The organism is Skermania sp. ID1734 (assembly GCF_007489285.1).
Lineage (GTDB): Bacteria > Actinomycetota > Actinomycetes > Mycobacteriales > Mycobacteriaceae > ID1734.
Genome location: NZ_VLIY01000013.1, coordinates 1 through 114,730, shown reverse-complemented (window position 1 = coordinate 114,730; position 114,730 = coordinate 1). Strand labels below are relative to the sequence as shown.

Genomic DNA, 114,730 nt, shown 5'->3' with positions numbered 1-114,730 from the left:
AATCGCGCAGTGCGACAGGGTTGTGCAGAATTGGTCCGGCCGCTCAGTGCCGCCGCGGTTCGGAGTGCGGTGGAGCGCGTCCTGTCGGATGACTCGTTTCGCCGTGCCGCGGAGGCCGCGCGCGAGGGGGCCGATCAGGTCGCGGACCCGGTGCTGCTGTGCCGCGAGGTTGCGTGAGCCCGTCAGCTTAGGGTGGGGCTGTGCGATTGACAGATTTCACGGTGCGCCTGCATGAGGAGTTCGGAACTGCGCGTGGCGATTCGATCCTTGCCGATCATGTCTTGAGTCAGTTGGGCCGGACGGGTGCGGACGCCATCGAGGCTGGTATCGACCCGCAGGAGGTCTGGCGGGCGATCTGCGCCGACTACGACGTGCCGCGCGCCCGGTGGTGAGCCCGCTGGTTGGCTGAGGGGCGAGCGTGAGCGCAAATTTGCGCGCGGCGTGAAGGTTCACGGCGTGTCGAATCGCCGACAGGGTTGTATCGAACAGATGTTCCCCTATGCTGAAAATTACTGATCGATGGATCACGGATCGGGCCTTTGCACCGGCTCCGGGGCGGTGCACCGAATTTGTCGGTGCCTACCTCTAACGTGACTCTCGATCGCCGGATGAAATCGAGAAGGGGACGGACCAGATGGCACCACAGGCATACGATCGCGACAAGGCGTTGGAGTTGGCCTTGGCGCAGATCGACAAAAGCTTCGGCAAAGGGTCGGTGATGCGCCTGGGGGAGGAGGCTCGCCAGCCCATCTCTGTCATCCCCACCGGCTCCATCGCATTGGATGTCGCACTCGGTATCGGCGGGTTGCCGCGCGGCCGAATCGTGGAGATCTATGGCCCGGAGTCCTCGGGTAAGACCACGGTGGCGTTGCATGCCGTCGCCAATGCTCAGGCCAACGGGGGTATTGCGGCTTTCATCGACGCCGAGCACGCACTCGACCCCGAATACGCCCGCAAGCTCGGTGTGGACACCGACGCACTGCTGGTGTCGCAGCCGGACACCGGTGAGCAGGCGCTCGAGATCGCGGACATGCTGATCCGCTCGGGCGCGTTGGACATCGTCGTGATCGACTCGGTGGCCGCACTGGTACCGCGCGCCGAGATCGAGGGCGAAATGGGCGACAGTCACGTGGGTCTGCAGGCCCGGCTGATGAGCCAGGCGCTGCGGAAAATGACTGGCGCACTGAATAATTCGGGAACCACCGCGATCTTCATCAACCAGTTGCGGGAGAAAATCGGGGTCATGTTCGGGTGCTTCAACTACAGCACCCGCGTCCAGTTGGCGGACGGGACCACGGAGAAAATCGGCAAGATCGTCAACAACAAGATGGACGTCGAGGTCTTGTCTTACGATCCAGAAACCAATCAGATTGTGCCGCGCCGAATCGTCAACTGGTTCGACAACGGCCCGGCCGATCACTTCCTGCAGTTCACGGTCGAAAAGTCGGGCGGCAACGGTCGCTCTCAGTTCGCCGCAACACCGAACCACCTCATCCGCACACCAGGCGGCTGGGCAGAAGCCGGCGACATCCTTGCCGGCGATCGGGTATTGGCGGCCGAGATGCATCGGCTGAGCGACCAACAACTACAGGTAGTGCTCGGCTCATTGATGGGCGACGGCAACCTCTCGCCGAATCTCCGTGGCCGCAATGGTGTTCGATTCCGGATGGGCCATGGCGCGGCGCAGCATGAGTACCTCGACTGGAAGACGGAGTTACTCGGCAACATCGAGCATTCCGTTCGAGTCAATGACAAGGGCGCAAAGTTCGTCGACTTCACTCCGCTCCCGGAGTTGGGTGAATTGCAGGAGGCGGTCTACCTCGGTGATGGCAAGAAGTTCCTGTCTGAGGAGTACATCAAGGCGCTGACACCGCTGGCGTTGGCTATTTGGTACATGGACGACGGTTCTTTCACGGTTCGCTCGAAGGGATTGCAAGAGAGAACTCGTGGCGGAAGCGGTCGGATCGAGATCTGCGTCGAAGCAATGAGTGAAGGCTCGCGGGTGCGGTTGCGGGACTATCTTCGCGATACTCATGGACTCGATGTGCGGTTGCGCCTCTCAGGCGCTCGGAAGAAGGCGGTTCTCGTGTTCTCGACCGAGTCGAGCACACAGTTCCAGGAGATGGTGGCTCCGTACATGGCGCCTTCGATGGAATACAAACTATTGCCGCGATTCCGGGGTCAAGGCACTGTCATCCCGGCGTTCACGGAGCCGATGCAGAAGCTGGTGCCGGCGCGAGTTTTGGACGTTCACGTCAAGCCTCAGACACGATCCATGCATCGCTTCGATATCGAGGTCGAAGGTAACCACAACTACTTCGTTGACGGTGTGATGGTCCACAATTCGCCCGAAACGACCACTGGCGGTAAGGCATTGAAGTTCTATGCCTCGGTCCGCTTGGACGTCCGGCGCATCGAGACGCTCAAGGACGGCACGGATGCGGTCGGCAACCGGACCCGGGTGAAGGTGGTGAAGAACAAGGTTTCCCCGCCGTTCAAGCAGGCAGAGTTCGACATTCTCTACGGCGTCGGTATCAGCAAGGAAGGTTCGCTGATCGACATGGGCGTCGAGCACGGCTTCATCCGTAAGTCGGGCTCGTGGTTCACCTATGAGGGTGACCAGCTTGGCCAAGGCAAGGAGAACGCGCGGCGATTCCTTCGGGAGAACCCGGACATCCGCGACGAGATCGAGAAGAAGATCAAGGAGAAGCTCGGTATCGGTGCGGATGTGACAGCGGAGTCGGCGCCGGAACCGGTGGACTTCTAGGCGCCGGTCGGTGCGGGAACCCGCAATGGATGCCCGCGCGAAGGCTTCGGCGGGCGAGGGGGCGCAGGCGGAAGACCAGTCGAAGACTGTGTCGCACGCGAAGGACGCATGCCTGCGCCTCCTCGCCCGACGGCCGCGCAGCCGTGCGGAATTGGAACAACGGCTCGCGCGCCGTGGCTTCGACGCCGACGTGGTCAACGCTGCGCTTGATCGACTCGCCGAGTGCGGCCTGATCGACGACGCCGAGTTCGCCGAAATGTTGACCCGGTCCCGGCACACTTTTTCGGGCCGGGGACGGCGTGCCATCGCAGTCGAGCTGCGTCAAAAGGGCATCAGCGATCACGATGCGGCCCGGGCCCTCGCGCAAATATCCACCGACGATGAACGGGCCCGGGCTACCGAGCTGGTGCGACGAAAGCTGCGCAGCAACTTCGACCGGCGCACGGATACGGACCGACTGGCGCAACGACTTGTTGGGATGTTGGCTCGGCGTGGCTTCGGGCAAGGACTTGCAGTGGGGATCGTCAAGGCCGAGCTCGCCGCCGCGGGCGCCGAGCTCGAGGAAATGCCGACGGAAATCTCGGACGAGTAATTGGGCGCCTGTCCGGTTCGGTTCGTAGCGGCGGGTAGCATCCTCGCAATTGATGCGGTGATCCAAGCGATGGGACATGGTGCCCATCGTCAGTGTTGCCCCTTCGACAAGGAGCCTCGATGACAGAGTCCGCGATCGATCGGCTGTGCAGTGAAACCGGGATTTCCCGGGACGTGGTCGAGGGGCTCGGCGAGCTCGATGACACCCAGCTCGAAGTGCTGCGCAAGATTTATGCGAACGCCAGGGACAAGCGCGAGAAAGACCTCCTCGCGGCAACCGACGCCGGGCTCGAGGTTGTGCCCCGCTTACTCCGCCCCGCCGTGAAGAAGGTTCTCTTCTCCTAGTCCGAAAGGTCCGCTATGACGAGCCTCGCTGCGCGTGCGGAGGTTATCAAACTTGCCCGTGAACTCATTGCCGAACCGAGTGACGTCGAATTCCTGCGCGAGGCACCGCCAGAAGCGGTGCGCGAGTTCCGACGTGCTGCGGCGAAGCAACTGAACGCGCCGCACCGGCAGATGTTCCGAAAGCTTGCCCTGGCGAGCAACCTGGTGCCGAATCCGATCGCGGTCAAAATCGCCACGCGCTACTTCGGTCCGATGCTGTGCGGCATGGTCGCAGCGGAGCTCAGCGCCGATCGGGCCGCAAAACTCATCGGCCACGTGCCCGTCGACTTTCTCGCCGACACTACTCGCTACATCGACCCCGACGCCGCCACGCCGCTGATCCGTGCGCTCAACACCGACATCATGACGCCGACCATGATGGAACTGCTGCGCCGCAAGGACTATGTGACGCTGGCACGCTTCATCGGCGCAGTCACCGACGAGCAACTCCTCGCCGTCATTCCCCTCGTCGAATCCGGTGAAGACCTGTTGATGACGGCTTTCAACGCCGAGGTCATGGACCGTTTCGAGGTCGCGATGGCGGACCTGCCTGAAGACCGTATCCAATCGATCATTCAGGCCGCGGTCGACAACGACCAATTCGCCGAGGCCCTGACCTTCTTGCAATATCTGAGCGAGCGCACCTTGAACCGGGTTGCCGACGCCACGGCGGCCATGGGCCCCGACGTGCTTGCCACGATGCTCGAATCGGCGCATCGCGAAAACGCTTGGGCTGAACTCGTTCCGGTCGCTGCAGCAATGTCAGACGAGAACCTGCGCATTCAGGCAAACCTCGATGCCTGGGACGACGAGAAACTAACAGCGGTCCTGCAAGCTGCCCGGGACAACGAACTGTGGCAGCCGGTGCGACGGATCATCGAGGCGATGGACGATCAGCACCGCCAACAACTCAGGCAGTTACCGATCACGTCGGAAACCGATGTCCGCGCTGCGATCGGCGATCTGCTCTGAGGCGCTTCAACGCAGGACCGGTGCCTCGATGGTTACCCGGTCCGTTGCTGGGCTCACAACCGGCGCTTGTCCCTTGCGTCGGCGCCCGGAACGCAGCCGTCGTTCCAGGGTGGTCGCCAGCCAGGACAGTGTGCTGTTCAAAACAATCATGATCAGCGCAACGACTACCAGCGCCGGCAGATAGTTGCCGTAGAACGCGCCCAGCTGCTGGCCGGACCGCACCACCTCGACATAGCCGATCAAATATCCCAATGCCGAATCCTTCAGCACGACAACCATTTGCGATACCACTGCCGGCAACATCGCGGTGATCGCCTGCGGCAACAGGATGCTTCGCATGATCATGGCCTTCCGCATGCCCAAGGCTCTGGCCGCCTCGGACTGGCCGCTCGGCAGCGAACGGATCCCCGCGCGCAGAATTACCGCGATAACCGATCCGTTGTAGAGGGTGAGACCCGTGATGACCGCGGCGAGTGCCAGATCCCGCGATCGGAAGACGTTGTATTCGGCAAAAACCTGGTAGGCGAAGATCATCAAGATAAGCACCGGAATTGCCCGGAACAATTCGACCACACAACCACACGACCAGCGGAGCACGCGATGCTCGGAAAGTCGGCCGATGCCCAACGTCGCGCCGAGAATGACGGCAAGCACCACAGAAATCGCCGCGGCCAGCACCGTTCCCTCGATGCCCGGCAACAGAAACGTCGTCCACGACGTCGCTTCGCCGAACGGATCCCACTTCGCTGCGGTCAACTGCCCCTTCTCGTCGAGCGCGATGAACGTCTGCCACGCGGCAAGCCCGAGCAATGCGGCAACGACTACGGAGATCACCTGGTTACGCATCCGGCCCCGCGGGCCGGGAACGTCATAGAGAACTGTCGCCCGGCTCACTGCAATACCTCAAAGCGGCGGCCCAGATACCCGAAAACCAGGCCGGTCGGCAGCGTCAGGAGTATGAAGCCGAGCGCGAAAATCCCACCCACCACAAAAATCGCGGCTTCGTTCTCGATCATTGTTTTCATCAGCAACGACGCCTCGGCCACCCCGATCACCGACGCGATCGTCGTGTTCTTCGTCAAAGCGATGAGCACACTGCCTAATGGGGCGACGACCGCGCGAAAAGCCTGCGGTAGCACAATCGTCCGCAGATTTTGGATGAAGGTCAGGCCCAGCGAGCGTCCCGCTTCGGCCTGGCCGATGGGCACCGTGTTGATCCCGGCCCGCAGCGACTCGCACACGAAGGCGGCCGTGTAGCTGCTCAATCCGAGAACTGCCAACCGGAAGTTGTTGTCCACAATGAACGTTGGTGACCCGCCAGCGGCCAGGCGCACGCCCATCGTCTGGTACAGTCCGAACGAACAAAAGATGATGATCAACGTCAGCGGCGTGTTACGGAAGACCATTACATACGCGGCGCCGATCCATCGCGCCACCGGAACGGGGGAGACCCGCATGGCGGACAGCACAGTGCCAAGCGCCAGTGCGCCCACCGCGGACATCACGGTCAAGGTCACGGTCGTCGAAAACGCCGCGAGCAGTTGCTGGTGGTACTTGGCTAGCAGGTCCACCGGCTACTTTTCGACCTGCGGTGGCGCCGGCATCGGATAGCCCGACGCTCCCACCGTCGACTGAAAAGCCTTCTGCCACGACCCGTCCTGAATCATCGATTCAAGCGCCGCATTGATTCGCTCACGAGATGCCTTGTCGCCCTTGGCCAAGCCGATGCCGTAGCGCTCGGTCGTGAACGGCGCGCCCACCACCTTGAGTTGGCCGGGGAATTGAGCTGCATAGCCAGCCAGAATTATGTCGTCGGTGGTGACGGCGTCGATCGCACCGTTCCGCAGGGCCTCGACACAGGCGGAGTAGGTGTCGAATTCCTGAAGCTGGACGTCGGCGGCGAACTTTTCCTTCACGCGCTGGGCTGGAGTCGAACCCGTGACCGAGCACAGCTTTTTCCCGCCGTGTAGTGAATCGGGCCCGGTGATGTCGGTGTTGTCCGACCGCACGAGCAGCGACTGCCCGGCGACGAAATACGGACCGGCAAAGTCGACCTTCGCCTCGCGGGCATCGGTGATCGAGTATGTCGCGACGATGTAGTCGACCTCGCCGTTTTCGATGAGTGTTTCGCGCTGCGGCGAAGGCGCTTCTCGGAAGGTAATGCCCTGCGGCGCAACGCCGAGCTTGTTCGCGACGTACCGAGCGACTTCCACATCGAAGCCGCTGTAAGTGCCATCCGGATTGCGCAACCCCAGCCCCGGTTGGTCAAATTTGATGCCGATGGTGAGCTTTCCCGACTTGGCGCTGTCCACCGCCCTCTTTTCCTCGTTACCGCCGCATGCGGCGACCACCGCAAGCACGGCGAGTCCAGCGCAGATTTGAGTGAGCTTCATGTCCGTTCCTTCCGTGAACGCGTCAGTGAGTGAGGATCTTGGCCAGAAAGTCTCTGGCCCGATCGGTGCGCGGATGGTCGAAGAACGTCTGCGGGTCGGCGTCCTCGACGATGGCGCCGTCGGCCATGAAGATCACCCGATCCGCGGCCTTGCGCGCGAATCCCATTTCATGGGTGACCACCAGCATGGTCATCCCGTCGCGGGCGAGAGAGATCATGACGTCGAGCACCTCTTGCACCATTTCCGGGTCGAGCGCTGAAGTGGGCTCGTCGAACAGCATCACTTTCGGGCTCATCGCGAGCGCCCTCGCGATAGCGACGCGTTGCTGCTGACCACCGGAGAGTTGGGCGGGATATTTGTCGGACTGATCGGCGATGCCAACGCGGTCGAGCAGCGCCATCGCCTGAACGCGAGCTTGGTCTTTGGGCAGTCGCCGCACCTTGACCGGCGCGAGCATGACGTTGGCCAGCGCGGTTTTGTGCGCAAAGAGGTTGAACGACTGAAAGACCATGCCCACATCGGCGCGCAGCCGGGCAAGCGCCCGGCCTTCCGTGGGCAGTTCTCGCCCGGCCACCGCGATGCTTCCGGACCCGATAGGTTCGAGCCGATTGATGGTGCGGCACAGCGTCGATTTACCCGAGCCGGAGGGCCCGAGAACGATCACGACCTGGCCGGCGGGCACCTCGAGATTGATGTCGCGAAGCACATGCTGCGCGCCGAAGTGCTTGTTTACCGACCGCATAGAAATCATCGGGGTGTGCAGGTCTGCGGTCACACCTGAAGACTCTAGGGCGAATTCGGTGAATTGCCCGGTTTTATCGCTGGTTCACTCGGTTGATGCGGTCGCGGCCAGGGGTTGTGCTGGAGCCGCTCGATCGACTCATTGAACCGCTGCACGAGGTGGCTCAGCTCTTCGACGTCTGCACCCGCCCACTCCTCGACCACCTTCGCCAGGCCGGAGGTGCTCTGGCTGCGATCGGCGGCGAGCATGTCGAGGCCGCGGCGGGTCGCGCGAATCTTGCGTGCCAGGGCTCCGTCGGGATCGGGGACCCGCTCGACGAGCCCATGGCGACGCATGGCGGCCACCTGCCTGTTGATGGTCGACAGGTCGAGGCGAAACGCGTCGGAAAGCTCTTTGAGGCTCAACGGTTCGCCCGCTTCGAGCCGGGTGAGGATCAGATAGGCCGAGCGGTCGAGCTGCTGGTCGGCGCGGTGTTGGACGGCCGCCAGGTAGTGCCTGGAAAAGAGTGTCAGTTCGTATTCGAGCCGGGCGAGCGCCGTGCGGTGACCGTCGGGTGCCATGACCTCCACTATCGCCTCCTCGGACGCTCACACCGGCATTGTGCATCATGCATATCATATGTATCATGCACATCGCTACTCCAGCGGATCGGAAAGCGAGCAGCACGTGAGCACACTTACCCAGAAACAGCGCGCGGGCCTGCGTAGGCCGGAACACGGACAACGCGTCGCGCCCACGGTCATCATCGCGGTCTTGGCGATGTGCGGCGTCGTGGTGTCGCTGATGCAGACCCTGGTCATTCCGATCATTCCGCAGCTACCGGAATTGCTGGGAACGTCGGCAGCGAACGCGTCGTGGGTTGTCACGGCCACTCTGCTCGCCGGTGCAATCGCCACGCCGATCAGCGGCCGCCTCGGTGACATGTTCGGCAAGCGTCGAATGCTCATCATCAGCCTGGCCGCTGTGGTGGCCGGATCCGTGATCTGCGCGGTGTTCGCGTCGTTGGTGCCAGTCATCGTCGGCCGTGTACTGCAAGGCCTGGCCGTGGGCGCAATCCCGTTGGGTATCAGCATCATGCGCGACGAACTGCCGCCGGAGCGGCTGGGATCGGCAATGGCGATCATGAGCGCGACGCTCGGTGTCGGCGGCGCCCTCGGCATGCCGATAGCCGCCGCGATCGCTGAAGCCGCGAACTGGCACGTGTTGTTCTGGGTCTCGGCAGCACTGGGCGCCGTTTGCGGCGCTGCCGTGTTGACGCTGGTCCCGGAGTCGCCGGTGCGCACCCCCGCACGATTCGACTACGCGGGCGCGGTCGGGCTCTCGATTGGCCTGACGGCGCTGCTGCTCGGCATTACGAAAGGCGGTGATTGGGGCTGGGCGAGCGCGGCAACGCTCGGCTCGTTCGCCGTCGGTGTCGTCGTGCTGGTCATATGGGGCGTACTCGAACTGCGCACTGCCGCGCCGCTCGTCGATCTGCGCGTCTCCGCCCGGGGAACTGTCTTGTTTACGAACCTCGCCTCCATCGCGGTCGGCTTCGCGATGTACGGCATGTCGCTGACCTTGCCCCAGGTGTTGATGGCACCCGAACAGACCGGTTACGGCCTCGGGTTGTCCATGGTGGTAGCCGGTCTCGCGCTCGCTCCCGGCGGGTTGGTGATGATGGCGCTGTCGCCGGTGTCGGCCCGGATCAGTGCCGCACGCGGCCCGAAGATCACGCTGATGCTCGGCGCGGCCGTCGTCGGGGTGGGTTACCTCGGCGCGTTGTGCCTCATGGACAACGTCGTCGAGATCATCGTGGCTTCCATGGTGATCGCGGGTGGCATCGGTCTCGCCTACGCTGCGATGCCGGCGCTGATCATGAGCTCGGTTCCCGTCAGCGAAACTGCCGCCGCCAACGGTCTCAACTCGCTGATGCGCTCGGTCGGAACCTCCACCTCGGCGGCCGTGACCAGCGTGGTTTTGGCGCAGAACGCCATGACGCTCGGTGGCCACACGCTGCCGTCACTCGGCGGCTTCCACCTCGCATTCCTCATCGCCGTTGCGGCCGCCGCCGTGGCCGTGGGGCTTACCGCGTGCATTCCGAGTCGCCGGGCGGGCCGTACTCTGGACGGGTGACAGTGCAAGACCCCGCCCGCAGCTACGAGGTGCGAACATACGGCTGCCAGATGAACGTGCACGATTCCGAACGCCTCGCCGGCCTGCTCGAAGACGCCGGCTATGTGCGCGCCGAGCCCGGAACCGGTGCCGATCTGGTGGTGTTCAACACCTGCGCAGTGCGTGAAAACGCCGACAACAAGCTCTATGGCAACCTCAGCCACCTCGTTCCGGTGAAGCAGCAACGGCCGGGGATGCAGATCGCGGTCGGCGGCTGTCTGGCACAGAAGGATCGCGACGTCGTCCTGCGCAAGGCGCCGTGGGTCGACGTGGTGTTCGGCACGCACAACATCGGTTCGCTGCCGGCACTGCTGGACCGCGCCCGGCACAACAACGAGGCCCAGATAGAGATCCGTGAAGCCCTGGAGGAGTTTCCCTCGGCGCTGCCAGCCAAGCGGGAATCTGCCTATGCCGGTTGGGTTTCCATCTCGGTTGGCTGCAACAACACCTGCACGTTCTGCATCGTGCCGTCGCTGCGCGGCAAAGAGATCGATCGGCGACCGGGCGACATCCTGGCCGAAGTCCAGGCGCTCGTCGATGCCGGCGTGGTCGAGGTGACGCTGCTGGGTCAGAACGTCAACGCCTACGGGGTTTCCTTCGGCGACCGCGGCGCATTCGCCAAGCTGCTCACCGCCTGCGGTGACATCCCGGGGCTAGAGCGGGTGCGCTTCACCTCGCCGCATCCCGCCGAGTTCACCGACGACGTCATCGAGGCGATGGCGACCACCCCGAACGTGTGCCCGCAGCTGCACATGCCGCTGCAGTCCGGCTCCGATCGGGTGCTGCGCGCGATGCGCCGGTCGTATCGCAAGGCGCGCTTCCTCGGGATCATCGACAAGGTGCGCGCTGCCATGCCGCACGCCGCTATCACCACCGACATCATCGTCGGGTTTCCGGGGGAGACGGAGGAGGATTTCGCCGAGACGCTCGACGTCGTCCGCCAGGCGCGGTTCAGCAGCGCGTTCACCTTCCAGTACTCGCGCAGGCCGGGTACCCCTGCCGCCGACATGGACGGCCAGTTGCCCAAGGCCGTCGTCACCGAGCGTTATCAGCGCCTGATCGAACTGCAGGAGCGCGTCTCGCTGGAAGAAAACCACGCTCAGCTCGGCCGCGAGGTCGAGGTGCTCGTCGCCGAGGGGGAGGGCAAGAAGGACGCCGCCACCGCCCGGATGTCTGGACGAGCGCGCGACGGCAGGCTCGTGCACTTCCGGCCCGTGGGCGCGATCGACCGCGAGATACGCGCGGGCGACCTGATCACCGTGGCCGTGACGGACGCGGCGCCGCACTACTTGATCGCCGACGACGCGGTGCTCGGGCATCGGCGCACCCGCGCCGGCGACCTGCACGCCCAGGGTATTCGCCCGCAAACCCCGCCCATCGGCGAACGGGGAAGTATCGGGCTGGGACTTCCGAGGATCGGCGCGCCAGCGCCGGTCGCTGCGACGACGGGATGTGGCGCATGAGCGACCCCAGCGGCAACGCCGAACACGACGGCGATCATGCCGCCGATGCCGCCGAAGAGTTCCGCGCCGATCTCGACGCGGTCGAGAAAAAGGTTGCCGGTGAAATAGATCCGGGCTTCCGCGCGGTCGTCGTGGCGATCCTCGTCTTTGTCATCCTGGTGTCATTCACGTTGCCGCACACCGGATCCGCACGCGGCTTCGACGTCCTCGCCGGCGACAAGACTGCACTCGGGGAGTCCATTGCGCTGCCGTCGAGGCTGTTCGTGTGGTTCTCCGCGATCTTCGGAGTCGGCTTCTCGGTGTTGGCGCTGCTCACCAAGCGGTGGGTGCTGGCCTGGACCGCGGTCGCCGGCTGTGCCATCACGTGCGTGTTCGGCATGTTCGCAATCTGGAGCCGGCAGACCCTGGCGGCCAATCTGCCCGGCGGCGGCGTCGGAATCGGGTTGATCATCGGCTGGATCGGCGTGCTGTTGCTGACCTTCCACTGGCTACGGGTGGTGTGGAGTCGCACCGCGCTGCAGCTCGCTGCGGAGCAGGAGCGACGGGTAGAGACGGCCAAGCGAGAACAGCGCGACAGCGACTGGCGCAAGCCGCTGGACTAGCGGCAGTAACCGCTGCCGGAACCCACCGTCAGCGGTTACTGACGGCACCCTCCGCGGCGTCGGCCCATTCCCGCCACTGCTTCGCCTGTGCCAGTGCCTGCTCGGCGTCGGCGAGCTTGCCGGCGGCCTGAGCCTTCGCGGCCTGCTCCTCGAATTGCGCGACCCGCTCTCGGAACTGCGCCGCGCGCGCCACCGCCTCCGGATCGGTGCGTCGCCACTGCGAGTCCGCGGCTTCGCGCACCTTCTTCTCGATCGCGCGCAGCCGGCCTTCGAGGTCCTGCATGCGCTCGCGCGGCACCTTGCCGATCGTGTCCCACTTCTCCTGCAGGTCACGCAGCGCGGCCCGAGCCGCGTCGATATCGGTCGACGGGTCGATGGTGGCGGCCTTGCGCAGCAACGCCTCCTTGGCGGCGGCGTTCTCCTCGTATTCGACGTTGCGCTCGGTGTGAGCCGCGTTGCGGGCACCGAAAAAGACGTCTTGGGCCGCCTTGAATTTCTTCCACAGCACGTCATCGGCGTCGCGTGGCGCGCGGCCGGCGGCCTTCCACTCGGCCAGCAGGTCGCGGAACGCGGCCGCCGTCGGACCCCAGTCGGTGGAACTCGACAACTCCTCGGCCCGGGCGACGAGTTGTTCCTTTCGTGCCTTCGCCGCCGCGCGTTCGCGGTCGAGTTCCGCGAAGTGCGCACCGCGACGGCGATTGAACGCCTCGCGGGCCTTCGAATACCGCTTCCACAAGGCGTCATCCACCTTGCGGTCGACCCCGCGGATGGTCTTCCATTCATCGAGGATTTCGCGCAGCCGATCACCGGCCGCTTTCCATTGCGTGGACTCGGCGCTGATGCGTTCCGCCTCCGCCGCGAGTTCCTCCTTACGGTGGGTCTGCTCGATCCGGAACCGCTCGCGTTCCTCTCGCGCATGTGCCGCTGCCTCGTCGGAGTGCTCGATGATGGCCTGCAAGCGCTGGGCCAGTCCGTCCACGTCGCCGACGACAGCGGCGGTGGGGAGCGACTCGGCGAGCGCCGCTGCCACAGCCTTTGTCTTGCGCGCATCGCCCGATCCGGAACTCAGCCGCGCCTCGAGCAGCGCAACCTCGGTGGCCAGGTCATCGAAACGTCGGCCGAAGTGCGCAAGCCCTTCGGCTGCGTCACCGGCCTGCCACGACCCGACCTGGCGTTCGCCGCCTCCGGTGCGAACCCAGACGATCCCGTTTTCGTCGACGCGGCCAAACCGGCGCGGATCATTGGTTGTCGGCATCGGGACCGGATGATTGGGCACATGCGCGGGGGCGTCGGCGGGATTCGGGGCGTGCGGTTTAGGAGGCGAGGGGCGCAGCCCGGCGGGTGTCGGCCGAGGACCAACGGCGTTGGCCGGTCCAGGTGCTGGCGTGGGGTTGGGGTCGGTCATTGCTCCTCGTCTCTGCCGCGCGTCACGGCTGCCGGTATACGTCCGTTTGCATTCCACGGCGTCGGTAAAGACCCCGTTTGACCCATTGAACCCCGGAACGGGGGTTGCCGACCATCGAATCCGCCGATAAGTGCCGATCAGAGCAGTTCCCGGGCAGCGCTGACGCCGCCCTCGACCGGGATTCGACCCGGCCGATCACCCCTATTAACGTTGCCAGTCGTGTTCATTGCCGCCGCGCTGGTGCCTTCGACGCCGCTGCTGGTTCCGGAGCTCAACGGCGCCGACGCCACCGACACCGAGCCACTGCGCGCGGCGGCATCTGCGGCCGCTGCCCAACTCGGCCCTCGCTGGACGGCGATCGGCGTCGGCGCGGTGAACGAAGAGATCAGGCCGGACGCGGCGGGCACTTTCGCTGGGTTCGGGGTCGACGTGCGGGTGCGGCTGTCGGCTGAAGCGGACAAGCCCGTCGATGCGACGCTGCCGCTGCCGGCGTTGATCGCCGCCTGGCTGCGCGAGACCTCAGCACCGACAGCCAGCGTGTCGGTCCAGGTCCTGGCACCGGACTTACCGCCGCAGCGCTGCGCGGACCTCGGTGCTGCGCTGCGGCGCCGACTCGACGCGGATCCGCGTCCGCATGGGTTGCTGGTCGTGGCCGACGGAGCTGCGACTCTCACCGACAAGGCGCCGCGGGCCTTTCATCCGGGCGCTCCGGCGTACCAACAGCGCATCAATCAGGCGCTGGCGCAAGGAGATTGCGCCGCAGTAGCCGATCTGGATCCGGCCGAATGCACGAAGTACGGCGTGTCCGGGCGGGCAGCGTGGCAGTTCCTCGCAGGCGTTTTCGGCGGGTCGAAGCCGCAGACCGAGGTGCTGTATTCGGCGGCGCCGTTTGGCGTGGGTTACCACGTGGGCGTGTGGCGGCCGTGAACGGCGTCCGTCCGATCGCCGTCATCGGCCCCACGGCGACCGGAAAATCTGATCTCGCCCTCGAACTGGCGGTTCGTCTCGGCGGCGAAATCGTCAATATCGATGCGATGCAGCAGTACCGCGGCATGGACATCGGCACCGCGAAGCTTCCGGTCAGCGCCCGACGAGGCATCGCGCATCACCAACTCGACGTGCTCGACGTGACCGAGACGGCGACGGTCGCGCGCTATCAACGGGAGGCATCCGCCGAGATCGACAGCATGCTCGAACGCGGGTCCATGCCGGTCATCGTCGGCGGATCGATGCTGTATGTGCAGTCGCTGCTCGATGAATGGTCCTTCCCGGCAACCGATCCCGACGTCCGGGCCAAATGGGAGCAGCTGCTGGGCGAGGGCGGCGTGGCCGCCGTGCATGAGGCGCTGCGTCGGGTCGACCCGCAAGCCGCAGCCACGATCCTGCCGACCGACGGCCGCCGCATGGTTCGCGCGCTCGAAGTAGTGGAGCTCACCGGACAACCCTTCGCCGCGAGTCAACCACAGATCGGTGAACCACGCTGGGGCACAAGAATTATCGGTGTGGACCGCGACACCGCCGAGCTGGACGAGCGGATTGCGCGGCGAACGGCGCAGATGTTCGACATTGGGCTCGCCGAAGAGGTGAGGGGTCTCCTCGATCGGGGGCTGCGCCACGGCCTGACAGCACGCCGGGCCATCGGATACGCGCAGGTGCTGGCCGCGTTCGACGGCGAGTACGACATGGCCGAGGCGCAGCACCGCACGTTCGTCGGCACCCGTCGTTACGTCCGCCGGCAGCGATCATGGTTTCGGCGTGATGATCGCGTGCACTGGGTCGACGGTGCGGACCCGGCGCTGGTCGACACCGTGCTGGCAGCGCTCGAGAAGATCTCCGGCCCACAGCTACAGTGACGACCATGGACTTCACCAAGGGCCACGGTACGGAGAACGATTTCGTGCTGCTACCGGACCTCGAGGTCTGGATCGACTTGCAACCGCAACGGGTGGCCGCACTCTGTGACCGGCAGCGCGGCCTCGGCGCCGACGGAGTCCTGCGAATCACCCGGGCGGGTGCGCTCGCCGAGCGCGGCGTCTTGAGCGCTCTGCCGGACGGCGTGGACCCGCAGGACTGGTTCATGGATTATCGCAACGCAGATGGTTCGATCGCGGAAATGTGCGGCAACGGCGTGCGCGTTTTTGCGCACTATCTGGTGGCGAGCGGGCTGGAAACGCGGCGCAGCTTCGTCGTCGGGAGCAGGGCGGGTGCCCGGCCGGTCGAGGTGCACAGCGCCGATTCGACCTTCGGTGAGGTGACGGTTCAGATGGGCGCCGTGCGGGAATTGGGCACCTCGACCGCGACGGTCGACGGAAGAGTGTTGGCGGGCCTCGGTATCGACGTCGGAAATCCTCATCTGGCCTGCGTCGATGCCACGCTGACGGCCGACGCGCTGGCCGCGCTCGATCTGCATGCCGCGCCCGGGTACGACCCCGCGTTCTTTCCGCATGGCGTGAACGTGGAAATCCTGACGCCGCTTGTCGACGACGGCATCGACATGCGGGTGCATGAGCGGGGCGTCGGCGAGACGCGGTCCTGTGGCACGGGCACCGTTGCCGCGGCTGCCGCCGCCTTGCGGCACGCCGGTTCGAACACTGGGGAAGTGGAGGTTCGCATCCCCGGCGGCCGCGTGCTGGTGACGATCGGCGAAACCGACTCGACGCTGCGAGGGCCGTCCGTACTGGTGGCGAGCGGTCAACTCGGCGACGGCTGGTGGCAGCGGGCGGGCGAGGGCTCCCGATAATCGAATGCACCGGCGTCCTCGGCCGTGGGACGATGGAGGTGTATGACGAACTCACCTGAATCAAACGGTCATGGTCCCGACGCCGATCGGCACCACTGGACCCGCGCTGAATACCCAGCCGCCGAAGATCCCGCCGAACCGACAGTCGGCGATCTGCAACTCGAAGACCGCAGCGCGCTACGCCGGGTCGTCGGACTTTCCACCGAACTCACCGACATCACCGAGGTCGAGTACCGTCAGCTGCGCCTCGAGCGGGTGGTACTCGTTGGCGTGTGGACGGCGGGAACTTCCGAGCAGGCGGAAGCCAGTCTCGCCGAATTGGCCGCACTGGCCGAGACAGCCGGTTCCGAAGTTCTCGAGGGCTTGATACAGCGTCGAGACCGACCCGATGCCGCTACCTACATCGGCTCGGGCAAGGCGGCGGAGCTTCGCGACGTCGTGCTCGCGAGCGGCGCGGACACCGTCATCTGCGACGGCGAGTTGACCCCCGCGCAGCTGACAGCGCTGGAGAAGGTCGTCAAAGTCAAGGTGGTCGACCGCACCGCACTGATCCTCGACATCTTCGCCCAGCACGCGACCTCCCGCGAGGGCAAGGCGCAGGTGGCGTTGGCGCAAATGGAGTACATGCTCCCGCGGCTGCGCGGCTGGGGCGAATCGATGTCGCGGCAGGCCGGTGGCCGTGCAGGCAGCAACGGAGGCGTCGGACTGCGTGGTCCCGGCGAGACGAAGATCGAGACCGATCGACGCCGGATCCGGGAGCGGATGGCCAGGTTGCGCCGCGAAATCAAGGACATGAAAAAGGCACGCGACACCAAACGCACCCGTCGCTTGCGCAACGCGGTGCCCTCGGTCGCGATCGTCGGTTACACCAATGCCGGCAAGTCGAGTCTGCTCAATGCGCTGACCGGGTCGGGGGTGCTGGTCCAAGACGCATTGTTCGCGACGCTCGATCCGACCACCCGTCGCGCCGAGCTGGCCGACGGCCGCGAGTTCGTGCTGACCGACACCGTCGGGTTCGTCCGACACCTGCCGACCCAGCTCGTCGAAGCGTTTCGGTCAACTCTCGAGGAGGTGGCCGACGCGGACCTGCTACTGCACGTCGTGGACGGTTCGGACGCCATGCCGACCGAACAGATAAAGGCCGTACGGGAAGTGATCACCGATGTCCTGCGCGAAAGCGATGCCCCCGCGCCGCCGGAGCTGATCGTGGTGAACAAGCTCGATGCGGCAGATCCGCTGGTGCTGGCCCAGCTGCGCCACGCGATTCCCGCGGCGGTGTTTGTGTCGGCGCGCACCTGCGCAGGCATTGCCGACCTGCGCGACCGTCTCGCCGACGAACTCGGCAAACTCGACGTCGAGGTCAACGTTCTACTCCCGTATACGCGCGGAGATCTTGTCGCTCGCATCCACGCCGACGGCCGCATTCTCGGGTCCACCCATGAGGTCAACGGCACCAAGATGCGCGCCCGGGTGCCGCAATCGTTGGCTTCGGCGCTCGGCGAGTTCGCCCACGTCGGCTAAAGCGCCACGTGAGATAGGCCTCACATCGCCGCGCGGAACGTGACCCACGCGACCAGGTGCTCTTACCATCGATATGGGCGGTGTCGCCCGGAAATCCCGCACATCTTCCGGGCTGATCGCTGCGAGAAGTTACCGATGACGAGGCTTGAGCGTGAACAACGAGAGCACAACGGCGACCTTGACGGACGGCGCACCACTGCACATCGAACTCGGCGCGGCCGATCGCCGCGTCATGCATGCGCTCGTGGCGCCGATGCGCGCGTGGACGAGCCCGCGGTTCTACGGCCTGGACAACATTCCGGAAACCGGACCGGTGCTGTTGGTCTCCAACCACACGCTGTTCGGCGCGCTCGACGTTCCGATGCTGGTCGACGAGGTGTTGCACAAACGGGGCCGTTTGCTGCGCGGGCTTGCCGAGGACATTCTCGTCGGCACTCCGGGAGTGCGTGAGCTGCTGCACCGCTGGGGATCGGTGCGCGCTTCGCGCGACAACTGCCGGGCGTTGTTCGCCAATGGCGAAGCGGTACTGGTGTTTCCCGGCGGCGGACGGGAGGCGGTCCGCCGCAGGAACGAGAAGTACGCGCTGTTGTGGGATGAGCGCACCGGTTTTGCTCGCATGGCCATCGAGGCAGGCGTTCCGATCCTGCCTGTCGCGATGATCGGGGCCGACGACGCGTTCGACATCGTGATCGACGCCGAACATGCGGTCTACCGGCCGCTGCGTGCGCTGGCCGAGCGCGTGGGTTTCCGGTGGGAACTGGCGCCGCCGGTGGTGCGCGGAATCGGACCGACCCCGATCATGCGTCCGGAGCGCTTCTACTTCTCGGTCGGCACGCCCATCGATACGACGGCGTGGACAGATGCCTCGGATGTCGACGCCGCGGCGGCCGAACTGCGCGATGTGGTCCGCAAGTCGGTCCACGAAGAGATCCAGTACCTGATCCGGCGACGTGAGCGCGACGGATCCCGTTCGTTCGGCACTCGTCTGGTGCGCACGCTACTGGTCTAGGGCCCTCGACTGGGTCCAGGATTCGCATATTTACTCTGCCGCTGTGCCTGGTAGAGGTCGCAGAGGCCGGGTATAAGTAAACGACGATTCGTCGAGTACCGTGGCTTTTTAGACGATTGAATCCCACTGTGTGACGAATCCGAGGAGCGGCAATGGAGCGCACCATATTCGAGCCCGAGCACGACCTTTTCCGTGACTCGTACCGCAAGTTTCTGGACCAGCATGTAGCGCCGTTCCATGATCAGTGGGAGGCCGACAACATCGTCGACCGCGATGTCTGGCTCGAGGCCGGTAAGCAGGGGTTCCTGGGTATGGCCGTGCCCGAGCAGTACGGCGGCGGTGGTGTCAAGGACTTCCGCTACAACGCCGTCATCACCGAAGAAACCACGAAGGGCCGGTACTCCGGCATCGGCTTTCCGCTGCACAACGATGTGGTGGCGCCATACCTGATCGAACTCAGCAACGATGAGCAAAAGCAGCGCTGGTTGCCCGGATTTGCTTCCGGCGAGCTGATCTCGGCGATCGCGATGACCGAACCGGGGACCGGCAGCGACCTGCAAGGAATCAAGACACGCGCGGTGCGCGACGGTGACGACTGGGTGCTCAACGGCTCGAAAACCTTCATCACCAACGGAATCAACTCCGACATCGTCATTGTGGTGGCGCAGACCGATCCGGATAAGGGTGCCCAGGGCTTCAGCCTGCTCGTTGTCGAACGCGGCATGAAGGGATTCGAGCGTGGTCGCAACCTCGACAAGGTCGGCCTCAAGGCCCAGGACACGGCGGAATTGAGCTTCACTGATGTGCGCGTGCCCGCCGCGAACATGCTCGGCCAGGAGGGCATGGGCTTCATCTACCTCATGCAGAACCTGCCTCAGGAGCGCATGTCGATTGCGGTGATGGCCGCCGCGGCGATGGAGAGCTGCCTCGACATGACGATTCAGTACTGCCGCGACCGCAAGGCTTTCGGCAAGCCGATCGGTTCATTCCAGAACACGCGCTTTGTGCTCGCCGAACTCGCCACCGAGACGACCGCTGTGCGGGTGCTCGTCGACAAGTTCATCGAACTCCTCAACGACGGCAAATTGACCGTTCAGGAGGCAGCCATGGCGAAGTGGTGGACCACCGAAGCGCAGGTCCGCCTTATCGACCGGTGCTTGCAGCTGCACGGCGGCTACGGGTACATGAAGGAGTACCCGATTGCCAAGGCATACCTCGATTCTCGCGTCCAAACGATCTACGGCGGCACCACCGAGATCATGAAGGAGATCATCGGCCGCGGGCTGAATCTGTCCTGACACTCGACCAGCGAGGGGCCCTAGCGACTAGGGCCCCTCGCTGCGTCAGACCTTGCGAATCACGGTGACAACCTTGCCGAGCACGGCTGCGTTGTTGCCGTTGATCGGTTCGAACAGCGGGTTCTGCGGGAGCAGCCAAATCTGTTTGCCGGAGCGCTTGAACGTCTTCACGGTTGCCTCGCCGTCGATCATCGCCGCCACGATATCGCCGTTGTCCGCGACGTTCTGCTGGCGCACGACCACCCAGTCGCCGTCGCAGATCGCGGCGTCGACCATCGATTCGCCGACGACCTTGAGCAGGAAAAGCGAACCCTCGCCGACGAGTTCCCGCGGCAGCGGGAAAACGTCCTCGACGGCTTGCTCGGCCAGGATCGGTCCACCAGCGGCGATCCGACCCAGGACCGGAACGAACGCCGGCGTCGGCAGCGCGTCGGTGGTTTCCGCATCCGACTGAGCGGTCGGTGGCTCGGCCGTGGGGCCGGTGAGTTCATCGAGCCCGCGAACATCGACCGCGCGAGGCCGGTTGGGATCCCGTCGCAGAAAGCCCTTCTTCTCGAGCGTCCGCAGTTGATGCGCGACCGACGACGTCGACGTCAAGCCGACGGCGTCGCCGATCTCCCGGATGCTCGGCGGATAACCACGCTCGGTTACCGAGGCGCGGATGACCTCGAGCACCTTGCGCTGTCTCGCTGTCAGCCCCGCTATCGAAATATCCTGCGGCTCCGAATCTTTCATGCCCGAACCTCCTGAGTAGCGGTGCCGTCATTGATGATCATGTCCGCCGAACCCCTCCCTGAATCTGTCGCGGTCACCGGCGCCGCTCCCCGGGCGGCATGGCTTGCGGGCATCATCGCCGACCCGCAAGACCGGCTGGTCTGTCAATGTCTCGGTTCTCAATGTAGCCGTCCGAACGTCAAGTTTCAAACACGTGTTCGACTCGTGTCGCGACTTCCGATGACTTTGTCGGTGGGCCGTGATAGAACATCGAACAAGCGTTCATCGAACGAGTGATCGAACAGAAGTCGGAAGACTCGAGCAGAAACGAGACAGAACATGAAGCAGACGGTAAGCGCCCGGCAAACTGCAGCTCACACCTCGCAGCTCGGCTACACGCCGGTCGGACAACGGACGTACCGGGGCATCGACCGTAGCCGGCCCGCTACCCGGCGACCGGTCTCGCCGTTCGAGCCGCGACGCGGCGCGACGGACAGACGTTCGGCGATAACCGTGTCGCGGGCGGCGCATCCCTTGGACCGGGCAGCGAGCGCCCGGCCGAGTTGGCTGGCCACTATTGCGGCCGGGCTGGTCAGCGTCGCCGTTGTGCTGGCGATCGTCGGTCTCGCACAGTGGCGGACTGCGCAGCTCGCCGACAACTCCGGGGTCGTCACCGTCGAAGTGCATCGCGGAGAGGCGCTTTCCGACGTCGCCAGGCGAGTTGCTCCGGATCGGCCAGTGGCGGAAATGGTCTCCCGGATTCTCGATCTCAATGGGATGTCATCGGCGGGAGTCGTTGCGGGGCAATCGTTGCTGGTGCCAGCCGCCCTAGACCAGCAGCCGTGACTGCCCGCGCGCGAGGTGCGACATGACGACCGTGCAATCGCTCGCGGAGTTGGCAAGTGCACTCGTGATCTTGCCGCGGCGCGGCGACCCGACGCAGCTCCAGCGGTGGCGGGTATCCTCGGATGCTGATGGTCACCGACCGCCGGGTGGCCGCATCGAAATCGCTTATGCCGCTCGCGCAACGCAGTGGTTGGAATCGCGCAGTGGTGTGGCGCCGGATGCCGGGTCGCGCGGCTACACAGAAGGACGCCCCATGCACTGCCCGTTCTGCCGGCATCCCGATTCGCGTGTTGTCGACTCGCGCGAAGCGGAAGAGGGTGCTGCGATCCGCCGGCGGCGTTCGTGCCCGGAATGCGGTCGCAGATTCACCACAGTGGAAACGGCGGTGCTTGCGGTGGTCAAGCGGTCGGGGGTCACTGAACCGTTCAGCCGAGAGAAGGTTGTGCGCGGTGTCCGTCGGGCGTGCCAGGGACGCGACGTGGACAACGATGCACTGAACCTCCTCGCCCAGCAGGTGGAGGACACGGTGCGCGCGTCAGGGTCTGCGGAAATTCCCAGCCACGAGGTCGGCCTGGCGATACTTGGGCCGCTGCGGGACCTCGATGAGGTTGCGTACCTGCGTTTTGCATCGGTGTATCGCTCGTTCAGCTCGGCCGACGATTTCGAACGCGAAATCGAGGAACTGCGCGCGCACCGGGCCGGGGCGAAGTCGGGGTAACACCACCCCGTCTGTCGCTAGCGGCGAACGTTGCTGATAGCACTCAAGATTCGCTTCTCGGACACGGGTTGCGAGGTGCCGATCCGCTGGGCGAACAGGCTGATGCGCAGTTCCTCGATCAGCCAAGCGATCGCGATCACGTCGGCGTCGTGATGACGGAATTCGGGCAGTCGGTCGAGCAATTGGCCATAAGCGGCGTACACCCGATCGAGAACGGCCATCCCCTGGCGGTCACGGTCCGCAGATGCCGGCAGGGCATCGAGGCGCGCGATAGCGGCGTTGAGGTACCGCGGCAGATCGCGCAATCGGGCGCTACCAACGTCGGCGATGAACCCGGGATACAGCAGATTGGCCAGTTGTTCGCTGACATCGGTGGCAATGTCGTCCGGCGCAGCAGGCAGTCGCCCAGCGATCGCGTGACCGAGGTCGAGCACGGGCACAGTGTCGGCGACGAGGTCGGCGACTTTCGCCGCGAACACCGGCCGGATCTTGTCGAGGAGGCGGGTGAACTCCTGCGGCGTCCATACCGGGCCGCCCGCGGCGGCGATCGCCTCATCGGCGGCGCACGCGCGGCAGTCCTCGATGAGCGCGTCGAGCGCTCCGTGCGGATTCTGACTCAGCACGAGGCGCTGGGCAGGGCTCAGCCCGGACAGCACGGCACGCGGGGGAGTGGGTAGCGCCTGGAGGACGAGTTGGCGCGTTCCTGCCAGCATCGCCTGCTGCTGTTGACGGCGAGCACTCAGCACCCGAACCGCCACGCCGTCGGATTCGGCAACGAGCGCCGGATATCCGGTCACCTGCTGACCGCCGATCGACTGTGTGATCGTCTCGGGGATGGAGCCGAGCGTTTCCTCGGTCCACGCCGACGCGGGCCCGCGCTCGGCACTCGACGTGGCAGCAGCTACAGCGTGGGCGACCTGGTCGGCCAGCCGGGCGCGCAACTCGGTGAGGCTCTTGGAAGTGGCCACGACGGTTTCGGCGTCGCCGGAGCCATCGGTCGCCGCGAACGTCATCCGTAGGTGGTCCGGCAGCGCGGCGGGGTCGAAGTCCGAAGGTGAGATCACCGTTCCGCACAAGCGCGTCAACTCGCGTGCGAGCGCGGTGGTAATCGGCTCCGAGCGTGGCCGGACCGCGGCCAGTGCCGCCCGTGCAAAGTCCGGTGCAGGAAGGACATTGCGGCGCAGCGACTTCGGCAGCGTCTTGATCAGCGCGGTGGCAAGCTCCTCGCGCATCCCGGGGACCAGCCAGTCGAAGCCCACTGCGCGCACATGCGCTAGCTGGCTGACCGGGACCCGAACCGTCACACCGTCGTCGGCGGCACCGGGTGAGAACTGGTAAGTCAGCCGGAACTGCAACTCGCCCTGCCGCCACGCATCCGGATAGTCGTTCTCGGAAACGTCACCGGCCGAGGCGCGGACTGTCGCCGCTGTGAAGTCGAGCAAGGAAGGATCCTCGCGCCGCGCTCGCTTCCACCAGCTGTCGAAGTGCCGCGCGGAGACAACATCTTTCGGAATTCGTTCGTCGTAGAAGTCGAACAGCTGGTCGTCAGTGACGAGTAGATCGCGTCGGCGCGCTCGGTGTTCGAGATCGGCGACCTCCTCGAGCAGTTCCCGATTGCGGTGGAAGAACTCGTGGCGGGTATGCCATTCACCCTGGACAAGGGCGTGCCTCAGGAACAGATCGCGCGCGACCTCACCGTCGATCGGTCCGTAATTGACCAGGCGCTTGACCACCAGCGGCACCCCGTACAGCGTGACTCGCTCATACGCCATCGCGGCTCCGCGCCGGCTGGACCAATGCGGCTCGGAATACGTGCGTTTGAGCAGATCTCCGGCGAGCTTTTCGGCCCACTCCGGTTCGATTCGTGCAGTCGTCCGCGCCCACAGCCGAGACGTCTCCACGAGTTCGGCGGCCATGACCCAGCGGGGCGGCTTCCTGGCCAGAGCAGAACCCGGGAAGATGGCGAACTTGGCTCCGCGCGCGCCCAGGAATTCGCGCGTCTCGGCTTCACGAACCCCGATGTGTGACAACAATCCCGACAGCAGCGCCTGGTGTATCGAGTCGGCGTCGGCGGACGCCGGTTCCACCGCCGACGCGCCCTTGCCGGAGCTCGTCCAACCCAGTCCCTCGGTGATCTGGCGCATCTGTCCGTGTAGGTCTTGCCACTCACGGATGCGCAGCCAATGCAGAAACTCCGTGCGGCACATCCGGCGAAACTGACTCGACGTCAAAGCTTTTCGTTGCTGACGTAGGTAGTCCCAAAGTTGTAGATACGCCAGGAAGTCCGAACCTTCGACGGTGAACCGCGCGTGCTGGGCGTCGGCCGCCTGCTGTTGTTCGGCGGGTCGCTCCCGCACGTCCTGAATGCTCAGCGCGGCAACGATGATCAGCGCTTGGCGTAGGCAGCCGAGTCGCTGCGCCTCGTACAGCATCCGCGCCATCCGCGGGTCGACGGGCAGTTGCGCGATGTCGCGTCCGACCGTGGTGAGCTTGCCATCGCGCAGCGCGCCGAGTTCGTTCAGCAGCGCGATGCCGTCGCGAATGCTGCGTTTGTCCGGTGGTTGCACGAATGGAAAATCGTCGATGCTGCCCAACTCGAGCGCGGCCATTCGCAACACGACCGCGGCGAGATTGGTGCGCAGGATTTCCGGCTCGGTGAACGCCGGTCGGGATTCGAAGTCCTCTTCGCTGTAGAGACGGATGCAAATGCCATCGGCGACCCGGCCGCACCGCCCGGCCCGCTGCCGCGCCGACGCTTGCGAGATGGGTTCGATCGGCAGGCGTTGTACCTTGAGCCGCAACGAGTACCGCGAAATCCGCGCGGTCCCGGGGTCCACAACGTAACGGATCCCCGGAACGGTGAGCGACGTCTCGGCGACATTGGTGGCCAACACAACTCGCCGCTCGGTATGCGGGGTGAAGACCCGATGCTGCTCGGCCGCGGACAAACGCGCATACAGCGGCAGAATCTCGGTATTCGGCAGCCGCAGATCCCGCAATGCATCGGCGGTGTCGCGGATCTCGCGCTCTCCGGACAGGAAAACCAGGATGTCGCCGGCGCCGCCCCGGTCGCCTTCAGCGACGAGCTCGGAAACTGCCTCTCCCACAGCGTCGACGGGATCGCGGTCGATCACCTCGTCGTCCGTGTGCACCGTCAACGGCCGGTAACGCAGCTCCACCGGATAGGAACGTCCGGAAACCTCCACGATTGGCGCATCGACGCCGTCGCGCGCAAAGTGCCGGGCGAACAGTTCCGGGTCGATCGTCGCCGAGGTGATGACCACCTTCAAATCCGGCCGGCGGGGGAGCAGCTGTTTGAGGTAGCCGAGCAGAAAGTCGATATTGAGGCTGCGCTCGTGCGCCTCGTCGATGATCAGCGTGTCGTAGCGCCGCAGCAGTCGATCGTGGTGGATTTCGGCCAGCAGAATGCCGTCGGTCATCAGCTTGATCAACGTGGTGTCGGATACCTGATCGGTGAAGCGCACTGAGTAGCCGACGGCGGCGCCGATCTCGGTATCGAGTTCGGAGGCGATGCGTTCGGCGACGGTCCGCGCGGCCAGGCGACGCGGCTGGGTGTGGCCGATCATCCCGCGGACTCCCCGGCCGAGCTCAAGACAGATCTTCGGAATCTGGGTGGTTTTGCCCGAACCCGTTTCCCCGGCCACGATCACCACTTGGTGCTCGGCGATCGCTGCGGCGATGTCGTCTCGGCGCGCAGTCACGGGCAGTTGCTCGGGGTAGTTGATCGTGGGCACCGACGCCTGCCGCTCGACGACGGTCGCCTGCGCCCGGGCAATTTCGTTCGCAACCGTCGACCGCGCCGCGTCCGTGCGGGCCCGCTCGAGGCGCCGTCGCAGCCGGTGCTCGTCGCGAATGGTCAGTGTGGGCAGCAATCGCCGCAGTGATGCGGCTGATGGCGGCGACGCAGCGGACGGACCGGACGGGGTGGTAGACATGCCCACGCTAGCCTAGCGAACTCGCTTGCCGAGCCGACGCGAGCACATGGAATAGTTCACAGCACACGAGCAACGGCGGTGAAGGGGCGCACGATGGGTGCACTGTGGCATGGGTTCGCCGACATGGGGGCGGTCGAGCGCGACGGTGCGTTCGTCCTGACAAAGGGCGACGGCGTCTACGTCTTCGACTCCGACGGCCGCCGCTACCTCGATGCCACCGGCGGATTGTGGTTCGTCAACGTCGGCCACGGCCGGACCGAGATCGCCGAGGCAGTAGCCGCGCAGTTACGAAACCTCGCCCACTGCTCCAACTTCGGCGACTACACCACCGACGTCGCACAACAGCTCGCCGAGCGGCTGGCCGCCATCGCGCCGGTGGCTGGCAGCAAGATCTTCTTCACCTCGGGCGGTTCGGATTCGATCGAGTCCGCAGTCAAGTTGGCCCGCCGCTACTGGCACGTGCTGGGCCGCCCCGGCAAACGCATCATGGTGGGACGCGAAAAGGCCTACCACGGTATGCATGTCGCCGGAACGTCGCTGTCGGGGCTGCCGCCCAACCGGGACGGATATGGCGAACTGATGCCGGACACGCGGACTGTCGGTTGGGACGACGCCAAAAGCCTGCTCGCGTTGATCGAGGAACTCGGCGCCGACAACATTGCGGCCTTCTTCTGCGAGCCGATCATCGGCGCCGGCGGCGTGTACCTGCCGCCGGACGGTTATCTCGCCGAGGTGCGGCAGATCTGCCGCGATCACGACATTCTGTTCGTCGCCGATGAAGTGGTCACCGGATTCGGCCGCATCGGCGGATCATGGTTCGCTTCTTCGCGTTTCGACCTGGAGCCGGACATGATGACCACCGCAAAGGGGCTCACTTCCGGCTATGTGCCCATGGGCGCCCTGTTCGTCGCGCCGGGGGTTGCCGAGCCGTTCTTCGGGGAACCGGGCACCTGGTGGCGGCATGGCTACACCTATGGCGCCCACGCCGGCGCATGCGCGGCCGGGCTGGCCAATCTGGACATCTTGGAGCGTGAGAATTTGCTCGATGCTGCCAAGTGGCTGGAAAGCACGCTGCACGAGCACCTTTCACCGCTGGCCGATCTCGACGCGGTTGCCGAGGTGCGCAGCGGTCTCGGCGCGGTCGCCGCGGTTCAGTTGCAAGATCCGGCGGCCGCTGCGGGTATCGCGAAAAAGCTACGGTCGCTGGGGGTTTCCACTCGCGCGGCGGGGGCCGGCGCGATTCAATTCTCGCCGTCGTTCGTCATGACCGATGACCAGGTCGCCGAACTCGCGGCGATCACCCGAAGCGCTCTGCAGTAGGAAAGGACAACGCTGTGTCCCAAGAGGATTCGCAACCGTCGTTTGCCGAGATGATCAATGCCGCGCTCGAGCACACCATTCCGGTTGCGCACAAGATGGGTGTGACCGCGCTCGAGGCTCGCCCCGGGTACGCGCGCACTCGCGTGCCGATCGAGGGCAACGGCAACCACTTCGGCGTGATGTACGCCGGTGTGCTGTTCACCGTTGCCGAGGTGCTCGGCGGCATCATCCCGATGGCCACCTTCGACAACTCGCGGTTCTATCCGCTCGTCAAGGATTTACAGATCACCTTCAAGCGCGCCGCGAAAACCGACGTGGAGGCCGAGGCCAAACTTGACGAGGAATCGATCGCGCGGATCGCTTCGGCCGCCGACGCCAACGGTAAGGCGGACTTCACCCTCGACGCGGCCATCACGGACGCGGCCGGTGAGGTTGTGGCGACCACCCACGGGATCTATCAGCTGCGCGCCCACGGACGCTGAGTACGCCGAAACCGGCTCCTAAGCCCGAATCCGTCCCGACGGGCGTGCTTGGGTCCTGCGTCCGGCCCGGCGCTGGCGACACGTGCATAGCGCGCATGCAGTTGCTCGCGGACCTCGTCCGGGCTGTACGCCCGTCGGCGACGTTCGTCGCGAGCCACCATCACGCCGGTCGCGGCGACGGTCACGACGCTCGCCAGCCCGGCGAGCTTCCACATTTGTGCGCGGGTGAGCGGCATGGTGCCAGATTGTCATATATCCGGCCCTGACGTGCTTACCCTTGCTGCTATGTCGGTCCCGACCACTCCGTCGCAGATCAGCCTCGATACCGCCGTGGATAACACCCGCACGGGCGATATCTGGATATTTCGTGGTCGTTCCGGCGCCGACCGCGCGATCAGGGCACTGACCAACAGCCCGGTCAACCACGTGGCGATGGCAGTAGTTCTCGAAGACCTGCCGCCGTTGATGTGGCATGCCGAGCTCGGGCATTCGCTGCAGGACATGTGGACCGGTCGATTTCAGCGCGGCGTGCAGTTGCACGATCTGCGTGCGGCCGTGCAGGTGTGGTCGGGTCGTTACGGGCAGCAGGGCTGGCTGCGCCAGCTCGAGCCGGCGGTCTCTCGCGAACAGGAGGACGCGGTCCTGCGTACCATCGCCCGACTGGATGGAACACCGTTCCCCTCGACCGCGAAGGTCACCGCGCGCTGGTTCGCCGGCCGCGTGCCCGCCCGGCGGCGCGACGAAGACGCGAGGCTGGAGTACGCGTACTGTGCGGAGGTCGTCGGTTCCACCTATGAGGCGATGGGGCTGCTGCAGCGCCGTCATCGTTCGAATTGGTATGACCCAGGCCGGTTTTGGAGCGGAGATCGGTTACCGCTGCAGCCCGGTTTCACGCTGGGGCGCGAGATTGCCGTAGTGCTCACTGACCAAGAACTTGCCGCGGGACGGACTTGACCGGCGAATCATTGGCGAAAGCATCGGGTTTTGCTGGGCCTTTGCCCGTCGGCATATACGCTCTGTCGAGCTTTGTTCGAATGAGTGGATTGGGCTTGGTCGAGTGGCGAAATACAACAAGGCGATCGAGACCGGCATCGGCACTGCGCTGATGGTCGGCATTGTCGTGCTCGGCTACGTGCAGCACCTGCCGTCTGCCGTGGTGATCGGGGTGAGCGTGGGTCTGGCTGTCATGACGACGGCCAAGACCTGGTGGGTGCGCAATGACATCGCGGCGGTCCCCGCTGCTGGAATTGCCGAAGAAGCAGTTGAGACCCGGAAGCGTCGGCGCAGTCGGTTGCCGGAGCCTGCGGAGTCGCAGGAGTGGTCGGAGCCGGCTAGTGCGGCAGGTCGACACCAGTTGCCGGGCTACCGCGCGGTCAAAGAGGTTGCCTCGAGCCGGACTGTCTTCGAGATGCGAGACGAGACGCCAGCCGAGGTGTGACCCTCGGCGTGGCGTCTCGTCTGAATACTTCCTGGCCGGCCTAGGCGCTGACCCCTGCCAGCGCTCCGGCGGTTTCCACCGCCTGGGCGACGCCCGCGACGATCGACGCGACCCGCAGCGCCTCGAAGATGGTTTCGCGGTCCACGCCCTCGTTGCGCAGCGTCTGCTCATGAGCCTCGAGGCAGTGTGCGCAGCCGTTGACGGCCGAGACCGCCAGTGACCATAGCTCGAAGTCTGCCTTCGGCACGCCGGGGTTTCCGATGATCTGCATCCGCAGACCTGCCCGCAGGTCGTCGTAGCGGCCGCCGAGGAAACCCTTGCTGCGGTAGAAGACGTTGTTCATGCCCATGATCGATGCCGCGCCGAGCGCCGCGTTGTACGCCTCCGCGGAAAGCGTGTCGGCAGCTTCGGCAGCGATCTCTTGCAGCGTCGTCGCGGATTTGGAAGCTGCAGCGGTGGCGAGTAGGGCGCCCCACAACTGCTGCTCGTTCAGCACGGTGCTGCGCGAGATCGAGGACAGATTGAGCTTGAGGTCCTTGGCGTACTCGGGCAGCGAACTCTTGAGATTGTCGATACTCATTTCTCGGCTCCCACTCGTTCCGGTCCTCGCTCGTTCCTCGCTGCGATCCTCGCTCGCGCTCGCCTTCGGAGGCTCATTTCTCTCAGACACCCGCCTTCAGCAGCTCGCCCGCGTCGATGGTCGGGTCACCCTTGCGCCAGTTGCAGGCGCACAGCTCGTCGGACTGCAGCGCGTCGAGCACGCGCAGCACCTCGTCGACATTGCGGCCGACGGATCCGGCCGTCACGGACACGAACTGGATCTCGTTGTTCGGGTCGATGATGAAGGTGGCACGGTCCGCGACACCTTCCGCGTTGAGCACTCCGGTGGCGGTGGCCAGTTCGCGCTTGAGGTCGCTCAGCATCGGAAACGGCAGCTTCTTGAGGTCCTCATGCTGGGCCCGCCATTGGAAGTGCACGAACTCGTTGTCGACGGACACACCGAGCACCTGCGCGTCGCGGTCCTCGAACTCATCGTTCAGCTTGCCGAACGCGGCGATCTCGGTGGGGCAGACGAAGGTGAAGTCCTTGGGCCAGAAGAAGACAATGCGCCATTTGCCGGCGTGGTCGTCGCTGGTCACGGTGGTGAAGTAGTCGTCGGGTTGCTGAGCGTCGACCTTCGACAAGTCGCCGCCGATCACCGCGGTGAGGTTGTATGCCGGGAACTGGTCGCCGATGGTCAGCAATGCCATGTGAAATGGCCTCCTAGTTCTTGAATCGATCCAATTTGTAGTGATTCCAGTTCATCATGAGTTCGGTCATATTAGAGGCAAACGTGATCAATTGCACTACATTGATAGGTATGGCAGATCAGAGTTATCAGCCAACGCTGTCGCAGCTGCGGGCTTTCGTCGCCATCGCTGAGTATCGTCACTTCGGCACGGCGGCGTCGCGGCTTGCGGTGAGCCAACCGACGCTGTCGCAGTCCCTTGCTGCGCTCGAGCACGGGTTGGGGGTGCAGTTGATCGAGCGGAGCACACGACGGGTGCTTGTCACGGCTGCCGGCGAGCGGTTGCTCGGCCAGGCGATGGCCACCCTCGAGGCCGCGGACCGATTCGTCGCGGCAGCAGCCGGGGTCGGCGACAGCCTGACCGGGCCGCTGCGCATGGGCTTCATCCCGACCGTGGCGCCCTATGTCCTGCCCGCGTTGCTCCCGACGTTGCGTCAGCACATGCCGGGCCTTACCTTGCGGGTTGTCGAGGACCAAACCGCGCGGTTGCTCGACGGGTTGCGAGCCGGGGTGCTCGATGTCGCGCTTGTCGCGTTGCCCTCCGACGTCAATGGGCTCGCTGAAATCCCGTTGTACTCGGAGGATTTCGTGCTGGTCTTGCCCTCCGGGCACGAACTCGCCGGCCGTAGCGATCTGGCTCCGGATATCGTCGCCGACCTTCCCCTGCTCCTACTCGACGAGGGACACTGCCTGCGCGATCAGACGCTGGAGCTGTGCAGGTCGGTCGACGCGCGTCCGGACTCGGCCGGCGACACCCGCGCCGCGTCACTGGCCACCGTTGTGCAATGCGTCGCCGGCGGTCTTGGTGTGACACTCGTTCCCCGGATGGCAATCCCGGTCGAAACCAAGAGGGGCCGGCTCGAGACCGCCCGATTCGCCGATCCGGCACCCGGGCGCACGCTTGGACTGGTCTTCCGCGGGTCGAGCACCCGGACCGAGGATTTCGAGCGGCTCGCCGAGTTGATTCGGCGACTGCCGCGACCGTAGTCAGTGCCGTCGTGCGCGTCGCGGTGACTGGTTACCCTTGCGTGCTGGTTTCGCTTTTTGTTGCGGTACAGCAGGACTGCGGCCGCGTGAGCTGTTCACCGTTCGACCGCGAACGATGCCGATGAATTCTTCGACCAGATCTGTGGTGGCATCCTCCGGCCACGCTAGGCCGACCTGAGACTGGACAGCGTCGGTAATGGGCCGATACGTCAGATCCCTGCGGTGATGCAGCCGGGCCAGTGATTGCGGTACCAGCACCAGACCGACTCCGGCGGCGACCAACTCGATGGTCTCGGCCGTGGTGGTCGGACGGCTCGACGCCGCCCGACCGGGTACCTGCGCCCAGTCGAGGACGTCGTCGTCGGGATGCCAGACGGTTTCGTCGGCGAGATCGTCGAGGCGGGCCTCATCGAGCGCACACAGCAGATGCTCCTTCGGAACCACCACCACGGTGGTCTCGGTATAGAGCGGAATGACGCTGAGCGCCGGTTCGGTCGACCGGTCGACCGGCAGGCGCAGCAGCGCGGCGTCCACCCTGCATGAGCGCAACTCGTCGGCGGCCGTCTGATGTTTCAGCTGAACCAGGTCCAACGGGGTGCCCTGAACGCGTTCGCCCCAGATCCGGACCCATTTGCCGGGGGAGACGCCGGGCACATAGCCGAGCCGGAAGGACTCGACGGTCCTGCGGTCGGGTGCTGTCGACATCGCGCCAGGTTATGTCGTCCTAGCGCACGGGCAATGTCTAGGCTGACCGCCGTGAAAGCGTCCAAGTCCGCGCAGACGATGAAACCCGCCACCGCCGCCAAGAAACTGGGTGTCTACCTCGAGGCGACGCCGGAGGAGTTTCGCGCGGCGCCCATTTCGCGTGACCAACTTGCCCAATGGCGGGACAACCCGCCGGCGTGGTTACAAACGCTGCGCGCCGACGGCCCACATCCGCGCCCAGTGGTGGCGGCGAAACTCGGCGTCTCCATCGCCGGTCTGGCGCGAGGCGGCGTGACGCAGGCGCTGACCACGGCGGAGATCGAGGCGCTGCTGGCCGAACAACCCGAATGGCTGCGCCGCGAACGAGAGTCGCTGATCGAGGTCCGCCGCGAGGAAAAGCGGGTTCGCGAACAACGTGCCGCGGCGCGCGCCGAATCGAATCGGGAGCCACGGACGGCGCGACCGCCACACCAGCCGACCGACTGACTCATCTCACCCGGCGGTGACGGTCACGTCGTCGAAGACGATTTCGCCGGCCGCATCGGACTCCGCCACGTCGACGACGGCATCGATCGACCAGCCTTGGTCACCGGCCGGGTCATCCAGGACCTGACGAACCCGCCAGAACTCGCCGCCCGGCTGCGCCTGGAACAGCTTGGGCCCGCGCGCATTCGGTCCGGTGCCGATCGAGTCGTATTCAGCGAAGTAGTCCGCCAGCGCTGCTTCCCAATCCGGGCCAGGGCCCAGCTCGGACAATGCATCCCACCGTCGCAGCGCAGCAAGTTCGACACGGCGGAACATCGCATTGCGCACCAGCACCCGAAACGACCGCTCGTTGGCCGATATCGGCCGCTGTGTGGTTTCGGTGAAACTGGCCACCTCGGTATCGGTTTCGGCGCCCGGATCGGTGAGCTGCTCCCACTCGTCGAGCAGGCTGGAGTCGACCTGACGCACCAGCTCGCCGAGCCATTCGGTGATGTCGGCGAGTTCGTCGGTCCGCACCGATTCCGGGACGGTTCGCCGCAAGGCACGGTAGGAGTCGGCAAGGTAGCGCAACACCAAGCCCTCCGACCGCGTGAGGCCGTAGTGCGAGATCAGTTCGGCAAACGTCATGGACCGCTCGATCATGTCCCGCACCACCGACTTCGGTGCCGGTGCGAACTCCGATATCCACGGGTGGCCGCGGCGGTATATCTCGTAKGCCGGCTCCAGAATGTCCTGCAACGGTTTTGGCCAGGTCACGTCTTCGAGGAGCGCTATCCGCTCGTCGTAATCGAGACCCTCGGCCTTCATGCGTTCCACCGCCTCGCCGCGTGCAGCGTGCTGCTGGGCCATCAAGAGTTGGCGGGGGTCTTCGAGGGTAGCTTCGATCACCGACACGATGTCGAGGGTGTATGTCGGCGAATTCTCGTCCAGCAATTCCAAAGTCGCCAACGCGAAGGGGGACAGCGGCTGGTCCAGGGCGAAGTCGCGTTGCAGGTCGATGGTCAGCCGGGCGTGCCGGCCGGTCTCATCGGGAGCATCGAGTTGTTGCACCACGCCGGCGTCGCGGAGTCCGCGATACAACGCGATCGCGCGCAGGATGTGCCGCCGCTGCGCCGGGCGCGGTTCGTGGTTGTCTTCCAACAGATGGCGCATTGCGTCGAAGCAATTGCCCGGTCGGGCAATGACGTTGAGCAACATCGAGTTGGTGACGGCGAACTGTGACGTCAACGGTTCCGGTGCTGCGGCGACCAGCCGCTCGAAGGTTTGCTCGCTCCACGAAACCGTGCCCTCAGGGGCCTTCTTGCGCTGTACTTTTCGGCGCCTTTTCGGGTCGTCACCAGCTTTGGCAAGGGCTTTGGCGTTTTCGATCTCGTGCTCCGGTGCCTGCACCACCACGTTGCCGACCGTGTCGAAGCCGGCGCGCCCGGCGCGTCCGGCGATCTGATGGAACTCGCGGGCTTTCAGCTGCCGGGTGCGCACTCCGTCGTACTTGACTAGTCCGGTCAGCAGCACGGTGCGAATCGGGACGTTGATGCCCACGCCGAGCGTGTCGGTGCCGCAGATGACCTTCAGTAGGCCGTCTTGAGCGAGCTTCTCCACCAGCCGTCGATATTTCGGCAGCATCCCGGCGTGATGTACGCCGATGCCATGACGCACCAAGCGCGACAACGTCTTTCCAAACCCGGTGGTGAACCGGAACCCGCCGACGGCGGCAGCGATCGCGTCCTTTTCGGCACGATCGGCCAGGGCCAGGCTGGTCAACGCTTGCGCGCGTTCCAGTGCGGCGGCCTGGGTGAAGTGCACGACGTAGACCGGGGCCTGATGGGTGGTCGCCAGTTCCTCGATGGTCTCGGTGATGGAAGTCAGCGCGTACGAATAATGCAGCGGCACTGGACGTTGCGCCCCGGCAACCACCGCAGTCGAACGACCGGTACGCCGTTGGAGATCCTTGGCGAAGAAGTCGACGTCGCCCAGCGTCGCCGACATGAGCAGGAATTGGGCCCGGGGGAGCTCCAGCAGCGGCACCTGCCATGCCCACCCGCGATCCGGTTCGGCGTAGTAATGGAACTCGTCCATGACCACCTGACCGACATCGGCAGCCGGGCCCTCCCGCAATGCGAGGTTGGCGAGGATCTCCGCGGTCGCGCAAATGATCGGCGCGTCCGCATTCACAGCCGCGTCGCCGGTAACCATGCCGACGCGGTCGGCGCCGAAAACGTCACAGAGCGCGAAAAACTTCTCGCTCACCAGCGCTTTGATGGGCGCGGTGTAATACGACCGCTGGCCGCGAGCGAGAGCGGCAAAGTGTGCGCCGACCGCGACCATCGATTTACCGGAACCCGTTGGCGTCGCCAAAATCACGTTGGCGCCGGAGACCAACTCGATGAGCGCATCGTCCTGCGCCGGGTACAGCTCGTAGCCGCGTGCACGGGCCCACGCGGTGAAGGCGTCATACAGGTGGTCGGGGTCGGTAGTGCCGTCGCTGATCAGGGCGGGCAAGTGCACCGACACAGGCTAGCCGCGAGTCGCCGGTGGACCGTCAGCTGTCCCGGGCTGTGCTTGTTTGGCCGCGAAGCAGCTTTCAGCTGTCGCGGCCGGCGTTTGATTGGCCGCGAAGCAGCTTTCAGCTGTCGCGGCCGGCGTTTGATTGGCCGCGAAGCAGCTTTCAGCTGTCGCGGCCGGTGTCATAGCCGCCCTGCTCGGCCAGGAACCGTTCGAACTCGGCGCCGAGCTCCTCGCCGCTGGGCAGGCTGCCGTCACCGGCGAGCAAGCCGGACTGGCGCTCCTGCGCGGCGACGTAGCTGTCGTACTGCTGCTCCAGCGCGGTCACCACAGCCTCCACCTCGGCGTTGCCGTTGATGTGCTCGTTGACCTGCTCGCGAACCCGTGCGGCCGCCTCGCCGAGCGCGGCGAGCGGCAACTCGAGGCCGGCGTTCGAGCTGACGTTCTCGAGCAGCGTCTGCGCGGCCTCGGGATAGTCGGTCTGCGACAGGTAGTGCGGCACGTGCACCGAAAATCCGACGGACTCGTGACCATGCTGCGCCATCCGGAACTCGAGCAGCGACGACGCGCTGCCGGGCACCTGCAACTCGCCAACCCAGCCCTGGTAGTCGGAAATCAGTTCCTTGTTGCTCGCGTGCGCGGTCACCCCGAGCGGACGGGTGTGCGGGATCGCCATCGGAATTGCCGAGAGTCCGATTGTCCGGCGCACGCCGAGCTGCTCGGCAAGCAACCGCACGGCGGTGGTGAAGCGTTCCCACCGCAGGTCCGGCTCCATCCCGGCCAGCAGCAGGAACGGCGTCCCAACAGTGTCGCGCACCGCGTAGAGATTCAGCTCCGGCTCCTCGTAGTCGGAAAAGTGATCCGTCTTGAAAGTCATCGTCGGCCGGCGCGAGCGGTAGTCGAGTAGTTCATCGACATCGAAGGAGGCGACGAGTTCGGTCTCGAGGCTCTCGCGCAAGTGTTTGGTGGCGAGCCGCACCGCATGCCCGGCGTCGGTGAAGCCTTCGAGCCCGTGGATCAGGACCGGGCCGTCGCCATCGGCTGAGGACAGCTGCGGCGCCGGAAACTCCAGCTCGTACATCCTCGACTGATCGTCCATTGCGGACCCCTTTCGGCTTCGAACACCTTCCATTGTCGCTTATCGGTGCATGCTGCGGGCTCCTCGACCGACCACTGCTTGCCGAGCGCCCACGTGAGAGCCAACGTCACCGCCGGTTCGGTCATTCCCGGCATTTTCGGATGTATGTGCCGGCCCGGGGAAATCGGTGGGGAAATGCGCCGAAAATTCCCTCGATCGACGGCGTAGCCGCACGGAAGTCGATGCCGCAGATGGCAGAGTGGGCCGAGAAAGCACAGATCGGGGAGAGGCGAGTAGTCGTGACGTCAATACACCGTGGGTATTTCGGCTGCCGGATGACCGCTGTGGCAGCGGCCGTCATGCTGCCGGCCGCTCTGGCGTTGGCAGGTTGCTCCTCGGTGGTTTCGGGCACGGCGGTCGCCGCGAATTCGCAGGCCGGTTCGCTACACCACGTCGCCGCGTCCTTGTCGTCGCTGCTGCCAGCCCCGGGTGCTTTCCCCGCACCGTATACGGCCGTTGTGTTGCCGCCGCCGGCGGCTGCCGAGGCGGCCCACGACCTGGTCGGTATCGCCGCCGGAGCGACCGTCACGCCCCCGTCGTGCCAGCCACCGGCGCAGGATTACAGCGCCGATGGCACCGCGATCATCGTGGGCACCGACAACTCCACGCGTTCGACCATCACCATCGAATTGGCCCGGGTCACTGAACCGCTCTCCCAACGTCGGGACCAGCTGCGCGAATGCACGAAGGTGACGGTTCGCAAGAACGGAAACACCGCCACTCTGCGCAGCGAACTGACCCCGCCTCCGCCGATCGACGCCGATGACACCCTCGCGGTACGGCAGACCCTGACCTCCGGCAAGGCGGTCAAGCCGCTCAAGCAGTCGATGCTCAGTCTCGTGGCGCAGGTCGGCGACGTGCGAATCACCGCGACATTCATGACGTTTGGCAGCAATCGGCCCGATACCGCGACACTCGACCAGATCTTCACCGACGTCGTCGGCAAGGTCCGGCGCAGCTGACGCGGTGGGTCTTCGCCCTAGCACATGACGCCGACAGCTCAGGTCCGAACATCGTGACGTTGTCCACAGTGACCTACGCATTTGCCACTGATCCACAGGAAAAATAAAAGCCCAGGTCGAGCGGATCGAACCGGTGGACGGCTCGCGCACAGTTGGGCCATGACAACTTCTGCACCCTCTCCCGGTCCGGTCGACTCGCCGACGCGCGTACGGATCACCGATCCGGCGGACCTCATCGCCGCCGTTCCCGCCCTGCTCGGATTCGTACCGACGAACTCGGTGGTGCTGATCTGCATCGGCGGACCCAGTGGCGGTGGGGTCGGCACGGTGATGCGCCATGATCTTGTGCTGCCCAACTGGTATGAACCGGACCGCGCCGAGACGGACCCCGCGATGTCAGCGGCGCTCGAACGGTTCGCCGCAGTATGCGATGCGGAAAACGCGTCCAAGGCGCTTGTCGTCATCGTCGACGACTGCACGGATGTGCATATCGCGGTGCCTGTGTCCGGCGCAGCCGACTGGCACGACCGGGAAGAGATCGAGGGCATCGTGCGCCGCTGGATGCACGAAGACATCGTCGACGAGTTGGCGTATCTCCTCGACGCCTGTGGCACGAAGCTCATCGGCGCGCACGTGGTTTCGCAGATCGAAGCGGGCGCGCAATGGTGGAGTCTGGGCACAGACCCCCGCCGCGGTGTTCTGCCCGATCCCAATGCGTCCTTCGTGGCCGCGGCGCACGTGTTCGAAGGCCATCAGATACGGCGCAGTCGCGCGGATATCGCCGCGCAGCTCGATCCGGTGGACAGCCGCGAGACCGCCTTGGTCGCCGACCATCTCGACAAAGTTCTCGACTCGACTGTGCTCGCCATGGAACTTGCTGTGCAACGCGCGGACCCGCTTTCCTACGCGCGACGCCAACTGGAGCTGGTCCTGCGCCAGATTGCCAATCTCGAATCCGGGGCCAGACTGCTCGCGCCCGAAATCGCCGAACTTGGGGCCGCACTGACCAACACGAGCGTCCGGGACGCCTTGCTCGCGCTGAGCGTCGGCGACGCCGCCGAGGCGGCCGAACGGATGTTTCTGCTGCTGACCAGATCGCTGCCCGGCACCGCACGGGCGGCGGCGGCAACCCTGCTGGCCATGTGCGCGTACATCCGGGGTGACGGCCCGCTTGCCGGGGTGTCGCTCGAGGCCGCGCTCACCGCCGACCCGGAGTATCGGTTGGCCCGAATGCTCGATCAGGCACTGCAGTTGGGCATGCGGCCGGCAGTCATCCGAGAGACCGCCGTCGCCGGGTTCGCGGCGGCCGACGCGCTCGGTGTGCGGTTGCCGCCGGAGTGCTGATGCCCCGTCGGCTACGAGCCCGCCGCGTGCGCGCGGGGCCCGAGAGCGAGCAGGTAATCCCATGCGTCGCTGACGATCTCATCGAGATCGGTGTGTTGTGGGCGCCATCCGAGTTCCGCGATCGCCCGTTCACTGGATGCGATGAGCACCGCGGGATCGCCGGCGCGCCGCGGCGCGTCGACGGCATTGATCGGTTTGCCGGTGACGCGTTGGCAGGCGGTGATCACCTCACGCACCGAAAACCCGGCCCCGCTGCCGAGGTTGTAGATGCGGTGGGTCCCGGGCTCAGCGGACTCCAGCGCGAGGATGTGCGCGTCGGCGAGGTCGCGGATGTGGATGTAGTCGCGGATCGCCGTGCCGTCCTTGGTCGGCCAGTCAGTGCCGAACACCGACACCTTATCCCGGTAGCCGGCGGCGACCTGGAGGACCAACGGAATCAAATGTGTTTCCACGACCCGGTTTTCGCCGAAGCCCGCATAGGCGCCGGCAACGTTGAAATACCGCAGGCTGGTGGCGGCAAGCCGATGGGCCACGGCGTAGGAGGTAATGGCGTGATCGATGGCGAGCTTGCTCGCCCCGTAGGGGTTGGTGGGCCGGGTCGGTGCCTGCTCGGTGATCGGCGACTGCTCGGGCTCTCCGTAGGTCGCGGCGGTAGAGGAAAAGACGAGCCGTGGTGTGCCGCTGATGCGGATAGCTTCGAGCAACGTCAGCGTTTTGACCACATTGCCGTGCCAGTACTTCTCCGGCTCGACCACCGATTCGCCCACCAGGGACTGCGCTGCGAAATGCAAGACCCCGTCGAAGGACTCACTCGCCAGCAACTCGGGTGCTACCTCGGCGATGTCGCCCTCGAGGAACCGGGCGCCCTGCGGCACCGCGTCGCGGTTCCCGGTGGACAGGTCATCGATCACTGCCACTTCGTGCCCCGACTCCAGCAGCACCTGTGCGCAGACACTGCCGACATAGCCGGCGCCGCCGGTTACCAGCAACTTCATTGTCGAACTCCCTCCACTGCCCGGCCCCGCATGCCGGGCGGGGGGACCTCGTCAGACCGTCTTCACCTGCACGGCGTGTGCCATTTCCTCCGGCAACTCGAAGTCGTCGTGCCCGGGGACGGTGATTACCACTGTGCCCGCGCGATTCTCGACGGTAACCCGGGCATCCGGCACCACGCCGGCTTCGCGCAGGCGGCCGATGACCGCTGGTTCCGTCTGAATGTGTTCAGCCAACCGCCGCACGACGACGGCCGTCGGCTTGTCGGCCGGCAGGTCGCTCAGCCGCACCAGGTCTTCCCGGTTGCCGTCGTCGCGGATCAGGCCGAGGTCGGCGAGACCGGGAATGGGGTTGCCGTACGGGGACGTGGTGGGATGGTTGAGGACCTCGACGAGGCGGCGCTCGACCTCCTCGCTCATCACATGTTCCCAGCGGCAGGCCTCCGCGTGCACCTGCTCCCACTCGAGGCCGATGATGTCGACCAGCAACCGCTCGGCAAGCCGGTGCTTGCGCATGACCGCGACGGCGAGGCTGCGGCCCTTGTCGGTGAGCTCCAGGTGGCGATCTCCGGCGACCTGCAGCAGTCCGTCACGTTCCATCCGGGCAACCGTCTGGCTCACCGTCGGCCCGCTCTGCTCGAGGCGCTCGGCGATGCGGGCCCGCAATGGGACCACACCCTCTTCCTCGAGGTCGTAGATGGTCCGGAGATACATCTCCGTGGTATCCACCAGATCCTTCACCCTCACACCCCTTCGTCACCGCGAGATTCTACCGGTCGATATTTGTCTCAGCGCACGCTGACCACGCGATTCGCTCCGGTGTCATCGCAGAGTGCAACGATGCCTCCGCGGCAAAACTTCCCGCGGCAACACCGATATCGATCGGAGCGGTCACTGGGCGGCAGACCGTCGCAAGCAACTAGGTTGGGTGTTATGGCAGCTTCGCCACCACGACCTCACACCGCCGCCGACCATGCGGTGGTGTGGAGCCGTTCCTATCTGGACTACACCTGGACCCCTGGTCACCCGATGAATCCGGCACGCCTGGACCTCACGATGGCCCTGGCCCGAGAGATCGGTCTCCTGGAGGGCGTCGAGGTCATCGAACCCACTCCGGCGACCGACGCGGAGTTGCTGCGAATTCACAGCCCCGCGTACGTGAATGCCGTCCGGCATGCCCGCCAGCCGCCGGGCGAACCGCTGAACCCGCCTTACGGGTTGGGTTCCCCCGACAATCCGGTGTTCGCCGGCATGCATGAGGCCGCGTCCGTCATTTCCGGTGGCACACTGTGCGCGGCAAGGGAAATTGCAGCCGGCCGAACCCGTCGTGCGGTGAGCATCGGCGGTGGAATGCACCACGCGATGCCGGCCGCGGCGTCTGGGTTCTGCGTGTACAACGACGTGGCGATAGCGATTTCCTGGTTGCTCGACAACGGGTTCGATCGGATTGCCTACGTCGACGTGGATGTGCACCACGGCGACGGAGTGCAGCACGCCTTCGCCGCAGATCCGCGGGTGCTGACCGTTTCGATCCACCAGCATCCGGCGACGCTGTGGCCCAACACCGGGTGGGCGACAGATGTGGGGTTGGCGCCGGCGGAGGGCACTGCCATCAACCTGCCGCTGCTGCCGGGAACGTCGGACGCCTTGTGGCTGCGCGCTTTTCATGCCGTGGTCCCGGGTGCGATCGGTGCTTTTCGGCCGCAGATCCTCATCAGTCAATGCGGGGTCGACACGCATCGCGAAGACCCACTGGCGGACCTGGCGCTGACGGTGGACGGCCAGCGCGCGGCATTTTTGGCGATGCGGGACCTGGCGGACCGCCACTGTGAAGGACGGTGGCTGGCTGTGGGCGGCGGTGGCTACGGACTGGTCCGGGTTGTGCCCAGGTCGTGGACACACCTGATTGCCGCCGCACTCGATAAGGACATCGATCCGGCTGCGGCGGTGCCGCGCACATGGCGGGAACGCGTGGGCGCGATGGCGCCGACCGTGTCTATTCCCGACCGGATGGGGGAGGACGGCGACACGAACTTCCGGCCGTGGGACGGACCGGGCGGCGCTCCCGAGTTATCGGATGCACGCTCGAACAACGCGCTGCGGCAAGTAGATTCGGCAATACTGGCCACTCGCCGCGCGGCGTTTCCGTTGCTCGGCCTCGACCCGGACGATCCTCGTGACTGAAACACTGGATTACCCGCAACGCTGGGAATCGGACGTACTCGCCTCTGACGGCGGTGTGGTGCATCTGCGGCCGATCACTCCGGCCGACGCCGACGCGCTGGTCGAGTTTCACAGTGGACTCTCCGAGCGGACCCGCTACCTGCGCTACTTCGGGCCCTATCCGACGATGTCGGCGCGCGATCTCGAGCGCGCCACTCACGTTGACCACCGCGACCGGGTGGCGTTGATCGCGCTGCTCGGCGGGCGCATCATCGCGGTCGGTATCTATGAGCGACTTCCCGACAGCGCAGGTAACCGCTCTGCCGAGGTCGCTTTCGTCGTCGCGGACGCCCATCAGGGACGCGGACTCGGCTCGATCCTGCTCGAGCATCTCGCTGCCATGGCCGCCGAAAACGGGATCGAATACTTCGTCGCCGAGGTGCTCGCCGAAAACCGCCAGATGATCACCGTGTTCCGGGAGGCGGGCTACCAGATCAGCCGCAGCCGAGACGGCACGGTATTGCACCTCGAGTTCGCCATCGACCCGACGGAAGCGCTGGTCTCCGTACGCAATTCGCGCGAACGCGCGTCGGAGGCTCGTAGCGTGCGCAACCTGCTGGCCCCGGGGTCCGTCGCGGTGATCGGTGCTTCGCGCAACCCCGCCAAGGTGGGTGCGGTCGTGCTGAATAATCTGCTGGACGCCGGTTTCACCGGGCCGGTGTTTCCGGTCCATCCGACGCATCGTTCGATCCGCGGAGTGCGTGCCTATCCGACCGTGCGCGAGATACCCGATGACGTCGACCTGGCCGTGATTGCCGTGCCCGCCTCGAAGATCGATTCGGTGCTCGACGACTGCATGGCCAAGGGCGTCAAAGGTCTCGTGGTCCTGACCGCCGGGTTCGCAGAGTCGGGACCGGACGGCGCGGCCGCCGAGCGGCGACTCGTCGCGTCGGTTCGCGATCACGGTATGCGGTTGGTGGGGCCGAACGCGCTGGGAATCGTCAATCTGGATCCCGAGGTCGGCCTCAACGCCTCGCTCGCGCCGATCCTGCCGGGGCGGGGCCGGATCGGGTTCTTTTGCCAGTCCGGACCGTTGGGCGCGTCGATATTGGGTCAGGCGGCGTTGCGGGGGCTGGGTCTGTCGGTGTTCGTATCCGCCGGCAACCGTGCCGACCTGTCCGGCAACGATCTGCTGCAGTACTGGGACTCCGATCCCGAGACCGACGTGGTGCTGTTGTACCTGGAAAGCGTGGGCAATCCGCGCAAGTTCTCCCGGATCTCCCGGCGGCTCGCACGGTCGAAGCCGATCGTCGCAGTCCGCAGCGGACGCGGCGGCGTGTGGCTGTCGGCCGAACCCCCGCCGTTGCAGATGTCCGCGCCGATCATGCGAGACCTCTTCGCCCAGGCCGGGATCATCCAGGTCGATTCCGTGGTCGAGTTGTTCGATTGCGCCGCCTTGCTCGAGCACCAACCGCTGCCCGCCGGACGACGGATTGCGGTGATCAGCAACAGTGCGGCGCTGGCATGGTTGGCCATCGACGCCGCGGGCATCGAGGGGCTCGAGGTCACCGAGCCGGTCAATCTCGGCCCCACGGCCACGCCGGCGGATTTCGAGGCCGCGGTGCGGAGCGCGATGGCGCTGCCGACGGTGGACTCGATCGTGGTGATCTTTGCGCCGCCCGTGCCGGTCCCGCTCGAACCGTACGGCGCTGCCCTGCGCGCCGGAGCGCTCGAAGGCGGCAAACCAGTCTTGTCTACTTTCCTTGCAGCCGAAGGGCTTCCGCAGGCGTTGGCCACCGTCGATGCGAACGGCGCAGCAGCCTGGGGGTCGATCCCGTCCTACCCCGACCCGGGCAGCGGGGTGCGGGCGCTGGGCCGGATCGCCCGCTACGCCGCTTGGCGCGACCGACCGGTGTCCAAGACCGTCCGGCCCGCGGGGATCGACATGGACATGGCGCGGCGACTGGTTGCGGAATGGCTCGCCGAGGCGCCGACCGGTGAATGGCTCAGCGACGAGCGGGTGGTCACGTTGCTCGGCTGCTACGGCATCGACATCGTGGCGTTCAGGCCGGCCGAATCCGCCGAGCAGGCCGTCGCCGCCGCTGCTGAACTGGGCTATCCGGTCGCCGTCAAGGCGACGGGTCCGCAGTGGCGATCTCGCCCGGACCTGCAGGGCGTGCGGTTGGACCTGTCGACTCCAGACGGGGTGCGCGAGGCATATGCCGACCTTGCGTCGGTGTCGGACAACCCGCTGGTCCACGTGCAGCGCATGGCCACCAAAGGCGTCGGTTGCGTGGTGCGCGTTGCCGACGACCCGTCGTTCGGGTCGGTGATGACCTTTGGGTTGTCAGGAGTGATGGACCTGCTCGGCGACCGGGTATATCGGGCGCTGCCCCTCACCGAGGACGAGGTCGCCGAGATGGTGGAGGCACCGCGGGCGGCGCCCTTGCTGTCCGGGTATCGCGGTGAAGCGCCGGTCGACAAGTCGGCGCTGCGAGATCTGTTGCGGCGGATCTCGGCGCTCGCCGTCGACCTTCCTGAAGTCCGCGAACTCGCGTGTGAGCCCGTGCACGTCTCGCCGTCGGGGATTGAACCGCTGTATGCGCGCATCCGGATCGGACCCGAACCGAGCAGGCCGGACACCGGGCCCCGCCGCCTGCGCTGAGCAAGGTCTCGGAGACGGCAACGGCGCCGGACCCGTACAGTCCGGCGCCGTCGATCCAATCGATTCAGCTCGCGTAGGAGCGCAACCGCTCGGCGCGTTCGCCCTTGCGCAGCTTGGCCATCACCTCACGCTCGATCTGGCGCACCCGCTCGCGCGACAGGCCGAACATCTTGCCGATCTGGTCGAGGGTCCGCGGCTGCCCGTCGTCCAAACCGAACCGCAGCCGGATGACCTGCTGCTCGCGCTCGTCGAGCGTGGCCAGCACCGTGCGCACGTCGTGGTGCAACAGGCCGGCGATCACGGCGCTCTCCGCCGACGTGGCTTCGGAGTCCTCGATGAAGTCACCCAGTGGAGCTTCTTCGTCGTTACCGACGGGCATATCCAGGCTTACCGGATCCCGGCTGTGGTCGAGCAGATCGGAAATCTTGTGTACCGGGATGCCGGACTCGACCGACAGTTCCTCATCGGTCGCCTCGCGGCCGAGTTGCTGGTGCAGTTCTCGCTTGATCCGCGCGAGCTTGTTGACCTGCTCCACGAGGTGGACAGGCAGCCGGATGGTGCGACTCTGGTCCGCCATTCCGCGGGTGATCGCCTGGCGGATCCACCAGGTGGCGTAGGTGGAGAACTTGAATCCCTTTGAGTAGTCGAACTTCTCCATGGCCCGGATCAGTCCGAGGTTGCCTTCCTGGATGAGGTCCAGCAGTGGCATACCGCGGCCGGTGTAGCGCTTGGCCAGCGAGACGACCAGACGCAGGTTGGCCTCGAGCAGGTGGGCACGGGCCGCCTGGCCCTCGCGGACGATGATCGCCAGGTCCCTTTTGCGGGCCGCGGTCAACCGCTTGCCCGTTTCCAGCACATGCTGGGCGTAGAGCCCCGCCTCGATGCGCTTGGCCAGTTCGACCTCTTCCTCCGCGGAGAGCAGGGCGGTACGGCCGATGCCATTCAGGTACACGCGTACCAAATCGGCAGCGGGGCTCTGGGCGTCGAGGTCGGATTCGCTGGGGCGCATACGAGTGGTGGTGGGGCGGGTCATTACGTGCCTCCCTGGGTTGGGCGCAGTGTTGCTGTATCACTCAGAACAACGGTCACACCACTGGAATAGTTCCCGCTGTGGCATTCCTCAAACCCTCGGCAAACCCCATTGACCTGGGGTTTTACGGCTCCGCGCCTGAGAAGATGCTAAGAACCCGCGGCGCTGCGGAACCTTGGGCGCAGCGCCGGCAAATCACGCCGGTTCGACCAGTCCATGCCGGATCAGCGCATCGACTGCAGCGCCGGCATCGTGCCGCCACTGCGGTGTCGGTGCATCGCCCGCGAACGCGAGGGCAACCACGTCGATCAATGTGTCCAACGCCGGTCCGTCGGGCCGTATTCCACCGACCAGCGCGGCGATCGCGTCGTCGACTTCGTGCTGCCAGCGCGGGCCGTCTCCGCGATGCAGGCGGGTGACCACTCGTTCCCAGCCGTCAGCGCCGGGAACGGACACCTGCTCCAAAGCGGTCGCCGGATGCACCCGCAAACGGCCGTCGTGCGCGGGGTGCTCGCGCAGCCACTGTGATCGCCGGAAATACCCGGGCACCTCGGCGCCGAGCGGGGCGTCGTAGGCGTGCGACGCCTCCTCGGCGACTACCTCGGTCGGGCCGTCGATCCGGCGCAGGAACACGTGACCGAAACCAATTCCCGCCACGCTGTTCGCCGAAAAATGCGCCAACCACTGCTCGGCACGGTGTTGCGCCTGCGGGTCGACGGGATCCATACCGGCATCGCGCAGCCAGGTACCGACATACAGCGCCGGATCGGCAACGTCGCGCTGCAGGATCCAGGCATCGACGCCGTAGTCAGGTAGCCAGGACGCCACCCGCTCACGCCAATCCTGACCGTCCACATGCACCCAGGACGCCAACAGCGTGGCGACTCCGTCCGGCGCGAGGAGGTCGGGGACCGAGGACACCACGCGTTCACTCGCCCCGTCGAGATCGAGGCCGGAATCGCGATAGGTGTGCTCGACTCGCGCAGGCCCGACGACGAAGGGCGGGTTGGACACAATGCGGTCGAAGCGCCGGCCAGCGACGGGAGTGGTCCACGGTCCCTGGGTCAGTTCGAAGGACAGTCCATTCAGCGCGGCGGTGGCCGCGGTCAAGCTCAGGGCGCGGGGGTTGATGTCGGTGGCGGTGACCCGTTGGGCGTAGTCGGCCGCGTGCACGGCCTGCACGCCGCATCCGGTGCCCAGGTCGAGTGCCGATTCGACGGGATCGATCGGAGTTGCGCGTAACAGTGACAGTGACGCGTGCCCCACGCCGAGGACATGGTCAGCTTCGATGGTGCGTCGGCGCATGCTGCCGTCGAGGTCGGAGACGATCCACCGGTCGCCGGACCCGAGGTCGAGCGGGCGCACATCCAGCGCCGCCCGCACTTGATCACCCTCGACATCGAGCAGTCCGGCGGCGACGGCCTCGTCCAGATCCAGCGGAGCGAGCGCGGCGGCGACCTCCGCCCGCGGGCAGTCGTCAGCAAGCAGGAACAGCCGGATCAGGGTGCCCAGTTCACCGGCGTCCCGGCTGGCGCGCCGTACCGGCACCGGTTCGGACCGGCCCAGGGCGGCATGTACGTCGGGCCCCAGAACCTCGAGCAATGTGTCGGCGGTGTAGTCGGCGTGCGTCAACGCCTCGCGCAACGGGTGGCAGAGGTCAACGAGTGCACTATCGACGCGCGGCGGCATGGCTAAATCCTTACCATCGCCGCGCGGGTTCGCCCCGAGCTAGCCGGAGGAGCCGTCGATGGTCTCGTGCGGACCTTCGATTTCGTGCCCGAATTCCGTGTGCGCCGACTGCGGCCGGTAGCGGCTGGGCTCGTCGGCTCGCCGCGGTGGGCGGTCGTTGGCAATCAGCACCGCGATCCAGGGCAACGGCACCGACACGGCCAGAATGGCGATCGCAATCAGGCCGTTCTGAAACTCGCTGTAAACGATTCCGGCGATGATCAGCGCGGGAATCCGGAATGCCATGAGGATCGTGTACTTGCGGACACGGTCGTGGCGCTCCTGCTCGATCGACTTCGGCGCGCCCGTGATGAGAGCGGGATGACGTGGGGTTCCGATCTCTTCGGGTTCACCGAACGACGCCGCACGTGCCATACATCCACTCTGTCACTCCGTGGGCGGGGTGTCACTGTCGCCCCCGCTGGACGGGTCCAACACCGCTACGGCGGCCGGATATGTTGCATCATGGATACGTGAGTACCGACACCAAGCTGCGCCCGGATACGACCACGGATGAGTCGACCGGTTCGGACACGCCGAAGTTCTTCCACTACGTCAAGAAGAACAAGATCGCCGAGAGCGCGGTCATGGGCACGCACGTCGTTGCGTTGTGTGGCGAGGTGTTTCCGGTCACTCGTTCGGCCAAGCCCGGATCGCCGGTGTGCCCGGAGTGCAAGAAGATTTACGACGGGTTGCGCAAGGGCGAGTGACGCACACCCGCGGCGGGGCGTCTTATCGGTTCGGTCGGTTCGTCGGCCACTTCTGAATCATCGCTGTCCTCGTCGCCCGAATCACCACGGGTCACGGCCCGCGCGACCTTGATCGGTCCGGTGGCAATCTTGCGGGCGATATCGGTGACCGGCGCGATCACGGGGGTGCCCTCGGCAGCCTGGGTGGCCAGCCACTCCTTCATCTGATCCATCCGGGTGGCACGCGCCGGCCAGAACTCCTGAATGGTGGCGTTGAACTCGGCCCCGAGAATCACCGCGAATCCGAGAAAGAACGCGAACAGCAAGAAGGCGATCGGCGTCGCCAGCGCTCCATAGCTGATGCCGCCCCGGGCGACCCAGGCCAGGTAGCGCCGCAGAATGTAGCTGGCGACCATGAAGAACACGCCGGCCAGCAGCGCGCCGCCGAGCAACCGGTGCCAGGGCAGCGATTTGTGCAGGGCGGTCTTGTACAGCGTGGTCAGCCCGATGATCAGCAGCAGGCCGACGCCGGGGTAGTAGAAGTAGTCGAGCAATTGCGATCCGACGGCAAACCACGTATCGGGCAGGGCTCGGCCGATCAGCGTCGGCCCCAGCGCGACGATCGGCAGGATCAACACGGCCGCGATCAAGAACATGACGTAGAGCAACAGGGCGAAGATGCGCTGCCACACGGGATGCCGTGCGTCCTGCTGACCGTGTGCATCGACGATCGAGTCGACGAAAGTCGACATGGCGGATGAGCCGGCCCACAACGACAGCACGAATCCCAGCGACATGACCTCGGCCCGGCCACGTTGTAGCACGTCGGCGACGGTCGGCTGGATCAGCTGGTCGACCACACTCTGACTGAACGCGTCCCGGCTGAACGAGATGATCCGGTGCTGAATGATGTCGAGCGTGTCCGGCCCGAACCAGTTGCCGACATAGCCGAGGCTGCCCAGCAGCCCGAGCAGCAGCGGCGGAAGCGACAGTGTTTGCCAGAAGGCCGCTGCGGCCGACTTGGTGAAGATCGAGTCGCTCCACGCCTTGTCCGCGGTGCGGAAGATCAGTCTGCCGGTCTGTCGCAGATGCCGCAGGTGCTGTTTACCGGGCACGGGCGCATCGGACTGCGGGGGAACAGTGTTGCCCCGTTCGAACTCATCCGAATGCGTTTCCATGGTGCATACAGCATCCCTGACAATCGACCGCTCACCGGCTTCGGCACGCCAGTGTCGTCACGTGATGCCGCTCGCTGCTCAGTGTGCCACGTGCGGCGACACCGCGAGGGACCGAACGGTTTTGGTTATGTGTCTGCGGTCCCGGTTAGACTCGGCGCGGCCATCACGCCAGTGCCGGGTCCGCCGTCTCGTGCGCGCCCGGATGGTGGCCCGCAACTTCACAGCATGTCCAGCCGGATCGACGCAGCAGAGGAGCAGCCGCCACCGTGCTCAGCGAGGCCCCCCGAACTGTCGAACCTGCTGCAGCAAGCCCGGCGCTCCGCGCGTGGCAGCGCCGCGCGCTGGCCAAGTACTTGTCGACCAAGCCGCGCGACTTCCTCGCCGTGGCGACGCCGGGTGCCGGTAAGACGACGTTCGCGCTGCGTGTCGCCGCCGAGCTGCTCGCCGACCGCACCGTGGACCAGATCACCGTGGTGGCGCCGACCGAGCACCTCAAGCATCAGTGGTCGGCGTCGGCTGCGCGGGTCGGGATCGCGCTGGACTCGCGGTTCTCCAACTCGACCGGACAGACCTCGGCGGACTACCAAGGTGTGGTGCTGACCTATGCGCAGGTCGCGGCTCACCCGACCAAGCACCGGGTCCGCACAGAGAACCGCCGCACCCTGGTCATTCTCGACGAGATCCATCACGCCGGAGACGCCAAGACCTGGGGTGACGGGGTCCGGGAGGCCTTCGGTGATGCGACCAGGAGGCTCGCGCTCACGGGTACGCCCTTCCGCAGTGACGACAGCGCGATCCCGTTCGTCACCTATGAACCCGACGGCGAGGGACTGCCGCGTTCGCGCGCCGACCACGCCTACGGATACTCCGACGCGCTCGCGGACGGCGTCGTGCGGCCGGTGGTCTTTCTGGCCTACTCGGGGGAGGCGCGCTGGCGCGACAGCGCGGGTGAGGAGTTCACCGCCCGGCTCGGCGAGCCGCTGTCGCCGGAACAAACGGCACGGGCGTGGCGCACGGCACTTGACCCGCACGGCGACTGGATCCCGGCCGTCCTGCGGGCCGCGGACACGCGGCTCGCCCAGCTGCGCGCCGGTGGCATGCCCGACGCCGGGGGATTGGTGATCGCCACCGACCAGACCACCGCCCGCGCGTACGCCGAACTCCTCGAGGCAATGACCGGACAGGCGCCGGCGTTGGTGCTTTCCGACGACCCCGGCTCCTCGCAGCGAATCGACGAATTTTCCCGCAGCGGGCAAAGCTGGATGGTGGCCGTGCGGATGGTCTCCGAAGGTGTCGACGTGCCGCGACTTGCGGTGGGCGTCTACGCCACGAGCGCGTCCACGCCGCTGTACTTCGCCCAGGCTGTCGGTCGCTTCGTGCGGTCGCGCAAGCGCGGGGAGACGGCGAGTGTGTTCCTGCCTTCGGTGCCGGTGCTGCTGGACCTGGCCAGTCAGCTCGAGGTGCAGCGCGACCACGTGCTCGGCAAGCCACACCGGGAGAAAAACGGCTTCGACGACGAACTACTCGACGCCGCGAACTCCCAACAGGACATCCCGGACGACGCGGAGGAGAAGGCGTTCATTTCCCTGGGCGCCGACGCCGAACTCGACCAGGTGATTTACGACGGGTCATCGTTCGGCACCGCAACGTTCGCGGGCAGCGACGAAGAGGCAGACTACCTGGGCCTACCGGGTCTGCTCGACGCCGAACAAATGCGTGCGCTGCTCCGCGAGCGGCAGGCCCGGCAGGTCAGTGAGCGCCAGCAACCGGCCGCGCACGAACCAGCGCCCACGGCGGCCACCCGCGCGGCAGCCGCCGACAAGCTGGCCGAGTTGCGCCGGGAACTGAACGGCCTGGTCGCGATGCACCATCACCGCACCGGCAAGCCGCACGGGATCATTCACGGCGAACTGCGTCGCGCATGTGGTGGGCCGCCGTCGGCCATTGCGACGGCAGAGCAACTCACCGACCGAATCTCCACGCTGCGGCGCTGGTAGAGAACACAATGGCGGACGCCCGAAGGCGCCCGCCATTTGTCTGTTGACCCGTTAGTCGATCGGGGCGGTACCCATCAGGCGGAGATAGCTTCGCTTTCGATCGCCGCGTCGATGTCACGCAGGCCCGCTCCGTACTTGTTCGCGTGGTGCTGGCAGAAGAGCAGCTCGCCGCCCGAGGTCAAGACCGCGCGTACCTTTGCGGCGGCCCCGCACCGATCACAGCGATCGGCAGCAGTCAGCGGGCTGCGAGTCAACGTTGCTGGCATGGCTCCTCCGTCCTGGCTAACGACCTGTGTCGCCTCGCCTGGGCTCTTGATGCACCTTGCGGCATATCCACTCTGTCAGACGTGTGCGGGCCACGATATGTTCCCTGCCACGGTTCACTGTGCTTTAACTAACATTCCGAGCTTTTCACTACCATGAAACGCCGTTGTTTCCTGGTAGCTGATCCGTTAATTACCCCGTCACACTTCGGTTCACACACCCAAAAGTCAACTTCCCCATCGAGATTCCGCAACCGGGGAGCCGGGACCGCCCATCCGGTTAGGCTCGCAGTCGTGAACGTGGACGTGACACCGCTACCCGGCATCGGGGTGCGCAAAGACTTCGAGGTGGCGGCGGGACGGCGAATCGGTGTGGTCACCCACCGCGACGGCCACATCGAGCTGATCGTGTCCTATCCCGACGATCCGGACGCTATTGCCGCCTCGTTGCCGCTGACCAATGAGGAAGCAGCAGCGTTGGCCAATCTGCTCGGCGCACCGCAACTCGTCGCGCGGTTGCGCGAGGAACACCGTGATCTACCGGGCATCAGCACCCGGCAACTGCCCATTGCGGACGGGTCTCCGTTCGACGGTCGCACGCTCGGTGAGACCGGGATGCGTACCCGCACCAAGGCTTCCATCGTTGCGGTGATGCGCGCCGGCCAGATCCATCCGTCACCCGGCCCCGATTTCACCTTCACAGCCGGCGATCTGCTGGTGGTTGTCGGCACGTCCGAAGGGCTCGACGCAGCGGGCAAGATTCTCACGCACGGATGAGGGTCGTGACGGCCAGTCGGATGGCAGTGCCCGGTTGGGGCCGTCATGGATGAGACCACAACCGCGCTGATCGAACTGGGCGCCGTCTTCTTCATCCTCGGGATGCTCGGCAGGGTGGCCGGTCGATTCGGCATGTCGCCGATCCCGCTGTACCTGCTGGGCGGTTTGGCCTTCGGCAGCGGAGGTGTGGTGCCGCTGGGGACTACCACCGACTTCAGCCACCTGGCCAGCGAGATCGGCGTCGTCCTGCTCCTGCTGCTACTCGGACTGGAATACACCGCCTCCGAGCTGATGACCGGGCTGCGGCGGTCCTGGCTGGCCGGGCTGGTCGACGTGGTCCTCAATGCGACGCCGGGCGTGATCGTCGCGCTCGTGTTGGGTTGGGGACCCGTCGGGGCGCTGATTCTCGCTGGCGTCACCTACATTTCGTCGTCGGGGATTGTGGCGAAGGTCCTCACCGACATGGGCCGGCTCGGTAACCGCGAGACCCCGGTGGTGCTGTCGATTCTGGTGCTCGAAGACCTGGCGATGGCCGCGTATCTGCCGATCCTCACCGCGATCCTGGCCGGCGTGGGGCTGCTCGGCGGCCTGCAGGCGCTGGTGATCGCGATGTTCGTGCTTGCCGTGGTGATCATCGTCGCGCTGCGCTACGGCCACTTCGTCTCGTCGATCGTCGACAGCGCCGACAAAGAAGTGTTTCTGCTCAAGCTGCTCGGGGCGGCCCTGCTGGTGGCCGGTTTCGCGTCCGCCCTGCAGGTTTCCGCTGCCGTGGGTGCATTCCTGCTGGGCATCGCGATCTCGGGATCGACGGCGAACAATGCGGCAAAGCTGCTCGAACCGTTGCGGGATCTGTTCGCCGCGATGTTTTTCGTGGTGTTCGGGCTGAACACCGATCCGGCGAGCATTCCGCCGGTGCTCGCGTACGCGGTACTGCTGGCCGTCGTCACGACGATCACGAAGGTGGCCACCGGGTGGTGGGCTGCCAAACGGCAGGGCGTCGGGCGGATGGGCCGGGCGCGGGCCGGCACGGCCCTGGTGGCCCGCGGTGAGTTCTCCATTGTGATCGCCGGCCTGGCGGTGTCCGCCGGCGCTGCCGACGGCAACCTGGCGGCGCTGGCAACTGCCTACGTGTTGCTCATGGCGGTGGTGGGACCAACGACGGCGCGGCTGATCGAGCCGTTCATGCGCTGGATCGGGGGAGTGGGCGGCGCGCAGGCCGGTGGACAGTCTGTGCCTACCCGGTAATGCACTCGGGACGGCCGAAGGCCCTCCCGGCCCCGCCTCGGGGACGGCAAAAGGCACTGCTGGCCCGCCCGGGGACGGCCGAAGGCCCCTGCCAGCCCCCTGCGCCAGCAGCGACCGTCGGACCGATCACCGTTTATCTATCTTCGATGTAGATTGACGGCGCGGGGGCGCAAACGGTTCCACAATGTTGCGAATGAGGCGCGGATTACTCCGACTGACGTACGTCAGGCAGGGTCAGTCGAGGTAGTCGCGCAGCACCTGCGACCGCGACGGGTGCCGCAACTTGGACATGGTCTTCGATTCGATCTGCCGGATGCGCTCGCGAGTGACGCCGTAGACCTGGCCGATCTCGTCGAGGGTGCGCGGCTGGCCGTCGGTGAGGCCGAAGCGCAGCCGGACGACGCCGGCTTCACGCTCGGACAGGGTCTCGAGCACCGACTGCAGTTGGTCTTGGAGCAACGTGAACGACACCGCGTCCACGGCCACCACGGCCTCGCTGTCCTCGATGAAATCACCGAGTTGGCTGTCGCCCTCGTCGCCGATGGTCTGATCCAGCGAGATGGGTTCCCGGGCGTACTGCTGGATCTCCAGCACCTTCTCCGGGGTGATGTCCATCTCCTTGGCGAGCTCTTCCGGGGTGGGCTCGCGGCCGAGGTCCTGCAGCAGTTCGCGCTGGATCCGGCCGAGTTTGTTGATCACCTCGACCATGTGCACGGGGATGCGGATGGTGCGGGCCTGGTCGGCCATCGCGCGGGTGATCGCCTGGCGGATCCACCAGGTGGCGTACGTCGAGAACTTGTAGCCCTTGGTGTAGTCGAACTTCTCGACCGCGCGGATGAGGCCGAGGTTGCCCTCTTGGATGAGGTCCAGGAACGCCATCCCGCGGCCGGTGTAGCGCTTGGCCAGCGACACCACGAGGCGCAGGTTCGCTTCCAGCAAATGATTCTTGGCGCGCTCACCGTCACGACAGATCCATTGCATGTCGCGACGCTGCGCAACCGGCAACTTCTCGCCGGCTTCGGTCAGCTTGTCCATCAAGTGGGTCGCGTACAGGCCGGCTTCGATGCGCTTGGCCAGTTCCACTTCCTCTTCGGCGTTGAGGAGCGCGACCTTGCCGATCTGCTTGAGATAGGCACGCACCGAGTCCGCGGAAGCGGTGAGCTCGGCATCCTTACGGGCCTGGCGCAGTGCTTCGGATTCCTCTTCATCCCAGACGAAGTCACCGGAGGCTTTGTCCGCCGCGGACGGCTCTTCGACGGCGCCGTCGTCCTCGACTTCTTCGGCCGCGACCTCCTCGACCGCACCGGCCTCGGCGGCCAGATCGCCCTCGGGTACGTCGAGTTCGCTGATGTCCTGCTCGGCGTCGAGATTCTCTTCGGCGTTCACCTCGGGCTCGGCAGGCGCGGTGGCCTTCTTAGGAGCGGCCTTTGTTTCGGCGGACTTCTTCGCCGTGGCCTTTTTCGCCGGGGCTCGTTTCGTCGGCGCCTTTTTTGCCGGCGCCTTCTTGGCAACCCGTCGGGCTGTGCCGCTGGCCGCTTCCTCAGCCGAGTCAGCCGATTCGATTGCGTGGGTGCGGCTGTCAGCGGTCTGACGGGTATTCGTGGCTACCACGTAAGCCCTTTCGTGACGGTGTCGTGCGGCGTCACGCCAGAGGTTTCCGGCGGAGAGGTCTGTCGGGTTTCACCGGCTAATCGCCGGGCGTCACCATTGTAACGATTCGCCGCGCCAGACCGTGAAACTGCAGCGTTTCCCGCCGTCGTCTCACACGTCGACGCGCGCCTGCGCGGCCATCGCGGCACCGACAATGCCCGCGGTGTTGCGCAGTGTGGCGGCGACCACCGGGGTGCGGTTGGTCAGCATCGGGATCCACGTGTCGCCCTCTCGGCTGATCCCGCCACCCACCACGATCACGTCCGGCCACAACAGGTTCTCGAAGGTGCTCAGCACCTTGCTGACCTCGGCGGTCCACTCGGGATAGTCCATCCCCTTGCGGTCCTTGACCGAGGCGGCAGCGCGGTGCTCGGCCTCGGCGCCGTCGACCTCGATGTGGCCGAATTCGGTGTTGGGCAACAAGACTCCGCGGTTCAACAGTGCCGACCCGATGCCCGTGCCGAAAGTCAGCAGCAGCACCACGCCGTCGATCTCGGCGGCCGCGCCGTAGGAGTCTTCGGCCAGTCCGGCCGCGTCGGCGTCGTTGAGAACGGTCACCTTCTGCTTGGGCAGGATCTCGGCGAACAGTTCGTGGGTGTCCAAGTCGATCCAGGCCTTGTCGACGTTGGCTGCCGACCGGGTCACGCCATTGGTCACCACGCACGGCAGCGTCACGCCCACGTTGCCCGTCCAGCCGGCCTGCTCAACGATCTTGGCGATGGTTTCGGCGACGGCTTTCGGGGTGGCCGGATGCGGCGTGGCGATTTTGATTCGCCGGTGCGTCATTTCGCCGGTCCGCAGATCCACAATTCCACCCTTGACGCCGCTGCCGCCGACGTCGACACCGAAACCGAGGTGGGCCTGCTCCGCCATCTCGAACGCTCCTCGTGCTCGCCGCAACTTCCCGCCCCGCGTCACCTTAGTGCGCGCGGCCGCTCCCGTGTGATGCGATTGTCAAGTGTTCACCTTCGATGCGGCTGATGCCGAATTGACGACCAGTACCGGGTACGTGGCGCTGTGCCAGGTCGCGGTCGAGCTGGCCCGCGAGGGCGCGGAACATGTGCGTCGCAGGCGCCCAGAGGTGTTCGGCACTGTTGCCGACCGGTTTCAGACCGCCGGAACTGCGCCCACGACTGTGCAGGCCAAGAGCAGCCCGACCGATCCGGTCACCGTGGTGGACACCGAAACCGAGCGACTGATCCGCGACCGGCTGGCTCGGCGGCGCCCGCAGGATTCGATCCTCGGCGAGGAAGGCGGCGGAACGGCCGGCGACGCAAACCGGGTGCGCTGGGTGATCGACCCGATCGATGGCACAGTCAACTTCCTCTACGGGATTCCCGCCTTCGCCGTCTCGGTGGCGGCGCAGATAGACGGACGCTCGGTGGCCGGAGCCGTGGTCGATGTCGCACGCGAGGTGATGTACTGCGCGGCGGCGGGACACGGCGCGGCAGTGATCGGTGCCGACGGGACCGTGACGCCATTGCGGTGCAACGACGTTTCGGAACTTTCCATGGCTCTGGTCGCCACTGGCTTCGGATACGGCAGCAGTCGGCGGGCGCGGCAAGGGCGGTTGGTCGGCGAGTTGTTGCCGCAGGTTCGTGACATTCGGCGAATCGGCTCGGCGGCACTCGATTTGTGCATGGTGGGAGCGGGCCTGGTGGATGCGCATTTCGAGCACGGGCTGAGCCCGTGGGACTGGGCCGCGGGCGGATTGATAGCGCAGGAAGCGGGCGCGCGGGTGTGGTTGCCCTCGCCGGACTCGGTCAGCGCGGCCGGCGCGGTCGTGGTGGCGTGTGCACCGGGCGTCGCGGCGGAGCTGGCTGACGTGTTCGAGCGCCTAGGCGCATTCGAACCAATACCCGAGTGACTACCTGATCAGCACTTCGCTGTGCGCGCGGCTTGCAGCAGCTTGCTGTCCAGCGGTGCGGGAGTGCCATCCGGCGACGGGTCCTTCAGCGCCCGCAGCACTTCTTCGGCGTTGGCGTTGGGCTGGATGTCGGTGAAGTACGTGCCCAGCGCCAGATCGACCGTGTCGTCTTGCCGCTGATCCTCGATCAGCTCTGCGCAGGGCGCCACCAGCTGCACGGTCGCGGCCGCGGCGCGCCCGTTCGGTCCGAAGCGGATCTGGCCCGAGCATTGCATGTTCTGGTCGACGTAGACGGGGTCGTTTCCTACCTGCACGCCGGGGGCGCTGGCGAATCCGTAGTCGCTCAGCTGCGCCGCCACGTGCGCGGCCTGCCCGCGTTGGCCGTTGGCGTTGAAGACCCGCACCCGGGTGGCCGAGAGTGGAGCCGGTTGAACATCGGAAATGCGCGACTCGCCGACTCGTTCGCCGAGCGGCGCGGCGGTGGGCGCCCCCGACGTGTTCATGGCATTGACCGCGGGGCTGTTGCAATCCATGGGCGCCGTGCTGGCGTCACTGGTGGTGAAGACCTTGATCCAAACGACGCCGCCGATGAGGATCAGGACCCCGACAGTCACCAACCATGGGGTGGGGCGGCGGTGCGGATAGGGGTTGCCGCGCGAATCGGTCGAGCTACCGTCGGTGATAAGTGAGACCACGAGCGCCCCTTTCGCGACTTAGGCGCTGACCACTCTAGTTGGCGGCCGCGGCGTCGGGGCGGTGGCACGCGCCAGGCGCATCGATGTCGTCGCCACGTACTGGAATGTTTGTGAGTGGCCGGTTGTTGGTTGCGATTCGCAGACAGTTTCGGATCAATTGGGTATTAATTGCGCTCTTGCGGCTTTCGTCCGCTATTGTCTGGCGGCCCAGACCGATCATTCGGGTATCACTCGGTGGTCGGCGGAGAGTGTCGTGCGCAGGTGCAACGCGATGTCTCTGGGGCGTTTGCTGAGGCGTCTGCCCGGGCATTTTCTGGCCGGGTTATGCGTTAAGGCTTGCGCGGGCGCGTTTTGCACCACCGGCGGTGCGGCGGACCGGCTCGAACGATCGGCGTTCGAGCGGTCGCCGGACCGGGCTATATGAGTGAGGGACGAGGGGAAGACGAGATGGCAACCGACTACGACGCACCGCGGCGTTCCGACTCCGACGACGTCTCCGAGGATTCGCTGGAGGAGTTGAAGTCGCGGCGCAACGACTCACAGTCCGCAGTCGTGGACGTTGATGAGTCAGATACTGCAGAGTCTTTCGAGCTGCCCGGCGCAGACCTGTCGGGTGAAGAGCTTTCGGTTCGGGTGTTGCCGAAGCAGGCCGACGAGTTCACCTGTTCGAGCTGCTTCTTGGTACACCACCGGAGCCGGTTGGCGAGTTCCGCCAACGGGCGAATGATCTGCATGGACTGCGCCGCCTGAGGCGTGGCGCAGCCGAGGTGCTAGCCGCTAGCCCTGGGACGGTTCCAGTCCCAGGGCAGCGAGTAGCTGCGCGGGCTTGCGAGTGCTGATCAACCAGTACGGCGTGGGATCGTCTGGGTCGTTCAACACCACCAACGCCATTTCCGCCACCCATGGACGATGGACGACAAAAGCCATCGGGTCTAGCTGGCGTCCCATGGCCGCCGACTTGGCGGTGCGTGGCACGGCACCGCCGCGTGAGATCAGTTCCAGCGGTAGGTGTGCACGTCCCACCCGCAACTCCGCCGGCGTCTGCGAATCAGCGGCGGTCACCTCCACTCGAATGCGGCCCAGCCACAACAGCGCCCACACCGGCAAGGGCAGCAGCACCACGTAGGGCAGCCACGCACGGATGCCGGGCGCGCCCATGTGGATCTCGGCGGCGAGCAGGAACGTGATCGCCACCGCCACGGGCCACCACCACAGCGGCACGCCGAGGCGTTCCGAATAGATCACGCCGGATCCCCCGCCATTGCTGTTGCGGGCCGGCGACTGCGATCGTTGTGACACCGCTTAAGCGTAACCAGTGGCTGGTCCGGACCTGACAAACGCGGCAGTTGCCCGCGATGACCGGGCTGGTGACGCGTAGTCTCGGAGCACGTGAGCGGATTACCACCGATAGCCCTCAAACGCCTCGATCCTGGCATCGCCGTCCCGCGCCGGGCGCACGACGGCGACGCAGGCGTGGACCTGTGCACCACCGCCGACGTTGTCATCGCGCCGGGGGAGCGCGTCCTGGTCGGTACCGGCATCGCTGTCGCGCTGCCGGTCGGCACTGTGGGCCTGGTGCATCCCCGTTCTGGCCTGGCCGCGAAAACCGGTCTGTCCGTAGTGAATACACCGGGCACCATCGACGCCGGCTATCGCGGGGAAATCAAGGTGTGCTTGATCAACCACGACCTGCACACCGCCGTGCATCTGCGTCGCGGTGACCGAATTGCGCAGTTGGTGGTGCAGCAGGTGGAACTCGTCGACTTCCTCGAGGTCGAGGAACTCGATGAGACCACCCGTGGCGCGGGTGGATACGGGTCCAGTGGCGGACATGCGAGCCTGACCGGTGCGAGCTCTGCGTCGGCCGCGGCGACCAGCACGCCGGGACGTTGAAGGAGCGGGCGAACATGTTCGGCAAGAGGCGCAAGTCGCGCACCGAAGACCTACAGGACTCCACAGCCGAAGCTGCGGTCACGCCGGAGACCGCGGAAATCGACGACGCCGCCGAAGACGCTATGCCGACGACTGACGGCGGCCCCTACGACATCGACGACGTGTCGGATCCCGCGACGTTGGAGCAGCGGCTGGATCTCGGTTCCGTGCTCTTGCCTGTGCCGCCGGGCTCGCAGTTGCAGGTGGAAATGGCCCCGGACGGCAGCCCGCAGAACGTCCACCTGGTCACCGAGCACGGCCGGATCACCGTGGCGGCGTACGCGGCCCCCAAGTCTCCAGGCCAATGGCGTGAGGTAACCGCCGATCTGGCCGAGTCGCTGCGCAACGACAACGCCCCGGTGAGTATCGAAACCGGGCCATGGGGCCGCGAGGTCGTCACCGAGACCCAGGGCGCGAGTCTGCGGTTCATCGGCGTCGATGGCTACCGCTGGATGGTGCGCCTGGTGGCCGCCGGTCCGGCAGGCGCGACGGCCGAGGACGCGCCGCTCACCGTTCTTTCCCGTGCAGTCTTGACCGAAACCGTCGTGCGGCGCGGCAGTGAGCCGCATCCGGTGCGCACTCCATTGCCGGTGCAGTTGCCGCAGGCTCTCGCCGAGCAGGTGGCGGCGGCCCAGCAGCAACAGCTTGCCCAGATGCAGGGGCAGTCAGGACAGGAAGCTCCGGCCGCAGAACCGGAACCAGAGCAGGAGACCCCGGGCCGGCACCGGCAGCGTCGTGGCGCCGGCGGCTCGGCAATGCAGCAACTCGGCCGTTAGTGCCCCGTCAGTTGAAGGGGCACTAACACGCCGCGAGCGCGCGGACTGCCTCGAAGCCCACTACCGCGGGGTCCGCGCCGATATCGGCCAACCGGACGGTGTGCAGTGCGGCGTTGGGCAGCAACTGCACCCACCGCTGCGCGACCGTCAGCGGGTGGATCGGGTCATCGACCGCGCCGACCAGGCCTACCGGAACGTCCAGCGCGGCAAGCTCTTCCACGGTCGGGCTGACGTAGTTCGCGGCTTCGTCCAGCGCGTCGGGCAGATCCGGCCACTGCGACCGCCAGGACTGTTCGAGAGCGTCGGCAAGCCATTCCGGGCTCGACGCGCGCATGTGCGCGATCGTGGCATCGAGCCCTTCTTCGCGCAGCTTGGTGGCGGTCAGCGCCGCGCTCAGTGCGGCCGGGGCGCCATTGGCCTTGCCGGTCCACGCGGGAAGCGCGGCCAGCACGCCGCATGCCGCGCCGGGGTGGCGGCGCGCCCAGTCTACTGCGACCGCGGCGCCGATGGAAATACCGCCGGCCAGGATCGGCCCGGCAGTTGCGGCCCGATCGAGCGCGGCTCTATAGCCGGCGACGATGCCTGCCGCGTCCGGTTCGACGGCGACGGTTTCCACGCCGATCGCGGTGCACGCGCGGGTGAAGGCGCGCCGGGCGAAATCGGCATCGGAGCCGGTTCCCGGCAGTACGACAGCAATCTTTGCGGTTCCCGGCAAGGGCATCCTCGAATTCTGCCGTAACCGGCGGTTTTTCCCGCTGAACGAGACGCGCGGGAGTGCGGTGCGGACCACACTGTTACATGTGGTTAGGTCCAGGCGATAGGTCTACAGTGGCGGTCAGAGGCCCCGGTATGCCGACGAGTTACCCCATGCGGGACCCCCAATGTTGAGGAGCACACGATGGCATCCGCAGCGACAGGCTATTTCCGTCGGCTGACGCGAAAGCTAACCGAGGACGTCGAGCGACTCGATGCCGAGGAGATGGCCGAATCCGCGACCGCCTCCGGGGCAAAGCGGGCTTCCGAGTGTTGCCGAGGCGAGGAAGTCACCATGCTCGGCCGGCTACGCAGCGTGGAGGCATGTCCGAAGGCGGCAGGCGCCGCCATGGAAGCTGAGTTCTTCGATGGCACCGATTCGGTGACGCTCGTGTGGATCGGGCGCCGCAAGATCCCGGGGATCGCTCCGGGCAAAACGCTCATGGTCCGCGGCCGCGTGGGCGAGCGCGAGGGCGGCGGCAAGGTGATCTACAACCCGTACTACGAACTGCGCGAGTCCTCTTAGCGAGAAGCGCTGTGCGCCCGGTGTGGCAGTCTCGTTGAGGTGACCGGTAATCAACAGCCCGAAACGCTGCTGGCCAAGTTGGGCGGCGTCAGCGGACTCGTGTATTCGACGCTGCCCATCCTGGTTTTCGTGCCGGTCAACGGCGTGTGGGGGCTGACGGCCGCGATCTGGTCCGCGCTGGGCGTCGCGGTGGCGATTCTGATCTTCCGGCTGGTGCGCCGGGGCCCGGTGCAGCCCGCGATTTCCGGGCTGTTCGGGGTCGCGCTCTGCGCGTTCATCGCCTACCGCACCGGAAGTGCCAAGGGCTATTTCCTGTTCGGCATCTATACAAGCCTGGTCTACGGGGCAGTGTTCGTGGCCTCCATCGCCGTGCGCTGGCCGCTGGTCGGCGTGATCTGGGGAACGCTTAACGGCGACGGCAACTCGTGGCGGCGCTATCGCAAGGCGTTGCTCGCCTACGACCTGGCCACCGCGGCCTGGGTGCTCGTGTTCGCGGCCCGCTACCTGGTGCAGTCGCAGCTCTACGACACCGACCGCACGGGGTGGCTGGCCTTCGCCCGGATCGTCATGGGCTGGCCGCTCGCCGCCCTGGCCCTCCTGGTGACCGTGTGGGCGGTACGCCGCGCCGAATCGGCCGTGCCGCGCGAGCCCGACGAGTCCGATGAGGTTGCCGACGACGAGCAGCCGTCCCGCCAGGAGGACGCGCCCGCCTAATCAGAGATCGACTGCCGTGCGCAGCTCTTCCTCGACGTCCGCACCAGCCACGAAAAGCAATTCGTCGCCGCCTTCGAGCGGGTCATCGGGCTGCGGAACGATCACCCGTCCGCCGCGCAGGATCGTCACGAGTGCGGCATCCCGGGGTAACTCCAGCTTGCGCACGGCCTTGCCGGCCAGCGCGGTGTCGGGCGGCAGCGTGATCTCCACCAGGTTGGCCTGCCCCTGACGCAGCGTCATCAGCCGGACGAGGTCGCCCACCGACACCGCCTCCTCGACCAGCGAGGCCAGAATGCGCGGAGTCGACACGGCCACATCGACACCCCACGACTGGTCGAAGAGCCACTCGTTGCGCGGATCGTTGACGCGGGCCACGACGCGACGAATGCCGAATTCGGTCTTGGCCAGCAGGCTCAGCACCAGGTTGACCTTGTCGTCGCCGGTCGCCGCGATCACCACGTCGCAGGTCTCGAGCTGTGCATTTTCCAGTGACGAGAGTTCGCAGGCGTCGGCATGCACCCACGTCGCCTCCGGAATGGCGGTGCGGTCGACGTGCTCGATCTGGCGCTCGAGCAGCATGACTTCGTGCTCGCCCCGCACCAGTTCTCGGGCGATCGAGCGCCCCACGGCGCCGGCTCCGGCTACAGCGACTTTCATTGGTCCTTACTCCATGCCGTCCGAAGGGTCGAGATGTGCACGTCAGTCCTCCGCGGGCGGCGGGTTGCCGGCCAGCGCAACCGCCTCGCCGACGGTGCCGGATACCGCGGCGATGTACACGGTGTCTTCTGCCTGGATCACCGTCTTCCGGTCCGGCAACAGACCGTCGCCGAAGCGGATCATGAACGCTACCCGCGAATTGGTCGCGCGCTCGAGATCGGTGACGGTGTGACCGATCCAGTCCTCGTGCAAAGTCAACTGGGCGACGGCGACTGCGCCGGTCGGATCGCGCCACTTGGTGGTGCCGCCGTCGGAGATGAGCTGCTGCAGGAACCGGTCCGTGGTCCAGGGAACAGTCGGCACGGTGGGGATTCCGAGGCGTTCGTAGACGGCGGCGCGCTTGGCATCATAGATGCGCGCGACCACCCGCTCGACGCCGAACACCTCCCGCGCGACGCGGGCGGAAATGATGTTCGAGTTGTCCCCGGAGGACACCGCGGCGAACGCGTCCGCGCTCTCGATGCCTGCCTTCACCAGCACGTCGCGGTCGAAGCCCATGCCGACCACGGTGGTACCGGGAAAGTCCGGCCCGAGGCGCAGGAAGGCGCTCTGGTCGCGATCGATGATCGCGACCTCATGGCCGATCCTGACCAGGGATGTGGCGAGTGATGACCCCACTCGACCGCACCCCATGATGACTACGTACACGTCGACCTCACTGAAGACTCACCCGCAATACTTGCCGTCGAACCGTACCGCCGAAGCGTCGCGGTGCGTCGTCCATCCGGTGCACTTTGTTGAACGACCCATAAGTCTGGCCCAAATCCTGTGCGTGAATTTTCACCGCGGGCGGTGAAAATTCACGCACAGGGGTGAGGAGCAACGGTCGCCCCGCGCGCTCGGAGCTGCACGGCTTACTCTTTCCGGGTGTCCAAGCTAACGACCGCGACGAAGCGGCTGCTGGTGGGGAGGCCGCAACGCAGCGACCGATTGGGCCACACCCTGCTCCCCAAGCGCATTGCGCTGCCGGTTTTCGCTTCCGACGCCATGTCGTCAGTGGCTTATGCCCCGGAGGAAATCTTCCTGGTCCTCTCGGTGTCCGGCGTTTCCGCCTACGTCTACACACCGTGGATCGGTGTGGCGGTGTGCCTGGTGATGGCGGTCGTGGTGGCCAGCTACCGCCAGAATGTGCACGCATATCCGTCCGGCGGCGGTGATTTCGAGGTTGCGACGGTCAACCTGGGACCCACGGCCGGTCTGGTCGTCGGCAGTGCCTTGCTGGTCGACTATGTGCTGACGGTCGCGGTATCGATCTCCTCGGCAGCGTCCAACATCGGTTCGGCCGTGCCGTTCGTGGCCGACCACAAGGTGCTGTTCGCGGTGGCTGCGATCATCCTGCTCACTGCCATGAATCTGCGCGGCATCAGGGAGTCCGGGGTCGCCTTCGCCATCCCTACCTACGCGTTCATTTTCGGCATGGCCGGAATGCTGGCGTGGGGCGCGTTCCGGATTTTCATCCTCGGCGACGACCTGCAAGCGGAGTCGGCGAACTTCCAATTGAAGGCGGAGAACTCGGGCCTGTACGGCTTCGCATTCGTGTTCCTGGTAGCGCGGGCCTTCTCGTCCGGATGTGCGGCGCTGACCGGTGTGGAGGCCATCAGCAATGGGGTGCCCGCCTTCCGTAAACCGAAGTCCCGCAACGCCGCCACGACGCTGCTCATGCTCGGTTCCATCGCTGTGGTGCTGCTGATGGGCATCATCATGCTGTCGGAAAAGCTGGGCGTGATCATCGCCGAGGATCCGGCCAACCAGCTGATCGGCGCGCCCGCGAACTATCAGCAAAAGACGCTGATCGCCCAGCTTGCGGACGCCATTTTCCGCGGGTTCCCGGTCGGCTTCGTCTTCATCACCGTGGTCACCGCCCTGATCCTCGTGCTGGCCGCCAACACGGCGTTCAACGGTTTTCCCGTGCTCGGGTCAGTGCTGGCGCAGAACCGCTTCCTGCCACGCCAACTGCACACGCGCGGTGACCGGTTGGCTTTCAGCAACGGCATTCTGTTCCTGTCCGGCGCCGCGATCACCTTCGTTGTGGTGTTCGGCGCCGAGGTGACCAAGCTCATTCAGCTCTATATCGTCGGCGTGTTCGTGTCCTTCGTGCTCAGCCAGACCGGGATGATCCGGCACTGGACCCGGCTGCTGAAGACGGAGAAGGACCCGTCGCTGCGCATTCGGATGATGCGGTCGCGGGTGATCAACGCCATCGGCCTCACCATGACGGCGACCGTGCTGACGATCGTGCTGATTACCAAGTTCCTGGCCGGAGCGTGGATCGCGATCGTCACCATGGCCGCGATCTTCATGCTCATGCGCGCCATCCGCCGCCACTACGACGGCGTCGCCCGCGAACTCGACGAGCACGAGTGGGACGGGGTGTTGCCGAGCCGGACCCATTCGATCGTGCTGGTGTCCAAGCTGCACATGCCCACCATGCGGGCGCTCGCCTACGCCCGGGCCACGCGTCCGGACACCCTCGAGGCCATCACGGTCAACGTCGACGAGCCCGATACCCGCGAGCTCGTCAAGGAGTGGGAAGAGTCCGACATCTCGGTGCCGCTGAAGGTGATCGAGTCGCCGTATCGAGAGATCACCAAGCCAGTGCTGGACTACGTCAAAAGGGTGCGCAAAGACTCCCCGCGTGACGTGGTCACCGTCTTCATTCCCGAATACGTGGTGGGCCACTGGTGGGAACAGTTGTTGCACAATCAGAGCGCGCTGCGACTCAAGGGCCGGCTGTTGTTCGAGCCCGGTGTGATGGTGACGAGTGTGCCCTGGCAGCTGATGTCGTCGGAACGTGCCAAGCGCGAGGGCTGGGACACCACCGCGCCCGGCGCCATTCGGCGCGGCTTTCAAAACGGAAAATGACACTGCCAGAGCGGCAGACGAGTCTGCTCGAGGTTCGACTGGGCAAACCCGCGCACGGCGGCTACTGCGTCGCCCGCCACGACGGGCGGGTCGTGTTCGTTCGCGGTGGCCTGCCCGGTGAACTGGTACAGGTGCGAATCACCGAAGACCGTGGGAGGTTCTGCCGGGCCGAGGTGGTCGATGTGGCCGAACCCTCGCCGCATCGGGTGCCCGCTGTCTGTCCAGCGGCTGCCGCCGGCGCGGGATGCTGTGATCTCGCGCATGCCACGGTGGCCGCACAACGCGAGTTCAAGGCTTCCGTGCTGGTCGAGCAGTTGCAACGGTTGGCGGGCCTCGACATGCCAGTCGAACTGCGCGCATTGCCGGGGTCTGCCGACGGCACCCGGTGGCGCACTCGGGTCCGATTGGCCGTCGACGCCGACGGCCGGGCCGGCGTGCACCGGTATCGAAGCGAAGAGATTCTCGGCGAGCTGAGCTGTCCGCAACCGGTGCCGGGCACGGTGGACGGTATCGCGGGGCGACGCTGGCGGCCCGGGTCCCAACTGCAACTGGCTGTGGACGCCACCGGCGAACGCCAGATCGTCGAGCTGTCGGCAACTCGACGCCACGGCGGGCGCGGGCGTGGCGACGTTCGCCGGCAGCGACTGCTCGATGGTGCCGATCGGGCGCGCGAGCACGTCCGGGATCGGGTGTTCGAGATTTCGGCAGGCGGATTCTGGCAGGCTCACCGCGGCGCGGCGCAGGCTTACGCGGAGGTGGTCGCCGATTGGGCCGCACTGCGAACGGGCGAGCATGCCTGGGACTTGTACAGCGGGGTAGGGGTTTTCGCGGCGCAGCTCGCCGACCAGGTGGGCGAAAGCGGCGCTGTGGTGGCAGTGGAGTCGGTGGCCGCCGCCGTCCACGACGGTCAACGCGCGCTCGCGGATCTGCCCCAGGTGAAATTTCGATCCGGCCGGGTGGAACGGGTGCTGGCCGAGTTGCGGCATGCGCCCCGGGTAGTCGTGCTGGATCCACCGCGCGCAGGTGCGGGTCGCGCCGTGGTCGAAGCCATAACCGCGCGCGAGCCGGCGCGAATCATTCATATCGGTTGCGATCCAGCGTCGTTCGCCAGGGATGTCGGTCTGTACCGCGCAGCCGGATACCGGTTGGAGTCCGTCACGGCGTTCGACGCGTTCCCGCTGACCCATCACATGGAAGCGATCGGTCTCCTGGTGCGCTGAACTCCGCGCCTGCTCAACGGCGTCGCCCCCGCGACTTTGCCCGTCCGCAACGGAAGCAGGGGTCCCGGGCCGCACGCCGACGCAAAGTAGCGGGCACCGCGTCCGCGTCACCGTACAGCCCGCAGTAAGTGGTACCGCCGGTACTCGGTATGCGAGAATCCGACGACTTTGTTCGACGAACCGGAGGATCGGACCCATGGGGATTATCGGCGCGCTCGACGGCGCGGCGCGCGAATGGGCCGCCGCCGTGGACACCGCGGCCCGCAACGCATGGGCGTTGTCTTTCGGCGAGGGCATCGAGCGCCATGTTCCGACGCCGTCGACGCTGTTGTTCGACGAACCGCATCGACAGTTGCGGCGGTTCGGGCGCGACGGCGACCGGCGCGGTAGGCCGGTGTTGCTGGTGCCACCGTTGGCGGCGCCGGCGACGTGCTTCGATCTGCGTCCCGGTCAGAGCCTTGCCGAATTCCTGCTCGACACCGGCCGCACGCCCTACGTCATCGACTACGGAACGATCGGCTACGCAGATCGCAACTTGTCTTTCGAGACCTGGATCGATGACATTTTGCCGACCGCTATCCAACGGGTTTCCGACGACAACGGCGAGGTCGATGTCGTGGCGTGGTGCCTCGGTGGAACCCTCAGCCTGCTCACCGCCGCGGCGCACGAGGATCTGCCCATTCGTTCCATCGCGACGGTCGCCACGCCGATCGAATATGCGCACCTACCCTCGCTACAACCGCTGCGCATGACCGCCAAGCTCACCGGTGGCCGACTCGTCACGACCTTCAACAGACTGGCCGGCGGCATTCCCTCGCCGATAGTGCAGGCCAGCTTCCGCTTCACCGCGCTGGATCGGGAAATCAAAAAGCCCTGGTTCATTGCCCGCAACCTGCTGGAGACCGAGACGCTGGCGCGGATGGAGTCCATCGACCGTTTCATGGGCGCGATGCCGGGTTATCCGGGACGGTTCTACGGTCAGCTGTGGGGTCGAATCATGCTGCGAAATGACCTGGCCGAAGGGGGACTGCGCCTCGGCGAGCGCCGTATCGAGTTCGCCCGGGTCGGCGTTCCGGTGCTGGCCATCGCGGGCACCGGGGACGCGATCACCTCGGTTCCCGCCGCCCGCCACCTGGTGGAAGTCCTCACCGGTGCGCCCTCGGTGCGGTTCGAAACCGAACCCGGCAGCCACCTCGGCGTGTTGACGGGGCCCCACGCCCGGGCGACGACCTGGGCTCACATCGACCGATTCTTCGCTGAACTGGGCGAGCACGATGCGGTGACCGTTCGTTAGCCAAAAGGTTTCTGTGCGCGCGGTCGCATCGACGGCATAATGAGGGAAGCGGTTGCCGCGGGCACTCATGGGCAGTCGGGTTTGCTTCGTACACTGGAATGCAGACCGCCGTCGGTAGACGCCGATAGGCATCGGCAGGGTTGACGATCGGGAGGAGCAATTTCGGTGACTGTGCTTTCCCGGATAAATTCGCCGGCCGACCTGCACGGCCTCTCGGAGGTCGAAATCACCGAGCTGGCAACGGAAATACGCGAGTTTCTGGTCCAGAAAGTGGCCGTCACCGGAGGGCATCTGGGTCCGAACCTGGGCGTGGTGGAGTTGACCATTGCGCTGCACCGGGTGTTCGAGTCGCCGCATGATCCGATAGTTTTCGACACCGGTCACCAGGCGTATGTGCACAAGATTCTGACCGGCCGTAAAGACAAGTTCGACAATCTGCGCAAGCAGGGCGGGCTGTCTGGATATCCGAGCCGGGCCGAGAGCGAGCACGACGTCGTCGAGTCGTCACACGCGTCTGCGGCGCTGTCCTATGCCGACGGCCTGGCCAAAGCCTTCGCGCTGACCGATCAGCACCGGCATGTCGTCGCGGTCGTCGGTGACGGCGCGTTGACGGGCGGTATGTGCTGGGAGGCGCTGAACAACATCGCCGCGGGCAAGGACCGTCCGCTGGTGATCGTGGTGAACGACAACGGCCGCTCGTACGCGCCGACCATCGGCGGCCTCGCCGAGCACCTGGCCGCGCTGCGGTTGCAGCCGGAGTACGAGCGCATCCTGGCCGCGGGCAAGCACGTCATCAAGCGCATCCCAGGAGTCGGACGCTCGACGTACTCGGTGCTGCACGGCATCAAGGCGGGCCTCAAGGATGCGATGAGCCCGCAGGCGATGTTCTCCGACCTGGGCATCAAATACCTCGGTCCGGTAGACGGCCACGACGTCCATGCCGTCGAAATGGCGCTGCGACGGGCCAAGGCGTTCGGCGGCCCGGTGCTGGTCCACGCGGTGACCCGCAAGGGCATGGGGTATCAACCTGCCGAAGACCATCAGGCCGACCAGATGCACTCCTGTTCGCCGATCGACCCGGTGACCGGGAAGGCCAAGACGGTTGCGCCCACCGACTGGACCGCGGTGTTCTCGGCGGAGCTGATAGAGCACGCGAACCATCGCGACGACATCGTGGCCATCACCGCCGCTATGCCGGGCCCGACCGGGTTGGCGGCGTTCGGTCAACGGTTCCCCGATCGCATGTTCGATGTGGGCATCGCCGAGCAGCACGCGGTCGCCTCGGCGGCCGGGCTGGCGCTCGGCGGAATGCATCCGGTGGTAGCCGTGTACTCGACGTTCCTCAACCGGGCGTTCGATCAGCTGCTCATGGACGTGGCGCTCCTGAAGCAGCCGGTGACGCTGGTCCTGGACCGGTCGGGGATTACCGGAAACGACGGGCCGAGTCACAACGGCATGTGGGACCTGTCGCTGCTGGGCATCGTTCCGGGTATGCGGGTGGCGGCACCTCGTGACGCGGCACGGCTGCGCGAGGAACTTGCCGAAGCGTTGGCTGTAGGTGACGGCCCGACGGCGCTGCGGTTCCCGAAAGGTGCAGTAGGCACCGATATCGATGCGGTCGACCGCATCGACGGCATCGACGTGCTGCGAATTCCCGCAACCGACGCCAAGGATGTGCTGCTGGTCGCGGTGGGCCCGTTCGCGAGGCTGGCGCTGGAGGCGGCCGAGCGGCTCGAGCAGCAGGGGATCGCGGCGGCAGTTGTCGATCCGCGCTGGGTGCTGCCCGTTTCGGAGTCACTGGTCAAAATGGCGCAAGACTTCCGGCTCGTGGTCACCGTGGAGGACAGCGGCGTGCACGGCGGCGTCGGCTCTACCGTGTCGGCGGCGTTGCGTGCTGCTGGCGTCGACGTGCCATCTCGGGATCTCGGTGTGCCGCAACAGTTCCTCGAACACGGCTCGCGCAACGAAGTCCTGCGCGATGTCGGGCTGACCGCGCAGGATGTCGCGTTGCGCGTGACCGGCTGGGTGGCCGGGCTGGACCCAGAAGCGCAAACGTTGGCGCGGGCGGCCGAAACGGAGTAGCGGACGCCGGGTCGTGGCAAAGTCCTGCCGCACGTGGCACGATCGCGAGGGTGACCAGTCCCGCAGCAGCCCAGCGCTTGCGCGATCTCGAGCGGCTGCGCCGCGTCCGCGACCGGATCGATCGTGATTATGCGCAACCGCTGGACGTCGAGGCGCTTGCCCGCGACGCGCATATGTCGGCCGGGCACCTCAGCCGCGAATTCCGGCAGGCCTATGGGGAGTCGCCGTACGCGTACCTGATGACTCGGCGGATCGAGCGCGCGATGGCGCTGCTTCGCCGTGGCGACCTGAGCGTCACCGAGATTTGTTTTGCGGTCGGCTGCTCCTCGCTGGGGACGTTCAGCACGCGATTCACCGAACTGGTCGGCGTGCCGCCGAGCACGTACAAGCGCGAGGCTGCCGCGATAACGCAGTACGCAGACCGCAGCGGCACGGCGACAACGCAGCGCGCGACCGATACCCAAGGAATGCCGCCATGCGTGGCGAAACAGGTCACCAGACCGGTCAGGAATCGAGAAGCGCGCCCCAGTGAGCCGCAACTAACGTGACGTCCATGGACATCACCATCTACTCGACAATGCTTCCGCACGACGACCGCGACGCATCGCTGGCCTTCTACCGCGACACCCTCGGCTTCGAGGTCCGCAACGACGTCGGCTACAAGGGAATGCACTGGATCACCGTCGGTCCGCCGGACCAGCCGGGCACCTCGATCGTGCTGTACCCGCCGGCGGCCACCCCCGGCCTCACCGACGATGAGCGCCGCACCATCGCCGAGATGATGGCCAAGGGCACCTTCGCCAGCATCAACTTGGCTACCAAGGACCTCGACGGCACGTTCGAGCGGCTACAAGCCAGCGACGCCGAGGTGGTTCAGGAGCCGACCGACCAGCCATACGGTATTCGGGACTGCGCCTTCCGCGACCCGGCCGGCAATCTGCTCCGCATCCAGGAACTGCGCTGAGTTAACGACAGAGAACGTCAACGTGACGCCGATCGCTAGAGCGGTCGGCGTCCCAAGTGGAGCTGGGGTCACATGAGCACGGGTTTGCAAACCAGGGGACGCCGGGCAGACAGAGCCGGGGACGTGCACGTCGCCGATAGCCATGATCTGATCCGGGTGCACGGCGCGCGGGTGAACAACCTCAAAGACGTCAGCATCGAGATCCCGAAGCGACGGCTCACCGTGTTCACGGGCGTCTCCGGATCGGGCAAGAGCTCGCTGGTGTTCGACACCATCGCCGCGGAGTCGCAGCGACTGATCAACGAGACCTACAGCACCTTCGTGCAAGGCTTCATGCCGACGTTGGCCCGTCCGGAAGTCGACTTCCTGGACGGGCTCACCACCGCGATCATCGTCAACCAAGAGCGGATGGGTTCGGACCCGCGCTCCACCGTCGGCACGGCCACCGACGCCAATGCGATGCTGCGGATTCTGTTCAGCCGGCTCGGCAAGCCGCACATCGGGTCGCCGCAGGCGTTCTCGTTCAATGTCGCGTCGATCAGCGGAGCCGGTGCGGTCAGCGTGGAGAAGGCGGGTAAGACGGTGAAGGAGCGTCGCAGCTTCAGCATCACCGGCGGAATGTGTCCGCGCTGCGAAGGCCGCGGCTCGGTCAACGACATCGACCTGAGTCAGCTCTACGACGACAGCAAGTCGCTCAACGAGGGCGCGCTCACCATCCCGGGTTACAGCATGGACGGCTGGTTCGGCCGAATCTTCAACGGCTGCGGCTTCTTCAGCGCGGACAAGCCCATCAAGAAGTTCACCAAACGCGAACTCAACGATCTGCTGTACAAGGAGCCCACCAGAATCAAGGTTGACGGCATCAACCTGACCTACGAGGGCCTCGTCCCCAGGATTCAGAAGTCGATGCTGTCCAAGGACGTCGACGCACTGCAGCCGCACATACGGGCTTTCGTCGAGCGGGCGGTCACGTTCACCATCTGCCCGGAGTGTGACGGCACCCGACTCACCGCACTGGCCCGGTCGTCGAAGATCAAGGGGCGCAACATCGCCGACCTGTGCTCGATGCAGATCAGCGACCTGGCGCAGTGGGTTCGTCAGCTCGACGAGCCCACAGTCGCGCCGTTGCTGAAGGGCCTGCAGCACTTGTTCGACTCGTTCGTCGAGATCGGACTGGGCTACTTATCGCTGGACCGACCATCGGGCACGCTGTCCGGGGGAGAAGCGCAGCGTACCAAGATGATTCGTCACCTGGGATCCTCGCTCACGGACGTGACTTACGTCTTCGACGAACCCACGATCGGCCTGCACCCGCACGACATTGCGCGGATGAACGAGTTGCTGCTGCAGTTGCGCGACAAGGGCAACACCGTACTCGTGGTCGAGCACAAGCCGGAGACCATCGCGATTGCCGACCACGTCGTCGATCTCGGACCGGGCGCCGGGACTGGCGGTGGCACCGTGTGCTTCGAGGGCACGGTCGAGGGGCTGCGGGCCAGCGACACCATCACCGGCCGTCACCTCGACGACCGAGCGAAGCTCAAGGAGTCGGTGCGGTCGGCTTCGGGTGCGTTGGAGATCCGCGGCGCCTCGATGCACAACCTGCAGAACGTGGACGTGGACATCCCGCTTGGCGTCTTGTGCGTCCTGACCGGCGTCGCCGGATCCGGAAAGAGCTCGCTCATTCAGGGGTCGGTGGCTGACCTCGACGGCGTCGTGGTGATCGACCAGGGCGCTATCCGCGGCTCGCGGCGCAGCAACCCGGCCACGTACACGGGCCTGCTGGACCCGATCCGCAAGGCGTTCGCAAAGGCCAACGGCGTGAAGCCGGCATTGTTCAGCGCCAATTCGGAGGGCGCGTGCCCGGCCTGCAATGGCGCCGGGGTCATCTACACGGATCTGGGCCCCATGGCCACCGTCGAATCGACCTGCGAGGAGTGTGAGGGTAAGCGATTCGGCGCGGCCGTGCTCGAATACACCTTCGGCGGCAAGAACATCGCCGAGGTACTCGCGATGCCGGTGGCGGAGGCGACGAAGTTCTTCGATACGGGCGAGGCGAAAACGCCAGCGGCGCACAAGATCCTAGTTCGACTGTCCGATGTCGGGCTCGGGTATCTCACGCTCGGCCAACCGCTCACCACGCTGTCCGGCGGCGAGCGCCAGCGGCTCAAGCTGGCCACCCACATGGGCGAAAAGGGTTCGGTCTACGTCCTCGACGAACCGACCACCGGCCTGCACCTCGCCGACGTCGAGCAGTTGCTCGCCCTGCTCGACTCGCTCGTCGACTCAGGCAAGTCGGTGATCGTCATCGAGCACCATCAGGCGGTGATGGCGCACGCCGACTGGATCATCGACCTTGGCCCCGGCGCCGGTCACGACGGCGGCCGGATCGTGTTCGAAGGGACGCCGCGAGATCTGGTAACCACCCCCGCAACACTTACCGGCGAGCACCTCGCGGCCTACGTGGGCGGCTGATCGGTCGTCTCGAACGCCACTGCCAACCGCGGCACCACGAGTTCGCGCTGCCACCGACGCGCGCGGCCAGCGGCGAGAAAGGCGTCGATCTGTTCTGCGGCGTCGGATTCGGTGGCAACCCCTTCCCAGCACAGGCGGCGCAACAGGTCGGGGGTGAGCAGGTTTTCGACGGGAATTTCCAGCGATTCGCTCAGCTCCGCCATCACCGCCCGGGCGGCATCGAGGCGTTGCGCCGCTGCGGGATTGCGCCGGGACCAACGATTGGTCGGCGGGGGACCGGTGTGCGGCTGACTCAGCGGCGGGAGCTCGCTCTCGGGCAGGGTCCGGGCACGTCGCAGCGCCGCGAGCCACATGGACGAGGACCGCCGCTGGCGTGGGCCGCCGAATACGGGCAGTTGGCGCAGCTGATCAATGGATTTCGGGTCCGCGGCGGCTGCCGCGACGATTGCGGAGTCGGGCAGCACCCGACTGGGCGCGATGTCGCGAGTGCTCGCAACTTCGTCTCGGGCAAGCCACAATTCGCGCGCTGCGGCCAGTTGGCGTGGCTGCTTCAACGTATGAATATGTGAGACTCGCCGCCAGCGGTCGGGTTTGGGCGCCGACGGCCCGGCGGTCCGCACATGTTCGAATTCCTGGGTAGCCCAGTCGATTTTGTTCTGCTTGGTCAGCTCGGTGACCATTGCCTCGCGCAACTCCAGCAGGACTTCGACGTCGAGCGCGGCGTAGTTCAACCACTCGGCGGGCAGCGGCCGCCGCGACCAATCAGCGGCGCCATGACCCTTCTGCAGCGAAAGCCCAAGCGTGCGTTCGACGATCGGCGCGAGGCCGACTCGCTCGAATCCGGCGAGGCGTCCGGCGAGTTCGGTGTCGAACAGTGCCGCAGGGCGCAGTCCGAGTTCGGCAAGGCAGGGCAAGTCCTGATCGGCGGAGTGCAGCACCCATTCCAGCGGGTTGAGGACCGCGCCCAGAATCGCCATGTCGTCGGTCACCGGAATCGGATCGATGAGCACGGTCCCCGAACCCCGGCGACGCAGCTGAATCAGATAGGCGCGCTGCGAGTAGCGGAAGCCTGACGCGCGCTCGGCGTCGACGGCGAGGGGACCCTCGCCCTGGGCGAGTCGTTCGGCCGCGGTCCGTAGGTCCGCAGCGGTCTGCACCACTGGCGGCACACCATCCGTCGGCGCGAGCAGCGGCACGGCGTCGCCTTCGACCGACGCTGCGCGCACATCCGACATAGCGAGGACAATACGGGCACGCAGCACCGCCGAAACACCTGCGGGTGGGTCAGTCGGCGACGGTCTCCTCGGCGTTGTGCTCGGCAGCTGCCTTGACCAACTCCTCCAGCGCCTCGGGGAAGGCATCGGCGAGCGACCACAGATTGGGCACCAACTCGGTGCAGGCGATCAATCCGACGTTGAGTTGGTCCTCCAACGACATGACGGTGATGGTCAACCCTGCGCCGTGGAACACCGGTCCCAGCGGGTACATCGCGGTAACTCGGCCGCCCAGGAAATAGAGCGGCATCGGCGGCCCCGGCACATTGGAGACGACCAGGTTGTGGATTACCGGATGCCGTTCGGCCAGGCGCAGTTTCGCGTACACCCGCATGGCCGCGCCGAAGGTTGCGGGTCCGGCGAACTGTGCCCAGTCCTGCAACAGCGTGGCGCCGAGGGCTTCGTTGTGCACTTTCGATACCGCGTTGGCATCGGCGATCGAGCGTAGGCGTTCGGCGGGATCGTCGATGTCGGTGTGGAGCTGGCTGAACATGCCGGACACCTTGTTGGTGCCCGGTCGGTCGGATTTTGCATGCACGGAAACGGGAACCATTGCCACCAAAGAGTTTTCGGGCAACTCGCCGCGGTCTTCGAGGTAGGCGCGCAGCGCGCCGGCGACCAGGGTCAGCACCACGTCGTTGACCTTGACGCCGAAGGCATTCTTGACGTCCTTGACCGTGTTCAGGTCGAGTTGCACGTAGGCGACGTTGCGGTGACCGGTGATGGTTCCGTTGAACGACACCCGGGGTGCGGTGAACGGCGCGGGCATCGACTGACCGCGCCGGGCACGGGTGATCCAATCAGGTACCAGCGGAACCGTTTTGGGCACCATGGCCGCGATCTTGAACGGCCGGCTGGCAAAGCCGAGCATCCCGCTGATGGCCATCTCTACCGTGTTGGCCGAACCCGAGTGCTTGTTCGGCGCGACCGACGGGTCGGGCGGCGCGGCGTCGGGCTCGATGCTGCACAGTTGCGACATCATGTTCGCGCCGGTGACGCCGTCGACGCCCGCGTGGTGCATTTTGGACATGACGGCGATGCGGCCGTCGTCGAGACCCTCGATGACCCACATCTCCCACAGTGGCCGGGCGCGGTCGAGCGGCTGGCTGGCGATGTGTCCGCAGAGTTCGGAAAGTTCCGCGGCCCCACCGGGGGCGGGAACGGCGACCCGGTGACAGTGCCGGTCCACATCGAAGTCGGGATCGTCGACCCACACCGGGTGGTCGAGATTGAATTTCGAATCCTGGATCTTTCGCCGGAACCCCGGCATCAAGCGCACGCGGGTGGCAAGCTCTGTTTTCAGCGCCTCGAAGCTGTATCCGTTCGGCATGGTGGACGGGTCGATCACGACCAGTCCGCAAACGTGCAGCAGCTGCGTCGAAGTCTCGAGGTAGAGAAAGCTGGCGTCCAAACCGCTGAGTCGCTCCATGCCGCAATACTAGAACGTGTTCTAATATTTCGTCCAGTTCTCCCGAATACAGCGTGGTAGAAACGTTACGAGAGGATGGTGAAGCGTGAGCGACGGGTTCCTGCGACGGCAAGCGGTGATGCTTGCGCTCAGCGCCAACGCGCTGCGACCAGTCCCTGGCATGCCGGCCTCGGTGCCGACGTTCTTCGCCGGCTGGCTGACCAGCGAACTCGCTCCGCATCTGCTGCTCGCCACCGCGGCCGACGCGACGACGCACACCCTGCGCCACGGCGTCCACGGCCGTCGTGATGCGGTCGGCCTCGCCGCGGCCGGCCTGTCGGTCACCGCGCTCGGTGCCGTCATCCAGTCCGGCCGCGGTGCCTCCGCCGAAGTCGATTCCGCGCTGCGTTCGGCGCTCGGCCCCGATTACCGCGAAACCGATGTCGACCCGGCCCTGCCGTGGCTGTCACTGGCGTACCCGTTCCGGATGCGCAACCGCGACGTGGTCAAGGTGCGAAACGTGCCGTATGCACCCGGTGGTCGCCGGTTCCTGATGGACATTTACCACCGCCGCGACCTGCCGCACGATTCGCCGATTCTGCTGCAACTGCACGGCGGCGCCTGGGTCACCGCCAACAAGGATCACCAGGCGGTGCCGCTCATGCTCGAGATGGCTGCCCGGGGCTGGCTGTGCGCGGCCATCAACTATCCCTTGTCGCCGAAGGCGACCTGGCCCGCGCATCTGATCGCCGTGAAGCAGGCCATCGCGTGGCTGCGCGAGCACGCCGCCGAATACGGCGCCTCGCCGGAATTCCTCGCGGTGACCGGTGGCTCGGCGGGTGGGCACCTGGCGGCCATGGCCGCGCTGACCCCTAACCGCGACGATCTGCAACTCGGGTTCGAGAATGCCGACACCAGCGTGCAGGCCTGCGTTCCGCACTACGGCGTCTACGACTTCGCCGGTGACACGGACATCCGGGCAGTCAAGCTGCGAGTCCGCTCGCACCTCATGAAGATGGTGTTAGGCAAAGACGCAAAGTTCCCGGAGGACTACCGGGCGGCGTCCCCGTATGCGCACGTGCGCGCGGATGCGCCGCCGTTCTTTGTCATCCACGGCAGCAGCGACGCGCTCGTACCCGTCGCCGAGGCCCGGGCATTCGTCGACAAGTTGCGCGCCGAGTCGCGGAACCCGGTGGCGTACGCGGAGTTACGCGGTGCCCAGCACGCGTTCGACGTGTTCCCGTCGATCCGCAGCGTGTACGTGCTGCGCGGGGTGGCGAGCTTTTTGGAGTGGGCGCTGCGCGACGCTAGTGTCCCGCGCGCTGCCCTAGGTTAGTGACGCCCGCGGGCGGCAAACCGGCGGCGTAGGCGAGCACCTCGGCAAAGGCCTCGACGTGCGGCGCGAGTTCGGGGGAGGTAGCCGTCCACGACGCCCGCAACTCGAGCTGATAGGCGTGCGGCGGGCCGACGATGTCGCCGTATCGCACCGAGCTTGTCGCCGTCACCGTCCCGCCCAGCGCGTTGAGCGGTTCCGAGCGCGACTCCAACGCGTCCACCAGCCAACTCCATGCCACCTCGGGCAGCAGCGGGTCGCCAGCCAGGGCCGCCTCGAGGTCGGCCTGGATGTAGGCCACCAGGCGTAGCGTGCCGTTCCAGGCCTCGTCGCCGTTCGGGTCGTACAGCAGAATCAGGCGACCGAACGCGTCACCGTCGGACTGCTCGGCCACGACCTCGGATTCGGGGTGCTTGACCTCGGCGCCGAGTGCATACGAGTAGGGCGCGAGCCGCTGTGGCGGCCGGATCGGGCCGAGCTCGATATCGGGATGCACCGTGGCGCTGTGCATCGCATCGATCGCAGCGCGAAACACCGCGGGTTGGCTGCCGGGCCCGGATGTGCTCTCGCGGGGCGCGGCCGCGGCGCCATCGCGCTCGTCGTGCGGGATCACAAACTTCGAGGCTAGACCTGACGGTGTAATGCGCAACGGAGGCGCGCCGCTGCCGCTATTTCGGGCGGATGGTGAGGATCTGCGAAACGGTCCCCACGGGTCCGCGCTCGTCGTGAATGACGCTGCTGGTCAGTCCCCGGCCGCCGGGACCGAATGTGACTGTCGTATCGAAGCCGACCCACTCACCGGCCGGTTCGGTGAACAGGTGCGCGGTGAGGTCGATGTTGGGGTAGGCGACCTTTTCCGGGTCCGCGCGCACGGCCATGCCGTTGGCAATATCGAACAGGCCGACCGCCCGGGAGAGTTCGCTGACCGCCTCGTCGCGGACGAGCGGTACGTCTGTGCGGACCCAGTATCTGGCCCGGCCCGGCTCGAGTAACTCGCGCCGCACCTGCGCGGATGCGATGAAGCCCCCAGGCCAGACCGTCGTCGGATCCCATGGGGGCAGGGCGGTCGGCGGTGCGATGGCAGGGTAGGCGGTGCCCGCCAAGTCGGCGGTGTCACCTGGTTGCATCAGCCACGCGCGCAGTCGGACGGCCTCCCGTCCGCCGTGCGCGAGGGTCGCTTCGACCAGTTCGATGGTCCGTCCGGGTCGGGTGACGGCCACCGATGTCTCGACAGTGTCCATCGGCACCGTTCCCAGGATGTCGTAGGACAAGCGGGCGATCACCAATCCGTCGCTGCGACGAGCATCGCGGTCAGCCTCGACCAGGTGGGCGAGCAGTCCCAGCGCCGGCGCGATGTGCTGCTCGTTGGGATCCCAGCCGCCGCTGACGTGCTGGGTCGGGCGGTAGGCCCGGGCGCCGACCCGGTCGAAGTAAGCCACGTGGGTTCTCCCGTCTGTCCGGTGACTGCTGACAACGCTAAGCGACCGCCCAGGCTCGCGCGCAACCGTGAGAACATGGCAACGATGATCAGCGACCAGAAACAGACGCGCCGAGCCCTGCCCGACGCACCCCTCCTCGCCGCCGCGACCGGTCGGGCCCCCACGCAGCGGCCCGTGTGGTTCATGCGCCAGGCCGGTCGCTCGTTGCCGGAATACCGGGAGATTCGCGCGGGCACCGGGATGCTGGAGTCATGTTTCACTCCGGAGCTGGTGTGCGAGATCACCCTGCAACCGGTCCGCCGCCACGGCGTCGACGCGGCGATTCTGTTCTCCGACATCGTGGTTCCGCTGAAGGCCGCGGGCATCGATCTCGACATCGTGGCCGGGGTCGGTCCGGTCGTGGCCGAGCCCGTCCGCAGCGCCTCGGACGTAGCTGCGCTGCCGCGCCTCGACTCGGCCGCCGTCGGTCCAGTCGCGGCGGCGGTGGAACTACTGATCAACGAACTCGGCGCGACGCCGCTGATCGGCTTCGCCGGTGCGCCCTTCACCCTCGCCTCGTACCTGGTCGAGGGCGGTCCGAGCCGCAATCACGAGCGCACCAAGGCGCTCATGCTCAGCGAGCCCGATACCTGGCACAGCCTGTTGCGCGCATTGACCGACATCACCATCACGTTCCTGCGGGCCCAACTCGACGCCGGCGTCGACGCGGTGCAACTGTTCGACTCGTGGGCGGGCGCGCTGTCGCTGGCCCAGTACGAGTCCTTTGTGTTGCCGCACACCGAGCGGGTTTTTGGGGCGCTCACCGATGCGGGAGTACCCCGCATCCATTTCGGCGTCGGCACCGGCGAATTGCTCGGCGCCATGGGCCGGGTCGGCGCAGACGTCGTGGGAGTCGACTGGCGAGTGCCGCTCGACGAGGCCGCGCGCCGGGTCGGTCCTGGAAAGGCGTTGCAGGGCAACCTGGATCCGGCCGTGCTCTTCGCGGACTGGACCTCGATCGACGGCGAGGTGCGCCGCGTGCTGAACGAAGCGGATCGCGCCCTGCAACTGGGCTCGAGCGGCCACATCTTCAATCTCGGTCACGGCGTGCTGCCCGAGACCGACCCAGGGCTGCTCACCGCGGTCGTGGAGTTGGTGCACTCACTGTGAACCGCTTTGCCGTTGTCGGGGGCGGAATTTCGGGGTTGACGGCGGCCTACCGACTGCGCGAGCTGCTCGGCCCGGGGGCGAGCATCACCCTGATCGAGCGGGAGGCGCGGACCGGCGGCCAGCTGCACACAGTTTCGCTCGCCGGCGAGCCGTTCGACGTGGGCGCGGAAGCGTTTGTCGGGCGACGGCCCGAGGTCCCGAAACTACTTGCCGAACTCGGTTTGGCAGATCAGCTCGTGCACCCGTCCGGCTTGCGCCCGCGAATCTGGGCGGGCTCGGCGCTGCACCCGATGCCGGCGCAGACGCTGATGGGTATTCCGTCGTCAGCGGATTCGATGGCCGGGCTCGTGGATCGAGCCACCCTCGACACCATCGCGCGAGAACAAGACCGCCCGCTGCACTGGAAACCCGGCACCGACAGGGCGATCGGCGCCCTGGTGGCCGAACGATTCGGTGAACAGGTGGTGCGCCGTAGCGTCGACCCACTGCTCGGCGGGGTCTACGCCGGTTCCGCCGACGGAATTGGCATCCGCGCTGGGTTGCCGACGCTCGCGGCGGCGCTCGATTCGGGGGCCGAAAGTCTCACTGCCGCAGTGGGTGCAGCGTTGCCACCGCCCCAGGCGGGTCCGGTGTTCGGGGGAATCCGCGGCGGCTATCGGGTGCTGCTCGACGCGCTCACTCGGCACGCTCGCCTCGACGCTCGCGTCGGTGTCGCCGCTACGACCATCGCCCGGCAGGGCGATCGCTGGAGCGTCGGGCCGATCGGCGACTTCGATGCCGTGATTCTCGCCGTGCCCGCAGCGGAAACGGCACGGCTGCTTGCCGTTTCGGCACCACGCGCCGCAGCGGCAGCGGCCGCGATTCCGGCCGCAGGTTCCGCGCTCGTTGCGCTCGCCTTCAGTGCCGATGCGGAGTTACCCGAATATTCGGGCATTCTGGTCGCCACCGGAGAGTCGTTGCGGGCCAAGGCGTTCACCTTCTCCTCGCGGAAATGGCCGCATCTCGCCGGACGGGGGACAACGTTGGTTCGCGCGTCGTTCGGCCGGTTCGGCGACGACACGGCACTGCGCAGCACCGACGCAGACCTGATCGGCGCGGCGTGTGCGGACCTCGGCGAGGTGGCCGACGTCCATGCCGAGCCTGTTGCCGCCTACGTCCAGCGCTGGCCGGCCGGTCTGCCGCAGTACGGTCCGGGCCATCTCGATCTGGTGCAGACCATCGAGTCCGATGTCGCAGATCTGGACGGGCTCGAAGTGGCCGGGTCGTATCTGCGCGGGGTGGGCGTGCCGGCATGCATTGCGGCGGCCGATGCCGCCGCTCGACGCCTCGCTGACAGTCGCTGACTCGGCGAGTGGCACCATGGAGGCATGGCTCGCCTCGACTTCAACGCGCTCAACTCCTCGATTCGGTACCTGATGTTCTCGGCGTTTCAGGTCCAGCCCGGCGCACTGGGGGAAGACCGGGAGGCGGCGATCAAGGAGGCCCGGATCTTCTTTGAGGGCCTCGAGGAGCGTGGCGTCGTCCTGCGCGGCATCTACGACGTGTCCGGCCTGCGCGCCGACGCCGACTTCATGCTGTGGACGCACGCGGAGCAGATCGAGCAACTGCAGAATGCATACGCCGATTTCCGCCGGACGACCGCGCTCGGTCGGGCTAGCACGCCCGTCTGGAGCAACGCGGCCGTGCACCGCCCGGCGGAGTTCAACAAGAGCCATATCCCGGCGTTCTTGGCGGGGGAGGAGCCCGGCAACTACGTCTGCGTGTACCCGTTTGTGCGCTCCTACGACTGGTATCTGCTGCCGGAGGCCGACCGGCGCAAGATGCTGGCCGACCACGGCAAGCAGGCGCGCGACTATCCCGACGTGCGGGCGAACACGGTGCCCGCCTTCGCGCTCGGCGACTACGAGTGGATCCTGGCCTTCGAGGCCCCGGAACTGCACCGCATCGTCGACTTGATGCGAGACCTCCGCAACACCGAGGCGCGGCTGCACGTGCGCAAGGAGATTCCGTTCTTCACGGGGCCGCGGGTGGACGTCGAAAAGCTCATCACCGCGCTGCCGTAAGGGCAGCGACGGCTCTATAGCCTCACGAACGGGTGGCTTTCGACACCCCCACTCGACGTTTCGTCCGATAACCACCTGTTGGTGGCGCCGAACCTCTACGCCTCCGGCTGCAGCCGCAGTGAGATCGAGTTGATGCAGTACCGCTTGTCCGTCGGGGTGTCGTAGCCCTCACCTTCGAAGACATGCCCCAGGTGGCTGTGGCAGTTCGCGCAGAGCACCTCGACACGGCGCATGCCGAGTGAGCGGTCTTCGCGCAGGACCACGGCATCGGACTCCGCCGGATCGAAGAACGACGGCCAACCGCAATGCGATTCGAACTTCTCGGTACTGCGAAACAGTTCGGCCCCGCAGGCACGGCAGGTGTAGATGCCGGGGGTTTTCTCGTCGGTGTACTCGCCGGTGAAGGGACGCTCGGTGCCCGCGAGGCGTAGCACCTTGAACTCCTCGGGTGACAGGCGTACTCGCCATTCGTCGTCGGTCAGCTGAACGCGTGGCGCGGATTCGGAACGACTCATGTTTCCACGCTAATACGATTCTGTTCCCCGGCGGGGGGCCGAGAATTTTTGACCGCAGTGGGACGTGAGTCCTCCTCGGCGCGGGGCCGTGCAGCAAGCACAAATTCTGGGTCGATACCGGCCGCGAGTCGTCCCTCGCGTCGTGCGGCGAGGTAGCGGTCGGCGAGGACCGCGAACACCACCAACAGCAGCAGGCTCCAGCCGAAGGTGGTCTTCATGTAGTCGGCGAGCCGGCCGGCCTCGGGGAACCGGGTGGACAGCCAACTGTCGTAGGACATGAAGCCGTACACGGCCAGCCACGCCGGCCAGTTGCGCAACACCGAGTTGCGCAGCACGACCGTCATCAGCATGGGGAACAGCATCATCGAGTAGTACATCTGGCCCAGCGATCCGAGCAGGAACGTCGCGGCGAGCAGCACTCCCGAGGTGGTGGCTACGTAGAACAACTCGTCGTCGCGGTAGTAGCGCCACAGCAGCCACAGTGAGATCAGCACCATGACGCCGAAGGTGATGCGAATGATCCAGACCAGCGCCGGTGGCAGCCCGTAGTAGTCACCGTTTCCGACGATCGCACTGTTGAAGTAGTCGCGTGATTGCGACAGGTACGGCAACGTCTTGTGCACAAACCCCATCGGATCGACCGACAGCGGCCAGGCGATCGCGTTGAGCACGAGCGGCACGGCGATGGTGGTCGGGAATACCTTCCACTGTTTGCGCACGATCGGCAGTAACAGCAAGGGCCACAGGATGGGCTTGACCGCAAGGGTCAGTCCGATCGCAGCTCCGGCCCACAGATCGCGCCGGCGGAGCAGCAGCATCAAAAAGACGACCTCGCCGAGCAGCACGCAGCCGTTGATATTGGTGAACACGAGCGTGTTGGTCACCGTCTCGGACATGAACATGCCCAGCAGCAGAACCGGCGCGGCGATCGATGACAGACTCCGGCCGAACATGCGCAGCAGCAGGTACCACGCGATGAGGATCGCGATGGCGTTGATCACGATGAACAGCCAGCGCGCCTTTTCCGGGTCGAGAATTGCCAGCGGCGAAAACAGCAGCGTCGCGCTCGGTGGATACAAGTAGTGGGGGTCGACGAATGAGAGGTTTTCCCCGTACACGGCCCGGTGGTTCAGGAAGGCGAGGGAGGCCTTGTAGACCGGCGTGAAGTCATCGGTGATGTACCCGTTGACGGCCTTGATGACCACTCGATGCAGCACGGTCATGATCGCAATCGGCCACAACGCGAACTTGATCACGTCGCTGGTCGTGCGCGCGGTGCGCGGTTCGAGATGTCCTAACACTCCGGGCACGGTACACCGGTCCTTGCTTATGCCGGGCATGCCATCCCGTTCGCGGGCAGCTCCGCGGTCTTGACGTAGCCGACTATTGCCTGTTGGGCGCAGCCGGAGTGGGCGAGGACCGGATGTCCCCAACCCTGCCAGGTGATCACCGAGGCGTTGCCGCCGGCCGCGCCGATCGCGCCGGTCACCGAACTGAGCCCGGCGTTGCCGACCACCGGGTCGGCGGTGCCGTTGAGCACCAGGACGGGCAGCTTCAACTGCTTTGGCGGTGGGCCGGCGCCGACGACCGGCCACGCGGTACAGGCCATCATGGCGATGGCGGCCTGCTTGCCGAAGACGGGGTAGCGCTTGTCCCAGGTCTGTTCGAGCTCGCGCACTTTGTCCGGTGTCGGCCGTTGGTGGGCGTCGGTGCAGCGCGCGACGAACTCGCCGTCGCTGGCGGTGAACGCCTGCTCGCGGGTGACGATCGTGCTGAGTGCGCCGACGTCGCCGTTCTGGGCGGCGCTGAGTGCGTCGGCAAGCTCGGAGATGCGGTTCGCCTGATCGGCGCGCGGCGAGCCGAGGAATCCGGAAATGGCGGTGAGCACCGCGTTCGCCGACAGTGACCCGAGGTCGCCCGAGCCGGCCCGGCGCACCACGTCGGCCACTGCGGCCCGCGGATCGGATCCGAGCGAGCAATGCACACCGATGCATCGGGTGGCGAAGGCGCTCAGCGCGGCCTCGGCGCCGGTGACCTGGCTCTCGGTCATCGCGGTGACGTCCGCGTTGAGAGTCTCCGGCGAGTCGAGGATCAGCCGACCCACGTGCCCGGGGTGTTTGGCGGCGTAGTCGAGCGCGACGGTGGCGCCGTTGCCCGTGCCGATGATTCCAATGGTGTCCACCTGCCAGTTCAGCCGCAGTTGTTCGATGTCGTCGGCGGCGTGACCGGCGTCGAAGGCAAGTTCTTGGGGCTGCAGGAAGTCCTTGCACGCCGTCGTCGCGGTTTCGCTGACGTTTGCCATCGCATTGACCGGGTCGCTGCCGTCGCTGGTGGTCTGCGTCGGGTCGCTGGGCGTGTAGCCGAACTGCGCGTTGTCGTCGAGTGCGCTGCGCACCGGCGGTTTGAGGCAGTCGATGGGTGTGGAATTGCCGATGCCGCGCCGGTCGATCGCCACGATCGGCCGCGAGGTCAGCAACGCACCGACCGGGCCGGAGGCCAGGCCGGCGAGTGTCGCCGAGGACGGGCGGTCCGAGCCCGAGGTCAGAATCAGGGGCGCGACGTTGGTAGGTGTCTGCGGGAACCGGGCACGGACCAGCCCGACGGTGAAGGTGCCGTATATCGCCCCCGACGCGTCAATCGGTGCGGTGTACTCGGCGCAGTCCAAGGTGAGCCCTTGCGGCGCGGGTCCCAGGCTCAGCAGTTTGAGCGTCGGTTCGGTGCAGTTGCGCCAGGTGAGGTCGGACTTGGGGACGGGCAGTTCGGCCGCCTTCGGTGGCGGTGCAGAGTTGGTGTCTCCGCTGCCCCCGGTTCCCGAGGTGTGCTGTTCGACGGCGACGCCCGGTCGGTTCGAGGGGCCCGCGCCGCATGCCGCGCAGGCAAGGGCTACTACGGCGGCCCCAACCACAGCGCGCAGCGTGGCGCGATTCATACGCATGGACACCAGCGTGCCAGGTTCAACGGGAATCGTTGCGCACCCACCGGGTGAGCAAGGTCCCGTCGTCGGCGGAGAGCACGTGCGCACGTGTCATAGGTTGACGAACACTGTTGGTGGACACCGCAATCCGGCGGCTGGTCCCGGCCGTGAGCACCGGCGCAAAGGTGAGGCACAGGTCATCGACCCGGTCGTCGGCGGCCAACTGGCCGAACAAACCTGGACCGCCCTCGCACAGCACGCGCAGCAGCCCGAGGTCGCGCAGCGAATCGAGCAGCGCCGCGCTGTCGATGTGGTGGGGCGCGATCTCGAGCACTTTCGCCCCAGCGTCGCGCAATTGCTCCTTACGGTCGGGTGGCGCGGACTTCGTGGTCAGGATGATGGGCGGAACCGTGGTGTCGGTGAGCAGTCGTGCGGTGGGCTCGATGGACGCGCTCGCGGTCACGACGGCGATCGGTGGCACGGCGGCCAGGCCGGCCTGCAGGCGACGCTCGCGACGCTGCTCGTTTGTGCGCGCGCCACCGTAGTTCTCGATTCGGGCGGTACCGGCGCCCACCAGGATGACGTCGGCGAGTTCGCGCAGCACGCCGAACACCTGCCGGTCGGAATCGGTGCCAAGCCCGCCGGAGAATCCATCGATATCGGCGGCACCATCGATGCTGGAGATGAAGTTGACCCGAAGCCACACATCGGTCAGCTCGCCTGGGTAGGCGTATAAATCGCGCAACTGCTCGTCGGAGAGGTCGCTGCCTGATGGTGTGAGGTAGGTCGCACTCTCGAGACGCTGCACAACTCACATAAGAGCAGATCGTTTAAGTTCTTGCTCATGGTGTCCCACCTCGTCGATCGCAGCCCGGTCGTTCCGGCCGACCAACTCATCGCCCAGATGGTTCCGCCGCCGATGTTCGACGAGGTCAGCTTCGACTCCTACATCCCCGATCCGGCCGAGCCGACGCAGGCGGCGGCGGTGCAGAAGGCGCGCGCGTTTGCCGATGGCCTGCACAAGCCGCGGTCGGGCAAGCGCGGATTGTTCGGTAAGAAGGCCCCCGCCACCGGGGCGGGCCTCTACCTCGACGGCGGCTTCGGTGTGGGTAAGACGCACCTGCTGGCCTCGATCTATCACGCGGCGAACCGGGATTCCGGCGCACGCGCGTCGTTCGGCACGTTCGTTGAACTTACGCACGTGGTCGGCGCGCTCGGATTCAACCGCGCGGTCGAGGAGTTCGCCGGCAACAGCGTGCTGTGTATCGACGAGTTCGAACTCGACGATCCGGGCGACACGATGCTGGTGTCGCGGCTGCTCACCGAGCTTTCCGGTCGCGGCGTGTCGATCGCGGCGACGTCGAACACGCTGCCGGGCCAGCTCGGCGAGGGCCGGTTCGCGGCTCAGGATTTTCTGCGTGAAATCAAGAAACTCGGCTCCGTCTTCGAAACCGTGCGAGTCGACGGTCCCGACTACCGCCACCGCGACCTGCCGCCCGCGCCCGAACCGACATCGGATGCCGACCTCGAGGCGCGTGCGGAAGCTACCCCGCACGCGACGCTGGACGACTTCGACGCGTTGTGCGAGCACCTGAGCACGCTGCACCCGTCGCGGTACAACAAACTGCTCGACGGTGTGGGGGCGGTGTTCATCGAGCACCTGCATCCGGTGCAGGATCAGGCGGTGGCGCTGCGGTTCGTCGTGCTGGCAGACCGGCTGTACGACGCCAGCATCCCGGTGACCGTGTCCGGCGCCAAGCTCGACGAAGTCTTCCCGCAGGAGATGCTCGACGGCGGTTACCGCAAGAAGTATTTGCGCGCGACGTCGCGATTGTTGGCGCTATCACGCTTCGAGCTGCCGACGCGCTAGCGGCGAGTCTCGCTGGTCGGCTGGTACTTTCGTCGTCGTGGTTGGCACGCGGGCGACGGAAGATCCCTCGATTGCAGTCGCTTCTCCCGCCGATCCGGTAGCCGCACCTGCCCGGCGCGCCCGGTTATGGCGAATCGTCGCAATTGTCGCCGGTCTCATCGGCGCCATCCTCGCCATCGCGGTGCCCCTGTTGCCCGTTCATCAGCAACAATCGAGCTTTAGCTGGCCCCAAGCCGGCCGCGCGCAGAGCGTGACGGCCGCGCTCGTGTCGTATTCGCCCCTGAGTGTTGACGCCGACATTCCGTGTGCAGCGGTGACCGAACTCGGCGCCAAGGGCGCGACGGTGCTGGCCACGATTCCGCGGTCTGCCGGTCAGGCGCTGCGCTACGGCCTCAGCGTCGTGGTGACGCCGGGGGATCGGCTCCAGGTGGTGCTGCGCGACAAGACGCTCATCGACACCCCAGTCTCGTCCCTGCCCGCCGATTGTCGGATCACCGTCTCCTCTGGCATCTCCCAAACGACCGTCGATGGCGCGGGCAAGCACGTGGTCTTGGCTGGGGACCAGCGCCCCCAACTGGTCGGGCTGTTCACCGACCTCATCGGCGCTGCCCCAGCCGGGATGAGTGCGCACGTGGTGATCGATTCCCGATTCACCACCTCGCCGACCGCGATCAAACTGGCCGCCATCGTCGGTGCGTTGCTCGCCACGGCGCTGGCGCTGTGGGCACTGCACCGACTCGATTGCCTCGACGGTCGAGGTAACCGCAGGCTCTTCGCGCGCCGGTGGTGGCGGCCGCGACCGGTGGACTGCGTGGTGGCCGGGGTGCTGCTGTTGTGGTACTTCATCGGGGCCGGAACGTCCGACGACGGCTATATCTTCGGCATGGCACGTACGGCCGGGCACGCCGGCTATCTGGCCAATTACTTCGCCTACTTCGGTGTTCCCGAGACTCCCATCGGCATTCCCTACGACAACACTTTCGAACTGCTGGCCCGCATCTCCACGGCCAGCATTGTCGTGCGATTGCCGGAGTTGATCCTGGGCCTGCTGTGCTGGTTCCTGATCAGCCGGGAGGTGATTCCGCGCCTGGGCGTGGCCGCACGGACCCAACTGTCGGCGCGCTGGACCGGAGCGTTCATCTTCCTGGCGTTCTGGTTGCCGTACAACAACGGCCTGCGGCCCGAGCCGGCGGTGGCCTTCGGAGTGCTGCTGACCTGGGTGTCGATGGAACGGGCGCTGGCGACGCGACGGTTGGCCCCGGCTGTGGTCGCGTTGATCGTCGCGGCGCTGGCGGTGGTGGCCAACCCGTCTGGATTGATCTGTCTGGCAGCGCTGCTGGCCGGCGCTCGGCCGCTGGCCCGCATCATCGTCACCCGCGCCCGCAGGTCGGGATATCTGGCGCTGGTCTTCCCGGCGCTGGCGGCTGGACTGGTGGTGCTCACCATCGTCTTTGCTGGCCAGCCGATCTCCGAGATTGCCGCCATGCGCGGCGCACACAAGGTCGTCGGCCCGGACATGCCCTGGTACGACGACTACCTCGTCTACCAGGACCTGTTCCAGCCGACGCCCGACGGTTCGGTGGCCCGCCGGTTCGCCATGCTGGCGCTGCTGCTCGCGTTGGTGGTGTCGGTGCTGGCCCTGTTCCGCAAGAACGGGCGGATTCCGGGACTTGCCGCCGGACCGACGCGGCGGATTGTGGGCGTCACCGTCGCGGCCATTCCGCTCATGGCGTTTTCGCCGACGAAGTTCACCCACCACCTCGGCGTGTTCGCCGGCATCGCGGGTGCCGTCGCGGTGGTGGCCGCGGTTGCGGCAGGTCCCCGCTCGATCCGCTCGCCGCGGAACCGGACGCTCTTCGCCGCGGCCGTGGTCGCCATGCTCGCGGTGTCCTTCGCCAGCTCGAACGGCTGGTGGTACGTGGCGAGCTATCGAATTCCGTGGTGGGACAAGACAATTTCGGTGCACGGCATCGCCATCGGGACAGTGCTGCTGGTCATGGCGTTGCTGCTGCTCGCGGTCGCCGGTTGGCAGCACGTCCGCGAGTCGTTCGGCAAGACCGACCGGCCGGTGCGGCGACCTATCGCGATTCTCGGCATTGTGGCGGCGCTGGTGGTGAGCTTCGAGCTCGCCTCGTTCCTGAAGGCCGCGGCGCAGCAATACCCGGCATTCTCGGTGGCCAAGTCGAATGTCGACTCGCTCGGTGGGCAGTCGTGTGGTCTCGCCGACGCCGTTCTGGTCGAGCCGGACCCCAATGCGGGGATGCTCAAACCGCTTTCGGGAGACCCTGCCACCGCGCTCGGCGGACAGAGTCACGCCGGCTTCACACCCAACGGTCTCAACGTCAACGACCTGACGCCGGACGCCTCGGCGGCCGCGGCTGCCTCGGTCGGCCAGTCGTTGGGTAGTGCCGGGACCACCACCAAAACGGGAGAGTCCGGCGGAACTGGTCCAGGCGCCGCGCAGACCGGGATCAACGGCAGTGTGATTCCGCTGCCGTTCGGGCTGAACCCGCAGTCCACACCGATGCTGGGCAGCTACGACAGCGCCGGTGTGGACAAGAAACTCGTGTCCGGCTGGTATCAGCTGCCGGCGCCGGATGCGCACGGTTCCCGAGGTCAGATCATCTCGATTGCCGCGGCCGGACGTATTGCCTCGACGGACATCGACAAACTGCCGGTGCCCGGCCAAAGCGTCCAGGTCGAGTACGGCGTGGCCAATGCGGGGCAGGTGCAGTCGTTGGGCCGGGTCACGCCCGACGACGTGAGTGTCCTGCAACCACAGTGGCGCAACCTGCGGGTGCCGTTGGGCCAGTTGCCGCCGCAGGCCAATGTGGTGCGCATCGTCGCCAGCGTCGACAGCTCCGATCCCAAGCAGTGGGTGGCCGTGACGCCACCGCGCGTGCCGAAGCTGCAAACCCTCGATTCGCTGGTCGGACACCGCGCGCCGGTGCTGCTCGACTGGCTGGTGGGCCTCGAGTTCCCGTGCCAGCAGCCGATGCCGCACCGCTACGGCGTGGCCGAGCTGCCCAAGTACCGCATCACGCCCGACTTTTCCGGTGCGATCATGACCACGAACTGGGAAAGCCATGCCTCCGGTGGCCCGCTCGGCTACATCGACCTACTCACCCGGGCCGACGTCATCCCGTCCTATCTGCGCGACGATTGGAAGCGCAACTGGGGTGAATTGGAACGACTCGACCCGCTGGTGCCGAGCGCAACGCCGGCCCAACTCGACGTCGACACGGTACGACGCTCGGCGATGTGGAGTCCCGGTGCGCTGAACTTCGACATCCGCTGAGTGTGGTCAGACCGCGCGCTGCATCACGAAGTCGTGGTGGCTGCGGGAGCCCACCAGGAACTTCTTGGTGCCCACGGTGGTGAATCCGTTCTTGGTGTAGAACCGCTGCGCGCGGGCGTTGTGCTCGTTGACACCGAGCCACACCCCGGCATAGGAGGAGGACCGGGCGTGCTCGATGGCCGCGGCCATCAGGGCCGTTGACACTCCAGTTCCGTGCTGGTCTGGGAGCACGTACATCTTGCTGATTTCCAAGGTGGGCCGGACGTTGAGGACCCTGGCGACGTTGGGATCCTCGGGTTCACGATCGACCAGCATTGTGTAGCCGACGATCTTGCCATTGTTGGTGGCTTTCAGAACGGTGACGGCCGGGTCGGAGAGATAATCGCCGAAACTTTCGATGGAGAGCACCTCATCGACAAAAGCCGCAATATCTTCGGCGGTGGCGTCGGGCGGGCAGGCAAGCGGAAAAGTTGCTGCCGCAACGTCACTGAGCGCCTCGGCATCCCACAGGCCTGCGCGGCTCACGTCGACGTCGACGTTGGTCATGTGTCAAGTACATCATGATTGTCGCCTGTATAGCTGCAGGTACGTCTCCGCGGGTTACAGCTATTTGGTCCGAACACCTGCCACTGCGCCCACCGCATGGCTAATCTTGGAGCGCAACAAGCCTGACTAGGCAAGGAGTGCGCAAAAACATGACTACAGAGTCGAACGCCATTGGCGCAAACCTCGCCACCGAAAACTCCGTGAACCGAAAGTCTTTCGGAATCGATGTCGGTGGCACCGGGGTCAAGGGCGCGATTGTCGACCTGGAGACCGGCGAATTTGCCAGTGAGCGCATTCGCCTGGAGACGCCGCAACCGGCCACTCCGGACGCGGTCGCGGCGGCCGCGGCAGAGATCGTCAAGAAGCTGGAATGGACTGGCCCCGTGGGCATTACATTGCCATGCGTGGTGCAGAACGGGGTCGCCCGCACGGCGGCGAACGTCGACAAGTCCTGGATCGGCACCGATGCGGTGAGCCTGTTCAAGGCGGCGTTCGGCGGCGTGCCGGTGGCGGTCGTCAATGATGCTGACGCGGCCGGACTCGCCGAGGACCGCTACGGCGCCGGCAAAAACTACAGCGGCGTCGTCATTCTTCTGACATTCGGCACCGGAATAGGTTCGGCCGTTTTGAACAACGGAGTTCTGCTGCCAAATACCGAATTCGGACATATCGAGGTGGGCGGCAAGGAAGCCGAACATCGGGCGGCCAATTCGGTTCGGGAGGGAAAAGAGCTGTCCTGGAAGAAATGGGCCAAGCAGGTGTCGAAGGTGCTGCGCGCATTCGAGGACCTCATGTGGCCCGACATTTTCATCGCCGGCGGCGGCGTCAGCAAGAAGAGCGACAAGTGGATTCCGCTGCTGGACAACCGAACAAAGGTGATTCCGGCCGAGCTGCTGAACACGGCGGGCATCGTCGGTGCGGCGATGGCCGCCGATGCGCTCGGTCGCCCGGGTAACGACCGTACGGAAATGGGACTCAAATGACGCAAACGCAGGAACGTCGGGGCCAGAAGGACACTACGGCCGCGGCGCCCCACGTGATCGTGTTGTTCGGCGCCACCGGCGATCTCGCCCGGCGCAAGCTGCTGCCGGGCTTGTTCCATCTGGCGATTTCACCGTTCGCGCCGGACATCCGGGTCGTGGGCACGTCGCTGGAGGACTTGGACAACGAGCAGTTCCGCGCGGTCGCCGACAAGGCCTGCCACGAATTCAGCACCCGTAAACTCGACGACGACGACTGGCAGTCCTTCCATCAGAACCTCGTCTACGTCCCGCAGGGCAAGGGCCCCAAGGCGCTGGCGACGGCCGTGCAGGAGAAGTTGAAGGAACTCGGACCCGACGCCCGGTTGCTGCACTACCTGAGCGTGCCGCCGAAGGCCGCCGTCGAGGTGATCCAGATGCTCGACGACGCTGGGCTGGTGGAGAATTCCCGCGTCATCATGGAGAAACCGTTCGGCACCGATCTGGCCAGTGCCGAGGCGCTCAACGCCAAGATCCACGAGACCTTCGCCGAAGAACAGATCTTCCGGATAGACCATTTCCTGGGCAAAGAGGCGGCGCTGAACATTCTGGCGTTCCGGTTCGCCAACGGATTGTTCGAGCCGATCTGGAACCGCAACTTCATCGACCACATCCAGATCGACGTACCCGAAAAGTTGACCCTGGAGGGCCGGGCGAAGTTCTACGAGTCCACCGGTGCCTTCAAGGACATGGTGGTGACGCACCTGTTCCAGATTCTCGGTTTCGTCGCGATGGAACCACCCACCGAGCTGGGTCCGGCCGCGATCAGCGACGAGAAGAACAAGGTCTTCCGGTCGATGCGCCCGTTGGATCCCCGCAAGGTGGTTCGCGGTCAGTACAAGGGCTACCGGGACGAGCCCGGCGTCGACCCGGAGTCGGAGACCGAGACGTTTGTGGCGCTCGAGTGCTTCATTGACAACTGGCGCTGGGCCGGGGTGCCGTTTTACCTGCGGACCGGCAAGAGCCTCGCCGAGGGCCAGCGCATCATTTCTATCGCCTTCCACGAACCGCCCAAGAGCATGTTCCCGCCGGGCTCGGGTGTGGGACAGCAAGGGCCCGACCATCTCACCTTCGACCTCGCCGATCAGTCGAAGGTGTCGTTGTCCTTCTATGGCAAGCGTCCCGGACCGGGGATGAAGCTGGACAAGCTGAGTCTGCAGTTTGCGATGAAGGAAACCGATCATGTGGGCGATGTGCTCGAGGCGTACGAACGGCTGATTCTCGATGCCATGCGCGGCGACCACACGCTGTACACGACGGCCGAGGGCATCGAGCGGCTGTGGGAGGTTTCGCAACCGTTGCTCGAGGATCCGCCGCCGGTGCGTGGCTACAACGTCGGCACCTGGGGGCCGAACGCCATTCACCAGCTGATTGCGCCGCGTGCGTGGCGGCTGCCGTTCGAACGGGTGTGGCGCGGCAAGTCCTGACCACGGCCGAAGCGCACAGAACGTACTGAAGGGCACTCCAACCGCCGCGACCGCGGCACTCCTGAAGGGGATTTTGCACATGCAATTGGGAATGGTCGGACTCGGCCGGATGGGCGCCAACATCGTCCGTCGCATCATGAAGGACGGCCATTCCGCGGTCGTCTTCGACACCAACCCGGACGCGGTCAAGGAACTCGAATCCGAAGGCGCTGACGGCACTACCGATTTGAAGGAATTCGTCGCCAAGCTGGAGAAGCCGCGGGTGGTCTGGGTGATGATCCCGGCCGGCATCACCGGAAAGGTGATCGACCAGCTGGCCGACCTGCTCGAGGAAGGCGACATCATCATCGACGGCGGCAACAGCCGCTACCACGAGGACATCAAGCGGGCGAAAGCCTTGAAACCGAAGGGGATTCATTACGTCGACATCGGCACCTCGGGCGGCGTGTTCGGTTTGACCCGCGGCTACTGCCTGATGATCGGTGGCGAAGACCAAGTTGTGTCGCACCTCGACCCACTGTTGAAGTCGATCGCACCCGGGATGGGCGACGTGGAGCGCACACCTGGGCGCGAAGGGGAGCCGTCGACCTCGGAGCAGGGGTATCTGCACTGCGGCCCTGCCGGCGCCGGGCACTTCGTGAAGATGGTGCACAACGGCATCGAGTACGGCGCGATGGCCGCCTACGCCGAAGGTCTCAACATCCTGCACAAGGCGAACCTCGGCTCGGTGCCGGCCAGTGAGTTTTCCGCCGAAGAGACACCGCTGGAAGATCCCGAGCTCTACCAGTACGACATCGACGTCCCCGAGGTCACCGAGGTGTGGCGGCGCGGGTCGGTCGTCGCATCCTGGCTGTTGGATCTGACCGCCGCGGCGCTGCACGCGGATCCGACCCTGGAAACCTTTGGTGGTCGGGTATCGGATTCCGGCGAGGGACGGTGGACCATCGATGCTGCGATCGACGAGGGTGTGCCGGTCCCGGTGCTCGCGGCGGCGCTGTTCCAGCGGTTCTCTTCGCGGGGTGAGGCGCTGTATGCGGACAAAGTGCTATCGGCGATGCGCAAGGCATTCGGTGGTCACCACGAGTTGCCCAAGAAGTAGGGGAGTCCGAAAAGGCCTGGAGCGCAACAGCTCCAGGCCTTTTTGTTGCTCCCACCCCCGAGCTGTTGCCCCGAACTCCCGAGCCGTTGCCCCCAAACTCCCGAGCTGTTGCCCCGAACTCCCGAGCTGTCGTACCCCCGGTGATCACGACCGGATGGCTCAAAAAAGTGGTCGATAAGCGACCATTCGTTCGGGCTCGCGAGCGGACGTGGATAGGACACGGCTGATCATGAGCAAATCGTGCGCCGGCTCGTGGCAGCTACCGAGATTTGCTCATGATCACGGGCAGGAGTAGGGGAGAGGTGATCAGTTCGCGGGCTTGAACTCCCCGAGTTCACCGTCCTGCTCGGCCCGAATGACGTGCACGACAGCATTGATCAACGCCAGGTGGGTGAACGCCTGCGGGAAGTTGCCGAGGTGGCGGCCCGTGCGGGTGTCGATTTCCTCCGCGTACAGCTTGAGCGGGCTGGCAAAAGCGAGCAACCGCTCGCACAGTTGCCGGGCGCGCTTGACCTCACCGATCTCCACGAGTGCCGACACCAGCCAGAACGAGCAGATGGTGAAGGTGCCTTCCTCGCCCTTGAGGCCGTCGTCGGTTTCTTCGACCTTGTACCGCAACACGAGTCCGTCGACGGTCAGTTCGTCGGCGATGGCCAGCACCGTCGCGCGAACGCGCGGGTCGTTCGGCGGTAGGAACCGAACCAGCGGGATCTGCAGGTTCGAAGCGTCGAGTGCATCGGTCTCGTAGTGCTGACGGAAAACGCCGCGGCCGTCGACACCGTTCTCCAGCACATCGGCCTTGATCTCGTCGGCGATCGCCGCCCACTTGCGGGCGTACTCGCGCTCGCCGTGCATGGTCGCGAGCTTGCTGCCGCGGTCCAGTGCCACCCAGCACATGACCTTCGAGTTGACGAAATGCTTAGGCTCGCCACGGACTTCCCAAATTCCGCGATCGGGCTCGCGCCAATGGTCGATAGCCTTCTCGACCTGCCGCTTGACGACCGGCCACAACGCCTCCGGCACCTGCTCGCGCGCGCGAACATGCAGGTAAACCGAGTCCAGCATGGCTCCCCAGACGTCATGCTGCTTCTGGTTGTACGCACCGTTGCCGATCCGGACCGGTCGGGCCTCCTCATATCCGCAAAGGTGCTCGAGTTCGGACTCTTCGAGCGTGCGTTCGCCCCCGAGGCCGTACATGACCTGCAGGTCGGCGTCCTCGGTTACCTCCCGGATGAAACTGAAGAAGTTGTTCGCCTCGCGGTCCAGGCCCAACGTATACAGACCCCACAGTGCGAAGGTCGAGTCACGCACCCAGGCGTAGCGGTAGTCCCAGTTGCGTTCGCCCCCAGGCGCTTCCGGCAGCGATGTGGTCGCGGCGGCCATCAGCGCACCGGTCGGGGCAAAGGTGAGACCCTTCAAAGCCAGCGCGCTCTGCTGTAGATAACTGCGCCATGGGTGGTCGGGGAAATTGCCGATGGTGATCCACTGTCGCCAGAATTCCGAGGTTTGCCACAGCTTCTGCTCTGCCTCCTGCTGCGTCTTCGGCGCGGGCAGTGGGGACCACGACAGCGCCACAAATGCTTCGTCGCCTTCGGCCATTCGGGTGCGCACCTGCGCTTCCCGTCCCTCGAGGCCGAGTCGCAGGTTGGTGGTCAGCTTCAGCGTGGGCTGGCTTCCGTCGGCGCTGCCGGCGCAGGTCGCGGTGGCCTCCTCGTAGACCTCACCTGTGTATTCCCATTTGGCAGGCTGGCGGAAGTAGTCGAATGCGGGCTCGCAGCTCACCTCCAACTCGACGGTGCCGCTCACGCACTTGATCGTGCGCAGCAGGATGTGCTCGGCGTCCCAATCGGTGGGGGTGCGGCGATGTGTCTTCGAACGTTTGTCGTTGTTGTGCCAGCCGCCCATGACCAGCGCATCGTGCACCAGGAGCCAACCGGTTTCGGTTTGCCAGGTGGTTTCCACGATCAATCCGCCGGGCCGGTAGACGCGGGCCGCGGGCACGTTCTGCGCGTAGGGGCCGACGCGGAAGTGTCCCGCGCCGCGGTCGAGGATGGCGCCGAAGACGCTTGGCGAGTCCGGCCGCGGCACGCACATCCATTCGACCGCGCCGTTGGGCGCTATCAGACACTGCGTTTCGCAGTCGGACAAGAACGCGTATTCGTCGATGGGCGGGAATGGGCTGCGCCGCGACTGGGCTATCGCCAAAGAACTCTCGAATTCGGTGGGCGCGACGCTCGCACCGCCGGGGCTGCCATCCGCACTCGACGTTGTGGCCTCGGCGTCGTCGGCAGCCTTTTCCTTGGCTGAACGAGAATTCTTCGGTGCCTGTTTCACGGTGCTCGCCATCGAAACATCATCGTCTGACAAGGGCTTCTTGTCTCGAGAATCGCACGCACTCGCGGGCCGTTCGCAAATGTAAATGACTTTGTTACGCATGGCATCGGGCAATGTCGTTCGTTTTACGCCGACGGGCAGTAGCGGGGGCCTATGGTGGAATTTCGCCCGGGCGGGCAACGCGCGGGTTGCTGCTGCGCAGCGTCGCAACTCGGCGCCGCCACGGCAACGTCGGATGTAGCACGAGATAGGTTGCAAGGGGTTGGCAATATGAGCGCCGAGTCGAACGATGTCCGCGCAAACTTTTTGTCATTGGGATCGGTCCTGTTCGAACGGCTGCAGCCAGTTATCGAGCAGGCCAAGCACAACCACCCCGGGACTGACGGGCAATGTGGTTATTGTCCGTTCTGTGCGATCACGGCGATGACGGAAAAGAACAACCCGGAGTTGGTCTCCCGCGTCATGGGGCAGATGACGGAGTTGCTGGAGATGCTCAAGGAAGCCGTCGAGGGCAAGGTGCCCGAACCGCCTGCGGGCTCATCCAAAGCCGATGAGGACGCCGCGCGTGGCCGACACGCGGCACCGGATGCGGCTGCCAAGGCCGAAGGACTCGCGTCGAACTCGGCCGCGCCGAGCTGACTGGGAATCGCCGTTGCCCGTGGTCGGTGCGGCGAAATGTCTGAATCAGTCGATAACCCAATAATCTTCACCCCGACCCGTCCGAGCTGTCGGCGCGGGACTGCCGCGAGGTTGCCGTAGATTGGGTGCGTCGACGGTGGTGATTCACCACCCGATTCGGAAGGTGTTTCGAAGGCCGTGAAGATTTTGGGCTGCGCGCGTTCGGTCCGTGCTGTGTCTGCCAGGATGTCGGTCATCCTGGCGTTTTTCGCAGTTGTCGCGTTGATCGCTGGCTGTGGCGGCGACGACCAGCAGGGTCCTGCAATACAGATTCCCAAGACTATTGCCGCACCGACCTTGGCCGTCCCGGCGGCAGGCGGGCCGGCGTGGAATCCGGCGGCACCGGTGGTGGTCAAGGCTGACCACGGCGTGCTCAACCAGGTGACGATGGTCGACACCGATAGCGGCAAGCAGATCAACGGGGACATTTCGCCGGACAAGCTGACCTGGACATCCAAGGATCCGCTGACCTTCGGCGCCTCGTACAAGGTCGATGCGCAGGCCGTGAACATGGCTCTGATGTCCACCAGCCAGAGCTTCACGGTCAACACGATCAGTCCCGATTCGACTGCCTACGCCAACGTCGTGCCTGCGCCGAACCTGGTCGCCGACATCGGCATCGGTGTCGGCCAACCGATGGTCTTCCAGTTCACCAAGCCCGTTGTGAACAAGGCCGAGGTGCAGAAGCACTTGAAGGTGACCACCACGCCGAACCAGCCCGGTGCCTGGTACTGGACCGACGACTCGAACGTCCATTACCGCGCTGCGCAGTACTGGCAGCCTGGGACGAAGATCCACATCGAGGCCGACGTGTTCGGACTCGATCTCGGAAACGGCATATTCGGTGCCGAGAACAACTCGGCCGACTACACGGTGCACGACTCCTGGGTGGCCAAGGCCGACGGGAGTACCGAGGTGCTGACCGTCTTTCACAACGGTGAGCAAGTGAATTCGATGCCGATGAGCCTGGGGGATCCCGGCCACCCCTCGCATGAGGGTCCGCACGTGATCTCCGCGAAGAACAACAGCATCGTGATGGACTCGTGCTCCTACGGTGTGTGTAAGGGCCAGCCCGGCTATTACCGGGAAACGGTTTATCTCGATCTTCGGATTTCCAACGACGGCGAATTCGTCCATTCTGCGCCGTGGTCGGTGGGGCAACAGGGAAGCAGTAATGTTTCACATGGTTGCGTCAACCTGTCACCGGGAAATGCGCAATGGATGTTCGACCATTTCAATATCGGTGACGTCGTCGAGATCACAAACTCCGGCGGAGGGAAATTACCGATCTACGACACCTACGGTGACTGGGAAGTGCCGTGGGACCAGTGGAGTGCGGGGAACGCTAACGGTTAGCGCCGGCAAGGGAGCCGTCTGCGTCGTGTCGCAACCGGTTCACCAGAATGGTCATCCGGCTTACCCTTGTTCCAGCGGACCGGTAATCGGCGTCCGGTCTGGAGCGGATCGGGGATCGAGATGCGAATTTCGGAGATACTGCGGCACAAGGGGACTTCGGTCGCGACGGTAGCGCCGAACACAACAGTGGCCGAACTGCTTGCGGTGCTGGACGAACACAACATCGGCGCGGTCGTGGTGACCGAGGATGATCAGGTGGTTGGCATCGTGTCCGAACGCGACGTGGTGCGACGTTTACACGATCATGGAGCGAACCTGCTGAGTATGCCGGTGTGCGGAATCATGACCAGCGAGGTCGTTGTGTGCGAGGTCGATGACACCGTGGACGAACTCGCCGAGACGATGACCGAGCGCCGCGTCCGCCACATGCCCGTCATGACGGACGGCCGACTCGCGGGCATCGTCAGTATCGGCGATGTGGTCAAGAGCAGGATCCGCCAACTGGAGACCGATCGCAGTCATTTGGAGTCCTACATCGCCCAGGGCTGAGCCTCCCGCGAACCTTTGACCTGGTACGCCAAATGCCATGTGCCGGCTCCACGACGAGGTAAAGATGGAGAGGCACCCAATTGGCGATCGGAGGGCAGACGATGCCGAGATATCTCTGGCAGGTCAGGTATTCCGCGGAAGGCGCGCAAGGATTGCTTGCGCAGGGCGGCACGGCGCGGCGCGACGCGATCGCAGCCATGGTGGAAAGCGTTGGGGGACGGGTCGAATCGTGCTACTACGCCTTCGGTGTCGATGACCTCGTCGTCATCGGCGAGGTTCCCGACGAGGTGGCCGCGGCTGCACTGAGTATCCGGACCGCGGCGTCCGGAGCGGCGGTATCGCGAACCACGCCGCTGCTGACACCGGAACAGATCGACGAAGCGGCCAAGCGCGGAGTGGAATACCAGCCGCCGCAAAGGTGAGTTTTGAGTCGAGCGCACGCGCACGACCGGCAGCGATTGTGTAGCCATCTGAGCGAGACGGGCGCAATATCGTTCTTATGATGAAGACGTTGGCCGTCCTGACGGGCATCGCGTTGCTTGGGCTCTGCGTCGGCCTGATCGTGCTGCTGGGCGCGAGCTTCGGTCTCTGGTCGGTCGTCATCGGTATCGCGTTCGCCATTGTGCTGCTGACGTTCTCGGAAGGCGACGTGCGGGCGGCGTGGCGACGTGGGCGCTAACGTCCGGTGCGTCTCGCCAACCTGATGGTTTGAATTCGGCGGAGGTGGGTATCGCCGGTTCAGTGGTGGAGACATCGGTCAAAGGCGAGGTACCGGATCCGCTGCGCTCCTCAGCGTCATGGGCCATACCGTGCCGCGCCCAAGCACTTTGTCAATTGCGCGCCGGCGTGCGCAGCTGGGCCGAACGTGTCCTTACCGATTGCGATCTACAGACCGACGTGCTGCTCATGGTCAACGAGGCACTCGAAGACATGATCGCCACCCGCCAAACCGGGCGGCACGGTGGTCATGACCTGTTCAAGGTCAACGCGAGTGCGGACGGCGAACTCGTGGTCGTCATCGTCGGCTACACGGGTGAGACGCACCGATCGCCTGAGGGCTGGGAAACTGAGCTGCCGATCATTCTCGGCGATTTACATTGGTATGCAATGGTCCAACGTGGTTCCCAGTTTCGAGATTTCGTTGAAAGACGGAATCAGAACAACACGCTTGTGCTGGCCGCTCGCACACTGACCAGCGTCGGTATTGACGCCCGCGCGCACGATGACCGGCCCGAACACGGAGGCACGGCCGAAAATCTCACGGACGTTGGAGGTGAGAACCAGCACTCACCCCAGGCGACGGCGGCCGCGGGCGCCCAGGCCACGCACCAGCGTAAACGCAAATCCGGACTTGCCCTTGGAGTAGGGGAACCAGTAAACCTCGCGGGGAATCGTCAGCACGGCCGGCTCTGTCAATGCCTGCTGGCGACAGTACTTTCGGATGCCTGCGGCACCGCCCCATCGGGAGCCGATGCCCGATTGCTTCCACCCTCCCATCGGGAGGACGAAGTTGAACACGTTGGCGATGGAGTCGTTGATGTTCACCGCTCCGGCGTCGAGACGGCGGGCGACCCGGTGGCCGCGCTTCCGGTCGCCGGTCCAAATCGACGCCGACAGACCATATTCGGAGTCGTTGGCCAGCAAGACTGCCTCGTCCTCGTCGGCGACTTCGATCACGGGGATGGTGGGTCCGAAGGTCTCCTCCCGGATACAGGACATGGAGTGGTCGACATCGACCAGCACAGTGGGTTCGAAGAAGGTGCCGATACCGGTCGGCTTTCCTCCGGTGAGGACGCGCGCCCCCGCGGCGACGGCTTCGTCGACGTGCCGGCTGACGATCTCGAGCTGCTGCTGATTGGCCAACGCGCCCACGTCGTAACGGAATTCGCGATCGTCTCGCCCCACCCGCAGCGATTCGACTTGCTCGGTGAGCTTGGCGATGAACGCGTCGTACACCGGAGCCTCGACATAGACCCGCTCGATCGACACGCAGGTCTGGCCGGCGTTGAGCAGCGCACCCCAGGCGATGCCGTGCGCCGCGCGATCCAGGTCGGCATCGGCGAGCACGATCGCGGGATCCTTGCCGCCCAACTCCAGGCTGTAGGGCTTGAATGTTTCCGCGCGCCGGCGGGCGATGATTCTTCCGGTTGGGGTGGAGCCGGTGAACTGCAGGAAGTCGACCTCCTCGACCACGGCCGCGCCCGCCGAAGCCCCGCCCGTGACCACGGTGAATACCGGCGGGGCGCCCACCTCCGCCCAGCCCCGCGCGATCTCGACCGCCGACAGCGGCGTCACCTCGGAGGGTTTGTGCAGCACTGCGGCACCGGCCATCAGCGCGGGCACAATGTCCATCGCGCCCATCGCCAGCGGATAGTTCCACGGCGTGATGACGCCCACCACCGAGTAGGGCCGGTACCAGGTGGTCAACTTCTTTATCCGGCCGAGTGGGCTGTGCGGTGCTGGATGCTCGTCGGCGAGGAATTTCTCGGCCTTGCGACCCCAGTAGCTGATCAGATCCACCCATGCCGTCACCTCCAGCTCGGCTTCGGCGCGCACCTTCCCGCTCTCGGATTGCACGACATCGGCCAGCTGCCGGGCGTTGTCGAGTATCCAATCCTGCAGTGCGAACAACACTTTCGAGCGCCCGGTGGGACCAAGCGATTCCCAATGCGGCTGGTGGGCCCGCAGGGAGGCAATCACCTCGGCCACCGCGGCCGAGGAGGTGTCGGCGACCGATCCCACCACGCTGTCGTTCGCGGGGTTGCGGACAACGATGGTCGCGTCGGCAGTCGGAGTGGAGGTCATCGTCGACCTTTCTGTTGCAGGAACAGCGCCGTCAGGACAGCTGCCGCTTGAGCACCTTGCCCGTGGGGTTGCGCGGCAATTCGTCCAGGAACACGACCTCCCGTGGAACCTTGAACCGTGCGAGCGTGGCTCGCACATAGGACTTCACGTCGTCTTCGGTGAGCTGGGCTCCTGCACGCGCGACGACGAATGCCTTCAACCGGTGGCCGAACTCGGGATCGGCCACACCGAGAACCGCGACCTCTTCGATGCCGGGGTGAGCTGCCAGGGTTTCCTCGACTTCGCCGGGAAAGACGTTCTCGCCGCCGGAGACGATCATGTCGTCGTCGCGACCGTCGATGAACAGCCGGCCCGTCGCGTCCACATGACCCACGTCACCGCTGGACATCAGCCCACGGACGCGCTGCTTGGTGGCGCCGCCGGTGTAGCCCTCGAACTGCAACTGGTTGGCGATGAAGATTCGTCCGGTCACTCCGGTGGGTACCGGTTGGTCGTCGGGGCCGAGGATCTCGAGTCGGACACCGCGCACGGCCGTTCCCACACAACCCGGTTCGGCCGTCAGCTCGTCCGGGGTGGCCAGGGTGGCGTAGAAGCATTCGGTGGAGCCATAGAGGTTGTAAAGGACCGGACCGAAGGCGTCGAGCGCTCTGGTGCACAGCGGTGCGCCCAGTTGGGAACCAGCGAGGAAAATGATCCGCAACGCTGAAAGATCGTGGCGTTCGCGCGGATTCGGCTCGGCATCGAGCATGCGCTGGAGCATCACCGGCACCAGAATCAGCGTTGTGACCCGATGTCGCGCGATACTGGCCAGGGTGACAAGTGGGTCGAAACGACGTCGGATTACTACCGTCATGCCCATGGCGATGGCGAGCACCGCCTGATTGAGGCCGAGGGCGTGGAACAACGGCGGGCAGATTTCGATGACCTCACCGGACCGATAGGGCACCTTGCCGAACAGTCCGCCCATCGGCGTGAGCGAGCGCGGGTCCGGGCGCGGCGCGCCCTTCGGAGTGCCGGTGGTACCGCTGGTCAGCACCACCAATTTTGCCTGGACAGCCGGCCGCGGCAGGGGGCCGCGAATGGGATCCGCGGCCGCCGCGGCGAGCGTGTCGTCGCCAGGGGTGTCCGCCCAGGCGCGCCATTTACCGTGTGCTGCGGACACTTCCCTCACAGCGGCGGCGTACTCCTCGTCATAGACGAGCAGATCGACGCCCTCGCGCTCGGCCACCTCGCGCAGTTGCGGTCCCGCGAAGTCGTGGTTGAGCAACACGATCCGGGCGCCGCATTTGCCTGCGGCGAACAGCGCCATAAGGAATCCCCGATGGTTGCGCGCCATGATCGCCACCGACGCCCCGGCTCGCAGTCCCTCGGCGCGCCAGCGGTGGGCGATGGCGTTGGTGTCGCCGTCGAGTTCGGCGTAGGTGAGGGTGCCGAGCTCGTCGATCACCGCTATCCGATCGGGACCACGCGCCGCGGACGCGCTCAGCGCTCCGCCGATCATGCCGAACTTCGCCATGGACGTCACCGTCGCGGCGGCGGCGGACAGGGGCATTGGCCCTATCAATCCAGCGCGCACGCATTCACGCAGTGCGACACCTTCGTCGATAAGTCGGCGCATCAGCACCGCCGGCTCCATCATGAGATCCTCATTTCGGTGAGCTCAGAGGCCGCGGGCGCGGTCTTCGTAGGCCTTGCGTGCAGCGGCGTCGACGGTGTCGGTGAACACATCGTGGGCGCCCAGCCAGCGGCTGACGGTTTCGCTGATGGTCCGCGGCACATACTTCTGAGCGCCGATCAGCGCACCCATCAGCCGACTCACCCGCACGACGGGGCGTGGGTGTTCGATCACCGAGACGATGCCCGCGGCGATTTCCTCGGGTTCGACGTTGCGGATTCCCTTGATGCCCTTGGTGCCCGAGGTCAGTTCGGTATTGACGAACGAGGGCAGGACCGCGGAGAACTCGATGCCGCTACCGCGGTGCTCTACCCGGGCCGCCTCGGTGAAGCCGAGCACGGCCCACTTGCTCGCGCCGTAGGTGGCCAAACCAGGCGCGTAGGTTTCCGCCGCGAGGGACGAGACGTTGACAATGTGGCCTCGCCCGCGCGGAATCATGCGCTGCACAGCGAGTTTGCTGCCCAGGATCACCCCGTAGGTGTTGATGTCGAGAATGCGTCGGGTCACGGCGTCGGGCTCGTCGGCCAGGCGTCCCACCGGCATGATGCCCGCGTTGTTGATCAGAACGTCGACCGGTCCGAGGGTGCGTTCCGTCTCGTCGAGAAACGCGGTGAATGAGACGGGGTCGGCGACATCGAGCTTCGCGGCCAGTGCTAAACCCGCTATGGAAGCGGAGGCCTCGGCAGCTTGCGCGTCGATATCGCCGATGGCGACACGCGCGCCCTTCCGATGTAGCGCGGTCGCGGTGGCCAGCCCGATACCCCGGGCTCCTCCCGTGATCGCGATGACCTTGCCACGCAACGAGGTGTCCTGCGTCATTGCCCCTCTCCTCTGATATTCAAGCTGGTTCGGATCGGCCTGCGGCCGCCACGAGGTCGAGTGCCAGTGCGGTCACGGTGTCGGGGGCGTCCAGATGCGGGCAGTGGCCGATACCGTCGAGGGTCAGAAACTGGCTGCCCGGGATGGCCGCGTGCAGCGCCCGACTGGTCGCGGGTGCTACGAGCCGATCCTTGCGGCCGTGAACGATCACGGTCGGGCAGTCGATCCGGGTCGGCAGCGGCAGCGACTCGGCCTCTTTCTTGAACAGGATGCCCACCTCGATCAGGCCGTTCGCCGACACTGTGCGTCCGATCTGGGAACTCAAGTGCCGCACCAGTTCTGGATCCAAGGCACGCCGATCCCCGTACAGCATCATGCCGGCGAACACATCACCGACGCGGACCCGTAATCGCGTCGGCGCGGGAAGGGCGGCGAGCAGTCGTAGCAGCGTCCAGTTACCGCGCGCGACGGCGCGGACCAGCGGCGCCCAATGCTCGCCTGCCATGTCCAGCGCGACCAGACCGGAGACGGGCACACCCGGCACGGAGTCGAGCAGTTGGACCGCGGTGACGGCGCCGAGCGAATTGCCCGCGAGCACCACCGACCCGCTACCGGCGTGCTCGCGCACCGCCGCGTCGAGAAAGCGGACCAGCTGCGGAATCAGCAGACCCGGCGCCAGCGCGTCGGCCGCGCCGAACCCCGGCAGATCCAGCGCGACCGCTGCCTGGCCGGCGCGTTCACACCGTTGCAGCACCGGACGCCAACAGTCGGCTGGGTGACCGAAGCCGTGCACCAGCACGAGCTTCGGCCCCCTCCCGTCGACGAACAGCTCACGCGTCCCATACCCCGCGTACCGGGCGCGACGCTCGCCGATCATTCCGCGGCACTCCACGGATTCAGCTGGGCGGGCAGTTTCTCCAGCGACCACGGACCGTCGGTTTCCACCGTCTCCACGACCGACCAACCGCGCAGCAGCGACACCGCGCCGCCCTGTACCGCGAGCACCTTGCCGGTCAACGTGCACTCGTCACTGGCCAGGTAGGCCATGATCGGAGCGATATTGGCCGGACTGAAGGCATCGAACTCACCCTCGGGGACCTCTTCTTCGAACATCGCGCTCATGCCCGGCGTCGCGAGAGTGAGGCGGGTACGCGCGACCGGCGCGATCGCGTTGACGCGCACGCCGTAACGCTCCAGCTCCAGCGCCGCGACCTCGGTCAGGGCGGCGATACCGGCCTTGGCCGCACCGTAATTGGCCTGGCCCGCGTTGGGCATGAAGGTGCCCGATGCCGAGGCGGTATTGATCACCGACGCCTTGACCGTCTTACCGGCCTTGGTCTGTTCCTTCCAGAACACCGCAGCGTGATGCAAAACCGAGAAGTGGCCCTTCAGGTGCACCGCGATGACCGAGTCCCACTGCGATTCGTCCATGCCGGCGATGAAGGCGTCACGCAGGATGCCCGCGTTGTTCACCACGATGTCGAGGCCGCCGAACTCCGAGAGCGCCTGGTCGACGAGCGCTTTGGCGCCCGCCCAGGTGCCGATGTTGTCGGTATTGGCCACCGCCTGCCCACCGGCGGCGATGATCTCGTCAGCCACCTGCTGGGCAGGCCCGGCATCGCTGCCGCTACCGTCGTTGGCGCCGCCGAGGTCGTTGACCACGACTTTGACGCCTTCCTTGGCCAGCAGCAGAGCGTGCTCACGACCGATACCGCGACCGGCACCGGTGACGACGGCGACCCGGTTCTCCATTGAACCCATTTCTATCTCCTAGTTCGAGGTGAAGTCGTTGACTCAGGCGACGAGCGACTGGAACTTCTCGAGCGACGCTTCGATCTCCTTGGCGGACGCGCGCTCGATCGCACCGGCGATGGCGCCGACCATCATCGCGCTGATGAACTCGGTCTCGATGGTCACCTTCGAGCCATCGCCCGCCGCCTCGACCGACAGGGTGAGGGTGATCTTCGCGCCCGCCATGCCGACACCCGACATGCTCAGGGTGTTCGGCGGCTCGTAGGTGTCGATGGTGAAGTCGATGGTGTTGGCCATGCCCATGATGGTCAGCACTTCCGACATCTTTGAGCCGACGGCGAGCTCGGTCGGCGGCTCCGACTTCCACTTCGTGTGCAGGGTCAGCCATTCCTCGAAGCGCGCAGGATTGGCGAGCAGTTCCCACACCTTCTCCTGCGGTGCGGCAATGTCCTTACTGATGGTCACCTTGGCCATTGAATTTCTCCTTTTGTGCGTGTTATTACGGAATGCCGCCGCTGTGGTTCAGCGGTTGGCCGGACGGTAGGCAGTCACGAAGGCCGCGCCACCCAGTCCGATGTTGTGGGCCAGGGCGACCTTCGCGTCGGGCACCTGGCGGGCGTCGGCGTCGCCGCGCAGCTGCCAGGTCATCTCGGCGCACTGCGCCAGACCGGTCGCGCCGAGCGGGTGGCCCTTGGAAATGAGGCCGCCGGAGGGGTTGACCACCCAGCGGCCGCCGTAGGTGGTGTCGCCGTTGTCGATCAGCTTGTGGCCCTCACCCTCGGCCGCGAGCCCCAGTGCCTCATAGGTAAGCAGTTCATTGGGCGCGAAGCAGTCGTGCAGCTCGATGACGTCTACGTCCTCGGGGCCAATGCCGGCCTGCTCGTAGACGTTCTGCGCGGCGGCCGCGCTCATGTCGTAACCGACGATGGCACGCGCGGTCTTGGCGGTGAAAGTGGTCTCGAGGTCGGTGACCATCGACTGGCCGACGATTTCGATCGCCCGGTCGCCGAGACCGTGCTCGTCGACGAATCTCTCGCTGGCTAGCACCGCCGCGCCGGAGCCGTCAGAAGTGGGCGAACACATCAGCCGGGTCAGGCCCAGCGGCTCGTACACCATCTTCGCGTTCTGGATTTCCTCGAGGGTGTACGCGTCCTGGAACTGTGCGTACGGGTTGTTCACCGAGTGCCGGTGGTTCTTCTCGGCGATCTTGGCATGGTGCTCAGGGGTGGACCCGTAGCGCTCCATGTGCTCGACCCCGGCGGTGGCGAACATCCACGGTGCCACCGGCATCGCGAAATCACGCAGACCGGCCAGCGCGTCGATGTGACGCAGCAACGGCTGCTCGCGATCGGTGTAGCCGGCCTCCAGCGAACCCGATTGCATCTTCTCGAAGCCCAGGGCCAGCGCGCAGTCGGCCATCCCGCCGCGAATGGCGCGAGCCGCCAGGTACAGGGCGGTGGTGCCGGTCGAGCAGTTGTTGTTGACATTGACGACCGGGATGCCGGTCATGCCGAGCTCGTAGACGGCCCGCTGACCGCTGGTGGAATCGCCGTAGCAGAAGCCCACGGCGGCCTCTTGCACTTTGCTGTACTCGATGCCGGCATCGGATAGCGCGGCCGTGCCCGCCTCGAGTGCCATGGCCGGGTAGTCCCAGCCTTCCCGGCGGCCCGGCTTCTCGAATTTCGTCATGCCGACGCCGACGACGAACACACGATTGGACATAAAAGACTCCTTGGATTGGTACGAATCGAGATCAGGCGAACTCGGCCAGGCCATCGGTGATCACGAACTTGCCGGGGCTCTCGTCGCCAGCGGTTTCGTAGGCGTAGACCTGGCGGCCGTCGACATCGTCGCGGCGCCACACAGTGGTGGTGATGGTCTCGCTGGGGCGCGCGGGCTTGGTCAGCCGCACTGCGAGTCGCTTCAGCTTGGTCGGATCGCCCTCGCCGAACTGGTTGATCAGCGCGTGCGAGGTAAAGGCGATCGTGCACAGCCCGTGAATAATGATGCCGGGCAGGCCCATTGCCTTGGCGAACTCGTCGTCGAGGTGGATGGGCATCGGATCGCCCGCCGGTTCGCTGTAGCGGAAGGTCTGATCGGCGTCGAAGGTCTGGGCGACCGTGTAATCCGGCGCCCGGTCGCGCAGGGCCTCGTCGAAACCGTGTTCCGGACTGGTGACCCCGAGGGAGCCGTCGAACTTTCCGCCACGGAAGAAGCCGATGAAGTACTGCTCGTTGACCAGCTCGCCCTGCGAGTCGCGGGTTTCGAGCAACGTAGTCACCACGACACCGGAGGACTTGCCCTCGATGCCGACCGGCTTGGCGCGCACGGTCAGCGTCTCGCCGGGAACGATCGGCCGATACAGCCGGAAGTCGTGCTCGCCGTGCAGGATTCGCAGCATGAGCTCGTCGGGTACCACCGACATGGTGGCATCAGCCATCATCACCATGGCGGGTACGACCGCGAAGACCGGGGGCGCGTAGGTGCCGTCCAGGTGCTGGGCGATCGGATCGTTGGTGGCCTCGGCGTAGGCGATGGTGCGGTCGCGGTCGACCTCGAACTTCTGCTCTTCGCCCCAAACATCAAGGCGGTCGAGGTTGAATCCCTCGTTTTCGGCCACGGTGTAACTCCTGTGCGCGTCGTTGGGCATTGCCTGTCTCGACGGTAAGGAGCTGGCGGTGTCCGAGGCGATGATCGTTCCTCTCGGTTCGTTGACCGAAACGCTCATCACCGCGCGGAGCGGGTGCGAATGGAATGTGTACGGTCTGGTCCGTGCATTCCGAATCCCCCGGCTACACATCCCCCGGTTACACCCTGCCGATCACCCGCGTCCAGGCACTGCTGGACGTCGCCGCGCGCCGGGGCTGGGACGTGGCATCGATGATGGACGAGGCTGGGATATCCCTCGATCTGCTCGCCCAAGGCCGGGCCCGGGTCACTCTCGAACAGATAACCAGCCTCTTCAACCGGTTGTGGCGTACTACCGACGACGAACTGCTCGGTTTCGGCCTGCGTCCGGTGCCACTGGGGACTTTTCGGTTGCTGTGCTTCGGGCTGATCAGCGCGCCCACGCTGCGGGCGGCGATCCAGCGCGCCAAGACCTTCCACCGGTCGCTACCCGGTCTTCCACCGCTCGAGATCGTCGAGGTCGGCGACGAGGCGCGGCTCGAGTTCGATATCAGTGCGATCGCCGTACCTGTCGACATACTCGTCGATATCCTGCTGCTCTCAGTGCACCGCTATATCGCCTGGGGACTAGGTCAGAGAATGCCCTTGCGCCGCGTCGAGGTGCCGTATCCGGCGGTGCCCGATAACAGCGACTATGACCTGATCTTCGGCGCACAGGTGCGGTTTTCCGCTCCGCGGCCCGCTTTGGTCTTCGGAGCAGACCTCCTGGACGCGCCCTTGGTTCGCGACGAGGACGAGCTGCTCACCTTTCTCAGCGACGTGCCTGCCGCTGTGCTCACCCGCACCGGGACAGCTACCACGGTGACCGGGCAAGTACGCCGACTGCTGGAACGCGGCCTCACCGGCGAGTGGCCCAGCGTCGACGACTTGGCCGCCGATCTCGCGATGAGCCCGCAGACGCTGCGGCGCAAGCTCCGCGAGGAAGGCACCTCATCCCGCGAGATCAAGGAGCGCATCCTGCGTGATGCCGCCGTGACGAGCCTCGTGCGTGGCGAGGAGACGATCGCGGCACTTTCGCGTCGGCTCGGTTTTTCCGAGCCGAGCGCGTTCTCCCGGGCCTTCAGCCGCTGGACCGGCGACCCGCCAAGCGCGTACCAACGCTGACCTCGACCCCGTCGGCGTACTCGAGCGTTGCGGTCAAGCATCTGCTCGTCACGATCATCGCCCGCGGCGCCACCACGAGCAAGCATCGTTGGGAACCGGATATGAACGAAGGAGTTCCCGTGGCCCACCGCTCACCGTGGATGAATGAGGATCTGGACGCGCTTGCCGATTTGGCGCGGCGGTTCTTCGAGAAGGAATGCGCCCCCAATGAAGATCGCTGGAACAGGCAGCACCACGTCGACCGCGAAGTCTGGGGGGCCGCGGGCGAGCTCGGCCTGCTCGGCCTGAGCCTGCCCGAGGAATACGGCGGCGGTGGCGGCGACTTCCGCCACGAAGCGGTGGTCACCATCGAGCAGGTTCGCGCGCTGTCACCGAGCCTGGGCATCCCGCTGCACAGCGGGATCATCTCGCACTACATCAACGCATACGGCACCGATGAGCAGAAGCAGCGGTGGCTGCCGGGCATGTGTAGCGGCGACATCGTCTCCGCTATCGCCATGACCGAGCCGGGCACGGGTTCGGATCTGCAGAACATCAAGACCAAGGCGACCAAGGATGGCGACGACTACGTCATCAGTGGAGCCAAAACCTTCATTTCCAACGGCTTCTTGGCCGATTTGGTCCTGGTGGCGGCCAAGACGTCCGAAGGCAAGGGCGCCGACACCGTGTCGATCATCGCAGTCGAAACCGACCGTGCCGGCTTCCGGCGCGGACGAAACCTGGAAAAGGTCGGCCAGCACGGTCAAGACACCTGTGAGCTCTTCTTCGACGACGTGCGGGTACCGCAGTCGAACCTGCTCGGCTTCGCCGAGGGCATGGGTTTCATGCAGCTCATGACCCAGCTTCCCCAGGAACGACTGATCCTCGCGGTGGCCGCGGCCGCCGCGATCGAGAAGACTGTCGAGCTCACCCTGAGCTACGCCAAAGAACGCGAAGCCTTCGGTAAGCCGATCGTCAAATTCCAGAACACTCAGTTCACGCTCGCCGAGGTCGACACCATCAAGTCCATCGCGTGGACCTTCCTCGACGACTGCGTGACCAAGCACACCAACGGTGAGCTCGACATCCCCACGGCCGCCAAGGCCAAGTGGTGGCTCACCGAGCAGCAGTGCAAAGTCGCCGACGACTGCCTGCAGCTGTTCGGTGGTTACGGATACATGGCCGAATACCCGATCTCGCGGCTGTGGACCGATTCGCGGATCCAGAAGATCTACGGCGGCACCAACGAGATCATGAAGATGATCATCGGACGGAGCCTGTGATGGGCCCGCTGCACGGTGTGAAGGTGGTCGAACTGGCTGGGCTCGCGCCGGCGCCGTTCGGCTGCATGATGTTGGCCGATCTCGGCGCCGAGGTGGTGCGGGTCGAGCGCGAGGGCGGCAACGGTGACGGGCTGACCCCGCCCGACGGCCCACTCGACCGCGGCAAGCACACGATTCGGCTCAACGTCAAAGACCCCGACGACCACGCGACACTCTGCGCCCTGGTCGACGCCGCTGATGTTTTCGTGGAGGGGATGCGTCCGGGAGTGGCCGAACGCCTGGGTATCGGCCCGGACGATCTGCTGGCGCGTAACCCGCGGCTGATCTACGGCCGGATGACCGGCTGGGGTCAGTCCGGTCCGCTCGCCGCCCGCGCCGGGCACGACATCAACTACATCGCCCTGTCCGGTGCGCTGTCGCTGGTCGGCCGGTCCGGGGAACGCCCGGTGCCGCCCGCCAATATCATTGGCGACTTCGCCGGCGGCGGCATGTTGCTCGCTCTCGGCGTGCTCGGCGCCCTCTACGAGCGGGAGCGCTCCGGCCTGGGCCAGGTCGTCGACGCCGCAATGGTCGACGGTTCCGCGCTGCTGACCGCGTTCATGCACGGGATGCACGCCAACGGTCTGTGGAACGAGCCGCGCGGCGAGAACTTGCTCGACGGCGCCGCCCCGTTCTACGACACCTACGAATGTGCCGATGGCGAATATGTCGCGGTCGGTTGCGTGGAATACCCCTTCTTCCTGCAACTGCTCGCCGTTCTCGGGATCGAGGACCCGGACCTGCCGTTCCAGCTGGACCGCACAGGGTGGGATACGCTACGGCAACGGATCGCAGGATGCTTCAAGGAGCGGACCCGCGACGAGTGGGCGCTGTTGTTCGCCGACTCCGACGCCTGCGTCACCCCGGTGCTCAGTCCGTGGGAGGTACACAACCATCCGCACAATCAGGCCCGCGATGCGTTCATCGAGGTCGACGGCCTGCGTCAGCCCGCTCCCGCGCCACGCTTCGGACGCACCCCCACGACTCATCCCGCACCGAATAGCTCCGCGGCCGAGCAGGTCAGCGATCTTTTGGTCGGGTGGGGCATCACCACCGAGCAGCTGGCGCGGATCACCGACCGCGCGTCCCTGCGCTGAGATCTCGATCGCGCCGGTTCACCGCGGTTCGTGCGCCTCGGCACGTTGACGCCGCGCTCGGGGCAATTCATCGACAGACACGTTCGCCGGCCTCGCCGGGCGTGCGTCGCGAGCTGAGGTCCATCGGCTGCGGTCGAGACTTCCGTCGTCAATCCCGCTTCATGTCTACCGCCCTTGGTTCGACACCCGCCCCCGTCCGTGGGTGATGCTCGACAGCCTCTGTGCTTTGTCGACGGCTGCGCGCGCGGCCGCCAATGCTCGCTTGCGTCCGGCCAAGTCGTTGGTGCGATGAATGATGTTCTTCCACTGCGTCTTAGCCGCGCACAACTCTTCGGCGGCCGCACCGGTGTCGGCCGCGTGGGCGATCGCTGCGGTCCGCTCGGCGGCGGCGCCCGCCACTTTGTGCTCGGCGGCGGTGAGTCGGCGCTGTGTGCCTGTGCGAAGCAGGAGGGTGTCGGCGAGCTTGCGACGTAGCCGGTCGAGAACGGCATGCTCGGCTTCGAGCCGGGCGAGGACCTGTTGTGCTTTGTGGACGGCTCGTTGCTGGACCCACCCGGACATCGTTGGGTCTTGTTGCAATTAAGCAGCGTTCGCGTCCGGTGAGCTGAAGCGGTACCGCGTGCAGCAGTAGCAGGTCGTCGACCGGATTGAGGCAGCGATTGCTCAGGTGATCGATCCAGTCAGCCTGGACGTCGCGCACGAGACCATCGGGACGCACAGCAGAGCGGAGGTGGCCACCGCAGTAGTGCCCCATAGAGTGGTGTAACTCGGTGGCCGAGATCGTCTCCGACATCCGTGTCGTTGACGGATGTAGAGCGGCCACCGCGTGATCTTTCGAGTCAACCGTCTAAAGAATCCTCGAGGAGTCATCGCGATGACCGCACCCCATATTGTCGACCCTGCAGGCCTGCTTGGCCAAGCCCTATCTGACGCGTCGCCGGATCTGATGCGCGAGCTGCTGCAGACCATGATCAACGCACTGCTCTCCGCCGATGCCGACGCTGTGTGCGGCGCCGAGTGGAACGCCCGCTCGGCTG

Annotated in this window: 109 protein-coding genes and 1 pseudogene (1 of these 110 cut by a window edge); 62 read left to right on the top strand and 48 right to left on the bottom strand. The window is 65.8% G+C overall.

Translation table 11 applies throughout. From position 1 onward, the window contains the following. From FOS14_RS17110 to FOS14_RS17085, 6 genes are all read left to right on the top strand, one after another. A protein-coding gene (locus tag FOS14_RS17110) for a glycosyltransferase (protein WP_143772016.1) crosses the window boundary here: on the top strand, positions 1–177 show its 3' end. Its footprint begins 969 nt before the window's first position; the window shows 177 of its 1,146 coding nt (coding positions 970–1,146); its start codon lies off the left edge, out of view; its stop codon occupies positions 175–177. 23 nt (positions 178–200) lie between these two features. After that, positions 201–392, top strand: a complete 192-nt coding sequence (locus FOS14_RS17105) for a DUF3046 domain-containing protein (RefSeq protein ID WP_143772015.1) — start codon at positions 201–203, stop codon at positions 390–392. A gap of 242 nt (positions 393–634) precedes the next feature. Then, entirely contained in the window at positions 635–2,767 is a 2,133-nt protein-coding gene (recA, locus tag FOS14_RS17100) for an intein-containing recombinase RecA (RefSeq protein ID WP_143772014.1), read from the top strand. A 25-nt stretch (positions 2,768–2,792) separates the two neighbouring features. Beyond that, positions 2,793–3,359, top strand: coding sequence for a regulatory protein RecX (locus tag FOS14_RS17095; protein WP_143772070.1), 567 nt, complete (start codon positions 2,793–2,795; stop codon positions 3,357–3,359). 119 nt (positions 3,360–3,478) lie between these two features. Next, positions 3,479–3,703: a hypothetical protein gene (locus tag FOS14_RS17090; protein WP_143772013.1), complete on the top strand. Its 225-nt coding sequence runs from the start codon at positions 3,479–3,481 to the stop codon at positions 3,701–3,703. Positions 3,704–3,718: 15 nt separating this feature from the next. Beyond that, positions 3,719–4,714, top strand: a complete 996-nt coding sequence (locus tag FOS14_RS17085; protein WP_143772012.1) for a hypothetical protein — start codon at positions 3,719–3,721, stop codon at positions 4,712–4,714. A 6-nt stretch (positions 4,715–4,720) separates the two neighbouring features. Here FOS14_RS17085 and FOS14_RS17080 read toward each other — a convergent pair whose 3' ends face one another. From FOS14_RS17080 to FOS14_RS17060, 5 genes are read right to left on the bottom strand one after another with little or no spacing between them, the layout of a single operon-like run. Further along, the gene (locus tag FOS14_RS17080) at positions 4,721–5,560 is read right to left on the bottom strand and encodes an amino acid ABC transporter permease (protein ID WP_143772069.1); all 840 of its coding nucleotides are present in this window, start codon (positions 5,558–5,560) and stop codon (positions 4,721–4,723) included. A 44-nt stretch (positions 5,561–5,604) separates the two neighbouring features. Further along, the gene (locus FOS14_RS17075; RefSeq protein ID WP_143772011.1) at positions 5,605–6,285 is read right to left on the bottom strand and encodes an amino acid ABC transporter permease; all 681 of its coding nucleotides are present in this window, start codon (positions 6,283–6,285) and stop codon (positions 5,605–5,607) included. A 3-nt stretch (positions 6,286–6,288) separates the two neighbouring features. After that, positions 6,289–7,107 (bottom strand): glutamate ABC transporter substrate-binding protein, encoded by an 819-nt coding sequence (locus FOS14_RS17070; protein ID WP_143772010.1) that lies wholly within the window; start codon positions 7,105–7,107, stop codon positions 6,289–6,291. A 22-nt stretch (positions 7,108–7,129) separates the two neighbouring features. Continuing rightward, entirely contained in the window at positions 7,130–7,858 is a 729-nt protein-coding gene (locus FOS14_RS17065) for an amino acid ABC transporter ATP-binding protein (protein WP_143772068.1), read from the bottom strand. A 35-nt stretch (positions 7,859–7,893) separates the two neighbouring features. Next, positions 7,894–8,409, bottom strand: coding sequence for a MarR family winged helix-turn-helix transcriptional regulator (locus tag FOS14_RS17060; RefSeq protein ID WP_143772067.1), 516 nt, complete (start codon positions 8,407–8,409; stop codon positions 7,894–7,896). 199 nt (positions 8,410–8,608) lie between these two features. Between FOS14_RS17060 and FOS14_RS17055 the strand changes: the two genes are divergently transcribed. The 3 genes from FOS14_RS17055 to FOS14_RS17045 are packed head-to-tail and all read left to right on the top strand — an operon-like array spanning position 8,609 to position 12,068. Beyond that, complete coding sequence (locus FOS14_RS17055; RefSeq protein ID WP_370512250.1) at positions 8,609–9,964, top strand: MFS transporter; 1,356 nt, start codon at positions 8,609–8,611, stop codon at positions 9,962–9,964. Next, positions 9,961–11,466, top strand: coding sequence for a tRNA (N6-isopentenyl adenosine(37)-C2)-methylthiotransferase MiaB (gene miaB, locus FOS14_RS17050; RefSeq protein ID WP_255450416.1), 1,506 nt, complete (start codon positions 9,961–9,963; stop codon positions 11,464–11,466). The genes FOS14_RS17055 and miaB overlap by 4 nt, the downstream gene beginning before the upstream one ends. Further along, entirely contained in the window at positions 11,463–12,068 is a 606-nt protein-coding gene (locus tag FOS14_RS17045) for a hypothetical protein (RefSeq protein WP_143772007.1), read from the top strand. Before miaB ends, FOS14_RS17045 begins: the two co-directional genes overlap by 4 nt. Before the next feature lie 28 nt (positions 12,069–12,096). Here FOS14_RS17045 and FOS14_RS17040 read toward each other — a convergent pair whose 3' ends face one another. After that, positions 12,097–13,473 carry a DUF349 domain-containing protein gene (locus FOS14_RS17040; protein WP_143772006.1) on the bottom strand — a complete coding sequence of 459 codons (1,377 nt, stop codon included), beginning with the start codon at positions 13,471–13,473 and terminating at the stop codon, positions 12,097–12,099. A 219-nt stretch (positions 13,474–13,692) separates the two neighbouring features. On the opposite strand from FOS14_RS17040, the gene FOS14_RS25295 reads away from it, so the two are divergent. The 6 genes from FOS14_RS25295 (at position 13,693) to FOS14_RS17010 (ending at position 20,041) form a co-directional block, all read left to right on the top strand. Then, entirely contained in the window at positions 13,693–14,400 is a 708-nt protein-coding gene (locus FOS14_RS25295) for a class III extradiol dioxygenase subunit B-like domain-containing protein (protein WP_143772005.1), read from the top strand. Then, complete coding sequence (gene miaA, locus FOS14_RS17030) at positions 14,397–15,326, top strand: tRNA (adenosine(37)-N6)-dimethylallyltransferase MiaA (RefSeq protein ID WP_370512249.1); 930 nt, start codon at positions 14,397–14,399, stop codon at positions 15,324–15,326. Before FOS14_RS25295 ends, miaA begins: the two co-directional genes overlap by 4 nt. Before the next feature lie 5 nt (positions 15,327–15,331). Then, positions 15,332–16,213 carry a diaminopimelate epimerase gene (gene dapF, locus FOS14_RS17025; RefSeq protein ID WP_143772003.1) on the top strand — a complete coding sequence of 294 codons (882 nt, stop codon included), beginning with the start codon at positions 15,332–15,334 and terminating at the stop codon, positions 16,211–16,213. Positions 16,214–16,255: 42 nt separating this feature from the next. Beyond that, positions 16,256–17,734, top strand: a complete 1,479-nt coding sequence (hflX, locus tag FOS14_RS17020; protein ID WP_143772002.1) for a GTPase HflX — start codon at positions 16,256–16,258, stop codon at positions 17,732–17,734. Positions 17,735–17,885: 151 nt separating this feature from the next. Further along, a complete protein-coding gene (locus FOS14_RS17015) occupies positions 17,886–18,743 on the top strand; it encodes a lysophospholipid acyltransferase family protein (protein WP_255450410.1) in 858 nt (285 codons plus the stop codon). A 152-nt stretch (positions 18,744–18,895) separates the two neighbouring features. After that, complete coding sequence (locus FOS14_RS17010; RefSeq protein ID WP_143772001.1) at positions 18,896–20,041, top strand: acyl-CoA dehydrogenase family protein; 1,146 nt, start codon at positions 18,896–18,898, stop codon at positions 20,039–20,041. A 45-nt stretch (positions 20,042–20,086) separates the two neighbouring features. Here FOS14_RS17010 and lexA read toward each other — a convergent pair whose 3' ends face one another. Continuing rightward, complete coding sequence (lexA, locus tag FOS14_RS17005) at positions 20,087–20,776, bottom strand: transcriptional repressor LexA (RefSeq protein ID WP_143772000.1); 690 nt, start codon at positions 20,774–20,776, stop codon at positions 20,087–20,089. A gap of 318 nt (positions 20,777–21,094) precedes the next feature. On the opposite strand from lexA, the gene FOS14_RS17000 reads away from it, so the two are divergent. Both FOS14_RS17000 and nrdR read left to right on the top strand, forming a co-directional pair. Beyond that, positions 21,095–21,601: a hypothetical protein gene (locus FOS14_RS17000; protein ID WP_143771999.1), complete on the top strand. Its 507-nt coding sequence runs from the start codon at positions 21,095–21,097 to the stop codon at positions 21,599–21,601. 253 nt (positions 21,602–21,854) lie between these two features. Continuing rightward, complete coding sequence (gene nrdR, locus FOS14_RS16995) at positions 21,855–22,319, top strand: transcriptional regulator NrdR (protein ID WP_143772065.1); 465 nt, start codon at positions 21,855–21,857, stop codon at positions 22,317–22,319. A gap of 17 nt (positions 22,320–22,336) precedes the next feature. Here nrdR and hrpA read toward each other — a convergent pair whose 3' ends face one another. Then, the gene (hrpA, locus tag FOS14_RS16990; RefSeq protein ID WP_143771998.1) at positions 22,337–26,275 is read right to left on the bottom strand and encodes an ATP-dependent RNA helicase HrpA; all 3,939 of its coding nucleotides are present in this window, start codon (positions 26,273–26,275) and stop codon (positions 22,337–22,339) included. A gap of 93 nt (positions 26,276–26,368) precedes the next feature. Between hrpA and FOS14_RS16985 the strand changes: the two genes are divergently transcribed. Next, on the top strand, positions 26,369–27,595 hold the full coding sequence (locus FOS14_RS16985; protein ID WP_143771997.1) for an aspartate aminotransferase family protein: 1,227 nt from the start codon (positions 26,369–26,371) through the stop codon (positions 27,593–27,595). Between the two features lie 14 nt (positions 27,596–27,609). Beyond that, positions 27,610–28,077: a PaaI family thioesterase gene (locus tag FOS14_RS16980; protein ID WP_255450409.1), complete on the top strand. Its 468-nt coding sequence runs from the start codon at positions 27,610–27,612 to the stop codon at positions 28,075–28,077. Here FOS14_RS16980 and FOS14_RS16975 read toward each other — a convergent pair. Continuing rightward, positions 28,053–28,313: a hypothetical protein gene (locus FOS14_RS16975; protein WP_143771996.1), complete on the bottom strand. Its 261-nt coding sequence runs from the start codon at positions 28,311–28,313 to the stop codon at positions 28,053–28,055. The two genes, FOS14_RS16980 and FOS14_RS16975, sit on opposite strands and share 25 nt — an antisense overlap. A 49-nt stretch (positions 28,314–28,362) precedes the next feature. On the opposite strand from FOS14_RS16975, the gene FOS14_RS16970 reads away from it, so the two are divergent. After that, positions 28,363–29,031, top strand: coding sequence for a hypothetical protein (locus FOS14_RS16970; RefSeq protein ID WP_143771995.1), 669 nt, complete (start codon positions 28,363–28,365; stop codon positions 29,029–29,031). Between the two features lie 103 nt (positions 29,032–29,134). Beyond that, positions 29,135–29,515 (top strand): hypothetical protein, encoded by a 381-nt coding sequence (locus tag FOS14_RS16965; RefSeq protein ID WP_143771994.1) that lies wholly within the window; start codon positions 29,135–29,137, stop codon positions 29,513–29,515. 40 nt (positions 29,516–29,555) lie between these two features. Here FOS14_RS16965 and FOS14_RS16960 read toward each other — a convergent pair whose 3' ends face one another. Both FOS14_RS16960 and FOS14_RS16955 read right to left on the bottom strand, forming a co-directional pair. Next, positions 29,556–30,095 carry a carboxymuconolactone decarboxylase family protein gene (locus tag FOS14_RS16960; protein WP_143771993.1) on the bottom strand — a complete coding sequence of 180 codons (540 nt, stop codon included), beginning with the start codon at positions 30,093–30,095 and terminating at the stop codon, positions 29,556–29,558. Between the two features lie 82 nt (positions 30,096–30,177). After that, positions 30,178–30,765 carry a peroxiredoxin gene (locus FOS14_RS16955; RefSeq protein ID WP_143771992.1) on the bottom strand — a complete coding sequence of 196 codons (588 nt, stop codon included), beginning with the start codon at positions 30,763–30,765 and terminating at the stop codon, positions 30,178–30,180. A gap of 110 nt (positions 30,766–30,875) precedes the next feature. Between FOS14_RS16955 and FOS14_RS16950 the strand changes: the two genes are divergently transcribed. After that, complete coding sequence (locus FOS14_RS16950; protein WP_143771991.1) at positions 30,876–31,790, top strand: hydrogen peroxide-inducible genes activator; 915 nt, start codon at positions 30,876–30,878, stop codon at positions 31,788–31,790. Here the strand turns inward: FOS14_RS16950 and FOS14_RS16945 are convergent, their stop codons facing one another. After that, positions 31,791–32,495, bottom strand: a complete 705-nt coding sequence (locus FOS14_RS16945; RefSeq protein WP_143771990.1) for a LysR family substrate-binding domain-containing protein — start codon at positions 32,493–32,495, stop codon at positions 31,791–31,793. A gap of 51 nt (positions 32,496–32,546) precedes the next feature. Here FOS14_RS16945 and FOS14_RS16940 point away from each other — a divergent pair, with 51 nt between their 5' ends. Continuing rightward, positions 32,547–32,981 carry a DUF5997 family protein gene (locus tag FOS14_RS16940; protein WP_143771989.1) on the top strand — a complete coding sequence of 145 codons (435 nt, stop codon included), beginning with the start codon at positions 32,547–32,549 and terminating at the stop codon, positions 32,979–32,981. A gap of 6 nt (positions 32,982–32,987) precedes the next feature. On the opposite strand, the gene FOS14_RS16935 is transcribed toward FOS14_RS16940, so the two are convergent. After that, positions 32,988–35,486 (bottom strand): DEAD/DEAH box helicase, encoded by a 2,499-nt coding sequence (locus tag FOS14_RS16935; protein WP_185981811.1) that lies wholly within the window; start codon positions 35,484–35,486, stop codon positions 32,988–32,990. A gap of 160 nt (positions 35,487–35,646) precedes the next feature. Then, complete coding sequence (locus tag FOS14_RS16930) at positions 35,647–36,582, bottom strand: proteasome assembly chaperone family protein (protein ID WP_143771988.1); 936 nt, start codon at positions 36,580–36,582, stop codon at positions 35,647–35,649. Positions 36,583–36,860: 278 nt separating this feature from the next. On the opposite strand from FOS14_RS16930, the gene FOS14_RS16925 reads away from it, so the two are divergent. Together FOS14_RS16925 and FOS14_RS16920 are read left to right on the top strand one after the other, a co-directional pair. Then, a complete protein-coding gene (locus FOS14_RS16925) occupies positions 36,861–37,583 on the top strand; it encodes a sensor domain-containing protein (protein WP_255450407.1) in 723 nt (240 codons plus the stop codon). 159 nt (positions 37,584–37,742) lie between these two features. After that, positions 37,743–38,927, top strand: coding sequence for a DUF4192 domain-containing protein (locus FOS14_RS16920; protein ID WP_143771987.1), 1,185 nt, complete (start codon positions 37,743–37,745; stop codon positions 38,925–38,927). A gap of 11 nt (positions 38,928–38,938) precedes the next feature. Here FOS14_RS16920 and galE read toward each other — a convergent pair whose 3' ends face one another. Together galE and FOS14_RS16910 are read right to left on the bottom strand one after the other, a co-directional pair. Beyond that, positions 38,939–39,922 (bottom strand): UDP-glucose 4-epimerase GalE, encoded by a 984-nt coding sequence (galE, locus tag FOS14_RS16915; RefSeq protein WP_143771986.1) that lies wholly within the window; start codon positions 39,920–39,922, stop codon positions 38,939–38,941. A 51-nt stretch (positions 39,923–39,973) separates the two neighbouring features. Then, entirely contained in the window at positions 39,974–40,660 is a 687-nt protein-coding gene (locus FOS14_RS16910) for a metal-dependent transcriptional regulator (RefSeq protein WP_143771985.1), read from the bottom strand. Between the two features lie 192 nt (positions 40,661–40,852). Here FOS14_RS16910 and FOS14_RS16905 point away from each other — a divergent pair, with 192 nt between their 5' ends. Both FOS14_RS16905 and FOS14_RS16900 read left to right on the top strand, forming a co-directional pair. After that, a complete protein-coding gene (locus FOS14_RS16905; protein WP_143771984.1) occupies positions 40,853–42,103 on the top strand; it encodes an acetoin utilization protein AcuC in 1,251 nt (416 codons plus the stop codon). Further along, positions 42,096–44,747: a bifunctional GNAT family N-acetyltransferase/acetate--CoA ligase family protein gene (locus FOS14_RS16900; protein WP_255450406.1), complete on the top strand. Its 2,652-nt coding sequence runs from the start codon at positions 42,096–42,098 to the stop codon at positions 44,745–44,747. Before FOS14_RS16905 ends, FOS14_RS16900 begins: the two co-directional genes overlap by 8 nt. Positions 44,748–44,811: 64 nt before the next feature. Here FOS14_RS16900 and FOS14_RS16895 read toward each other — a convergent pair whose 3' ends face one another. The 3 genes from FOS14_RS16895 to FOS14_RS16885 form a co-directional block, all read right to left on the bottom strand. Continuing rightward, a complete protein-coding gene (locus FOS14_RS16895) occupies positions 44,812–45,780 on the bottom strand; it encodes a sigma-70 family RNA polymerase sigma factor (RefSeq protein ID WP_143771982.1) in 969 nt (322 codons plus the stop codon). Positions 45,781–45,972: 192 nt separating this feature from the next. After that, entirely contained in the window at positions 45,973–47,466 is a 1,494-nt protein-coding gene (locus tag FOS14_RS16890; RefSeq protein WP_143771981.1) for a methyltransferase, read from the bottom strand. A gap of 39 nt (positions 47,467–47,505) precedes the next feature. Then, a complete protein-coding gene (locus FOS14_RS16885; protein WP_143771980.1) occupies positions 47,506–47,880 on the bottom strand; it encodes a DUF3099 domain-containing protein in 375 nt (124 codons plus the stop codon). 98 nt (positions 47,881–47,978) lie between these two features. Between FOS14_RS16885 and FOS14_RS16880 the strand changes: the two genes are divergently transcribed. Then, on the top strand, positions 47,979–48,215 hold the full coding sequence (locus FOS14_RS16880; protein ID WP_255450405.1) for a DUF3039 domain-containing protein: 237 nt from the start codon (positions 47,979–47,981) through the stop codon (positions 48,213–48,215). Here FOS14_RS16880 and FOS14_RS16875 read toward each other — a convergent pair. Next, positions 48,188–49,264, bottom strand: coding sequence for a YihY/virulence factor BrkB family protein (locus FOS14_RS16875; RefSeq protein ID WP_370512248.1), 1,077 nt, complete (start codon positions 49,262–49,264; stop codon positions 48,188–48,190). The genes FOS14_RS16880 and FOS14_RS16875 overlap by 28 nt on opposite strands. Positions 49,265–49,638: 374 nt before the next feature. Here FOS14_RS16875 and FOS14_RS16870 point away from each other — a divergent pair, with 374 nt between their 5' ends. Beyond that, the gene (locus tag FOS14_RS16870; RefSeq protein ID WP_143771977.1) at positions 49,639–51,369 is read left to right on the top strand and encodes a DEAD/DEAH box helicase; all 1,731 of its coding nucleotides are present in this window, start codon (positions 49,639–49,641) and stop codon (positions 51,367–51,369) included. A gap of 74 nt (positions 51,370–51,443) precedes the next feature. Here the strand turns inward: FOS14_RS16870 and FOS14_RS16865 are convergent, their stop codons facing one another. Further along, on the bottom strand, positions 51,444–51,635 hold the full coding sequence (locus FOS14_RS16865) for a hypothetical protein (RefSeq protein ID WP_143771976.1): 192 nt from the start codon (positions 51,633–51,635) through the stop codon (positions 51,444–51,446). Between the two features lie 291 nt (positions 51,636–51,926). Between FOS14_RS16865 and FOS14_RS16860 the strand changes: the two genes are divergently transcribed. Both FOS14_RS16860 and FOS14_RS16855 read left to right on the top strand, forming a co-directional pair. Continuing rightward, the gene (locus FOS14_RS16860; RefSeq protein WP_185981810.1) at positions 51,927–52,409 is read left to right on the top strand and encodes a cation:proton antiporter regulatory subunit; all 483 of its coding nucleotides are present in this window, start codon (positions 51,927–51,929) and stop codon (positions 52,407–52,409) included. 45 nt (positions 52,410–52,454) lie between these two features. Then, the gene (locus FOS14_RS16855; RefSeq protein WP_143771974.1) at positions 52,455–53,654 is read left to right on the top strand and encodes a cation:proton antiporter; all 1,200 of its coding nucleotides are present in this window, start codon (positions 52,455–52,457) and stop codon (positions 53,652–53,654) included. A gap of 234 nt (positions 53,655–53,888) precedes the next feature. On the opposite strand, the gene FOS14_RS16850 is transcribed toward FOS14_RS16855, so the two are convergent. Together FOS14_RS16850 and ppgK (FOS14_RS16845) are read right to left on the bottom strand one after the other, a co-directional pair. Beyond that, positions 53,889–55,265, bottom strand: coding sequence for an RNA polymerase sigma factor (locus tag FOS14_RS16850; RefSeq protein ID WP_143771973.1), 1,377 nt, complete (start codon positions 55,263–55,265; stop codon positions 53,889–53,891). 150 nt (positions 55,266–55,415) lie between these two features. Next, entirely contained in the window at positions 55,416–56,177 is a 762-nt protein-coding gene (ppgK, locus tag FOS14_RS16845) for a polyphosphate--glucose phosphotransferase (RefSeq protein ID WP_143771972.1), read from the bottom strand. A gap of 85 nt (positions 56,178–56,262) precedes the next feature. Between ppgK (FOS14_RS16845) and FOS14_RS16840 the strand changes: the two genes are divergently transcribed. After that, the gene (locus FOS14_RS16840; protein ID WP_304944898.1) at positions 56,263–57,171 is read left to right on the top strand and encodes an inositol monophosphatase family protein; all 909 of its coding nucleotides are present in this window, start codon (positions 56,263–56,265) and stop codon (positions 57,169–57,171) included. Positions 57,172–57,179: 8 nt separating this feature from the next. On the opposite strand, the gene cei is transcribed toward FOS14_RS16840, so the two are convergent. Then, the gene (gene cei, locus FOS14_RS16835; protein WP_143771971.1) at positions 57,180–57,866 is read right to left on the bottom strand and encodes an envelope integrity protein Cei; all 687 of its coding nucleotides are present in this window, start codon (positions 57,864–57,866) and stop codon (positions 57,180–57,182) included. Between the two features lie 447 nt (positions 57,867–58,313). Here cei and FOS14_RS16830 point away from each other — a divergent pair, with 447 nt between their 5' ends. Further along, positions 58,314–58,616, top strand: coding sequence for a DUF4193 domain-containing protein (locus FOS14_RS16830; RefSeq protein ID WP_143771970.1), 303 nt, complete (start codon positions 58,314–58,316; stop codon positions 58,614–58,616). Positions 58,617–58,643: 27 nt separating this feature from the next. On the opposite strand, the gene FOS14_RS16825 is transcribed toward FOS14_RS16830, so the two are convergent. Then, positions 58,644–59,111, bottom strand: coding sequence for a DUF3093 domain-containing protein (locus tag FOS14_RS16825; protein ID WP_143772060.1), 468 nt, complete (start codon positions 59,109–59,111; stop codon positions 58,644–58,646). A gap of 144 nt (positions 59,112–59,255) precedes the next feature. On the opposite strand from FOS14_RS16825, the gene dut reads away from it, so the two are divergent. Together dut and FOS14_RS16815 are read left to right on the top strand one after the other, a co-directional pair. Next, complete coding sequence (dut, locus tag FOS14_RS16820) at positions 59,256–59,759, top strand: dUTP diphosphatase (protein WP_143771969.1); 504 nt, start codon at positions 59,256–59,258, stop codon at positions 59,757–59,759. A 14-nt stretch (positions 59,760–59,773) separates the two neighbouring features. After that, on the top strand, positions 59,774–60,574 hold the full coding sequence (locus FOS14_RS16815) for a DUF3710 domain-containing protein (protein WP_143771968.1): 801 nt from the start codon (positions 59,774–59,776) through the stop codon (positions 60,572–60,574). 22 nt (positions 60,575–60,596) lie between these two features. Here the strand turns inward: FOS14_RS16815 and FOS14_RS16810 are convergent, their stop codons facing one another. Beyond that, complete coding sequence (locus FOS14_RS16810) at positions 60,597–61,295, bottom strand: alpha/beta fold hydrolase (protein ID WP_143771967.1); 699 nt, start codon at positions 61,293–61,295, stop codon at positions 60,597–60,599. 177 nt (positions 61,296–61,472) lie between these two features. Between FOS14_RS16810 and FOS14_RS16805 the strand changes: the two genes are divergently transcribed. Beyond that, on the top strand, positions 61,473–61,853 hold the full coding sequence (locus FOS14_RS16805) for an OB-fold nucleic acid binding domain-containing protein (RefSeq protein ID WP_143771966.1): 381 nt from the start codon (positions 61,473–61,475) through the stop codon (positions 61,851–61,853). A 39-nt stretch (positions 61,854–61,892) separates the two neighbouring features. Further along, entirely contained in the window at positions 61,893–62,567 is a 675-nt protein-coding gene (locus FOS14_RS16800; protein ID WP_143771965.1) for a DUF3159 domain-containing protein, read from the top strand. Here the strand turns inward: FOS14_RS16800 and FOS14_RS16795 are convergent, their stop codons facing one another. Further along, complete coding sequence (locus tag FOS14_RS16795; RefSeq protein ID WP_143771964.1) at positions 62,568–63,224, bottom strand: TrkA family potassium uptake protein; 657 nt, start codon at positions 63,222–63,224, stop codon at positions 62,568–62,570. A 42-nt stretch (positions 63,225–63,266) separates the two neighbouring features. Next, the gene (locus FOS14_RS16790) at positions 63,267–63,932 is read right to left on the bottom strand and encodes a TrkA family potassium uptake protein (protein WP_143771963.1); all 666 of its coding nucleotides are present in this window, start codon (positions 63,930–63,932) and stop codon (positions 63,267–63,269) included. A gap of 219 nt (positions 63,933–64,151) precedes the next feature. On the opposite strand from FOS14_RS16790, the gene FOS14_RS16785 reads away from it, so the two are divergent. The 7 genes from FOS14_RS16785 (at position 64,152) to FOS14_RS16755 (ending at position 74,181) form a co-directional block, all read left to right on the top strand. Then, positions 64,152–66,146: an APC family permease gene (locus FOS14_RS16785; RefSeq protein ID WP_143771962.1), complete on the top strand. Its 1,995-nt coding sequence runs from the start codon at positions 64,152–64,154 to the stop codon at positions 66,144–66,146. Then, positions 66,143–67,366, top strand: coding sequence for a class I SAM-dependent RNA methyltransferase (locus FOS14_RS16780; protein WP_143771961.1), 1,224 nt, complete (start codon positions 66,143–66,145; stop codon positions 67,364–67,366). The genes FOS14_RS16785 and FOS14_RS16780 overlap by 4 nt, the downstream gene beginning before the upstream one ends. A 196-nt stretch (positions 67,367–67,562) precedes the next feature. Beyond that, on the top strand, positions 67,563–68,660 hold the full coding sequence (locus tag FOS14_RS16775; RefSeq protein WP_143771960.1) for an alpha/beta fold hydrolase: 1,098 nt from the start codon (positions 67,563–67,565) through the stop codon (positions 68,658–68,660). 165 nt (positions 68,661–68,825) lie between these two features. Then, the gene (dxs, locus tag FOS14_RS16770; protein ID WP_143771959.1) at positions 68,826–70,742 is read left to right on the top strand and encodes a 1-deoxy-D-xylulose-5-phosphate synthase; all 1,917 of its coding nucleotides are present in this window, start codon (positions 68,826–68,828) and stop codon (positions 70,740–70,742) included. Between the two features lie 50 nt (positions 70,743–70,792). After that, positions 70,793–71,290: a helix-turn-helix transcriptional regulator gene (locus FOS14_RS16765; protein ID WP_143771958.1), complete on the top strand. Its 498-nt coding sequence runs from the start codon at positions 70,793–70,795 to the stop codon at positions 71,288–71,290. 5 nt (positions 71,291–71,295) lie between these two features. Then, positions 71,296–71,706, top strand: a complete 411-nt coding sequence (locus FOS14_RS16760) for a VOC family protein (protein WP_143771957.1) — start codon at positions 71,296–71,298, stop codon at positions 71,704–71,706. Between the two features lie 72 nt (positions 71,707–71,778). Continuing rightward, a complete protein-coding gene (locus FOS14_RS16755) occupies positions 71,779–74,181 on the top strand; it encodes an excinuclease ABC subunit UvrA (RefSeq protein ID WP_143771956.1) in 2,403 nt (800 codons plus the stop codon). On the opposite strand, the gene FOS14_RS16750 is transcribed toward FOS14_RS16755, so the two are convergent. After that, complete coding sequence (locus tag FOS14_RS16750) at positions 74,166–75,416, bottom strand: ribonuclease D (RefSeq protein ID WP_143771955.1); 1,251 nt, start codon at positions 75,414–75,416, stop codon at positions 74,166–74,168. The two genes, FOS14_RS16755 and FOS14_RS16750, sit on opposite strands and share 16 nt — an antisense overlap. A 49-nt stretch (positions 75,417–75,465) precedes the next feature. Continuing rightward, positions 75,466–76,884, bottom strand: coding sequence for a wax ester/triacylglycerol synthase family O-acyltransferase (locus FOS14_RS16745; protein ID WP_143771954.1), 1,419 nt, complete (start codon positions 76,882–76,884; stop codon positions 75,466–75,468). 85 nt (positions 76,885–76,969) lie between these two features. Here FOS14_RS16745 and FOS14_RS16740 point away from each other — a divergent pair, with 85 nt between their 5' ends. Beyond that, the gene (locus tag FOS14_RS16740) at positions 76,970–78,199 is read left to right on the top strand and encodes an alpha/beta hydrolase (RefSeq protein ID WP_143771953.1); all 1,230 of its coding nucleotides are present in this window, start codon (positions 76,970–76,972) and stop codon (positions 78,197–78,199) included. Here the strand turns inward: FOS14_RS16740 and FOS14_RS16735 are convergent. Beyond that, complete coding sequence (locus FOS14_RS16735) at positions 78,171–78,731, bottom strand: DUF3000 domain-containing protein (RefSeq protein ID WP_370512247.1); 561 nt, start codon at positions 78,729–78,731, stop codon at positions 78,171–78,173. The genes FOS14_RS16740 and FOS14_RS16735 overlap by 29 nt on opposite strands. 133 nt (positions 78,732–78,864) lie before the next feature. Further along, entirely contained in the window at positions 78,865–79,635 is a 771-nt protein-coding gene (locus FOS14_RS16730) for a thioesterase family protein (protein WP_143771951.1), read from the bottom strand. Positions 79,636–79,719: 84 nt separating this feature from the next. Between FOS14_RS16730 and hemE the strand changes: the two genes are divergently transcribed. From hemE to hemQ, 3 genes are read left to right on the top strand one after another with little or no spacing between them, the layout of a single operon-like run. Beyond that, the gene (gene hemE / locus FOS14_RS25290; RefSeq protein ID WP_143772059.1) at positions 79,720–80,784 is read left to right on the top strand and encodes a uroporphyrinogen decarboxylase; all 1,065 of its coding nucleotides are present in this window, start codon (positions 79,720–79,722) and stop codon (positions 80,782–80,784) included. After that, complete coding sequence (locus tag FOS14_RS25285) at positions 80,781–82,127, top strand: protoporphyrinogen oxidase (protein WP_143771950.1); 1,347 nt, start codon at positions 80,781–80,783, stop codon at positions 82,125–82,127. The genes hemE and FOS14_RS25285 overlap by 4 nt, the downstream gene beginning before the upstream one ends. A gap of 24 nt (positions 82,128–82,151) precedes the next feature. Then, positions 82,152–82,847, top strand: coding sequence for a hydrogen peroxide-dependent heme synthase (gene hemQ, locus FOS14_RS16715; protein WP_143771949.1), 696 nt, complete (start codon positions 82,152–82,154; stop codon positions 82,845–82,847). Between the two features lie 95 nt (positions 82,848–82,942). Here the strand turns inward: hemQ and msrB are convergent, their stop codons facing one another. The 4 genes from msrB to FOS14_RS16695 are packed head-to-tail and all read right to left on the bottom strand — an operon-like array spanning position 82,943 to position 87,084. Further along, entirely contained in the window at positions 82,943–83,362 is a 420-nt protein-coding gene (gene msrB, locus FOS14_RS16710) for a peptide-methionine (R)-S-oxide reductase MsrB (RefSeq protein ID WP_143771948.1), read from the bottom strand. Next, a complete protein-coding gene (locus tag FOS14_RS16705; RefSeq protein ID WP_143771947.1) occupies positions 83,359–84,702 on the bottom strand; it encodes a glycosyltransferase family 87 protein in 1,344 nt (447 codons plus the stop codon). The genes msrB and FOS14_RS16705 overlap by 4 nt, the downstream gene beginning before the upstream one ends. Further along, positions 84,690–86,297: an alpha/beta hydrolase gene (locus FOS14_RS16700; protein ID WP_143771946.1), complete on the bottom strand. Its 1,608-nt coding sequence runs from the start codon at positions 86,295–86,297 to the stop codon at positions 84,690–84,692. The genes FOS14_RS16705 and FOS14_RS16700 overlap by 13 nt, the downstream gene beginning before the upstream one ends. 19 nt (positions 86,298–86,316) lie before the next feature. Continuing rightward, positions 86,317–87,084 carry a pyrimidine reductase family protein gene (locus FOS14_RS16695; RefSeq protein ID WP_185981809.1) on the bottom strand — a complete coding sequence of 256 codons (768 nt, stop codon included), beginning with the start codon at positions 87,082–87,084 and terminating at the stop codon, positions 86,317–86,319. A 36-nt stretch (positions 87,085–87,120) separates the two neighbouring features. Between FOS14_RS16695 and zapE the strand changes: the two genes are divergently transcribed. Both zapE and FOS14_RS16685 read left to right on the top strand, forming a co-directional pair. Further along, complete coding sequence (gene zapE, locus FOS14_RS16690) at positions 87,121–88,146, top strand: cell division protein ZapE (RefSeq protein WP_143771945.1); 1,026 nt, start codon at positions 87,121–87,123, stop codon at positions 88,144–88,146. 37 nt (positions 88,147–88,183) lie between these two features. Further along, on the top strand, positions 88,184–91,444 hold the full coding sequence (locus FOS14_RS16685) for an arabinosyltransferase domain-containing protein (RefSeq protein WP_255450402.1): 3,261 nt from the start codon (positions 88,184–88,186) through the stop codon (positions 91,442–91,444). Positions 91,445–91,450: 6 nt separating this feature from the next. On the opposite strand, the gene FOS14_RS16680 is transcribed toward FOS14_RS16685, so the two are convergent. After that, positions 91,451–91,990: a GNAT family N-acetyltransferase gene (locus FOS14_RS16680; protein ID WP_143771944.1), complete on the bottom strand. Its 540-nt coding sequence runs from the start codon at positions 91,988–91,990 to the stop codon at positions 91,451–91,453. A 149-nt stretch (positions 91,991–92,139) separates the two neighbouring features. Here FOS14_RS16680 and ppgK (FOS14_RS16675) point away from each other — a divergent pair, with 149 nt between their 5' ends. From ppgK (FOS14_RS16675) to gnd, 3 genes are all read left to right on the top strand, one after another. Beyond that, a complete protein-coding gene (gene ppgK / locus FOS14_RS16675) occupies positions 92,140–92,973 on the top strand; it encodes a polyphosphate--glucose phosphotransferase (protein ID WP_143771943.1) in 834 nt (277 codons plus the stop codon). After that, a complete protein-coding gene (gene zwf, locus FOS14_RS16670; protein ID WP_143771942.1) occupies positions 92,970–94,436 on the top strand; it encodes a glucose-6-phosphate dehydrogenase in 1,467 nt (488 codons plus the stop codon). The genes ppgK (FOS14_RS16675) and zwf overlap by 4 nt, the downstream gene beginning before the upstream one ends. A 79-nt stretch (positions 94,437–94,515) precedes the next feature. Beyond that, positions 94,516–95,535 (top strand): phosphogluconate dehydrogenase (NAD(+)-dependent, decarboxylating), encoded by a 1,020-nt coding sequence (gene gnd, locus FOS14_RS16665; RefSeq protein ID WP_143771941.1) that lies wholly within the window; start codon positions 94,516–94,518, stop codon positions 95,533–95,535. Between the two features lie 306 nt (positions 95,536–95,841). On the opposite strand, the gene FOS14_RS16660 is transcribed toward gnd, so the two are convergent. Beyond that, positions 95,842–97,881, bottom strand: coding sequence for a glycoside hydrolase family 15 protein (locus FOS14_RS16660; RefSeq protein ID WP_143771940.1), 2,040 nt, complete (start codon positions 97,879–97,881; stop codon positions 95,842–95,844). Between the two features lie 258 nt (positions 97,882–98,139). On the opposite strand from FOS14_RS16660, the gene FOS14_RS16655 reads away from it, so the two are divergent. From FOS14_RS16655 to FOS14_RS24790, 5 genes are all read left to right on the top strand, one after another. Beyond that, entirely contained in the window at positions 98,140–98,508 is a 369-nt protein-coding gene (locus FOS14_RS16655) for a hypothetical protein (RefSeq protein WP_143771939.1), read from the top strand. A 213-nt stretch (positions 98,509–98,721) separates the two neighbouring features. After that, the gene (locus tag FOS14_RS16650; protein ID WP_255450401.1) at positions 98,722–99,903 is read left to right on the top strand and encodes an Ig-like domain-containing protein; all 1,182 of its coding nucleotides are present in this window, start codon (positions 98,722–98,724) and stop codon (positions 99,901–99,903) included. A gap of 120 nt (positions 99,904–100,023) precedes the next feature. Beyond that, the gene (locus tag FOS14_RS16645) at positions 100,024–100,452 is read left to right on the top strand and encodes a CBS domain-containing protein (RefSeq protein ID WP_143771938.1); all 429 of its coding nucleotides are present in this window, start codon (positions 100,024–100,026) and stop codon (positions 100,450–100,452) included. Positions 100,453–100,553: 101 nt separating this feature from the next. Beyond that, positions 100,554–100,874: a GYD domain-containing protein gene (locus FOS14_RS16640; protein ID WP_143771937.1), complete on the top strand. Its 321-nt coding sequence runs from the start codon at positions 100,554–100,556 to the stop codon at positions 100,872–100,874. 80 nt (positions 100,875–100,954) lie between these two features. Beyond that, positions 100,955–101,131: a hypothetical protein gene (locus tag FOS14_RS24790; protein ID WP_185981808.1), complete on the top strand. Its 177-nt coding sequence runs from the start codon at positions 100,955–100,957 to the stop codon at positions 101,129–101,131. Positions 101,132–101,337: 206 nt separating this feature from the next. Here the strand turns inward: FOS14_RS24790 and FOS14_RS24785 are convergent, their stop codons facing one another. The 9 genes from FOS14_RS24785 to FOS14_RS16600 form a co-directional block, all read right to left on the bottom strand. Next, positions 101,338–101,496, bottom strand: a complete 159-nt coding sequence (locus FOS14_RS24785; RefSeq protein ID WP_185981807.1) for a hypothetical protein — start codon at positions 101,494–101,496, stop codon at positions 101,338–101,340. A gap of 243 nt (positions 101,497–101,739) precedes the next feature. Next, a complete protein-coding gene (locus FOS14_RS16635) occupies positions 101,740–103,257 on the bottom strand; it encodes an aldehyde dehydrogenase family protein (protein ID WP_143771936.1) in 1,518 nt (505 codons plus the stop codon). 31 nt (positions 103,258–103,288) lie between these two features. Further along, a complete protein-coding gene (locus FOS14_RS16630; RefSeq protein ID WP_143771935.1) occupies positions 103,289–104,896 on the bottom strand; it encodes an acyl-CoA synthetase in 1,608 nt (535 codons plus the stop codon). A gap of 21 nt (positions 104,897–104,917) precedes the next feature. Next, positions 104,918–105,751, bottom strand: coding sequence for an SDR family oxidoreductase (locus tag FOS14_RS16625; protein ID WP_143771934.1), 834 nt, complete (start codon positions 105,749–105,751; stop codon positions 104,918–104,920). Between the two features lie 19 nt (positions 105,752–105,770). Further along, on the bottom strand, positions 105,771–106,628 hold the full coding sequence (locus FOS14_RS16620) for an alpha/beta fold hydrolase (protein ID WP_143771933.1): 858 nt from the start codon (positions 106,626–106,628) through the stop codon (positions 105,771–105,773). After that, positions 106,625–107,512 carry an SDR family oxidoreductase gene (locus tag FOS14_RS16615; RefSeq protein ID WP_143771932.1) on the bottom strand — a complete coding sequence of 296 codons (888 nt, stop codon included), beginning with the start codon at positions 107,510–107,512 and terminating at the stop codon, positions 106,625–106,627. Before FOS14_RS16615 ends, FOS14_RS16620 begins: the two co-directional genes overlap by 4 nt. Positions 107,513–107,545: 33 nt before the next feature. Next, the gene (locus FOS14_RS16610; RefSeq protein WP_143771931.1) at positions 107,546–107,977 is read right to left on the bottom strand and encodes an SRPBCC family protein; all 432 of its coding nucleotides are present in this window, start codon (positions 107,975–107,977) and stop codon (positions 107,546–107,548) included. 48 nt (positions 107,978–108,025) lie between these two features. Beyond that, complete coding sequence (locus FOS14_RS16605) at positions 108,026–109,225, bottom strand: lipid-transfer protein (RefSeq protein ID WP_143771930.1); 1,200 nt, start codon at positions 109,223–109,225, stop codon at positions 108,026–108,028. 31 nt (positions 109,226–109,256) lie between these two features. Further along, the gene (locus tag FOS14_RS16600) at positions 109,257–110,123 is read right to left on the bottom strand and encodes a MaoC/PaaZ C-terminal domain-containing protein (RefSeq protein ID WP_255450399.1); all 867 of its coding nucleotides are present in this window, start codon (positions 110,121–110,123) and stop codon (positions 109,257–109,259) included. Between the two features lie 152 nt (positions 110,124–110,275). Between FOS14_RS16600 and FOS14_RS16595 the strand changes: the two genes are divergently transcribed. The 3 genes from FOS14_RS16595 (at position 110,276) to FOS14_RS16585 (ending at position 113,693) form a co-directional block, all read left to right on the top strand. Then, complete coding sequence (locus FOS14_RS16595; protein WP_185981806.1) at positions 110,276–111,295, top strand: AraC family transcriptional regulator; 1,020 nt, start codon at positions 110,276–110,278, stop codon at positions 111,293–111,295. 119 nt (positions 111,296–111,414) lie between these two features. Next, positions 111,415–112,557 carry an acyl-CoA dehydrogenase family protein gene (locus tag FOS14_RS16590; protein WP_221936730.1) on the top strand — a complete coding sequence of 381 codons (1,143 nt, stop codon included), beginning with the start codon at positions 111,415–111,417 and terminating at the stop codon, positions 112,555–112,557. Further along, positions 112,557–113,693: a CaiB/BaiF CoA-transferase family protein gene (locus FOS14_RS16585; RefSeq protein ID WP_143771927.1), complete on the top strand. Its 1,137-nt coding sequence runs from the start codon at positions 112,557–112,559 to the stop codon at positions 113,691–113,693. The genes FOS14_RS16590 and FOS14_RS16585 overlap by 1 nt, the downstream gene beginning before the upstream one ends. Before the next feature lie 165 nt (positions 113,694–113,858). On the opposite strand, the gene FOS14_RS16580 is transcribed toward FOS14_RS16585, so the two are convergent. Continuing rightward, complete coding sequence (locus FOS14_RS16580) at positions 113,859–114,254, bottom strand: hypothetical protein (RefSeq protein WP_143771926.1); 396 nt, start codon at positions 114,252–114,254, stop codon at positions 113,859–113,861. A 313-nt stretch (positions 114,255–114,567) separates the two neighbouring features. Between FOS14_RS16580 and FOS14_RS16575 the strand changes: the two are divergent. Beyond that, a pseudogene (locus tag FOS14_RS16575) lies at positions 114,568–114,730 on the top strand (IS256 family transposase); the annotation flags it as partial.

Coding starts and splice junctions, on each gene's coding strand:
- FOS14_RS16625 (WP_143771934.1), bottom strand. CDS start 105,751: ATGACGCAGGACACCTCGTTGCGTGGCAAGGTCATCGCGATCACGGGA.
- FOS14_RS17040 (WP_143772006.1), bottom strand. CDS start 13,473: ATGACCGACCCCAACCCCACGCCAGCACCTGGACCGGCCAACGCCGTT.
- FOS14_RS16750 (WP_143771955.1), bottom strand. CDS start 75,416: ATGTCGGATGTGCGCGCAGCGTCGGTCGAAGGCGACGCCGTGCCGCTG.
- FOS14_RS16795 (WP_143771964.1), bottom strand. CDS start 63,224: ATGAAAGTCGCTGTAGCCGGAGCCGGCGCCGTGGGGCGCTCGATCGCC.
- FOS14_RS16755 (WP_143771956.1), top strand. CDS start 71,779: ATGAGCACGGGTTTGCAAACCAGGGGACGCCGGGCAGACAGAGCCGGG.
- FOS14_RS24790 (WP_185981808.1), top strand. CDS start 100,955: ATGAAGACGTTGGCCGTCCTGACGGGCATCGCGTTGCTTGGGCTCTGC.
- gnd (WP_143771941.1), top strand. CDS start 94,516: ATGCAATTGGGAATGGTCGGACTCGGCCGGATGGGCGCCAACATCGTC.
- FOS14_RS16920 (WP_143771987.1), top strand. CDS start 37,743: ATGACAACTTCTGCACCCTCTCCCGGTCCGGTCGACTCGCCGACGCGC.
- FOS14_RS16605 (WP_143771930.1), bottom strand. CDS start 109,225: ATGTCCAATCGTGTGTTCGTCGTCGGCGTCGGCATGACGAAATTCGAG.
- FOS14_RS17090 (WP_143772013.1), top strand. CDS start 3,479: ATGACAGAGTCCGCGATCGATCGGCTGTGCAGTGAAACCGGGATTTCC.
- zapE (WP_143771945.1), top strand. CDS start 87,121: ATGGTGTCCCACCTCGTCGATCGCAGCCCGGTCGTTCCGGCCGACCAA.
- FOS14_RS16615 (WP_143771932.1), bottom strand. CDS start 107,512: ATGGGTTCAATGGAGAACCGGGTCGCCGTCGTCACCGGTGCCGGTCGC.
- FOS14_RS16890 (WP_143771981.1), bottom strand. CDS start 47,466: ATGCCGCCGCGCGTCGATAGTGCACTCGTTGACCTCTGCCACCCGTTG.
- FOS14_RS17000 (WP_143771999.1), top strand. CDS start 21,095: ATGAAGCAGACGGTAAGCGCCCGGCAAACTGCAGCTCACACCTCGCAG.
- hemE (WP_143772059.1), top strand. CDS start 79,720: ATGATCAGCGACCAGAAACAGACGCGCCGAGCCCTGCCCGACGCACCC.
- recA (WP_143772014.1), top strand. CDS start 635: ATGGCACCACAGGCATACGATCGCGACAAGGCGTTGGAGTTGGCCTTG.
- FOS14_RS16855 (WP_143771974.1), top strand. CDS start 52,455: ATGGATGAGACCACAACCGCGCTGATCGAACTGGGCGCCGTCTTCTTC.
- FOS14_RS16810 (WP_143771967.1), bottom strand. CDS start 61,295: ATGCCCTTGCCGGGAACCGCAAAGATTGCTGTCGTACTGCCGGGAACC.
- FOS14_RS16830 (WP_143771970.1), top strand. CDS start 58,314: ATGGCAACCGACTACGACGCACCGCGGCGTTCCGACTCCGACGACGTC.
- hflX (WP_143772002.1), top strand. CDS start 16,256: ATGACGAACTCACCTGAATCAAACGGTCATGGTCCCGACGCCGATCGG.
- galE (WP_143771986.1), bottom strand. CDS start 39,922: ATGAAGTTGCTGGTAACCGGCGGCGCCGGCTATGTCGGCAGTGTCTGC.
- FOS14_RS16620 (WP_143771933.1), bottom strand. CDS start 106,628: ATGATCGGCGAGCGTCGCGCCCGGTACGCGGGGTATGGGACGCGTGAG.
- FOS14_RS16640 (WP_143771937.1), top strand. CDS start 100,554: ATGCCGAGATATCTCTGGCAGGTCAGGTATTCCGCGGAAGGCGCGCAA.
- FOS14_RS17070 (WP_143772010.1), bottom strand. CDS start 7,107: ATGAAGCTCACTCAAATCTGCGCTGGACTCGCCGTGCTTGCGGTGGTC.
- FOS14_RS17045 (WP_143772007.1), top strand. CDS start 11,463: ATGAGCGACCCCAGCGGCAACGCCGAACACGACGGCGATCATGCCGCC.
- FOS14_RS16955 (WP_143771992.1), bottom strand. CDS start 30,765: ATGGCATTGCTGACCATCGGCGACCAGTTCCCGGCATACAACCTCACC.
- hrpA (WP_143771998.1), bottom strand. CDS start 26,275: ATGTCTACCACCCCGTCCGGTCCGTCCGCTGCGTCGCCGCCATCAGCC.
- FOS14_RS16930 (WP_143771988.1), bottom strand. CDS start 36,582: ATGGACGATCAGTCGAGGATGTACGAGCTGGAGTTTCCGGCGCCGCAG.
- FOS14_RS16885 (WP_143771980.1), bottom strand. CDS start 47,880: ATGGCACGTGCGGCGTCGTTCGGTGAACCCGAAGAGATCGGAACCCCA.
- FOS14_RS16645 (WP_143771938.1), top strand. CDS start 100,024: ATGCGAATTTCGGAGATACTGCGGCACAAGGGGACTTCGGTCGCGACG.
- FOS14_RS16775 (WP_143771960.1), top strand. CDS start 67,563: ATGGGGATTATCGGCGCGCTCGACGGCGCGGCGCGCGAATGGGCCGCC.
- FOS14_RS17060 (WP_143772067.1), bottom strand. CDS start 8,409: ATGGCACCCGACGGTCACCGCACGGCGCTCGCCCGGCTCGAATACGAA.
- FOS14_RS16610 (WP_143771931.1), bottom strand. CDS start 107,977: ATGGCCAAGGTGACCATCAGTAAGGACATTGCCGCACCGCAGGAGAAG.
- FOS14_RS16700 (WP_143771946.1), bottom strand. CDS start 86,297: ATGCGTATGAATCGCGCCACGCTGCGCGCTGTGGTTGGGGCCGCCGTA.
- FOS14_RS17055 (WP_370512250.1), top strand. CDS start 8,609: ATGTGCGGCGTCGTGGTGTCGCTGATGCAGACCCTGGTCATTCCGATC.
- FOS14_RS16805 (WP_143771966.1), top strand. CDS start 61,473: ATGGCATCCGCAGCGACAGGCTATTTCCGTCGGCTGACGCGAAAGCTA.
- dapF (WP_143772003.1), top strand. CDS start 15,332: ATGGACTTCACCAAGGGCCACGGTACGGAGAACGATTTCGTGCTGCTA.
- FOS14_RS16945 (WP_143771990.1), bottom strand. CDS start 32,495: ATGTCGACAGCACCCGACCGCAGGACCGTCGAGTCCTTCCGGCTCGGC.
- lexA (WP_143772000.1), bottom strand. CDS start 20,776: ATGAAAGATTCGGAGCCGCAGGATATTTCGATAGCGGGGCTGACAGCG.
- FOS14_RS17085 (WP_143772012.1), top strand. CDS start 3,719: ATGACGAGCCTCGCTGCGCGTGCGGAGGTTATCAAACTTGCCCGTGAA.
- FOS14_RS16660 (WP_143771940.1), bottom strand. CDS start 97,881: ATGGCGAGCACCGTGAAACAGGCACCGAAGAATTCTCGTTCAGCCAAG.
- FOS14_RS16950 (WP_143771991.1), top strand. CDS start 30,876: ATGGCAGATCAGAGTTATCAGCCAACGCTGTCGCAGCTGCGGGCTTTC.
- FOS14_RS16760 (WP_143771957.1), top strand. CDS start 71,296: ATGGACATCACCATCTACTCGACAATGCTTCCGCACGACGACCGCGAC.
- FOS14_RS16975 (WP_143771996.1), bottom strand. CDS start 28,313: ATGCCGCTCACCCGCGCACAAATGTGGAAGCTCGCCGGGCTGGCGAGC.
- ppgK (WP_143771972.1), bottom strand. CDS start 56,177: ATGGCGGAGCAGGCCCACCTCGGTTTCGGTGTCGACGTCGGCGGCAGC.
- FOS14_RS16655 (WP_143771939.1), top strand. CDS start 98,140: ATGAGCGCCGAGTCGAACGATGTCCGCGCAAACTTTTTGTCATTGGGA.
- FOS14_RS16630 (WP_143771935.1), bottom strand. CDS start 104,896: ATGATGGAGCCGGCGGTGCTGATGCGCCGACTTATCGACGAAGGTGTC.
- FOS14_RS16680 (WP_143771944.1), bottom strand. CDS start 91,990: ATGACCAACGTCGACGTCGACGTGAGCCGCGCAGGCCTGTGGGATGCC.
- ppgK (WP_143771943.1), top strand. CDS start 92,140: ATGACTACAGAGTCGAACGCCATTGGCGCAAACCTCGCCACCGAAAAC.
- FOS14_RS17080 (WP_143772069.1), bottom strand. CDS start 5,560: ATGCGTAACCAGGTGATCTCCGTAGTCGTTGCCGCATTGCTCGGGCTT.
- hemQ (WP_143771949.1), top strand. CDS start 82,152: ATGGCTCGCCTCGACTTCAACGCGCTCAACTCCTCGATTCGGTACCTG.
- FOS14_RS16905 (WP_143771984.1), top strand. CDS start 40,853: ATGGCAGCTTCGCCACCACGACCTCACACCGCCGCCGACCATGCGGTG.
- FOS14_RS16745 (WP_143771954.1), bottom strand. CDS start 76,884: ATGGAGCGACTCAGCGGTTTGGACGCCAGCTTTCTCTACCTCGAGACT.
- nrdR (WP_143772065.1), top strand. CDS start 21,855: ATGCACTGCCCGTTCTGCCGGCATCCCGATTCGCGTGTTGTCGACTCG.
- FOS14_RS16985 (WP_143771997.1), top strand. CDS start 26,369: ATGGGTGCACTGTGGCATGGGTTCGCCGACATGGGGGCGGTCGAGCGC.
- FOS14_RS16815 (WP_143771968.1), top strand. CDS start 59,774: ATGTTCGGCAAGAGGCGCAAGTCGCGCACCGAAGACCTACAGGACTCC.
- FOS14_RS16895 (WP_143771982.1), bottom strand. CDS start 45,780: ATGACCCGCCCCACCACCACTCGTATGCGCCCCAGCGAATCCGACCTC.
- FOS14_RS16580 (WP_143771926.1), bottom strand. CDS start 114,254: ATGTCCGGGTGGGTCCAGCAACGAGCCGTCCACAAAGCACAACAGGTC.
- FOS14_RS16970 (WP_143771995.1), top strand. CDS start 28,363: ATGTCGGTCCCGACCACTCCGTCGCAGATCAGCCTCGATACCGCCGTG.
- FOS14_RS16705 (WP_143771947.1), bottom strand. CDS start 84,702: ATGCCCGGCATAAGCAAGGACCGGTGTACCGTGCCCGGAGTGTTAGGA.
- FOS14_RS16865 (WP_143771976.1), bottom strand. CDS start 51,635: ATGCCAGCAACGTTGACTCGCAGCCCGCTGACTGCTGCCGATCGCTGT.
- FOS14_RS16960 (WP_143771993.1), bottom strand. CDS start 30,095: ATGAGTATCGACAATCTCAAGAGTTCGCTGCCCGAGTACGCCAAGGAC.
- FOS14_RS17095 (WP_143772070.1), top strand. CDS start 2,793: ATGGATGCCCGCGCGAAGGCTTCGGCGGGCGAGGGGGCGCAGGCGGAA.
- zwf (WP_143771942.1), top strand. CDS start 92,970: ATGACGCAAACGCAGGAACGTCGGGGCCAGAAGGACACTACGGCCGCG.
- FOS14_RS16635 (WP_143771936.1), bottom strand. CDS start 103,257: ATGACCTCCACTCCGACTGCCGACGCGACCATCGTTGTCCGCAACCCC.
- msrB (WP_143771948.1), bottom strand. CDS start 83,362: ATGAGTCGTTCCGAATCCGCGCCACGCGTTCAGCTGACCGACGACGAA.
- FOS14_RS17065 (WP_143772068.1), bottom strand. CDS start 7,858: ATGATTTCTATGCGGTCGGTAAACAAGCACTTCGGCGCGCAGCATGTG.
- FOS14_RS17010 (WP_143772001.1), top strand. CDS start 18,896: ATGGAGCGCACCATATTCGAGCCCGAGCACGACCTTTTCCGTGACTCG.
- FOS14_RS16780 (WP_143771961.1), top strand. CDS start 66,143: ATGACACTGCCAGAGCGGCAGACGAGTCTGCTCGAGGTTCGACTGGGC.
- FOS14_RS16585 (WP_143771927.1), top strand. CDS start 112,557: ATGGGCCCGCTGCACGGTGTGAAGGTGGTCGAACTGGCTGGGCTCGCG.